Genomic DNA, 113,961 nt, shown 5'->3' on the forward strand with positions numbered 1-113,961 from the left:
GGTGCTGTACCCGCCGGGGACGGCCCACAGGACCGCGAACGCGAGGAGCGGCCCGGTGGCGGCACCGATGGTGTCGAGCGTGCGGTGCACGCCGAACGACCGGCCGAGCGAGCGGGGGTCGGAGCTCGCGGCGATCATCGCGTCGCGGGGTGCGGTGCGGATGCCCTTGCCGACCCGGTCGACCGCGACCAGCGCGGTGACCGTGGCGAAGCCGCCCGCGACCAGCAGCCCGGCGCGGGTCACCGCGGAGAGCCCGTAGCCCGTGAACGCCACCCACTTGGGGTGACCGCCGCGGTCGGCGGCCCATCCGCCCGCGATGCGCACGAGCGCGGTGGCACCCTGCATGAGGCCGTCGATGAACCCGTAGGCGATGGTCGACAGCCCCAGCGCCGCGGTCACGTAGAGCGGCAGGATCGCGGCCACCGACTCCGAGGAGATGTCGGTCAGGAGGCTGACCACGCCGAGCGAGACGACCACCGACGACACCCGCGCTCGCGGGCGCCGACCGCGGGGCGAGCGACCGGCGCGGGCGCCGCGCGGCGCTGGGGCCGTGCCCGCGGGGCGGTCGCGGAGCGAGAGGTACACGTCAGCCCTCGGGCGGTGGGGTGCGGTCCGGGCTCATCACGCGGGCGCGGTCACGGCGGGCTGGCCGCGCAGGCTGCGTCGGGTGATCGCCCGCGGGGTGCTGCGCTCGAGGGCGAAGCGGCGCAGCTCGTCCTCGTCGTCGAGGTCCACGAACCGCCGTCCGGTCGGCGGCTCGGGGTCGGGGCGCGGGGCGGGTGTGCGAGTCGGGGCGGTGGTCCCGTCGAGCGAGTCGAACACCCCCACGTACGCGCTCGACTGCGGCTGCCAGTCGAGCGTCTCGGCGACCCGGCGCCTCGCGCGCAGCGCCATGTCGAGGCGCAGCTCGTCGTCGTCGAGCAGCCGCTCGACCGCGTCCGTGAACGCCAGGACGTCCCCCGAGGGCACGTACAGCACGGTGTCGCCCCCGGACAGGCGCGTCTCGACCAGGTCGAACGCGACCGACGGCACCGCGTAGGCCATGTACTCCATGGTCTTGTTCATGGTCGACACGTCGTTGAGCGGCGTCTGGAGATCGGGCCCCAGCCCCACGTCGGCAGCGCTCAGGTGGTCGGCGATCATGGCCTTGTCCGCCCGGCCGGTGAACTCGACGTAGCCGTCGAGGTCGCGCGCTGTGCACTCCCGGCGCAGGTCGTCGAGGCAGTCGCCGAAGCCCAGCAGCACGGCACGCGTGCCCGTGCGCCCGCGACGGTGCACGAGCTCGTCCATGACCGCGAGGATCTGGTCGACGCCGTCCTGGGGGCCCATGATGCCCAGGTACACCAGCAGGTGGTCGGCCCCCGCCCGCACCGAGGGCGGCGGGTAGACCGGGCGCATCACGCTGGTGTCGGGCCCGCTGCGGACCACCGTGACGTGCTCCGGGGGGAGCCCGCCGCGCGTGATCGCGACCTGCCGGTAGGACTCGTTCGTCGAGATGACGCGGTGCGCGCTGCGGAACGTCATGCGTTCGAGCCATCGCAGGCCCGCGTACTGCGCGCGGGCACCGGGGGTGGTCGGGTGGCCGAACCGGGAGAGGAACAGCTCGGGGTTGAGGTCGTGGTGATCGAAGACGAACCGGACCCGCCGCAGCCGCCAGAGCAGCGCGAGGAGCCAGTAGGTGTCCGGCGGGTTGCACGCCTGGATGACGTCGAACCCGCGCTCCCTGCGCACCACCGTCGAGAGCCACGCTGTGCGCAGCCACGAGTAGACGAACTCCACGACGAAGCCCAGGAGCCCTCGCGCCTCGGGCGCCGGTGCGTACTTGTAGATCGCGACGCCGTCGATCTCCTGTCGCGCTTCGTCGCCCGGGCCCTTCGGGCAGATCACGCTGACCTGGTACCCGGCCGCGGTGAGGGCCTGGCACTCGAGCCAGACCCGCCGGTCGAGCGGCACCGGGAGGTTCTGCACGATGATCAGCACCCGCCTGGCCGGTGAGCGGCTCATCGGTCGGCGCTCGGTGCTGCGGGCGACGTGTGCCCCGACGCGGGGGCGCTGGCTGCGGTGCGGGCGAGGGTCGGGAGCACGTCAGGTCACCTTGCTGTCGCAGGCCCCTTGCGCACGGCGGCGCAAAGCGGGACAAAAGGGCAAGAAGCGGGACGCATCACGGTAGCGGGTCGGGGGCGCCCCGGACAGGCCCTTGTCCGCATCGTGGTGGTTTTCACCCTGATGGTCGCCGGGCCCCGAACGGCGGCCTGTCAGCCGTCGCCCGTAGAATGCCGACGCACCCCGGGTCCCGCTGGACTCGGGGCACTCGTGCTGCCGTGTCGCTGCGGGCCGCGACGCCGACGCGTCGCGCCCGCGTCAGGCCCGAAGGGAACCATGGACCTCACCGGAATCCTGCCCGCCTTCCTCGCCGACCCGGGTGCCGCGCGTGCGCTCGAGCTCGTGCGCGGACGCGGCGAGGTCGACGTCGTCGGTCCCGCCGGCATCCGCCCCCCGCTGCTCGCCGCGCTCGCGGGCGCCCACCCCGCGGGCACCGCGCCCGGCACGGACCGTCCCCGCCCGCTCGTGGTCGTCACCGCGACCGGCCGGGACGCCGACGAGCTCGCCGCCGCGCTGCGCTGCTACCTCCCCGACGACGACGTCGCGGTGCTGCCCGCCTGGGAGACGCTGCCGCACGAGCGGCTCTCGCCCCGCAGCGACACGGTCGCCCGCCGGCTCGCTGTCTTCCGTCGTCTCGCGCACCCCAGCACCGAGCTGGGGCTCGCGGGGCCGATCCGCGTGCTCGTGGTCCCGGTGCGGGCGCTCCTGCAGCCCGTCGTCGCGGGCCTCGGCGAGCTCGAGCCCGTCTCGCTGGCCGTCGGCGACCGCGCCGACCTGGCCGACGTCGCGGACCGCCTCGGCGCCGCGGCCTACCAGCGCGTCGACATGGTCGAGAAGCGCGGCGAGTTCGCTGTGCGCGGCGGCATCCTCGACGTGTTCCCGCCCACCGAGGACCACCCGTTGCGCCTCGAGTTCTGGGGCGAGGACGTCGAGGAGATCCGCTGGTTCTCGGTCGCCGACCAGCGCAGCCTCGAGGTCGCCTCGCACGGGCTGTGGGCCCCGCCGTGCCGGGAGATCCTGCTGACCGACGCGGTGCGCGAGCGGGCCGCCTCGCTCGTGGAGCAGTTCCCCGCGGCCGCCGAGATGCTCGACAAGCTCGCCGGGGGAGTCGCGGTCGAGGGCATGGAGTCGCTCGCCCCGGTGCTGGTCGACGAGATGGTGCCCGTGCTCGACCTGGTGCCCGACGACTCGCTGCTCGTGCTCGCCGACCCCGAGCGTGTACGCCGCCGCGCGCACGACCTCGCGGCCACGACCGAGGAGTTCCTCGCGGCCGCGTGGACGTCGGCCGCGGCGGGCGCGCAGACCCCGCTCGACCTCTCGGCGGCCTCGTTCGCGACGTTCGCCGAGATCCGTGCGCTCGCCGCGGTGCGCGGGCTCGGCTGGTGGACGCTCAGCCCGTTCACGCTCGACGCTGACGCGGCGGCGGGTGTCGAGGGTGCGGCGCCCGGCCCCGCGCTCGTGGACCCCGACGCGGCCGAGACGATCGTGGTCCCGGCCCGCGAGGTCGAGCGCTACCGGGGCGACGTGGCGCGCGCCATCGCGCACCTGCGCGAGCACCAGCGCGCCGGGTGGCGGCTCGTGCTCGCCACCGAGGGGCACGGCCCCGCCCAGCGGATGACCGAACAGCTCCGGGCGGCCGACGTGCCGGCGCGGCTCGTCGCCTCGATCACCGCCGAGCCCGAGCCGGGCGTCGTGCTCGTGGTGCCCGCCCCCGCCGGACCCGGCTTCGTGTGCGAGGAACTCGGCCTCGCTGTGCTCTCCGAGTCCGACCTGACGGGCCGGGCGGGTTCCTCGACCCGGGACATGCGGCGGATGCCGAGCCGGCGGCGCAACACCGTCGACCCGCTCCAGCTGCGCCCGGGCGACTTCGTGGTGCACGAGCAGCACGGCGTGGGCCGGTTCGTCGAGCTCGTGCAGCGCACGCTCGGCACGGGGGCCAACGCGGCGACCCGCGAGTACCTGGTCATCGAGTACGCCGCGAGCAAGCGCGGCCAGCCGGGCGACCGGCTCTACGTGCCCACGGACCAGCTCGACCAGGTGACCAGGTACGTGGGCGGCGAGGCCCCGAGCCTGAACAAGATGGGCGGCGGGGACTGGGCCAAGACCAAGAGCCGGGCGCGCAAGGCGGTCAAGGAGATCGCCGCCGAGCTGATCCGGCTGTACTCGGCGCGCATGGCGACCTCGGGGCACGCGTTCGGGCCCGACACACCCTGGCAGCGCGAGCTCGAGGACTCGTTCGCGTACGTCGAGACGCCCGACCAGCTCGTGACGATCGACGAGGTCAAGGCCGACATGGAGAAGCCGGTGCCGATGGACCGCCTGGTCTGCGGCGACGTCGGCTACGGCAAGACCGAGATCGCCGTGCGCGCGGCGTTCAAGGCCGTGCAGGACGGCAAGCAGGTCGCTGTGCTGGTCCCGACCACGCTGCTCGTGCAGCAGCACCTCGACACGTTCGCCGAGCGGTACGCGCCCTACCCCGTGACCGTCAAGGCGCTCTCGCGCTTCCAGACGGCGGCCGAGAGCAAGGAGGTCGTCGACGGCCTCGCGGACGGCACCGTCGACGTGGTGATCGGCACGCACCGGCTCATCACGGGCGACGTGCGGTTCAAGGACCTGGGTCTGGTCATCATCGACGAGGAGCAGCGCTTCGGGGTCGAGCACAAGGAGACCCTCAAGGCGCTGCGGACCGACGTGGACGTGCTCGCGATGAGCGCGACCCCGATCCCGCGCACGCTCGAGATGGCCGTGACCGGCATCCGGGAGATGTCGACCCTCGCGACCCCGCCCGAGGAGCGCCACCCGGTGCTCACGTTCGTGGGTCCGTACGAGGAGAAGCAGATCACCGCGGCGATCCGGCGCGAGCTGCTGCGCGAGGGCCAGGTCTTCTACGTGCACAACAAGGTCGACTCGATCGAGCGCACCGCCTCGCGGCTCGCCGAGCTCGTGCCCGAGGCCCGCATCGCTGTCGCCCACGGCAAGATGAACGAGCACCAGCTCGAGCAGGTGATCGTCGACTTCTGGGACAAGCGGTTCGACGTGCTGGTCTGCACCACGATCGTCGAGACGGGTCTCGACATCTCGAACGCCAACACGCTGATCCTCGAGCGCGCGGACCTGCTGGGCCTCTCGCAGCTGCACCAGCTGCGCGGCCGGGTCGGCCGTGGGCGCGAACGGGCGTACGCGTACTTCCTGTACCCGCCCGAGCGCCCGCTCACCGAGACCGCGCACGACCGGCTGCAGACGATCGCCGCGAACACCGACCTCGGTGCGGGCATGGCGGTGGCCATGAAGGACCTCGAGATCCGCGGTGCGGGCAACCTGCTGGGTGGCGAGCAGTCCGGGCACATCGAGGGGGTCGGCTTCGACCTGTACATCCGCATGGTCGGCGAGGCCGTGGCGAACTTCCGCGGCGAGGTCGCGGAGGAGGCGCCCGACGTCACGATCGAGCTCCCGGTCGACGCGCACCTGCCGCACGACTACATCGCGCACGAGCGGCTGCGGCTCGAGGCATACCGCAAGATCGCGACCGCCGCCGACTCGGCGGGCCTGTCCGAGGTGCGCGCCGAGCTCGTGGACCGCTACGGCCCGCTGCCCGAGGCGGTCGCGAACCTGTTCGAGGTCGCGGACTTCCGCACGCACGCCCGCGCGGCCGGGCTCGCGGACGTCACTGCGCAGGGCAAGTTCGTGCGGTTCGCGCCGGTCGAGCTGCCCGAGTCGGCGCAGCTGCGGCTCAAGCGTCTGTACCCGGGCACCGTGCTCAAGCCGACCGTGCGCACGATCCTGGTGCCGTTCCCCACGACCGCGCGTATCGGCGGGCGTCCCCTGCACGGGGCCGAGGTGCTCGCGTGGGCGCGTCAGCTCATCGACGCGGTGGTGCTCGGTGACGTGTCGGCCGCGTCGGCGGTGGGCACGGGTGGGGGATCGGGCCGGGGATCGGGCAGGTAGCACGGCGACCCGCCACGGGCCGGTGCCGTGCAGGTGTCCAGGTCCCGGGTGCGGAGCGCCTACGATGAGCGCGTTCGGAGTGCGACGACGCAGGAGGTCTCTGGTGACGGTGAAGGTTCCCCGATCGGTCGGGCCGCGTCGAGCGGTGGCAGGTGCGGGCGTCCTGGCTGTCGCGGCGCTGCTGGGCGCGTGCACCGGGCAGCCCGGTGCCGCGGCGGTGGTCGACGGCACCGCGATCTCGACCGCCGAGGTGCAGACCGCCTCGACCGAGCTCGGTCCGTACTTCGACGGCGCCACGCCGACCAACGTCCTCGCGGTGCTGCTCCAGGCCCCGGTCGTGGAGAAGCTCGCGGCGGAGAACGGCGTCGGGGTCTCGAAAGACGAGGCGCAGGCCGCGCTCGACACGCAGGCGCAGGCGATCGGCCGTGACGTCGAGACGTTCTCCGACACGGCGCTCTCCGTGGTGCGCTACTCGCTCGCCGTGACCGACCTGCAGGCCCTGCCCGACGCCGCGGACATCGTGACCGAGCTGACCGAGCAGGTCGCGGCCCAGGACATCCAGGTCAACCCCCGGTACGGAGATCTCGGCGCGGACAACATGCTCGGCGCGCCGAGCTTCCCGTGGATCGTCACGACCCCGGCGGGATGAGCGCCGCGGCGCAGCGGCCCGGCGAGGGTGTGCGCGCCCTCGTCGAGGTCATGGACCGGCTGAGGTCCCCGGGCGGCTGCCCGTGGGACGCCGCCCAGACCCACGCCTCGCTCGTGCCGTACGCGATCGAGGAGGCGTACGAGGTCGCCGAGGCGGTCGAGACGGACGACCGGGCGGGTCTGCGCGAGGAGCTGGGCGACCTGCTGCTGCAGGTCGTCTTCCACGCGCGGGTCGCGCAGGAGGACGCCGACGACCCGTTCGACCTGGACGACGTGGCCGCGGAGGTCACCGCCAAGCTCGTGCGCCGGCACCCGCACGTGTTCGCGGACGACGCGGAGCACACGGGCGACCTCGAGGACCTGCACGTGCAGTGGGACCGCATCAAGGCCCACGAGAAGCAGCGTGCGTCGGTGCTCGACGGCATCCCGCTCGCGCTCGGGGCGCTCGGCCGGGCCCAGAAGGTCGTCTCACGCGCGCAGCGCGCCGGACGTGGCGACCTGGTGCCGCGCCGCGGCGACGGGTCGCTCGGCGAGCGGCTGCTGGCCCTGGTGGTCGAGGCGCACGAGACCGGGGTCGACACCGAGCAGGAGCTGCGTGCCGCGACCCGCGAGCTCGAGGCCAGGGTGCGAGACGCGGAGACGCGACCACCCGAGGAGTGAGCAGGATCGTCTCACCAGACGAGCGGGGAGGTCCCGGACTCGGGTCCAAGGTCCGGGGTCGTGGCGGCCCGCTCTGGTGAGGATGGACGCCGGTGCCGCCGGCTCCGTCCCGCACGGCCGCGCACGGCGCGGCACACGCACCGCACCAGAAGGCAACAGGAGGGGTCAGTCATGAGGATCGGCGTCCCACGGGAGTCGCGCCCGGGCGAGAGGCTCGTCGCCGCGACACCGAAGACCGTGGCCCAGCTGAGCAAGCTCGGCTACGAGGTCCTCGTCGAGCAGGGCGCAGGCGCCGCGGCGAACTTCGCCGACACGGCGTACGCGGAGGCCGGTGCGAGCATCGCCGACGCGGCCGAGGTCTGGGCGTGCGACGTCGTCACGTCGGTCGACGCCCCGACCTCCGAGCAGATCGCGGCGCTGCAGACCGGCACCACCGTCGTGTCGATGATGTCGCCCGCGTCGCGGCCCGAGCTGGTCGAGGCGCTCGCCGCCCGCGGCGTCAACGCGCTCGCGCTCGACGCGGTGCCGCGCATCTCCCGTGCGCAGTCGCTCGACGTGCTCTCGACCATGTCGAACGTCGCCGGGTACCGCGCGGTCATCGAGGCTGCCGAGGAGTACGGCGGCATGTTCACCGGGCAGGTCACGGCCGCCGGCAAGACCGCGCCCGCGAACGTCTTCGTGATCGGCGCCGGCGTCGCGGGGCTCGCGGCGATCGGTGCCGCGGGCAGCCTCGGCGCGCAGGTGCGCGCGTTCGACGTGCGGCCCGAGGTCGGCGAGCAGATCGAGTCGATGGGCGCGCAGTTCGTCCAGGCGCAGACCGCCCAGCAGGAGGTCAGCACCGACGGCTACGCGAGCGCCCTCACGGCCGAGCAGGAGGAGCTCACGGCGCGCATGTACGCCGAGGAGACCCGCAAGGCCGACATCGTCATCACCACGGCGCTGGTGCGGGGCAAGGCCCCCACGACCATCACCGCGGCCATGGTCGCGGCCATGAAGCCCGGCTCGGTCGTCGTCGACCTCGCCGCGTCGGGCGGCGGCAACTGCGAGCTCACCGTCCCCGGCGAGCGTGTCGTGACCGAGAACGGCGTCGTGGTCCTCGGGTACACCGACCTCACGAGCCGCATGGCGCAGCACACCTCGCAGCTGTTCGGCACGAACATCGTGCACCTCATGGCGCTGCTGACCCCCGAGAAGGACGGCCGGCTCGTCCTCGACCTCGAGGACGTCGTCCAGCGCGGGATGACGGTCGCGAGCGGCGGTGAGGTCCTGTGGCCGCCGCCGCCCGTCCAGGTCTCGGCCGCACCGGCCGCGAGCGCCGCCCCGGTCGAGGCGCCGACCCCGGTCGACCCGGCCGAGGTCGCGCGCGCCGCGCAGGCCCGCTCGCAGCGTCGCCTGCTGCTCGGCGGGCTCGGCGCGGTGCTCCTCGCTTTCGGGCTGAGCTTCTCGCCCGCGGCGTTCCTCGGGCACTTCACCGTGTTCGCCCTCGCCGTGGTCATCGGCTACTACGTCATCTCGAACGTGAGCCACTCGCTGCACACGCCGCTCATGGCCCAGACGAACGCGATCTCCGGGATCATCCTCGTCGGCGCGCTGCTGCAGATCGGTTCCGACAGCTGGGTCGTCTCGGCGCTGGCGTTCGTCGCCGCGGCCGTGGCCAGCATCAACATCTTCGGTGGGTTCCTGGTCGCGTACCGCATGATCGGGATGTTCAGGAAGGACGCCTGACATGCTGACATCGCTCGCACAGGCCGTGTACCTCGTCGCGGCCGTCCTGTTCATCCTCTCGCTCGCGGGGCTGTCCAAGCCCGAGAGCGCCCGGCGCGGCAGCACGCTCGGCATGGTCGGCATGGGCCTGGCCCTGCTGGCCACGGTGCTGCTCGCGGCCGACGCGTCCGAGCGGAACGTGCTCGTCACGCTGCTGCTCATCGCGCTCGTCTTCCTCATCGGCGCGTCCGTCGGCACGTGGCAGGCGCGCAAGGTCGAGATGACGCAGATGCCCGAGATGATCGCGATGCTGCACAGCTTCGTGGGTCTCGCGGCCGTGCTGGTGGGCTTCAACTCCTACCTGACCGAGGCCCCCGACACCGTCCACCTGGTCGAGGTGTTCCTCGGCGTCTTCATCGGCGCCATCACGTTCACCGGGTCGATCGTCGCCTACCTCAAGCTGTCGGCGAAGATCTCCTCGTCCCCGCTCATGCTGCCCGCGCGCAACCTGCTCAACCTCGTCGCGGTGGTCGCGTCGGTGGGTCTCATGGTCTGGTTCGTCGCGGGCGCCGGTCTCGTGCCGCTCGTCGCGATGACTGTGATCGCGCTGCTCGTGGGCTGGCACCTCGTCGCCTCGATCGGCGGCGGGGACATGCCCGTGGTCGTCTCGATGCTCAACTCGTACTCGGGCTGGGCCGCCGCGGCGGCGGGCTTCATGCTGAGCAACGACCTGCTCATCGTCACGGGTGCGCTCGTCGGGTCGTCCGGTGCGATCCTCAGCTGGATCATGTGCAAGGCCATGAACCGCTCGTTCGTCTCGGTGATCCTGGGCGGCTTCGGTGCCGAGGGTGGCACCGTCGTCGCGTCGGACAAGGACTACGGCGAGCACCGCGAGGTCACCGCGGCCGAGGTCGCGGAGATGCTGAAGTCCGCCCGTTCGGTCATCGTGACCCCCGGCTACGGCATGGCCGTGGCGAAGGCGCAGTACCCGGTCGCCGACCTGGTCCAGCGCCTGCGGGCCCAGGGGACGACCGTGCGGTTCGGCGTGCATCCCGTCGCCGGGCGTCTGCCCGGGCACATGAACGTGCTGCTCGCCGAGGCCAAGGTGCCCTACGACGTGGTCCTCGAGATGGACGAGATCAACGACGACTTCGCGGACACCGACGTGGTGCTCGTGATCGGCGCCAACGACACGGTCAACCCCGCCGCGCTCGACGACCCGAGCTCGCCGATCGCGGGCATGCCGGTGCTCGAGGTGTGGGGATCGCGCCAGGTCGTCGTGTTCAAGCGGTCGATGGCCACGGGCTACGCCGGCGTGCAGAACCCGCTGTTCTTCCGGGACAACACCGCGATGCTCTTCGGCGACGCCAAGGCGCAGGTCGAGAACATCATCCAGGCGCTCTGAACCGCACGCACGCGACAGGCCCCGGGGATCCGTCCCCGGGGCCTGTCGCGTGCGTGCCGTCGTCCAGCGGCCGAAGGTCCTGCCGCACCGAGTGGCGCGCGCCACTAGGCTGGGTTCGCAACCCCACCTTTCGTCGAAGGAGCCACCATGGCCAGCATTGAGGCCGTCGGAGCCAGGGAGATCCTGGACTCGCGCGGAAACCCCACCGTGGAGGTCGAGGTCGCTCTCGACGACGGCACCATCGCCCGCGCGGGCGTGCCCTCGGGCGCGTCCACCGGAGCGTTCGAGGCCGTCGAGCGTCGTGACGGCGACACGGGCCGTTACCTGGGCAAGGGCGTCGAGAACGCCGTCAACGCGGTGATCGACGAGATCGCCCCCGAGCTCATCGGCTTCGAGGCCTCCGAGCAGCGCCTGGTCGACCAGGCCCTGATCGACCTCGACGGCACGCCCAACAAGGGCAAGCTCGGCGCGAACGCGATCCTGGGCGTCTCGCTCGCGGTCGCCAAGGCCGCGGCCGACTCGGCCGACCTGCCGCTGTTCCGCTACGTCGGCGGCCCGAACGCGCACGTCCTGCCCGTGCCGATGATGAACATCCTCAACGGTGGGTCGCACGCCGACTCCAACGTCGACATCCAGGAGTTCATGGTCGCGCCGATCGGTGCCACGACGTTCCGTGAGGCCCTGCGCACCGGCGCCGAGGTCTACCACTCCCTCAAGTCCGTGCTGAAGAGCAAGGGCCTGAGCACGGGTCTGGGCGACGAGGGCGGCTTCGCCCCCAATCTGCCGAGCAACCGTGACGCGCTCGACCTGATCCTCGTCGCGATCGAGAAGGCCGGCTTCGTGCCCGGCAAGGACGTGGGCCTCGCGCTCGACGTCGCCGCGACCGAGTTCTTCAAGGACGGTGCCTACCAGTTCGAGGGTCGGGCGTTCACGTCCGCCGAGATGATCGAGTACTACGAGGGTCTCGTCCGCGACTACCCCCTGGTCTCGATCGAGGACCCGCTGTCCGAGGACGAGTGGGACGGCTGGGCCGGCCTCATGAGCGTCGTGGGCGACCGCGTCCAGATCGTCGGCGACGACCTGTTCGTCACCAACCCGGTGCGTCTGGCCAAGGGCATCGAGCTCAAGGCCGCGAACTCGCTGCTGGTCAAGCTCAACCAGATCGGCACGCTCACCGAGACGCTCGACGCGGTCGAGCTGGCGCAGCGCAACGGCTTCACGACGATGACCTCGCACCGTTCGGGTGAGACCGAGGACACGACGATCGCCGACCTGTCCGTCGCGACCAACGCCGGTCAGATCAAGACGGGCGCCCCGGCCCGTGGCGAGCGCATCAACAAGTACAACCAGCTGCTCCGCATCGAGGAGGAGCTGGACGACGCCGGCCGTTACGCCGGCGCCGGCGCGTTCCCGCGCTGGAAGCAGGTCTGAGCACGTCCCTCTCCTGAGGGGTCTGGAGGCCGGTGACCGTCATGGTCGCCGGCCTCCGGCGCGTCCGGGCGCCGAGACCCACGGGGGGCTCCTGCGCGCCATCGGGGCTCGCGCGGGGCACAATCGTCGCGTGCCGTCCTCCCGCCGCCCCGCCGCCCCGCGCCCTGGCGCCGGTGGCCCGCGCACCGGGGGCACGCCGCGGGTGAGCAGCCCGCGGACGGGGGGCACGCCCCGGGTGGGTGCGGCGCCCCGGGCGACAGCGCGCGCGACGGGTGCGGGTGCACCGCGCACATCGGCCTCGCGCCCGGCGTCGGCCCGGCCGGCGAGTCGCACGGGTGGCACACCGGCGCGCGGGGTCCCGCGTGCCGAGCAGGTGCAGGTGCGCGTCCCGCGCCTGTTCACCGCACGCGTCATGGTCCTGGGCGTCGTCCTCATGATCGCCTTCGTGCTCGTGTTCCCGACGCTGCGCAGCTACCTCACGCAGCGCGTCGAGCTCGAGCAGCTCAACGCGCAGGTCGAGGACGCCCGGGCCCGCAACGAGGAGCTGACAGCGGCCGTGGCCCGCTGGTCGGACGACGCGTACGTGATCGCGCAGGCCCGCGAACGGCTCGCGTTCGTGCTGCCCGGGGAGACGGCCTACCGGGTCGAGGACCCCGAGAACGCGCCGTCGACCACTGCAGCGCCGGACACCGACGTGCCGGACACCGACGTGCCGGGCGCGACCGACGGGGCCGGGTCGGCCACAGGCACACCCTGGTACGCCGCGGTCTGGGACTCGGTGCGCATCGCGGACGGGGCCGATGCCGAGGCCGAGCCCGATGCCGGGTCGCCGGAGACCGCCCCCGCGGACGTCCCCGCCCCCTGAGCTCGCGGCGGCCCGTCGCACAGCCGAGCTGCGGGAGAATGGCTCCGTCCGGATCAGCTCCGGACCCCCGTGACACCGATCCGCGGACCCCCGCGGCCAGACCCCGAACGGACGTGCTGTGAGCGAGATCCCCGTGGCGAGGACCGACGACCCGGTCGTGAGCGAGCACGACCTCGAGGTGCTCGCCGAGCAGCTCGGTCGTCCGCCGCGTGGTGTCGTGGGGGTCGCCGCGCGCTGCGTGTGCGGGCGTCCGCTCGTGGTGCGCACCGCGCCCCGGCTCGACGACGGCACGCCGTTCCCCACGACCTTCTACCTCACGTGCCCGCCCGCCGTGGGCGCCGTGAGCACGCTCGAGGCGAGCGGCCTGATGAAGGAGCTCACGGCCCGTCTGCAGGAGGACGAGGAGCTCGCGGCCGCGTACCGGCGGGCCCATGAGGTGTATCTCACGCAGCGCGAGGCGCTGGGCCACGTCGAGGAGATCGCGGGGATCAGCGCCGGTGGCATGCCGACCCGGGTCAAGTGCCTCCACGTGCTGGTGGGGCACGCCCTCGCCGCGGGTCCGGGCGTCAACCCGATCGGTGACGAGGCCCTCGTGCTGCTGCGCGACGCGTGGCGTCCGGACCGCTGCAGCTGCTGAGCCGCGGACCGTGCCTCGGCGCGGGGATGGAAGGATGACCGGCATGACGCGTGTGGCTGCCATCGACTGCGGGACCAACTCGATCCGACTGCTCGTCGCGGACGTGGACCCGGCCGAGGGCACGCTGGTCGACCTCGACCGGCGGATGGAGGTCGTGCGGCTCGGTCAGGGTGTGGACCGCACCGGGCGCATCGCCCCCGAGGCCCTCGAGCGCACGCTCGACGCGGCCCGCCGGTACGCGGCCGTGTGCGTCGACCTGGGCGTGGAGCGCATCCGGTTCGTGGCGACGAGCGCATCGCGCGACGCCGAGAACCGCGCCGACTTCGTCGAGGGGGTGCGTGCGGCGCTCGGGGTCGACCCCGAGGTGATCGGTGGCGAGGAGGAGGCCGCGCTGTCGTTCCGGGGGGCGACGGGCGTGCTCGCGGCCCGGCACCCCGGGCCGTTCGTGGTGGTCGACCTGGGTGGTGGCTCGACCGAGGTCGTGCTGGGCGCACAGACGCCCGAGGCGGCGTTCTCGATGGACGTGGGGTGCGTGCGGCTGACCGAACGGCACCTGCGTTCCGACCCGCCGACCGCCGACGAGGTCGCGGCGGCGCGGGCCGACGTCGCGGCTGCTCTCGACGAGGCGGCAGAGGTGGTGCCGCTGGGCAAGGCCGTCACGCTCGTGGGGCTCGCGGGCTCGGTCACGACGGTCACGGCGCACGCGCTGGGCCTCGCGGCGTACGACCCGTCGCGCATCGACGGTGCGGTGCTGCCCGTCGAGCAGGTGCTCGCGGCGTGCGACGACCTGGTCGCGCGGGACCGCGAGCAGCGGGCGTCGCTCGGCTTCATGCACATGGGGCGGGTCGACGTGATCGCCGCGGGGGCGCTCGTGTGGCACGACGTGGTCGAGCGTGTGCGCGACGCGGTGCGGGCCGAGGGACGCGAGCTGGCCGAGGTCGTCACCTCGGAGCACGACATCCTCGACGGGATCGCCTGGAGCATCGCCTGACGGGACGGGCAGCCCGTCCGTCCGCCGTCGTCCCTCGATCACCGCACGTCCCTCGCGCTGCCGTACGCCCGAACGGGTGAAACTGCGGTGCGGGGTATCTCACTCTGCCCGGTACTGCGCGGTCCGTACTACCGTGCGTGTCGCGGGAGCCCGCGGAGGGGCGGGCTCCTGCGACACCGAACGCCAGGAGGGCACCGATGGACACCACCCAGCTGCTGAAGGGGGTCCTCGACGTCGCGGTCCTCGCCGTGGTCGCCGAAGAGGACGGCTACGGCTACGACGTGCTGCGCCGGCTGCGGGCCGGGGGGCTCGAGGAGGTCGGTGACGCCTCGGTGTACGGCACGCTGCGCAGGCTCTACTCGTCCGGCGCCCTCACGTCCTACGTCGTGCCGAGCGACGAGGGGCCGCACCGCAAGTACTACGGCATCAACGCGCAGGGCCGGGCCATGCTCGACGCCCAGCGCAAGGACTGGTTCGAGTTCGCGGGCACCATGTCGCGCCTGCTCAAGACGGAGGACGCCCGATGAGCTCCACGAGCACAGGCCCCGGCGTGATCGCCGACGTCCACGCCTACGCCACCGCGGTGCGCCGCCACCTCGTGGGGCTCACGCCCGAGCAGGTCGAGGACCTGACCGACGGCCTCGAGGCCGACCTCGGCGAAGCCCTCGCCGATGCCCCCGGGACGGATGACCTGGTCGGCAGGTTCGGCGAGCCGCGCGCGTACGCCTCCGAGCTGCGCGCTGCGGCGGGGCTGCCCGACGGTGGAGCCGCGCCGGCGCGCCGTAGGTCGTTCTGGCGGTGGCTCACGCTCCCCATCCGATCGGCGTACGAGGCGTGCGTCGAGGGCCTCGACGTGCTCCGTGCGCAGCCGTGGTGGCCGCCGGTGGGCGAGCTGCTCACGGTGTTGCTGCCAGTCGCATGGGTCCTGCGGGGGTGGATGGCGTACCAGCTCGCCTACTGGATCACCGCGGGCCTGGCCCCCTCGAACCGCATGCCGTGGGTGCCGTTCGGCAACCCGCTCCTGCTGCTGATCATGCTCGCCATGATGGTGGTGAGCGTGCAGTGGGGGCGCGGGCTGTGGCTCCCGCGGGGCCGACTGCGTCGGCTGCCGACCATCGCTACGATCGGTGCCCTGCTCATCGCGCTCCCGGTGATGGGGACGCTCGCCGCGCGCAACGACCGGGTCGAGCACCACTACGACACGGTCACGGAGTACGTCCCGGCTCCCGAGGCGGACGGCGTCGTCGTGGGCGGCATGGCGGTGAGCAACCTGTACGTGTACGACGCGGAGGGCAACCCGCTCGACGACGTGCAGATCTACGACGACCGCGGGCGGCCCGTGGAGACCATCGGCCAGAACAAGTTCGGCTTCTGGAACCTGTACGACATCGACGACCCCTGGCAGTTCACCTCGGTCCAGGACGAGGACGGGCGCACGCGGTGGAACGTGTACCCGCTGCGCGGCGCACCCGTGAGCGACTACTCCGACGGGCGGACCGAGGACGGTCGGCCGACGCCGAACGCCGGGGTGAGCGTCCGGACGCCTCCCCGCCCGTTCGCCAAGGCGCCAGCGATCAGCACCGCGGAGGGCCAGGACTCCACGCCTGATCCCACGCCCGATCCCACGGACGGCGCGACCGACGCATCGTCCGCTGAACCCACCGCCACCGCCACCCCAGGCGCCGTCACCCCGACGCCCTGACCGGCGGGCGACAGCGCCCCGACCTGGGACTTTGGGGTCGTTGTCGCACGTCGGGCCCGCGAGGACGATGGGTGCCGGTGCGCGCCGGCGTGCCGTCCGGCCCCGGCCACCACGGCCGGCCCACGCTCGACGAGGAGCCCGCCCATGGTCCAGCGCGCATCCCGCCCCGACGTCGCCCCCGCGGCGACGCCCGACGGGCCGTCAGGCGTCGGGCGGCGCACAGTCCTCCGGCTCGGTGGGGCGACCGGGGTCCTGGCCCTCCTCGCGGGCTGCGGGGCCGACGGTCCCGTGGTGACCCTCACCCCGTCTCCGTCGGGTTCGACGTGGACGCCGCCGGGCGGCCCCCTGGCGTTTCCCGACGGCTTCCGCTGGGGAGCCGCGACCTCGGCGTTCCAGGTCGAGGGGTCGACCACCGTCGACGGCCGGGGCGTGTCGATCTGGGACACGTTCGCGGCCCGGCGTGGCACCGTGCGCGGCGGCGCCACGGGGGACCCGGCAGCCGACCACTACCGGCTCTGGGAACAGGACCTCGACCTCATGGTCGAGCTCGGGCTGGGTGCCTACCGCTTCTCGGTCGCGTGGCCGCGCATCCAGCCCACGGGCTCGGGGCCCGTCGAGCAGCGGGGTGTCGACTTCTACGCCCGGCTCGTCGACGGGCTGCTCGAGCGCGGCATCCACCCCGCCGCGACGCTGTACCACTGGGACCTGCCGCAGCCCCTGCAGGACGCGGGCGGCTGGGAGGTGCGCGACACCGCGGCGCGGTTCGCCGAGTACGCCGCGATCATGGTCGACGCGCTGGGCGACCGCGAGATCGACTGGCTCACGATCAACGAGCCCAAGACCACCGCGTACGTCGGGCACCGCTACGGGGCGCACGCCCCCGGTCTGCACGACGTCGACGCCGCGGTCCGGGCCGTGCACCACCAGCTGCTCGGGCACGGGCTGGCGGTGCAGGCGTTCCGGGCGTCGGGGGCCGTGGGTGGGATCGGCGCGGCGCTCAACCTGCAGCCCGTGTACGCGGCCGTGAGCGACCCGGACGCCGAGCCCGACGCCGCGACGCTGGCCGCGGTGCGGTGCACGGACGCCGTGGAGAACCGGCTCTTCCTCGACCCGGTGCTGCTCGGCACGTACCCCGACGACGCGATCGGCTCCGAGCCCGGCCAGCTGCCGACCGGACCCGAGACGCTCGCCGAGGTGGTCCGCGACGGTGACCTGGCGATCATCTCCACGCCCGCCGACCACCTCGCGGTGCAGTACTACGGCGTGACTGCCGTCGACTCCACGGGGGCGACCGCTGTGCAGTACCCCACCACCGACGCGTCCTGGCAGCAGGTGCACGCCGAAGGCCTCCACGAGACGCTGACCAGGCTGCGCGACGAGTACCCCGCGATCCCGCTGCTCATCACCGAGAACGGGATCCCCGACCGCGGTGCGGAGGGGACCCTGCAGGACGTCGAGCGCGAGTCGTACCTGCGCGACCACCTGGTCCAGGCCGCACGCGCGGTGCAGGACGGCGTCGACCTGCGTGGCTACTACGCGTGGTCGCTGCTCGACAACTTCGAGTGGGGCGAGGGGTACGAGCAGCGCTGGGGTCTGGTGCACGTCGACTTCGAGACCCAGGTGCGGACCCCCAAGGACAGCACGCGCTGGTTCCGGACCGTGATCGCGGCGAACGCCGTGGAGGCGTGACAGCCGCTGTGCGCGGGATCACGCCTCATCAGGTTTTCCACGGCGTCCCCGGGAGTTAACCTCGAGATATGTCTGAGAACGTCACGGCCGTTCGTGCTGCCCGGGTACCGGTCGGCGCGGGCCGCCCCCGCAAGGTGCCGCGCATCGTGATCCTGGGCGGTGGGTCTGTCGGGCTGTACGCGGCTCGGCGGCTGCACAAGCGGCTCGCCCGGCGCGAGGCCGCGATCGTGGTCGTCGACCCCCGCCCGTACATGACGTACGCGCCCTTCCTGCCCGAGGCAGCGGCCGGTTCGATCGACCCGCGGCACGTCGTGGCCCCGCACCGTCGTGCGCTCAAGGGCGTGGACGTGCTCCAGGGCAAGGTCACCGAGATCCGCCACGCGGACCGCACCGTCGAGATCACCCCCGAAGAGGGCGAGCCGTACTGGATCACCTACGACCACCTGATCGTGGGCCTCGGCTCGGTCGCCCGCACGCTGCCCATCCCGGGCCTGGCCGAGCAGGGCATCGGCTTCAAGAACGTCGAAGAGGCCATCGCGGTCCGTAACCACGTGCTCGACCGCATCGACGTCGCGGCGTCCACGTGGGACCCCGAGCTGCGTCGCCGGATGCTCACGTTCACGTTCGTGGGCGGCGGGTTCGCAGGCGTCGAGGCGCTCGCCGAGGTCGAGGACATGGCCCGCGCCACGGTGCGCTACCACAAGCAGATCGAGCAGTCAGAGCTGCGCTTCGTGCTCGTCGAGGGCTCGCCGCGCATCCTGCCCGAGGTGAGCGACGAGCTGGGTGGGTACACGCTCGAGCAGCTGCGCAAGCGCGGCATCGAGGTCCACCTCTCGACGTTCCTCAGCTCGTGCGTCGACGGCCACGTGGTGCTCTCCAACAAGGTCGAGTTCGACAGCGAGACCATCGTGTGGACCGCCGGCGTCAAGGCCAACCCGGTGCTGCAGAACTCCGACCTCCCGCTCGACAAGATGGGCCGCGTGACCTGCTCCGCGACGCTCCAGGTCGTCGACGCCGAGGGCAAGGTCGTCCCCGACGCCTACGCCGCGGGCGACTGCGCGGCGGTGCCCGACCTGTACAACCCCGGCAAGTTCTGCCCGCCCAACGCCCAGCACGCGATCCGCGAGGCGAAGCACCTGGGCGACAACCTGGCACTGGTGCTGCGCAGCGCCGAGCCGACGCCCTACAAGCACAAGAACGTCGGCGCGGTCGCGTCGCTCGGCATGTACAAGGGCGTCGCGCAGATGTTCGGGCGCGTGAAGGTGCGCGGCTTCCCCGCGTGGGTGCTGCACCGTACGTACCACGTGCTCGCGATGCCGACCTGGAACCGCAAGATCCGCATCATGGCGGGTTGGACCGGTTCGCTGCTGCTGCGTCGCGAGGTCGTCTCGCTCGGCTCGCTGCACGACCCGCGTGCGGAGTTCCGTGCCGCCTCGGTGCCGCCCAGGCCCCGCGAGGTCGAGGTGCCGACGGCCGACCCGGCCCTCGCGACGGCGAAGGGCGCGGAGACGAAGCCGGCAGGCACGTCCACGGACGGCCCGAAGGCCTGATCTCGGGTCCGCAGACCCACCAGCGAGCCCCCGCGGTCCGACCGGACCGCGGGGGCTCGGTGCGTTCACCGCTCGGGGGCCGCGTGCCTGGCAGGATGGTCGCGCGCCCCCGTAGCCCAACGGCAGAGGCAGCCGGCTTAAACCCGGCACAGTGCGGGTTCGACTCCCGCCGGGGGCACCGATGTCGGTGACCGCCGCACGCGCCGGCTGGAGAAGCGGGTAGGCGGAGTCCGCCAGGTCAGGCGTCGCGCGCGGGCTTCTCGGCGCCGGGCTCGGCCCCGGGGTCCGCGAGACGGGCCTCGCGCTCGCGCAGCTGCGACTCCCAGTCCCGGAGCATCTGCTCGTGCTGGGACTCCGAGCGGCGCAGCCCCGCGAGGAACTCGGGGTCGTCGTCCGGGGCGAGCGGGCGCGGGCGCTCGTACTCGGGGAAGCCGGCCGTCGACGTCGAGGGCCAGGGTGGGCGTCGGGCGCCCTGCCTGGACTGCTCGGGCCGTCCCGCGACGAGCCACGCGACGCCGCCAGCGATCGGCAGGATCACGATGAGGACGATCCACCCGGTCTTGGACAGGTTGCGCACGCGGTCCGGGTCGGCCTGGATGCAGTCGATCAGGCAGTACACGAGCACGGCCAGGTCCACCATGAACGGCAGGTACCGCAGCATCGGGGTCTCTCCTCGCGCCGGCGCCGGGTGCGGGGAGACCCGGCCTGCACGGCACCCTAGGGGAGCGCGTGCGCGGCCGTCGCGGGTTCGGCCCGTGGTCGCCCGGCTGTCACCCGGTCGTCGCACGCGCGGCTCAGTCGAGCCCGACCGCCTGCTCGTCGGCCTCGATCGTGCGGGCCCACTCGCGCTTGCTCGCGCGCCACGCCTCGTCGTCGGCCCCCAGCCGCCAGTACCCGGAGATCGACAGCTGCCCGCGCGAGAGCCCGCGCCCGACGCGCAGGTGGTGGCGCAGCTCCTTGACGGTGCCGGCCTCGCCGTGGACGAACGCGTGGACGGTGCCCTCGGGCCACGGGAGGGCGTCGACCGCCTCGACCAGGGCGAGGCCCGTGACGCCGCGTCCGCGGTCGACCCAGTGCACCTCGACGCCTGCGGGTGCCACGAGCGGGATCACGTCGTGCGCGTGGTGCACCTCGATGAACGCGTGACCGCACGCGGCCGGGTCGAGCCGCTCGAGGGCCACCGCGATCGCGGGCAGCGCGCTCGTGTCCCCGACCAGCAGGTGCCAGTCGGCCGTCGGGTCGGGGGAGTACGAGCCGCCGGGGCCCACCAGCAGCAGCTCGTCACCCGGGACGGCGGACGCCGCCCACGGGCCCGCGACGCCCGCGTCGCCGTGGACCACCACGTCGAGCGTGAGCTCGAGCGCGTCGGGGTCGAACGCCCGCACCGTGTAGCTGCGCAGGCGCGGCTGCGCGTCCGCGGGCAGCTCCGCACGCAGTTGGTCGAGGTCGACGCGGCCCTGGTCGGTGAGGGGCAGGTCGTCCGGGGCGGAGGCGGGCAGGAAGACGAGCTTGACGTACGAGTCGGCGTGCTCGGACGGCACGAACGTGGCCAGGCCCGGGCCGCCTACGACGAGGCGCACCATCGTGGGCGTCAGGCGGGACGTGCGCAGCACCGTGGTGCGCATCGCGGTCGGTCGGGGGCGGGAGGGGACGCTCGACATGTCTCACTCGTCTCGGTGTCGGTGCGCGAGCGTCGGTGACGGCGCCCGCGCTGGCGGCGGGTACGGGTGCCCGCGGCGCGTGGGTGCTGCCCGGCCGTCGCTGATCCTGGCCGTGGAGCGCGGTGCCCCGGTCCAGAGCCTAAACCGGCTCGTGCCCCGGCGTGCTCGGCGTCCGACGAGCTCAGCGCCCGACGAGCTCAGCGCCCGACGAGCCCGGTCTCGTACGCGAGCACCACGGCCTGCACCCGGTCGCGCACGTGGAGCTTGGCGAGGATCCGCCCGACGTGCGTCTTGACCGTCGCCTCGGACAGGAACAGGCGCTCGGCGATCTCGGCGTTCGACATGCCCTCGGCGACGGTGCGGAGCACCTCGAGCTCGCGTGAGGTGAGCCGGGCGATGCGCGGATCGGCCACCCCGTCCACGGTCGGGTCGCCGGGCTCGGGGAGCCGGTCGGAGAACATCTCGAGCATGCGGCGGGTCACGCGCGGCGAGACGACGGCGTCGCCCGTGGCGACCGCACGGATCGCACCCACGAGCTCGGCGGGGCGAGCGTCCTTGAGCATGAAGCCGCTCGCTCCGGCGCGCAGCGCGGCGAACGCGTAGTCGTCGAGGTCGAAGGTCGTGAGGATCAGCACGCGGGCGCCGGTGGCGGCGACGACCTGCGCGGTGGCCTCGATGCCGTTGACCCCGGGCATCCGCACGTCCATGAGCACGACGTCGGGGCGCAGCAGCTCGGCCTCGCGCACGGCGCCCGCGCCGTCGCCCGCCTCGCCGACCACCTCGAGGTCGTCCTCGGCCTCGAGGACGAGCCGGAAGCCCATCCGCATGAGGGGCTGGTCGTCGACGAGCAGCACCCGGATCCGTGGTGCCGCGCCCCCCTGCGTGGTGGTGCTGGTCATGCCGAGCTCCCTTCGTCCCGGGTGGAGGTCTCCCACGGGATCACCGCGCGCACCCGCCATCCTGCACCGTGCGGGCCGGCGTCGACCGTGCCCGCGAAGATCGTCGCGCGTTCGCGCATGCCCACGACGCCGCGCCCGCTGCCGGGTGCGGTCGGTGCCGCGGACGAGGACCCCACCCCGCCGTCGTCGACGACCTCGACCACCACGGTCGTGCGCGTGCGGGCGATCGTCAGGCTCGCGTTCGCGCCCTGCGCGTGGCGCAGCACGTTCGTGAGCGACTCCTGGACGATCCGGTACACCACGAGCTGGAGCCCGGTGTCGGGGGGCAGCGGCTCGCCCGTGAGCGTGACCTGCACCCCGAGACCGGCCAGCCGGTAGCGGTCGACGAGCTCGTCGAGGTCGTGCTCGCCCGGCGTCGGCCCGAGCGCTGCGTCGTCCTCCCGGAGCACCCCGAGCACCCGGCGCATGTCGGCCAGCGCCGCGCGGCCCGTCTCGGAGAGCTCGTCGATCGCTGTGCGGGCCCGGGCGGGGGACCGGTCGAGCGACGCGCTCGCGCCGTCGGCCAGTGCGATCATGACCGAGAGGCTGTGGGCCACGACGTCGTGCATCTCGCGGGCGATGCGGGCCCGCTCGGTCACCGTCGCGAGCTGGGCGCTCTGCTCGGTCTCGCGGGCCAGGGCGTTGCCGCGCCGCACGAGCTCGGCGACGTGCTGGCGCCGGTTGCGCACCGAGGTGCCGATCGAGACGCCGATCAGGGCGAGCATCGCGTACGAGAGGACCTCGGCCGACCGGGTCTGGGTCGGGGCGAGGAGTGCGACGCCGAGCGTGATGAGGGCCAGCGAGATCCCCATCGCCGTCCAGGTCACACGGGCCGGACGGGCTGCGGCGACCGCGTACAGCGCCAGCGCGATCGCGATCTCGTAGCCGGCCAGGCTCGTGGTCACCCCGAGGGTCAGCACGCCCAGCGCCACCACGGCACCCAGCACGATGACCGGCCGGCGCCGCCGGAAGAGCAGCGTGAGCGCCCCGGAGTACATGAGGAACGCCGTCAGCAGGGGCGAGGTGCCTTCGACGATGGCGGCGTTGAGGGTGTGCGTGCCCATCAGCGCGAACGAGAGCGCGACGAGCCAGTCGGAGGCGACGGGGTGCCGCCAGAACCACCGTCGCAACGGTCCCCGGTGCCGGGCGTCCTGCTCACTGAACGGTGCGGGAGCCGGGCCGGCGCCGCGGCGGGAGGTGGTCGGGCCAGCAGGGCCGGCGGGCCCCGCCGGGGTGCGCGAGGGCGCCGGGCCGGGCAGTGCCCGACCCGGCGCCAGGGGCGCGACGTCGCTCAGGCGTCCCTCCGACGCAGGAGCACGGCCGCGACCGTCAGGAGCACGACGACGTAGCCGCCGAGCAGTCCGATGCCGGCCCAGGGGCCCAGCGAGTACTCGCTGACAGTGTTCGAGCCCGCGATCCCGGCGAACGACATGATCTGCTCGCCCGCCGTCGTCGGCAGGTACGCCGCAACGCGGGGGGCCCAGTCGAAGAAGAGCGACATGATGTTGAACACCATGGGCAGCACGAGCATGATCCCGAGCGTGGTCGTGATCGCGCCGGCCGAGTGCCGCAGGATCGACCCGATCGCGAAGGCCAGGAGCGTGATCGCGGTGAGGTAGAGCGGCACCCCCAGGATGGCCCGCACGGTCTCGCCGTCCCCGAGATCGAGCGCCACGCCCGTGCCCGAGAGCACCGGCAGCGTCACGAGGTACGACAGCACGAGACCGACCACCGAGACCACCACCGTGACGACCGTGAGCACCAGCAGCTTGGCCCACAGCGCGGGCAGGCGCTTCGGGGCGGCTGCGAGCGTCGAGCGGATCATCCCGGTCGAGTACTCGCCCGTGATCGTCAGCGCACCCAGCACGGCCAGCGCGAGCTGGGCCGCGGCGTAGCCGAAGACGATCACGAGGACGCCGAGCGTGCTGTCCTCGTCGGACCCGGAGCCGACGGTCGCGCGGACCCCGATCGCGAAGATGAGGCTGATCCCGACCATGCCCGCGACGGCCAGGGCCAGGGTCCACCACGTCGAGCGCAGCGTGCGGAACTTGATCCACTCGGCGACGACCAGGTGGCCGAACGTCACCCCGTTCGTCCCGGCGCGGCCGGGGGTGGCGGTGGGGGTGGTGCCCGCCGCCGGGAGGGTCGTGGTGCTCATCGGGTCTCCTCGAGGGATGCGCTGGCGCCGGCGGGCGCGGCCACCGGGGGGTCGGTCAGGCCGGTCGAGGTCGAGTGGTACTCGACCGAGTCGGCGGTCAGGGACATGTAGGCGTCCTCGAGGGACGCGGCGACGGGCGTCAGCTCGTGGAGCACGAGCTGGGCGGCTGCCGCGGTCTCGCCGATGATCGCGGCGGTCGAGCCGGTGATCTCGAGGACCCCGACCTCGCTCGTGCTCACGGTCACGTCGGGCCCTCGCAGCAGCTCGACGAGCTGGGCGGCCTGGGGCGAACGCACCCGCACCGTGGTGCCCGTGGCGCGGGCGACGATGTCCCGGACGGGGGCGTCGGCGATGATGCGACCGCGCCCGATCACGATGATGTGGTCGGCCGTGAGCGCCATCTCGCTCATGAGGTGCGAGGAGAGGAAGACGGTGCGGCCCTCGGACGCGAGGAAGCGCACCAGGTTGCGGACCCACAGCACGCCCTCGGGGTCGAGTCCGTTGACGGGCTCGTCGAGGATCAGCGTGCGCGGGTCGCCGAGCAGCGCCGACGCGATGCCGAGCCGCTGGCCCATGCCGAGCGAGAACCCGCCGACGCGCTTGCCGGCGACGGTCGCGAGGCCGGTCATCTCGATGACCTCACGCACCCGGGTCTTGCCGATGCCGTGGGTCGCGGCCATCGCGGCGAGGTGGTTCGCCGCGCTGCGCCCGGTGTGGACGGCCTTCGCGTCGAGCAGGGCACCGACCTCGTGCAGCGGGGCTGTGTGCTCGGCGTAGGGGCGGCCGTTGACCGTCACTGCGCCGGCGGTGGGGCGGTCGAGCCCGACGATCATCCGCATCGTCGTGGACTTGCCGGCGCCGTTCGGGCCCAGGAAGCCGGTGACCTTGCCGGGCTGGACGGTGAAGCTGATGCCGTCGACGGCGGTCTTGGACCCGTACCTCTTGGTCAGTCCGCTTGCCTCGATCATGTGACGTCCTCGGGAGCTGGGGTGGGAGCGAGCACCTCGAACCTACGGGAGCGGTCCCACCCGAGGAACGGCCGTGGGACGGATCTGTGCGGCGCCTGGCCTACGCCGCAAGGCGGAGGTGACCCTGAGAGGAGGGCGCTCGGGAACGAACCACCGGTTCCCCTCGTTTGCGTACTGTAGACAGAGGCCAGCGGCCGCGCCCCGGTGCGGACCGGTCGTCGACCCGACTGCGCCGGGGGATCCCGAGGCGCCGCGACCAGGAGGAAGACATGAGCAACCCCGTCTTCGGCAACAGCGACATCTTCGGAGACCCGAAGGACCGGGCCCGTGCCCGTCAGCGTGCGGGGGGCACCACGGTGCAGCCCGCCCCGTACGGCGTCGTCGACCCCGCCGCCGAGGCCGCAGCCCTCAACCAGATGTACCAGGCGCCGGCCGCCACCACGGCGCAGACCGGCCGCCTCACGTATGACGACGTGATCGTCAAGACCGGTGGGCTGCTCGCGCTGCTCGTCGTGGTCGCGGCGGCCACCTGGACCCTCGCCCCGGGCCTGTTCTGGATCGGTGCGATCGTCGGCCTGGTGCTCGGCCTGGTCAACGCGTTCCGCCGCGAGCCCAGCCCCGCGCTGATCATCGCGTACACCGTCGCGCAGGGCGTGTTCCTCGGCGGCATCAGCTACCTGTTCCAGAACGTCGCGTTCGACGGCGGCACGGTCCCGGCCCAGCCGATCGTGATGCAGGCCGTGCTCGCGACGCTCGCCACGTTCGGCGCAGCGCTGTTCCTGTTCCGCTCGGGCAAGGTCCGGGTGACCCCGAAGTTCACCAAGTGGCTGCTCATCTCGATGGTCGGCTACCTGGCCTTCTCGGTCGTCAACGTGGTGCTCTCGTTCTTCTTCACGAGCGACGCCTTCGGACCGCTGCGCCAGGGCGGCTGGGGCATCATCGCCGGCATCGTCGGCGTGGGCCTGGCGGCCGCGTCGCTCATCATGGACTTCGACTCGATCAAGCGCGGTGTCGAGCAGGGCGTGCCCGCCAAGTTCGCGTGGTCGGCCGCGTTCGGCCTGATCGTCACGCTCGTGTGGCTGTACCTCGAGTTCCTGCGCCTGTTCGCGATCCTGCAGGGTCGCGACTAACACCGGCCTGCAGGGCCTGACGCCACGACCGCCCGGGTGCGATGATCGCACCCGGGCGGTCGCATGTCCGCAGGCCGTCGCCCGCCGCCCGCCGCCGTCCCCCACCCCGGAGCACCTCACCGTGAAGTACGCGCACCACATCTCCGAGCTCGTCGGGAACACCCCCCTCGTCCAGCTCACGGCCGTGACCGAGGGCCTGACCGCGACCATCCTCGCGAAGGTCGAGTACATGAACCCGGGCGGCTCCGCGAAGGACCGCATCGCGCTCAAGATGATCGAGGCGGCCGAGGCGAGCGGCGAGCTGCTGCCGGGCGGCACGATCGTGGAGCCGACCAGCGGCAACACGGGCGTCGGCCTGGCGCTCGTCGCGCAGCGCAAGGGCTACCGCTGCGTCTTCGTGTGCCCCGACAAGGTGTCGCAGGACAAGCGCGACGTGCTGCGGGCCTACGGCGCGGAGGTCGTGGTGACACCCACCGCGGTTGCCCCTGACCACCCCGACTCCTACTACTCGGTCTCGGACCGGCTCGTGACCGAGATCGAGGGGGCGTGGAAGCCCAACCAGTACGCGAACGTCAACGGGCCTGCGAGCCACTACGAGTCGACGGGCCCAGAGATCTGGGCCGACACCGACGCGCGCGTCACGCACTTCGTCGCGGGGGTGGGCACGGGCGGCACGATCACGGGCACCGGACGGTTCCTCCAGGAGGCGTCGGCGGGGCGTGCGGACGCGGACGGGGGCCGGGTGCGGATCGTCGGGGCCGACCCGCAGGGCTCGGTGTACTCGGGCGGCGACGGGCGCCCGTACCTGGTCGAGGGCGTGGGCGAGGACTTCTGGCCCGCGGCGTACGACCCGTCGGTGCCCGACGAGATCATCGCGGTCTCGGACGCCGACTCGTTCGCGATGACCCGCCGGCTCGCACGCGAGGAGGGGCTGCTGGTCGGGGGGTCGTGCGGCATGGCCGTGGTCGCTGCGCTGCGCCTGGCCCGCCGCCTGCAGGACGAGGACCCGGCCGCCGCGGCGCGGGCCGTGGTCGTGGTGCTGCTGCCCGACAGCGGGCGCGGCTACATGTCGAAGATCTTCAACGACTCGTGGATGCGCTCGTACGGCTTCCTCGCCGCCGAGGAAGGCGCGACTGTTGCTGACGTGCTGCGTGGCAAGAGCGGGGAGATCCCGGCGCTCGTGCACACGCACCCGAACGAGACCGTGCGCGACGCGATCGAGATCCTGCACGAGTACGGCGTCTCGCAGATGCCCGTGGTCGGCGCCGAGCCGCCCGTCATGATCGGCGAGGTCGCGGGGTCCGTGAGCGAGCGTGCGCTGCTCGACGCCGTGTTCTCGGGCGCGGCCGGGTTGTCCGACCGGGTCGACAAGCACATGTCGCAGCGGCTGCCGCTGATCGGGGCGGGCGAGACCGTCGAGTCCGCGCGCACCGCGTTGCAGGGCGCAGACGCGCTCATGGTGGTCGACGACGGCAACCCCGTGGGCGTGCTCACCCGCCACGACCTGCTCGGGTTCCTCACCCACTGAACCCGTCTCACCGACCAGGACCTGCTCCACCGTCCCACTGCTCTGCCCGCACGAAGGAGTGCTCATGCCCCTGTTCGACCTCCCGCTCGCCGAGCTCGAGACCTACCGTCCCGAGCTCGACGAGCCCGCCGACCTCGACGCCTTCTGGGAGCGCACGCTCACCGAGGCGCGCGCGCACGACCTGGCGCTGAGGCTCGAGCCCGTCGACACGGGGCTCGTGCTCATCGAGACCTTCGACGTGACCTTCGCGGGCTACGGCGGGCATCCCGTCAAGGGTTGGCTCACCCGGCCGGTCGGTGCGAGCGGCCCGCTGCCCGCGGTCGTCGAGTACATCGGCTACGGCGGCGGACGCGGGTTCGCGCACGAGCACCTGGGCGTGGCGGCGGCGGGCTACGTGCACCTGCTGATGGACACGCGGGGCCAGGGGAGCCGATGGGGGACCGGCGGGCACACGCCCGACCCGGTCGGCGGAGGTCCGGCTGCTCCGGGCTTCCTGACGCGCGGGATCCTGGACCCGGCCGAGCACTACTACCGGCGTCTGATGACCGACGCGGTGCGGGCGGTCGACGCGGTGCGTGCCGTGCCGGGCGTGGACCCGACGCGCGTGGCGGTGCTGGGCGCGAGCCAGGGCGGCGGGCTCGCGCTCGCCGTCGCGGGGCTCGCCGACGGCCTCGTGGGGGTCATGGCCGACGTGCCGTTCCTGTGCCACTTCCGTCGCGCTGTCGAGATCACCTGCTCCGACCCGTACAACGAGATCACGACGTACCTCTCGGTGCACCGGGGCGTCGAGGACCAGGTCTTCCGCACGCTGTCCTACCTGGACGGCGTGCACCTCGCGCGCCGGGCCACGGCCCCGACGCTGTTCTCGGTCGCGCTGATGGACCCGGTCTGCCCGCCGTCCACGGTGTACGCGGCGTACAACCGCTACGGCGAGCTCGCGGGCGGGGTCGAGGACAAGGACATCGTCGTCTACCCCTTCAACCAGCACGAGGGCGGTCAGGGCTTCCAGTTCGCGCGTCAGCTGGCGTGGCTCGCACCCCGGATGGTCGTGCGTGATCCGGCGGGGTCGGCGGTCGCGGCGAGCGCGGTGACGAGCCCGTCCACGAGGTAGTCGAAGCTCGCGTCGACGTCGTCGGGCATGCCGAAGCCGCCGTCGAGCTCGAGCATCGTGAAGCCGTGCACCGCGGACCGGAACGCACGGACCGCGTCGATCAGACGGTCGTCCGGCACCCCGAGCCGGGCGAGCACCTCGGCGATGACGGCGACGGTCCGCGCACCGGCCTGGTGCAGCGTGGTCGCGTCGGCGTCCTGCGCCCACGTCCCGCCCTGGAGCGCGGTGTAGCGGCCCGGGTGGGCGCGGGCGTGGCCCCGGGCGGTGTGCGCCATCGCGCGCAGAGCCGCGGCCGGGTCGGAGGTGCCCGACGCGGCCTCGGCGAGCAGGTGCGTGAACTCGTCGACCGACGCGCGGGTGACGTCGCGGCGCAGCGCGGGCAGCCCGGCCACGTGCTTGTAGAGGCTGGGGACGGCCACGCCCGCGCGGGCGGCGACGGCGGCGAGCGTCAGGTCGGCGAAGCCGCGCGGGCCGCCCTCGTCGACCAGGTCGAGGGCGAGCGCCACGACCGCGTCGTGGCTCAGCCCGGCCCTAGGCACGGGCGCCCGCCGCGGTCCATGCGTCGGCGCTGCGTGGCAGGGTGGCGAGGTGGTCGAGGACGGCCGGGACGACGACGTCGGGCCGCTGGCCCTGCGGGTAGTGGCCGCTGTCCGGGACGAGCGAGCCCGTCGCGTGCGGCAGGTGCGTCACGAGCCAGTCGAGCTCGGCGGCCGGGTCGGTGAACTCCGGGTCGTGCTCGCCGTACAGCACGAGCGTGGGGGCTGCGATGTCGGTGGCGGGGACCTCGACCCGGTCGGAGAGCAGGTGGCGCGCGAGCGAGCCGAACGCCTCCATGTACCCGGGGCGGCGCAGCGAGGCGCTCAGCGCGGCGCTGTGCTTCTCGAGCCAGGGGGCGTGCCGGCCGCTGTTGAGCGAGCGGTAGTACCAGGCCCAGGCCGCGGGGCCCCACGGGCGACGCAGGAGCAGCGCGACCTGCAGGCGGGCGAGGAGGCCGGGTGCGCCGTGGTCCTGCAGGTGGGCCGCGATCAGGACGAGCCCGGCGACCAGGTCGGGGCGGGCGTCCGCGACCCAGGCGGCCGCCCCGGCGCCCACCGAGCTGCCGACGATCACAGCGGGCTCGCCGAGGTGCTCGACGAGGGCGAGCACGTCCTGGCCGGTCGGGACGAGGCCGTGCGCGGCGAACGTGGCGTCGGAGTCGCCGTGCCCGCGCAGGTCGAGAGCGACGACACGGTGCCCGGCGGTGAGGAGCGGGTCGGTGAGGTCACGCCACGTCGAGCGCAGGTCTCCCATGCCGGGCACCAGGACGACGACGGGCCCGGACCCCTGGTCGGTGTAGGCGAGCCGTCCGTCGCCGCGGTCGAGGTGGTGCAGCAAGGTGTCCATCCGTCAAAGCTAATGGCATTAGCCAAGCGCTGTCAACGGCTCCTGCGCCCCGGTCGCCGCGACCACGTCCGCCGTGGCGACCACCCGCCCGAAGCCGTTCGCCAGGGTGCTCCGCGTGACCTGCGAGAGCAGCGCGGCGGGCACCAGCTCGCCCGTGACCGGATCGGTCTGGTCGAACGTGTGCGTCGCGTCGTGCGCGAAGACCACGTCGTAGCCGAGATCGCCCGCGACCCGGCTCGTGGTCTCGCAGCACAGGTTCGTCTGGATCCCGCACACCACGACCTGCCGCACACCCCGCCCGGTCAGCCAGGCGTGCAGGTCCACGTCGCCGCCGAACGCCGAGTGGACCTCCTTGAGCACGTCGAGCGCAGGCTCCAGGGCCGCGACGAACGGCTCGAACGCGTAGCCCGGGTGCGTCGGGTGCAACGTGCTGCCGGCGGTGCGGGACGAGTGCCGCACCCGCACCACGGGGCGCCCGGTGCGCACCCAGGCGTCCGTGAGCACCGCGATGTGCGCGAGCGCGTCGGGGTTGTCGCGCGGCGGCCGTGACGGGTCGCGGAAGCCCTGCTGCACGTCGATGACCACGAGGGTCGCGTCAGGGTCCAGGGCTGTGAGGTTCGAGGTCATGGCCCGAGCGTGGCCGTCGGGCGGGCGCGGAGGAAGTGGCCGCCCGGCCATCGTGCGTCGAGATCCTGCCGTCGGCCCGGGGCGCCGTGCGCGCACCGGCGGCGCGGACGGGGGAGGATGGAGCCACCTGACGTCCATCCGAGGAGATCAACCCCATGACCGCACAGCTTCCCGAGGCGACCGGCTCGTTCGGCGAGAAGCCCACGCTGACCTTCCCCGACGCGGCCGCACCGGCCGAGCTCGAGGTCGCCGTGCTCAGCCGCGGCGACGGTCCGCTCGTCGAGGCCGGTGACGACCTCGTGGTGAACTACCTGGGTCAGCTCTGGAACGGGCCGATCTTCGACAACTCGTACGACCGCGGCGCGTCGATCAACTTCCCGATCGGTGTCGGCGCGGTCATCGGCGGCTGGGACCAGGCGCTCGTCGGGCAGCCCATCGGCTCGCGCGTGCTGATCTCGATCCCGCCGCACCTGGGCTACGGCGACCGTGGGGTCCCGCAGGCCGGCATCAAGGGTGACAGCACGCTCGTGTTCGTCGTCGACATCGTCGGGGTCAACTGACCAGCGACCGCACACCGTCACGCCCGGTCGCCGCACACCCGTGCGGCGGCCGGGCGTCCGTGCGTCAGGCCGGCGACAGGGCGCGGGTCACAGCAGGGCGCGCAGCCGCTGCTTGCGGCGGTTCTCCCGGTCGACCCACCGCACGTCGGGGTCGCTCGACCCCTCGAGCGCCAGGAACCGGGGCAGGCCCCGCTCGGGGTCCGCCGCGACCGCGACGCTCCAGCAGTAGCCCAGCGCGAGCCGCAGGGTCCGCACGCTCGGGTTGCGCCGCGCCGTCGGCGGGACGCGCCGCAGGAACGCCGTCGCGCTCTCGCAGGCCTCCAGGGCCAGCGCGGCCGTCTCCGGGTCGCGCAGCAGGCGCGGCTCGCACACCGCGGCCAGCGCAGCACGCTGCACCAGCGGGTCGCCGTCCGACGCCCACGCGCGGACCACGTCCCGCAGCCGCTCGGGGGAGGAGTCGCCCAGCCGCTGCAGCGCGATCGCCACCGCCTCACGCACCCGCCAGCGCTCGTCGGTGGCCTCCTGGCGCAGACGGTCCACGACCGCGCCCAGCTCGGGCCCCTCGGCGTCGGCCGCCAGCCGACCCAGCGCGGCGACACCGCACAGCCGCAGGTACTCGTCGTCCGACCCGGCCAGCCGCAGCACGGTCGCGTCGTCCACCACGTCCGCCACCGCGGCCGCGAGCTCCAGGTTGCCGCGCGGCCCGGGCAGGCCCGAGCGCGCGGTCAGGAACTCGTCGAGCTCGGGGCCCGTCAGATCCGCGACCGCGGCGCGGTACTCCTCGCGTCGGCCCACGGACCGAGGCTAGCCCGGCGGGCGGGTGCGCGCCGGGCTAGCCGTCACCGATCACGGCACCGGGCAGGCCACCCCGGTCGAGTGCACCGGGCAGTAGCCGTTCGGCACCTTGTGCAGGTACTGCTGGTGGTGCTCCTCGGCGTAGTAGAACGGCCCCGCCTCGTCCGCGCTGCGGATCTCGGTGGTGATCTCGCCGTAGCCGTTGCGCGCGAGCTCGGGGGCGTACAGGTCGCGCGTCGTCCGCGCGGCCTCGGCCTGCTCGGGCGTGGTCGTGAAGATCGCCGAGCGGTACTGCGTGCCCACGTCGTTGCCCTGCCGGAACCCCTGCGTGGGGTCGTGCAACGTCCAGAACGTGCGCAGCAGCTCGGTGGTGGGCAGCACCTCGGGGTCGTACGCGACCATCACGGTCTCGGCGTGCCCCGTCATCGCGGTGCACGTCTCCTCGTACGTCGGGTTCGGCGTGTAGCCGCCCTGGTAGCCCGCGGCCGTCGTCACGACGCCCGGCAGCTGCCACATCTCCTTCTCGGCCCCCCAGAAGCAGCCCAGCGCGAGGTAGATCACCTGCGTGCCCTCGGGCCACGGCCCCTGCAGCGGGGTGCCGAGCACCGCGTGCGTCTCCGGCACCGGGTACGCCGGGGCGTCCCGTCCGGCGAGCGCCCGCTCGGGCGTCACCATCGTCGACTTCGTCGCGGATCCGAACAACCAGCCCATCTCGTCACTCTCCTCAGCTCGACCGGTGCAACAGTCGCGGGACGTCGCCGTGTTCCCGACGCACCCTGCCAGGCGTACCGCCTAGCCTGTGTCCGTGACCACGGACCCCCACACCCTCGACCAGCACGCCGGCCACGACTGGGAGTCGGCGGGGTTCTCGACCCGCGCGATCCATGCCGGCCAGGACCCGGACGCGACGACCGGCGCTGTCGTCACGCCCATCTACCAGGTCTCCACCTACAAGCAGGACGGCGTCGGCGGCCTGCGTGGTGGCTACGAGTACTCGCGCTCGGGCAACCCGACGCGCGCCGCGCTCGAGGAGGCGCTGCGGGCTGCCGAGGGCGGTGGCGCGGCGTACGCGTTCGCCTCGGGCCTCGCTGCGGAGGACACCCTGCTGCGGGCCGTGCTGCGGCCCGGCGACCACGTGATCGTGCCCAACGACGCGTACGGCGGCACCTACCGCCTCGTCGCCCGCGTGTTCGGCCCGTGGGGCATCGAGCACACCCCCGTCGACCTGTCCGACCCGACCGCCGTCGTCGACGCGATCCAGCCGGGACGCACCAAGCTCATCTGGGCCGAGACGCCGACCAACCCGCTGCTCGGCATCGCCGACATCGCGGCGCTCGCGGCCCACGCCCGTTCCGCCGGTGCGGTGCTCGTGGTCGACAACACGTTCGCCACGCCCTACCTGCAGCAGCCCCTCGCACTGGGCGCCGACGTCGTGGTGCACTCGACCACCAAGTACATCGGTGGCCACAGCGACGTCGTGGGCGGCGCGCTCGTCGTCGCGGACGGCGCGCAGCTGCCCGTGGACCTCGTCGGCCCGACCGGCAGCACGGCGCTCGCCGACGCGATCGGCTTCCACCAGAACTCGTCGGGCGCGGTGGCCGGCCCGTTCGACGCGTGGCTCACGCTGCGCGGGCTCAAGACGCTCGCGGTCCGCATGGACCGGCACCAGGCCAACGCCGCCGCGGTCGCCGCGTTCCTCGAGGCCCACCCGCGGGTGACCCAGGTCATCTACCCGGGCCTGCCCTCGCACCCCGGCCACGAGGTCGCCGCCCGGCAGATGAGCGGGTTCGGCGGCATGGTGTCGTTCCGCACCGGCAGCGTCGAGACGGCTCTCGCGGTCTGCGCGAAGACCCGGGTCTTCACGCTCGCCGAGTCGCTCGGCGGCGTGGAGTCGCTCATCGAGCACCCCGCGAAGATGACGCACGGCTCGGTGGTCGGCACCGCGCTCGAGGTGCCCGACGACCTCGTGCGCCTCTCGGTGGGCATCGAGGACGTCGCGGACCTGCTGGCCGACCTCGAGCGCGCGCTGGCATGACGGACAGCGACACCTCGACACGGGGGGCACGACCCGCGCCACCGGCGCCCACCGTCGGACGACCCACGGGCACCGAGCCGGGCACCCCGGGCCGCGGCCACGTCGCCGACGCCGTCCCGTACCCGGTCCGGGTCTCGGCGGCCTGGTCCTGGCGACTGCTGCTCATCGCGGCCGCCACCGGTGTGGGCATCTGGCTGCTCGGGGTCCTCAAGACGATCGTCGTCCCCGTGGCCGTGGCGCTGCTGCTCGCGGTCCTGCTCGCCCCGGTCGTCCGGGCGCTGCAGCGCTGGCTGGGGCTCCCGCGCGCCGTTGCCTCGGCGACCGCCCTGCTCGGGATGCTCGCCGTCGTCGTCGGCCTGCTCACGCTCGCGGGCAGCTCGGTGGCCAGGGGCTTCGCCGAGCTCGGCGACCAGGCGGCCCTCGGCATCGAGAGGGTCACCGAGTGGCTCGCCGTCGGCCCCCTGCAGGTGTCGGCCGACCAGCTCGCGGACTACCTCGACCAGATCCAGTCGTCGATCAGCAGCAACAGCGGCGGGCTGGTCTCGGGTGCGCTGTCGGTGACCACCACGCTCGGGCACGTCGCCGCCGGCGCCGTGATCGCGCTGTTCTGCACGTTCTTCTTCCTCATGGACCCGCACGCGATCTGGAGCTGGGTCGTCGGCCTGCTCCCCGTGCGGGCGCGCGAGCGGGCGCACCAGGCGGCGCGTCGCGGTGTCGTGACCCTCGGCGCCTACACGCGCACGCAGATCCTCGTGGCGTCCGTCGACGCGGTGGGGATCGGGGTCGGCGCCGCGATCCTCGGCATCCCGCTCGCGCTGCCGCTCGCGGTGCTGGTGTTCCTCGGGTCGTTCGTGCCCATCCTCGGGGCGCTGCTCACCGGGTCCATCGCTGTGCTCGTCGCGCTCGTCGCCCAGGGACCGGGCGCCGCGCTGATCATGCTCGCGATCGTGCTCGCCGTGCAGCAGATCGAGGGGCACGTGCTGCAGCCGTTCCTCATGGGGCACGCGGTGTCGCTGCACCCCGTGGCCGTGCTGCTCGCGGTCGCGACCGGGACGCTCGTGGCCGGGATCGTCGGGGCGCTCTTCGCGGTCCCCCTCGTCGCCGTGGTCAACACCGTGGTCCTGTACCTGCACGGCCACGACAAGTTCCCCCAGCTCGGCACCGACGACACCTACGCCCGGCGCGAACCGTCGCCGGCCGGTACCGATCTCGACCCGCAGGACCAGGAGGTGCGCCCGTGAGCTGGCTCGAGGAGGTGCGCGCGGCCGCGACGCTGCTCGACGGCGTGGCGACCCGCACACCCGTCGACACGAGTCGCGCGTTGTCGCAGATCGCCGGCGTCGACGTGTGGCTCAAGTGCGAGAACCTGCAGCGGGCGGGCTCGTTCAAGATCCGCGGCGCGTATGTGCGCATGGCACGGCTCAGCGCGGAGCAGCGTGCGGCCGGCGTCGTGGCGGCGAGCGCGGGGAACCACGCGCAGGGGGTGGCCCTCGCGGCCCAGATCCTGGGGATCGACGCGGTGGTGTACATGCCGGTCGACGCCGCGCTGCCCAAGATCGCTGCCACCCGGGACTACGGCGCCGAGGTGCGCCTCGTGGGCTCGAGCGTCGACGAGGCGCTCGTGGTCGCCCGCGCCGAGTCGGAGCGCACGGGCGCCGTGCTCATCCACCCGTTCGACCACGTCGACGTCGTCGCCGGCCAGGGCACGCTCGGGCTCGAGCTGCTCGAGCAGGTCCCCGACGTCGCGACGGTCGTGGTGCCCGTGGGCGGTGGCGGCCTCGCTGCCGGGATCGCAGCGACGCTCGCGGAGCTCAAGCCCGACGTGCGGGTGGTCGGCGTGCAGGCCGCGCGCGCCGCGGCCTACCCCGCGTCGATCCAGGCGGGGTACCCGGTGCCCGCCTCGGGGCTCCGGACCATGGCCGACGGCATCGCGGTCGGGACCCCCGGTGTCGTGCCGTTCGAGGTGCTGCACTCGCTCGGCTGCGAGATCCGCACCGTGAGCGAGGAGGACCTCTCGCGGGCCCTGCTGCTCGTCGCCGAGCGGGCCAAGCTGCTCGTCGAGCCGTCGGGGGCGGCAGCGGTGGCGGCGCTCATGGCCGCGCCGGGCGAGTTCGAGGGGCCCGTCGTCGCTGTGCTCTCGGGCGGCAACATCGACCCGCTCGTGCTGCTGCGGGTCGTGCGGCACGGCCTCGCGTCGGCCGGGCGCTACCTGCAGCTGCGCGTCAACATCGACGACTCGCCCGGGGCGCTCGCCGCGCTCCTCGCCGAGCTCGCCTCGACCGGCGGCAACGTCATGCACGTCTCGCACGTGCGCACGGGCACGGGCACGGCGATCGACGAGGTGGAGATCGAGGTCCAGGTCGAGACCAAGGGTCCCGAGCACTGCGCGCAGGTCATCGCGCACCTGCGGCGGTCCGGGTTCCGGCTCGCCGACCGGTGAGGTGGGCGGCCCGGCCGCCCCGAGCACGGCGAAGGCCCTGCACCGTGCGGTGCAGGGCCTTCGTGCCGTCCCCGATCAGCGTGCGCTGGGCAAGGCGGCCGGCTCAACCCTGGAAGGGCTTGGCCGCCGTGATCTCGACGGGGATCTCGTTGCCGTTGGGTGCGACGTAGCTCACCGTGTCCCCGACCGAGTGGCCGCTGATCGCAGCACCGAGGGGCGACGTCGGCGAGAACACGTCGATGTCGGCCGTGCCGGCGATCTCGCGCGATCCGAGCAGGAAGACCATCTCGTCGCCTGCGACGAGCGCCGTGACGACCATGCCCGGCTCGATCACGCCGTCGTCGGGCGGCGTGCCGATCTGCACGTTGCGCAGCTTCTGCTTGAGCTCGCGGATGCGGGCCTCCTGCTTGGCCTGCTCCTCACGAGCCGCGTGGTAGCCGCCGTTCTCCTTGAGGTCGCCCTCGTCGCGCGCGGCGGCGATGCGCTCGGTGATCTCGCTGCGGCCCTCTGCCTCGAGGTGCGCGAGCTCGGCCTTGAGCCGGTCGAAGGCCTCCTGGGTCAACCAGGTGGCCTGAGTCGTCTCGGTCACGATTGCTCCTTCCTTGCAACATCGGGGGTGCACACGTCCGGACACGGTGATCAGTGAACGAGCGCCGTGCTGTGTCTGTTCGCTCTCGGTCGCGTCGACCTGCGGCCACGCTCGACCAGGGCTGCGTGTGAATCGACAAGCGTAGCAAGCGGTTGCCTCGTCGAGCGGCCCCCGGCGCGCTTCTTCGCGTGTGGCGCAGCGCTGTCAGTCCTCGACGGTGGTGCCCTCGGTCACCTGTTCGCAGCCGAGAACCTCGGCCGTGGTCGCCTCCTCGGCCGTCGGGATGCTCTCCGTGACCCGCTGCGTGCGCTCGTCGGAGGGGGGCACCACGACGGTACGGACCCCGACCTCGGCGTAGGACGTGCTGAGCGCGTGGACCTGGCACTGCACGGTCTGGCCGACGTCACGCGTCACCTGGAACGTGAGGTCCACGTTGTCGACCCCCGTGACGGAGAACCCGACGGTCGACCACTGCACCGGGTCACGCAGCACCCCGACCCCGATCCACACCCCGACGGGTATCGCCACCACCCCGACGACAGCCGCGGGCAGCACCCAGGCAGGGCGTCGCCGCTGGCGTGCTACGGGGCCGTACCGCCCGGCGGGGGGTCCGACCGGCATCGACTCGCTCACAGCGTGCCTCCTCGCGGGGCTCGGGGGCGCCGGACGTCCCCGGCGTGCGGGATCATTGTCTCTCGCCCGTCGCGTGTCGAGCGCCGGGAGGGCCCACAGGAGGATGCGGTGACCGGAGAACGGCTGCGCCTGATGGCGGTGCACGCCCACCCCGACGACGAGTCCAGCAAGGGGGCCGCGTCGATGGCGCGCTACGCCGCCGAGGGCGTCGACGTGCTCGTGGCGACCTGCACCGGTGGTGAGCGGGGCGACGTGCTCAACCCGCACTACCCCCCGGTCACGGGCGGCGCGGAGGAGATGCACCAGATCCGCCGCGACGAGATGGCCGCCGCGGCGCGCGCGCTCGGTGTCCGGCAGCACTGGGTCGGGTTCGTCGACTCGGGCCTGCCCGAGGGTGACCCGCTGCCGCCGCTGCCCGACGGCTGCTTCGCGCTGGTCCCCCTCGAGGAGGCCGCCGAGCCCCTCGTGCGGCTCGTGCGCGAGTTCCGCCCGCACGTCATCACGACGTACGACCCCACGGGCGGCTACCCGCACCCCGACCACATCATGACCCACCGGGTCTCGTACGAGGCGTTCCAGGCGGCCGGGGACCCCGAGCGCTACCCCGACGCGGGGGAGCCCTGGACCCCGCTCAAGCTGTACTACAACCACGGGTTCTCGATGGCCCGCATCCGGGCCGCGCACGAGGCGCTGCTCGCGCAGGGCGACGAGTCGCCGTTCGGGGAGTGGGTCGAGTCGCGCGCGGCGCGCGAGATCCCCGAGCGCGAGGTCACCACGCGCATCCAGTGCGCGGACTACTTCGACGCGCGCGACGACGCCCTGCGGGCGCACGCGACCCAGATCGACCCGACCGGCTTCTTCTTCGCGTTCCCGCGCGCGCTCGAACGCGAGGTCTGGCCGTACGAGGAGTACGAGCTCGCGGAGTCCCGCGTGCCCACGACGCTGCCGGAGGACGACCTGTTCGCCGGGATCCGAGAGGTGGCCGAGTGAACGTCCCCGCAGTCCTGCTGCTCGCAGCGACGCCGTCGCCGTCACCGACGACCTCGATCGGCACGCCCTCGGCGTCGCCCGGGATCGCGGGCTTCCTCGTGACGTTTCTCGTCGCGCTCGCCGCGATCGGGCTGTTCCTGGGGCTCACGCGCCAGCTCCGGCGCATGGAGCGCCGGGCCGACCAGCTCGGCATCGAGCGGCCCGAGCGGATGACGTCCTCGTCGTGGCCGGGTGAGGCCGGTGCGGCCGGACCTGCCGAGCCCGGCGCCGACGAGCCCCGCACCGACGAGCCCCGCACCGGTGAACCCGGCGCCGAGGGTCCGGACGACCCGCAGGACCCGACCGGCCCGCGCGCATGAGCGGCACGCCGGCGCCGGTACGCCCCGCTGTGCGCGTGACGATCGGGCAGCTCGCGGTCAGCACCGACCACGCGGCGAACCGGCTCGCGGCGCTCGACGCGCTGCACGTCGCCTCGCTCGCGCACGCGGACCTGCTGGTCCTGCCCGAGTACGCCGCGGGCTTCGACCCCCAGGGTGTGGGCCCCGAGCACGCCGAGCCGCTCGACGGGCCGTTCGTCAGCGCGCTGCGCGAGCGGGCCGCGCGGACGGGCGTCGCGGTCGTGGCCGGCACGGTGCTGCCGGGCAGCACCCCGGCGCGCGGGGTCAACGCGGTCGTCGCGATCGACGGTGCGGGCGAGCTCGTCGGGGTCTACCGCAAGGTCCACCTGTACGACGCGTTCGGGCACCGGGAGTCCGACCGTCTCGAGGCGGGGGAGCCGGACGCCCCGCCGCTCGTGCTCGACGTCGGTGGTCTGCGCTTCGGTGTCCTCACCTGCTACGACCTGCGGTTCCCCGAGTCCGCACGGCGGCTCGTGGACGCCGGAGCGCAGGTGCTCGTCGTGCCCGCGGCGTGGGCCGCGGGCGAGCTCAAGGCCCTGCACTGGCGCACGCTCGCCGTGGCCAGGGCCATCGAGAACACGGCGGCCGTGGTCGCGGTGGGGCAGGCGGGTCGCGGCGTCGTCGGACGCTCGCTGCTCGTGGGGCCCGACGGCGAGGTCGGGCTCGAGCTCGACGACCAGCCGGGCATCCGCACCGCCGACATCGACGGGGCTGCGCTCGCTGCGGTCCGGGAGCGCAACCCGTCGCTCGGGCTGCGCCGCTACACGGTGGTCCCGCGGGGCTGACGCCGGGTCAGGCGCTCGCGTGCGCCGCGATCGCCACGGCCACGTACGTGCACGAGAACCCGATGATCGTCAGGGCGTGGAACACCTCGTGGAACCCGAACCACTGAGGGCTCGGGTTGGGACGCTTGAGCGCGTAGACCACGGCACCGCTGATGTACGCGACGCCGCACCCGAGGAGCAGCCCGACGACGGCCGGTCCGCCGGGGGCCGCGGCGAACTGCGGCAGGAAGCCGAGCGAGACGCACCCGAGCGCCACGTAGATCGGGGTGTAGACCCAGCGGGGCGCCCCGAGCCAGAGCACCCGCGCGAGCAGTCCCAGCACGGCGCCGACCCAGACCGTGAGCAGCAGGACGTTGCGGGTGCGCTCGGGCAGCATGATCGCCGCGAGCGGGGTGTAGGTGCCCGCGATGATGAGGAAGATGTTGGAGTGGTCGAGCCTGCGCAGCACACCCGTGACGCGCGGCGACCACGTGCCGCGGTGGTAGACGGCGCTCGTGCCGAACAGCAGCATCGACGTGATGCCGAAGACGGTGGACGACCAGCGCGCGGTGGGTGTGGGTGCCGTCGCGACCAGCACGATCGAGGCGACCACGACGATGGGGAACATCCCCGCGTGCAGCCACCCCCGCAGGCGTGGCTTGACCGCTGTCGCGACGTTCTCAGCGAGGTTCTCCGCGGCGTTGGGGATGTCCAAGGTACGTCCGTCCTGTGAAGCCGATCTGGTGGTGCAGATGACGAGGCAGGTGCCGTCGAGGAGCATAACTTACGACACCGTAGGTTAAGCGTGTGAAGGTCTGGTGCGATCCGGGCGGAACGGTCAGGTCGGGGTGCCCGGGGCGAGTAGCGTGTGCCCCGAAGAGCCACCAGCACCTCGAAGGAGCGTCCCGCGCGTGCGTCTGCCACATCCGCTGTACGGGCTCTACGAGCGACGGATCGCCGCTTCACTGGACCGTGAGCAGGTACCGCGGCACGTCGGGGTCATCCTCGACGGCAACCGCCGGTGGGCCCGTACCGTCGGCGCGTCGGCCGCGACCGGCCACCAGGCCGGGGCCGACAAGATCTCCGACGTCCTCAGCTGGAGCGAGGAGGTCGGCGTCGAGGTCGTGACGCTGTGGATGCTCTCGACCGACAACCTCGCGCGCGCGGCCGACGAGCTCGACGCGCTGCTGCTCATCATCGAGGACTCGGTCCGCAGCCTCGCGAGCACCGGGCGCTGGCGGGTCCAGGCGGTCGGCTCGCTCGACCTGCTGCCCGCCGCGACCGTCCAGGCCCTCAAGGAGGCCGAGGCCGCCACGGCCGGCGTCCAGGGTCTGCACGTCAACGTCGCCGTCGGCTACGGCGGCCGACGCGAGATCGCGGACGCTGTCCGCTCGATCCTGCGTCAGCACGCTCAGGCCGGCACGAGCCTCGAGGACCTCGCCGACTCGTTCGACGTCGACCTGATCGCCGAGCATCTGTACACCAAGGGCCAGCCCGACCCCGACCTCGTCATCCGCACGTCCGGCGAGCAGCGGCTCGGCGGGTTCCTGCTGTGGCAGAGCGCGCACTCGGAGTTCTACTTCTGCGAGGCGTACTGGCCCGACTTCCGTCGCGTGGACTTCCTGCGCGCCGTCCGGGCCTACGCGGCACGCGAGCGGCGCCTCGGGCGCTGACGCCCGGCACGAACCCCGGACAGCCGTCCCGTGACGGTCGTGTGAACTCTGCCCGACACGCGCGCGTGTCGGGCACAGACCGTCGCAGAGCGGGCGTAGCGTCCGACGGGACGGATGGCATCCGCCGTCCCCGGGAGGCCTGCCCATGGAGCACCAGCTCCAGGAGGAGGGCCGGACCCGGCCCGACGTGGCCGGCCGCCCTCGTCCCGTCACCGCGTGCCGCGCCACCCGCCGCCTGCACCCGAGGTGGAACGGCACGAGGGGCCCGATGCGGCGCTGAGGCGCCGGAGGGAGCCTGCCGTGGTCAGCAAGGAGCTGCGAGTCCCCGCACCGACCCCGTCGGAGGGGGAGCCCCCCGTCGACGAAGGTCGGCGCACGCACGTGCTGGACACCTCCGTCCTGCTCTCCGACCCCCAGGCGATCTACCGCTTCGCCGAGCACGACGTGGTGCTCCCCGTCGTCGTGGTCACCGAGCTCGAGGGCAAGCGCCACCACGCCGAGCTCGGGTACTTCGCGCGGACCGCGCTGCGGATGCTCGACGACCTGCGCGTCACCCACGGTCGGCTCGACCAGCCGATCCCGCTCGGTCCGCAGGGCGGCACCCTGCGCATCGAGCTCAACCACACCGACCCCACGGCGCTGCCCGCGGGGTTCCGGCTGGGCGACAACGACTCGCGCATCCTCGCGGTCGCCGCGAACCTGGCCGCCGAGGGGCACGACGTGACGGTCGTGTCGAAGGACCTGCCGATGCGGGTCAAGGCGTCGGCCGTGGGGCTGCGGGCCGAGGAGTACCGCGCCGAGCTCGCCGTCGACTCGGGCTGGACCGGCATGGACACGCTCGACGTGACCGAGGCCGACATGGCGCAGCTCTGGGACGACGAGACCCTCGTGCTGGCCGACGTCGGCGGTGACGACGGGGTCGGCGCGGTGGCCGACCGCGAGCTGCCCTGCCACACCGGGCTCGTGCTGCACTCGCCGCGCGGGTCGGCGCTCGGTCGGGTCACCGCCGACAAGCAGGTGCGGCTCGTGCGGGGCGACCGCGACGTGTTCGGGGTGCACGGCCGCAGCGCCGAGCAGCGCATCGCGATCGACCTGCTGCTCGACGAGCAGATCGGGATCGTCTCGCTCGGTGGGCGGGCCGGCACGGGCAAGTCGGCGCTCGCACTGTGCGCGGGGCTCGAGACCGTGCTCGAACGGCGCCAGCACCGCAAGGTCATGGTGTTCCGGCCGCTGTACGCGGTGGGCGGCCAGGACCTGGGCTACCTGCCGGGCAACGAGGCCGAGAAGATGGGCCCGTGGGCGCAGGCCGTGTTCGACACGCTCGGGGCGCTCGTGAGCCCCGAGGTCGTCGAGGAGGTGATGGCCCGCGACCTGCTCGAGGTGCTGCCGCTCACGCACATCCGCGGGCGGTCGCTGCACGACGCGTTCGTGATCGTCGACGAGGCGCAGTCCCTCGAGCGCAACGTGCTGCTGACAGTGCTCTCACGCATCGGGCAGGGCTCGCGGGTGGTGCTCACGCACGACGTGGCCCAGCGTGACAACCTGCGCGTCGGCAGGCACGACGGCGTCGCCGCGGTGATCGAGGCCCTCAAGGGCCACCCCTTGTTCGCCCACGTCACCCTGACCCGCTCCGAACGCTCCCCGGTAGCAGCCCTCGTCACCGAACTCCTCCCCCCTCTCGACACCTGACCCCCTCGGCGGGTCTATCGCGGCGGGTCTGGCTGGGTGAGGTGGCCGTCGGTGAGGCGGATGACTCGGTCGGCGACGTCGATCATCAGCGGGTCGTGGGTCGAGACGATGGCTGTCATGCCTTCCGCCTGGACGACGGCTCGGAGCAGCGCCATGACGGCCAGCCCGGTCTCGGTGTCGAGCTGGCCCGTCGGCTCGTCGGCGATGAGCAGCCGCGGGGAGTTGGCGAGCGCCCGGGCGATCGCGACGCGCTGCTGCTGACCGCCCGACAGCTCACCGGGACGCTGGCGGCTGTGCGCGCGCAGCCCCACGAGGTCGAGCAGCAGCTCGACACGGGCCTCTCGCACGGCCGTCGGGAGCTTGCGCAGGCGGAGCGGGACGCCCACGTTCTCCGCGGCCGAGAGCACGGGCACCAGCCCGAACGTCTGGAACACGAACGAGACGACGTCGCGCCGCAGCTCGACCAGGCCGCGCTCGCCGAGCGACGAGACCTCGCGGCCGTCGACCACGACGCGGCCCGCGTCGGGACGGTCCAGGCCACCGATGAGGTTGAGCAGCGTCGTCTTGCCCGAACCCGACTTGCCGACGAGCGCCACGAGCTCGCCGGGCTGGATCGTGAACGAGACGTCCGCCAGCGCGTGCACCGCGGCCGAGCCGTGGCCGAACGTGCGGCGCACGCCCTCGACCGCGACCATCGGGCGCGCGGTGACCGGCATGGGTGCCGGCGTCGTGGTCGTCGCGGTGGTCACGGTGCCTCCTCGGTGGCGGGAGCGGCGGACGGCGCCGGCGCGGCAGCGTGGCGCGGCGCGCGTCCGGGTGGAGGCGCCGCCGGCCGCGGTCGGTCGGGCCACACCGCGACGTGGTTCTGCTCGAGCGCGAGCCGCACCCGACCGGTGAGCTCGAGCACCTCGCGATACTCGCGGGGGAGCTGGACGCGACCCGCACGGTCGAGCACCGCGTACTCCTCGGCGATGACCGACTCGGCGCCGTGCTCGTCGGTGTGCGTGCGGCGCAGCACCTCCGAGCTCGTGCGCCCGTCACGGATCGCGACGGTGCGTTGCACGTGCTCGCTGACCGACGCGTCGTGCGTGACGACCACCACTGTCACGCCGAGCTCGCGGTTCACGCTGCGCAGCGACTCGAGCACCTCGACCGAGGTGACGGTGTCGAGCTGGCCCGTGGGCTCGTCGGCGAACAGGATCTGGGGGGAGTTGGCGAGCGCGACGCCGATCGCGACCCGCTGCTGCTCGCCGCCCGACATCTGCTCCGGGCGGCGCCCCGCGCAGTAGCCGACCCCGAGCATGTCGAGCAGCTCGGTGGCGCGTCGGCGCCGCTGCTTCGCCCCGACCCCGGCCAGCGCCTGCGGGAAGGCCACGTTCTCGAGCGACGTGAGGTAGGGCACGAGGTTGCGCGCGGTCTGCTGCCACACGAAGCCGACCATGGTCCGCCGGTACGTGACGCGCTGCCGGGCCGTCATGGCCGTGAGGTCCCAGGGGCCGACGCGCACCCGTCCGGCGGTGGGCACGTCCAGTCCGGAGAGCACCGAGAGCAGCGTCGACTTGCCCGAGCCCGACGCCCCGACGATCGCGACCTCCTCGCCGGCCTCGACGAGCAGGTCGAGGCCCTGGAGCGCCTGCACCTCGATGCCCTCGGACTGGTAGATGCGTACGAGGTTGTCGCACGCGATGAGCGCGTGCTGCCCGAACTCGTCGGGTCGGCGCTGCGCGCTCTCCTCGAGCGAGTCGAGCGCCTGGCGATCGGCGGTCTGGGTGGTGCTCACCGGAGTGCTCCCGTCTGGTCGGCGTCGTGCTCGTCGTGCCCGTGCCCGTGCTCAGCTGATGGTGCCGGTCGTGGTCCCGCCGGTGCGGGCTGCCGGCTCATCGCTCGCCCACCCGCAGCACGTCGCCCAGCCGGTCCCGGCGCCGGACGACTGCCTCGACCCCGACGCTCACCACGAGGGCGAGCAGCATCGCGCCGGTGGCGAGGGCCAGCGACGTGGCCGAGAAGGTTGCGGGGGCTGCCCGCAGCTCGCCCGTGAGCGAGCCCAGGCCGAGGGCGTCACCGAGCACGCGCGGCAGCCCGATGCCGATCGCGCCGCCCGCGACGAGGGCCGCGAGCGAGAGCGGCAGGAGCTCGCCGATCGTGATGCGTCGTGCGAGCCGCCCGTCGAGGCCGAGCGTCCGCAGCGCCGACAGCGTGCGGCCCCGCTCGGGGGCGGTCGCCACGACGGTGAGGGCCAGCGCCACCGAGGCGAGGAGCGCGAGGACCACGGCAGCGACGCGCAGCAGGTCGAGCATCCCCGTGGTCAACGGCGACGCATGGATGTCCGCGAGCCACTGCTCGCGGTCCGAGACCGTCAGACCGGCCTCGTCGTCGAGCTGGGCGGCGTCGACCGCGTCGACCGCGCCGGGGCCGTCGACCCACAGCATGTCGGGCACGGTGAGGTCCGTGCCGGCGGCCGCGAAGACGTCCAGGTCGACGATCACGAGCTGCTCACCGGCCGCGGCGAGGTCGGTCGTGCCGACCACGTCGAGGTCGATGAAGCCGTTGCCGCCGAACACCGACGCGCCGATGCTGTGCACCGCGTCGAGCAGCCCAGGGCTCACGAGTGCGCGGGGCGCGGCACCGGGGTCCTGGGGGGCGAGCTGCTGCAGCTCGCCCGCGTACCGCTCGTCGTGACGGGCGAGGATCGGGTCGAGCTCCGCGGCCTCGACCGCGAGGAGGGTGACCTTCTGCCCGCTGTTCAGGTTGAACGTGCGCCCGGGCGTCCGCAGACCCGCCGCGGCTGCGTCGACCCCGGGGGCGGCGCGCAGCTGTGCCGCGAGCCCGTCAGGGAGCGTGCCGTCGATCCGCACGTCGGCCCCGACGCGCTGGTCTGCGGCCCGTACCTGACCCTCGGCGACCGAGGCCGCGACGCTGCCGGAGAAGACGACGAGCGCGAGCGAGATCGCGAGCGAGAGCAGCGGCAGCCCGGTGCCGTGGCTGCGGGCTGCCCGGGCGGCCGCGACGACGGGCACGATCCCACGGCTGCGGGTCGTGAGGCCCCCGACCAGACGCATCACCGGAGGGAGAGCGCGCACGACGACGACCGTCCCGGCGGCAGCGAGCAGCGCGGGCGTCGCGACGAGCAGCAGGTCCACCTGCTGGGTCTGCGACTGGAGGAGACCTCGCCCGCGCACCGCGGCTGCGGCCCCGAGCGCCAGCACCACGACCCCGGCCTCGGCGACGAGTCGGCGCCCCCGCTCCCGGTTCGCGAGCCGTTCGCGGTCCCGCTTGTTCGCGGGGAGCTGGCGTCCGGTCCATGCCCTCGCGACGAGCAGGGCGCCGCCCACGGGCACCGCCAGCGACGCCGCGACGGCGACGGCCACCCCGGGGCCCCAGACCCATGCGGTGCCGGGTGCGACGGCGCTCGCGGCGAGCGCGCCGAGGCCCAGGCCCAGGGCCGCGAGCGGCACCGACTCGCCCGCGAGCGTCAGCGCGACCCACGCGACGGACGCGCCGCGGGCACGTTCGGCGGCGAGCACCTGGCGCCGCCGTTCGACCACCAGGCGGCCGGCGAGCAGCAACGACAGGGCGCCGACCGCGACGACCCCGGTGAGCACGAGGTAGGCCTGGGCGTAGACCCCGCGCAGGCGCTCGCCGTACTCGGCGAGGACCGTGGTCAGCTCGGTGCGGATCCCGGGGACCCCGTAGGAGGTCAGCAGGGGGCTCGGGTCGGCCGCGACGCGGCTCAGCGCGTTGGCCAGGGCAGGCGCCTCCGCACCGGCGAAACCGTCGGCGACGACGGGGAACCGGACCCAGGCGCGCTGGGTCTCCGAGGCGGTCGCCGCGATGGCGTCGGGCAGCGAGGTATCGCTCAGCACGAGGCCGACGCGGGGGATGACCTGCGTGCCGGCGGTCGTGCCCGCCCGCAGCAGACCCGTCGTGACGTCCCACACCGGGTCGGTCGTGTCGGAGGGCTCGAAGATGCCGACCACGACGGCCTCGACGGTCTGTGACGAGCCGCGGAGCATCGGCAGGTGGTCGCCGACGTGCAGCTCGAGGGATTCGGCGTTGTCCCGTGAGATCGCGACCTCGACCAGCTGCGTCGGCATCTCCTCACCGGGGCCGAGGTCCGACCGGTCAGGGAGCACGGGCGACGGGCCCGGACCCGCGCCCTCGACCCAGGTCATGCCCGTGTCGGCCAGGGTCGACCACCACGCGAGCCCGGCCGCGACAGCCGACCCCGGGTGGGTGAGCAGCCGGGCGTCGGCGACGAACCCGGTGACCGGTGCACCGGCGACAGGGGCGATCTCGTGCGGCAGGGCGTCGGACATGTCGTGACCTGCGGCACGCAGGAGGCTCGCGGCGTCGGCCTGGTAGCGGATGCCGGCGGTGGTCACGGTCGAGGGCAGCTCGGCGACGAGGTCCGCACCGGTGCCTGCGCGCTCGACCGCGTCGCGCGCCCCTGCGTCGACCGCCGACGCGAGCAGTCGCGGCCCGCTGAGCGCCAGGAAGCAGGTGACGACCACGAGCAGCAACGAGCCGAGGACCAGGCCACGATCAGCTCGGGCTCGTCGACGCACCACGAGCAGGGCGCCCGCGGTGGTGGTCGCGAAGGGGTTCGGGCGGGTGGTCATCGGTCGTCCCCCAGCCGCAGCAGCTCGGCCGACGCGCGGCGCAGCAGGACCGTCGTGGTGAGGGTCACGGCCAGCGCCAGCAGCACGCCGAGGGTGACCAGGAGCGCTGTCTGGTTCGGCCAGGCCCAGACGAGCTGGACGTCGGGCACGGGAGGTGAGCCGTCGGGCGCGACGGTGACGCGGGGCGAGATGAGCCGCGTGAGGAACGTGCCGAGCAAGCTACCCGAGACGAACCCCAGCACGGCGAGCAGCGCGTGCTCGGCGACGACCGAGCGGACCAGCCCCGACCGCCGTGCGCCCAGAGCCTGCAGACGCGCGAACTCGAGCCGCCGCAGCCGCACCGACACCGTGGCGCTCATGGTGAAGCCGGCGACGGCGAGGGCGAGCGCCGCGAGGACCGTGACCCACAGCGCGGACTGGATGCCGATCCGCAGCGGCCCGTCGATCATCTCGGTCTCCAGCGCGGCCAGGTCCGTGGTGGTGCCCCCGAGCCGTTCGCGGACGTCCTGGGCGATCTCCGCGGCCCGTGCGTCGGGGACCGCGAGCCACCAGGAGTCGAGCACGGGGTCGGTGTGGCCCGCGAGGAGCAGGACGCGTCCGAGCGCGTCGCGGTCGGCCACGAACGCCTTGCCGTGCGGCACGGACGGCAGGTAGGGCACGCGCCCCACGACCTCCATCTTCACGGCCAGGTTGTCGACCATCGCGTAGAAGCGGTCGCCGGTCGTGGCGTCGATCGCGCTGGCGAGCTCGTCGGAGACGACGATCGGCACGGGCGGAGCGCTCGGCACCGTGCTCAGCACGAAGCCGGGGGTGACGGTGCCGGCGCGCCCTCCGTCGTCGATCACGGTGAGCGTGCGCCGGTCGGACGACGTGCGGCTCGTGAGCGCCCCGACCTCGCCGAAGTAGCTGGGCAACGAGCGCCCGTCCCACTCGGCGCGGCCGAGGTCGAGGGGCGTCCGGGCATCCTCGGCCCCGACGGCCGTCAGCGCCTGGGTCTGGACCACGTAGGAGAACTCGTCGGTGAGCGTGGGCGCGTCGTCTCCGAGCACCCGACCGATCAGGCCGAGCACCGCGACGGGCTCGACGAGCGGGTCCGCGTCCTCGATGCCGCGGGGCGCGAGCGTGACCTCCACGGTGCGCGGTGCACCGTCGAACGAGACCAGCGCGTCGGCTTCGAGCGCGGCCCGCACACCGTGCGCGTCCTGCACCAGGACCTCGACGAGGAGCTGGAGGTCGGCGTCCGCCTCGGTCGATGCCGTGACGTCGAGCGTCAGCGCCCGGGTCGTGGTCGGCAGCTCGATGCCCGTGACGGGTGTCGTGGGCGCGAGGGCGCCGAGGACGTCGCCCCACGAGCGGCCGTCGGGCAGCGTCCCCGGCAGCAGCGCGCCCGCCTGGGTGGTGTCGACCGCGAGCAGCTCCGCGGGCGTCGACGTGGTCAGGCCGTTCAGCTCGACCTTCTGGCCGAGCTGGACCGTGCGCGACGTGACCGCCGAGACGGCCTCGACCCCCGAGAACGCCCCGATGGCGGACGACTGCACGAGCGGTTCCGTACCCAGCCGTTGGACCTGCAGGTCGGTGCCCACGAGGACGGTCGCCTGGTCCGTCTGCGAGCGGTGCCACGTGGCGAGGAACGACTGGGCGAAGACCCCGACGGCGACGGCGAGCGTGAGCAGCAGCACGGCTCCCGACGCGCGACGCGGCCTGCGGCTCACCTCCCACGCGGCGAGCGGCATGGCGAGCGACCGGCTTCGACGAGCCCGACGCTCGGCGAGCGCGGTGACGAGGGGCACGACGCGCAGCGCGACGGCGGCCCCTGCGAGCAGGAACAGCGCAGGTCCCGCGACGAGGACGGGGTCGAGGCCGCCGCTGCGCAGCACCGGCGAGCGGTACTGGCGCAGCTGCAGGTAGGCGACCAGCGCGAGCCCGACGAGCAGGACGTCGAGCCCCGACCGGGTCATCGCGCCGCGACGGTCCTGGCGGACGCGCTGCTGCTCGGTGTCGACCACGCTGCCGCCGCGTGTCAGCAGCGGGCTCACGAGCACGACCGCGAAGACGAGCGCAGCGACGCCGCACGTGACCCACAGCGCTGCCGGCCGGCCGGGGTCGGCGTCGAGCCCGGCCAGGACGAACTCCTCGCGTGCGGAGATCAGGTGGTGCACACCCCAGCCGAGCCAGGGAGCGGCGAGAGTCGTGACGGCCGCGACCGCCAGGGCCTCGAGGACGCCGAGGCGCAGCAGCTGGCGCCCGGAGGCGCCGCGGGACGTGAGGAGCGTCTGCTCGGCGGTGCGCCGCTCGGTGAGGAGGCGAGCCGCGAGCTGCAGGACGGTCACGGCGAGCACGGCGAGCATGAGGCCGAGCACCACGAGGACGACCTGGGTGACCGCGAGCTGCGAGGCCGCCCCGTCGATGGTCGACGGGAGCCGGGTGAGGAGCACGGCGCTCAGCACGTTGCCGCTCGTCGCGCTGAGCAGCGTCGTGGGGCCCGAGTCGAGCCGTTCGCGCATCGCCCCGAGCTCGCCGGCGGCGGTCGTGGTCATGTCCGGGCTGAGCACGATGCGGGCGTCGGAGGTCTCGACGGCGGAGCCGAGCATCGTCGCGCTCGTCGTGATCAGCGGGCCGTACGCGTCGGTGAGCTTTGCGCCGAACGTCCCGGGCACCACGAAGCGGTCGTCATGACCGGCGCCCTGGAGCGTGTCGCGCTCCCAGTACGTGCGCTCGGCCGACGCCTCGTACACGCCGACCACCACGGCCGTGAGCGTCACGTTCCGCGAGGTGCTGGCGAGGGCGACCTCGGCGCCGACCTCCCAGCCGAAGCGGTCGACCGCCGCCTGCGGCACCACGACCTCGACGCGGTCGGCAGAAGCGTCGGTCGTGGTCCAGGTGCCGGCGACGAGTTCCGCGTGGGCGGCCACCTCCGGGTACGCGCCGAGCAGGGCGAGCGGGACCCGGGGGTTCTCGGGGGTGACCGGCAGCGTGTAGGGCACCGAGGAGAGCCAGTCGGCGCGGGTCGAGGCGACCGGCCCGAGGATCTCGTCCAGCGCCGCCGCCGCGGCGTCGACCGCGACGACGGGATCGCGGAGCCCGATGCTCAGATCGGCCTCGACCTCGGTCGCGCTCGCGGGCTGGCGGCTGAGCCACGAGTCGAGCGCTCGGTTCTGGCTGCTGCCGAGCAGCAGCGCGAACGTGCCGAGCAGCCCCGAGCCCGTGATCGCGACCGCGAGCACAGTCACGAGGATCATCCGCTGGGTCGCTGCGCGGCGCCGCAGCACCAGGGTGGCCCACCCCACGAAGAGCCTCCCGACGTCGTCGTCCGTGGCCTCCGGGCAGAGGCATGACCGCGACGGTAGCTGGTGCGCCACGGGTGTGGGAGCGTTTCCGCACGATGTCTCGCCGGGGCGCCGACATCGTTACGCCGCCGTGACCTAGCCCGGGGTCACGGCGACGTCGCAGGTCAGCGCTGCGGCGGGCGGGTCATCGCGAGCACGTCGAGTGCCTGGTCGAGCTGGTCCTCGGTGAGCTCGCCGCGCGCGACGTAGCCGAGGTCGATCACGGCCTCGCGGACGGTGAGACCCTGCTTGACGGAGTGCTTGGCGATCTTCGCGGCCGCCTCGTAGCCGATCACCCGGTTGAGCGGGGTCACGATCGACGGCGAAGACTCCGCGAGCGCCCGCGCCCGCTCCACGTTCGCCTCGATGCCCGCGACGGTCTTGTCCGCGAGCGCTGTCGTCGCGTTGGCGAGCAGCCGGATCGACTCGAGCACACCGAGCGCGATCACGGGGATCTGCACGTTGAGCTCGAACGAGCCGCTGGCCCCGGCCCACGCGACCGTCGCGTCGTTGCCGATCACGCGCGCCGCGACCATCAGCACGGCCTCGGGGATCACCGGGTTGACCTTGCCGGGCATGATCGAGGAGCCGGGCTGCAGGTCGGGGATGGCGATCTCGCCGAGCCCCGTGTTGGGGCCCGACCCCATCCAGCGCAGGTCGTTGCAGATCTTCGTCAGGCTCACGGCGATGGTGCGCAGCGCCCCCGAGAGCTCCACCAGGCCGTCGCGGGCTCCCTGCGCCTCGAAGTGGTCGCGCGCCTCGGTGAGCGGAAGCCCGGTGTCCTCGCGCAGCAGCTCGATCACGCGCTGCGGGAAGCCGGCCGGGGTGTTGATCCCGGTGCCCACCGCCGTCCCGCCCAGGGGCACCTCGGCGACGCGGGGGAGCGCGGCCTGCAGTCGCTCGACGCCGTAGCGGACCGCGGCGGCGTACCCGCCGAACTCCTGCCCGAGCGTCACGGGCGTCGCGTCCATGAGGTGCGTGCGACCCGACTTCACGACTCCCGCGAACTGCGCCGCCTTGGCCTCGAGCGCGCCGGCCAGGTGCTCGAGCGCGGGCACGAGGTCGCGCACCACACCGGCGGTGGCGGCCACGTGCACGGAGGTGGGGAACACGTCGTTGGACGACTGCGAGGCGTTGACGTGGTCGTTCGGGTGGACGGGGCGGCCCAGCCCTGCCGAGGCCAGGGTCGCGAGGACCTCGTTGGTGTTCATGTTCGAAGACGTGCCGGACCCGGTCTGGAACACGTCGATCGGGAAGTGCGCGTCGTACGCACCCGAGGCGACGTCGTCGGCCGCGGTCGCGATGGCGGCCGCGACGTCGGCGTCGAGCACCCCCAGCTCGGCGTTCGCGCGCGCGGCGGCCTTCTTGATGCGGGCCAGGGCTTCGATGTGGCTGCGCTCGAGGGGCGTGCCGGAGATCGGGAAGTTCTCGACCGCGCGCTGCGTCTGCGCCCGGTACAGCGCATCGGCGGGCACCAGCACCTCACCCATGGTGTCGTGCTCGGTGCGGAAGCCTGCGGGGGTCGTGGTCGTGGGGGCAACGGCGTCATCGGCGTGCGGACTCATACCTCGCATCCTGCCACCGAGGCAGGCGCTGTCACGGTGCGACGGGCGGCTCTTCCACCACGTCGCCGATCGACTCGGTGAGCCGCACCCGGCCGTCCGTCAGGGTGTACTCGAGGCCCACGATCGCGCAGCGCCCGGCCTCGACCGCGTCGGCCAGCGATCGCGAGTAGGACTGCAGCATGTGCACCGTGTGCCGCACGTGCTCGTGACCCAGCGTGGCCGCGTCGACGGACGCCAGACCGGGACCGCCCGCGCTGCCCGTGAGCGACACGATGCTCGGGATGACACGGTCGACGATCGCCCGCACGAAGCCGCTCGGCACCTCGCCCGTGGTCAGGGCCGTCGTGGCCGCCGCCACCGCGCCGCACGAGTCGTGGCCCAGCACGACGACGAGCGACGCACCGAGGACGTCCACGCCGTACTCGATCGACCCGATCACCGTCGTGTCGAGCACGTGCCCCGCGGTCCGCACCACGAACACGTCGCCGAGGCCCTGGTCGAAGATGATCTCGGCCGCGACGCGGCTGTCCGAGCAGCCGAAGATGACAGCGAACGGCGCCTGCGCCGAGCTCAGCTCAGCGCGCCGCTCGATGCCCTGCGAGGGGTGTGCCATCTCGCCGCGGACAAAACGGTCGTTGCCTTCGCGCAGTGCGGACCAGGCCTGGGCGGGCGATGCAGGTCGGGACATGGACGTCATCGTCGCAGGCGTCGCGCCCGCTGCCTACGACCCGACCGCGATGTGGGAGGGGGCCGTCCGAGTGGCAGGGCGATTCGCCCGGGTGTAGTCCTGGTCACCACGGCAGCGCAGCAGGTGGGGGGCAGCGTGCGACGACGAACGAGGCTGGTCGGCATGGTGGCCGCGTGTGCGGTCGCCGGGACGCTCGCCGCGTGCGGGAGCTCGGGCAGCGGAGCCCCGCTGCTCACGTGGTACATCAACCCGGACAACGGCGGCCAGGCGACGATCGCGGCCGAGTGCACCGAGTCCGCGGACGGCGCGTACCGGATCCAGACGTCGGTGCTGCCGCGCGACGCGAGCTCGCAGCGCGAACAGCTCGCCCGGCGGCTCGCCGCGAAGGACTCCTCGATCGACCTGATGAGCCTTGACCCGCCGTTCATCCCCGAGCTGGCCGAGCCGGGCTTCCTCGCACCGCTGCCCGACGACGTCCAGACGCGGGTCAGCAAGGACGTGGTCGCGGGTGCTCTCGCCGGGGCCACCTGGAAGGACGAGCTCGTGACCGTCCCGTTCTGGGCGAACACGCAGCTGCTCTGGTACCGGAAGTCGGTCGCCGCGGCCGCAGGGCTCGACATGACCCAGCCCGTCACGTGGGACCAGCTCATCGACGCTGTGCGCACCCAGGACGTGTACCTCGGGGTGCAGGGGACCAAGGCCGAGTCGCTCACGGTGTGGATCAACGCGCTCGTCGCCTCGGCGGGCGGGAAGATCGTCGAGAACCCCACCGCGCCCGCCGAGGACGTCCAGCTGGGTCTCGAGACCGACGCGGGCCGCGAGGCCGCCCGCATCATCGGCACGATCGGCAAGGAAGGGCTCGGGGGACCGGGCCTGCCCACCGAGGACGAGAACGCGAGCCTGAGCGTCTTCCAGGGGGACAAGGGCTCGTTCATGGTCAACTGGCCGTTCGTCTGGTCGGCGACCACGGCCGCCGTCGCGGACGGCACGCTCCCGCAGTCGCTCGTGGACGACATCGGGTGGGCCATCTACCCGCAGGTCACGGCGGGCACGCCGGCGGGCACGCCCTACGGCGGGATCAACCTCGGTGTCGGGGCCTTCAGCAAGTACACCGACCTGGCCTTCCAGGCGGCCGAGTGCATCGCGACCCCCGAGCACCAGGCCTTCTACTTCGCGACCAACGGCAACCCGGCGTCCAACACCGCCGCCTACGCCGACCCCGCGGTCCTCGAGGCCTACCCGATGGCCGACGTCATCCGGCAGTCGCTCGAGCAGGCCGTCCCGCGTCCGCAGACGCCGTACTACAACGACGTGTCGATCGGCCTGCAGCAGACGTGGCACCCGCCGAGCTCGGTCGATCCCGACACGACGCCGACGACGTCCACCGACTTCATCACGGCCGTCCTGCGAGGGGAGCGTCTGCTGTGAGCACCGACGTCACACCGGAGCACGGGCGCCGCCGCGCGGAGCCCACGACCGACGAGCACGCGGCCAAGGCCGCGCACAGCGAGCGCACGCGGGCCGAGGCGCGGCTCGGCTGGTACCTGGCGGGCCCCGCATTCGTCGTCATGCTGGCCGTCACCCTGTACCCGATCCTGCAGGCGTTCTACGACTCGTTGTTCCGGTACCGCCTGACCACGCCGGACGAGAAGGCCTTCATCGGGCTCGAGAACTACTGGGTCGTGCTGCGGGACTCGCTGTTCTGGCAGTCGGTGGCTGTGACGCTGCTCATCACTGTCATCACGGTGGTCGTGGAGCTCATCCTGGGGTTCGCGCTCGCCCTGGTCATGCACCGGGCCATCACGCGGCTGCGCGGGCTGCTCCGCACGGCGATCCTCGTCCCGTACGGGATCATCACGGTCGTCTCGGCGTTCGCGTGGTTCTACGCGTTCGACATCAACTCGGGGTACATCAACCACTGGTTCGGCTGGGTGCCCGGCATCTCGACCAACCTCAACTGGTTCGCCGAGACCGGCACGAGCCTGTTCGTCATCATCGCCTCGGAGATCTGGAAGACGACGCCGTTCATCTCGCTCCTCCTCCTCGCGGGGCTCTCGCAGGTGCCGATCGACCTCGAGGAGGCCGCCGAGGTCGACGGAGCGACGTCCTGGCAGCGGTTCTTGCGCGTGATCATCCCGAACATGAAGGCCGCGATCATGGTCGCCGTCCTGTTCCGGGCCCTGGACGCGTTCCGGATCTTCGACAACGTCTTCATCATGACGAACGGCGCGAACGGCACCACCGTGCTGTCGCTGCTCGCCTACAAGACCTCGATCGGGCGCCTGGAGATCGGGCTCGGCTCGGCCATCTCGGTGCTGCTGTTCCTGTGCGTGATCCTCATCTGCTGGATCGCGATCAAGCTGTTCAGGGTCGACCTCGCCAGCGCGAGAGGGGAGTAGCGATGAGCGGCGCGCTGACGGGCCGGCAACGGTTCTGGTGGGCGGTCATCACCGTCCTGGTCATGCTGTGGGCACTGTTCCCGGTGGTCTCGATCTTCGCGACCTCGTTCAAGCTGCCGAGCCAGCTCAACCTCGGGCTGTTCTGGCCCAAGACGTGGACGACGACGAACTACCAGCAGATCCTCGCGTCGGACGGCATCGCGCAGGACCTCTTCCTGTCCTCGCTTCGGAACTCGATCGGCATCTCGCTCATCGCGACGGTCATCGCGGTGGTGCTCGCGACGCTCGCCGCGTACGCGATCGGTCGTCTCCAGTTCCCCGGCAAGCGGCTCATCCTCACGACAGCGCTCGGCGTGTCGATCTTCCCGGCCATCTCGATCGTCACGCCGCTGTTCAACCTGTGGCGCAACATCGGGCTGTACGACACGTGGGCGGGCCTGATCATCCCGTACCTGTCGCTCACGCTGCCGATCTCGATCTGGACGCTCGCGGCGTTCTTCCGGCAGATCCCCTGGGAGCTCGAGCAGGCCGCGCAGGTCGACGGCGCGACGAGCTGGCAGGCGTTCCGCAAGGCGATCGTGCCGCTCGCGGCGCCCGGCGTGTTCACCACCGCGCTCATCGCGTTCTTCATCGCGTGGAACGACTTCGTGTACGGGATCTCGCTCACGTCGACCGACCGGGCGCGACCCGTGCCGGCGGCCCTCGCGTTCTTCACGGGCGCCTCGCAGTTCGAGGAGCCGACCGGTGCGATCTCCGCCGCCGCGGTCGTCGTCACCATCCCCGTGGTCATCCTCGTCCTGCTGTTCCAGCGACAGATCGTCGCGGGCCTCACCCAGGGCGCCGTCAAGGGCTAGGCCCACCCCCTGCCGACCATCCGAGGAGTAGCGCAATGGCCTCCATCAACCTCAAGGACATCGTCAAGGTGTACGGGGACGGGTACCGCGCGGTGAAGGGCGTGAGCCTGGACATCGCCGAGGGCGAGTTCGTCATCCTCGTCGGGCCGTCCGGCTGCGGGAAGTCCACGTTGCTCCGCATGATCGTCGGGCTCGAGGACATCTCGTCGGGCGACCTGTACATCGACGGCGAGCGCGTCAACGAGGACGCCCCCCGCAAGCGCCACCTCGCGATGGTGTTCCAGAACTACGCGCTGTACCCGCACCTGACGGTGTTCGAGAACATCGCGTTCCCGCTGCGGCTCGAACGGGGACAGTTCACCGAGGAGCAGGTCCGCGAGAAGGTCATGTTCGCGGCGGAGACCCTCGAGCTGGTCGAGCACCTGGACCGCAAGCCGGCGAACCTGTCGGGCGGGCAGCGGCAGCGCGTGGCGATGGGGCGGGCGATCGTGCGCGACGCGCGGGCGTTCCTGTTCGACGAGCCGCTGTCGAACCTCGACGCGAAGCTGCGCGGGCAGATGCGTACCGAGATCTCCCGCCTGCAGCGCCGGCTCGGCACCACCATGGTCTACGTCACCCACGACCAGACCGAGGCCATGACGCTGGGCGACCGGGTCGCCGTGCTCCGCAAGGGCGAGCTCCAGCAGGTGGCAAGCCCACGCGGCCTCTACGAGCAGCCGCGCAACCTGTTCGTCGCGGGGTTCATCGGCTCCCCGCCCATGAACTTCCTGCCCGGGCAGGTCGACGGGGACGTGCTGCGCCTGCCGGTGGTGGACGTGCCGCTCACCGACGCGCTGCGCGAACGCCTCGGGGACCGTGACCTCGTGATCGTCGGGATCCGCCCCGACCACTTCGCCGACGTCGCCGCGCTCGACGACGACAAGCTGGCGACGGGCGTGACGTTCGACGCCGTCGTCGACGTGGCCGAGTGGCTCGGGTCCGAGCAGTACGCCTACATCCCGTTCGAGACGCACCCCGACGTGGCCGCCAAGCTCGACGAGCTCGACCGCGACCTCGACGGCGAGAGCATGCGCACCCAGCTGGTCGCGGCGCTCAGCTCGGAGAACCGGGTGCGGGACGGCGACACCCGGACCCTGTGGTTCGACCCGGCGCGCATGCTCATCTTCGACCACAACACCTGGGAGAACCTCACGTTCGACGCCGACGCCGCACGGGCGATCGACGACCAGAACGAGGAGGACCGCAAGCAGGCCCTGGCCCGGGCGGCGAAGCCTGCGGCGGCGCCTGCCGCCTGACGCGCGTCGGACGGGCACCCGGCGGCTGGCGCACGTCGTCGGACACGGGGCCGCCCGGGCGGCACCGGTCGGTAGCATGCGTGCATGCTCGAGCGACGGCGCACCTCGGTGCCGTCGCTGCGCCTGCGGGGGGTGGTGCCCCGGTCCCGCGTCGGCGCCGGACGTCGGACGCTGGCCGGTCCCACCGTCGCCGCAGGGGTGATCGCGCTCGCCATGGTCGCGCTGAGCACCTCGGGCCCCGCGGCGAAGCCCGTCGCGTACGCCGAGCGGGCGCTGCGCTCGCAGACCGCCGTGCTCACTCCCGGCGGCACCGTGTCGGTCGGGCCCGCCACGGCCCTCGAGCGCTTCGTCGGCACCAACGTGCTGCTGACCGAGGAGGGCGCCGCGACCCACCAGGCCTCGGTGCTGCTCGCGTCCGCGCAGCGGGGATGGGTCGCCGAGGGGACGGTGCCCGGCCCCGCCCGGTACGAGGACATGGCCCGGCAGGCGCTGCTCGACCTCGACACCCTGCTGCTCGACGGCGGTGCCCTGCTCGCCGCGCCGATCGGTGCGTGGCGCTACACCTGGCCCCGCGACGCGAGCTTCGCGGCCGTGGCCCTGTCCCGCACCGGTCACCCGGTCCAGGCCGCGGACGTGCTGATGTTCTTGGCCCAGGTCCAGGAGCCCGACGGCACCTTCCAGGCGCGCTACCTCCCTGACGGCAGCGGCGACGTGCCCGACGACCGCGGCACGCAGCTCGACGGCGACGGGTGGTTCCTGTGGGCCGCGGCCGAGTGGTACGCCCAGGCGCCCGCCGGTCGGGCACGGGAGGCGACCCTCGCCGAGCTGCTCCCGGCACTGACCGGGGCGCTCGACGCGATCGACGCCGTCACCGACCCGGTCACCGGGTTGCCCGACCCGAGCCCCGACTACTGGGAGGTCCGTGAGGACTCCGTGACGCTCGGGTCGATCAGCGCCCTGCTGCTCGGGGTGCGATCGGCGCAGGAGCTTGCCGCGGACGTCGCCACCTCCGCCCCGTCCTCCGGCACCGGCGCCTCGTCGTGGTCGCGGGACATGACCCGACGCGGCGCGCGGCTCGAACGGCTGATCGACGGCGCGGTGCAGACGGCGTTCGCCCCGGACGGGTACCCGCGGCGGGCCGAGGGGGAGGAACGCGACGCGGCCGTCGCGTTCCTCCTGCCGCCGTTCGCCGACGGCTCGGCCGAGGTGGCCGCTGCGTGGGAGGGCGCCGCCGTCGGGATGCTGCGGCCGGCGGGGGGCCTGGCCCCGGGCGAGGGGTGGAAGCAGGACGGCATCTCCTGGACCCCGCAGACGGCGCTGTTCGCGCTCACCGCTGCGGCCTCGGGTGACGCCGTGCGCGCCGAGGAGTGGCTCGACTGGCTCGACGCGCACCGCACCGCCGCCGGTTCGCTGCCCGAGAAGGTGCTGTGGGACGGGCGCCCCGCGGCCGTCGCGCCGCTCGCCTGGACCGCCGCACTCGTGCTGCTCGCGCTCGCGGAGCTCGACGACGCCGCGGCCCAAGCAGCGGCGACCTCACCGTTCGTGGTGCCGGCCCTGAACGGTGTCCGGGTGGCCGGTGCCGGTGCAGGGGTCGTTCGGGTCGCAGGCTGACGGGCCACGACCTCGCCAGAGACCGCTTCGACCCGCCGCCTCGACCTGCCGCTTCGACCCGCCGCCTCGACCTGCCGCCTCGACCCGCCGCCTCAGAGCGAGGCGAGCTCGGCGCTGGTGGGCGGGTTGGCGCCGGGCCGCGAGACGGTGATGGCCGCGATCTGCGCGCAGCGCTCGAGCACGGCCTCGACGGTCGGTGCGTCGATCTCGTGCAGCTCGGGTCGACGTGCCACGCCCAGCAGCCCTGCGGTCCACAGCCCGTCGATCAGCCCGGCCATGAACGAGTCGCCGGCGCCCACGGTGTCGGCGACCTGCACCGGCGGCGCGGGCACTGTGACCCGGGCACCCGAGGCCGTGCTCGCGAACGCCCCGTCGCCGCCGTGCGTGACGACCACGAGCGCGGGACCCCGACGCGTCCAGTCCTCGGCGATCTCGGCCGGTGCGACGCCGGGCAGCAGCCAGGCGAGGTCCTCGTCGCTGACCTTGACGACGTCGGAGAGCAGCACGAGCGTCTCGACCAGCGGGAGCGTCTGCTCGGGCGTGCCCATGAGCGCCGGGCGAAGGTTCGGGTCGTACGTGATGGTCGAGGTCGCCCGGCGTGAGGCCAGGAGGCTCGCGACCTCCTGCGCGCCCGGGGCCACGACCGCGCCGATCGAGCCGGTGTGCACCACGAGCGGGGGGTCAACGGGCTCGTCCCAGGAGGCGGGCAGGTCCCACGTGAGATCGAAGTCGTAGGTCGCGGCGCCGTGCTCGTCGAGGTGCGCCGTGGCGACCGGGGTCGAGATCGCGCTGGTGGTCCCACGCAGCACGTTGACGCCCGACGCGCTGAGGTGGCGCTGCACGAGGTCGCCGTAGGCGTCGATCCCCAGCCAGGTCAGCAGGTCGGCGTGACGGCCGAGCCGGGCGAGGCCGAGCGCGACGTTGGCGGGGCTGCCGCCCGCGTGCTCGGTCACGGTGCCGTCGGGACGCCGGACCACGTCGACCAGCGCCTCGCCGACGACGAGCGCGCGGCCGGGCGTCGGGGCAGTGGTCATCGGTCGGTGTCCGCGTCCTCGGGCGAACCCGCGGGGCGGTCCTGCGACTGGGCGGCCGAGAGCCGCTCGCGGGCGCCGTCGAGCCACTGCTGGCAGCGGGCGGCGAGAGCCTCGCCCCGCTCCCACAGCGTGAGCGACTCCTCGAGGCTCGCGCCGCCGGCCTCGAGCCGGGCGACGACTGCGACGAGCTCGTCCCGCGCCTCCTCATAGCTCAGGGCGGCGAGCTCGTCGGCACCCTGCCCGTCGGTGGACGCCACGGCAGGTTCTGGTTCGGTCGACTTGGGCACCACCACAGTCAACCAGCCCCCACCCACGCCGGGCGAGCCGCAGCCCGCTCATCTGCGTCGATGCTTCAGCGACGGCGGCACCGCTCACCCCGGTCAGGCGTGCGCCGCCGCGATCTCCGCCAGGCGGGCCTCGACGAGCGCCGCGAGGATCTCGCGCGGGAGCGGCGCGTCCGGGGGCACCCGCACGGCGCCCTTCGACGTGACATATCCGGTCAGCTGGTCGGCCAGCGCGCTGGTCACCGCGCCGCTCATGGGCAGGTACTGGCAGTGCCCCGCGGTGAAGCCGATCCCCGCGACGCCCTTGCCATCGACCTTGAAGGTCGGCACGCCGTAGGCGATCGTCTCGACCGCCTCGGGGAGCAGCTCCCCGAGCATGGCGCGCATGGTCAGCAGCGTGGTCCGGTGCGGCTCGGGTGCGGAGGCGAAGTACGCCTCGACGTCGTCGGTCATCGCGGCGCTCCGGCGGGGGCGGTGGACTTGGAAGCAGTGGGCTTCGTCACGGAGCCAGTCAACCAGCCGCCGCCGACGTCCGGCGAGCCGTCGTCGGGGCCACCGTCGCGTGCAGCTCGCCCAGAGCTACACGCACCCGCAACGGATCTCCGTCGCGCACCTCCGCCGGATCACGCACCACTGCGCCGTCGCCGCGCTGCACCACCGCGTACCCCCGTTCGAGGGTCGCCGCGGGGGACAGTGCGCGCACCTGCGCCGCGAGCCGTTCCGTCTGCCCGGCCGCGCGGCTGAGCAGCAGGTCCAGGGCCCGTCGCGCGGTGTCCCGCGCCCGGTGCACGTCGTGCTCGCGCACGTCCACCAGCGTCTCGGGACGCGCGAGCACCGGGCGAGAGCGCAGCGCCTCCAGCCCGGCCTGCTCCCGCACCACGCGGTGCGTCAGGGCCGCGCGCATGCGGCTCCGCGCCTGGGTCAGCCGCGCGCGCTCCTCGCCGACATCCGGCACGATCCGCTTCGCCGCGTCGGTGGGCGTGGACGCGCGGTAGTCGGCGACCAGGTCCAGCAACGGTGTGTCGGTCTCATGCCCGATGGCGCTCACCAACGGGGTGCGACAGGCCGCGGCGCCCCGCACCAGCGTCTCGTTGCTGAACGGGAGCAGGTCCTCGACCGCGCCACCGCCGCGGGCGACCACGATCACCTCGACGTCCGGGCGAGCGTCGAGCTCGGCGATCGCTGCGCTGACCTGCGCGACCGCGCCCACGCCCTGCACCGCCACCTCGCGGATCACGAACTCGACCTGCGGCCAGCGGGCCTGCGCGTTGACGACCACGTCGTGCTCGGCCTTGGACTCGCGCCCGCACACCAGGCCGACCACCCGCGGCAGGAACGGCAGCGCCACCTTGCGGTCCGCGTCGAACAGCCCCTCGGCGGCGAGCACGCGCTTGAGGTGCTCGATGCGGGCGAGCAGCTCACCCACCCCGATCGCGCGCACCGCGTCCGCGTTGAGCTGGAGCGTGCCGCGCTTGGTCCAGAACACCGGTTTGGCGTGCACCACGACGTGCGCGCCCTCCTGCACGGACGTCGTGGCCGCGGCGAGCACGCCCGCGGGCATCGACACCGGCAGCGACATGTCCGCGTCGGTGTCCCGCAGCGTGAGGAACGCGATGCCCGATCCGGGCCGCCGGTTGAGCTGGACGACCTGGCCTTCGACCCACACGGGTGCCATCCGGGCCACGTACTCGGCGATCTTGGAGGACAGCAGCCGCACGGGCCACGGTCGCTCGGCCGTCGTGTCCAGCGCGCGGGCCGGGAGGTCCCCCGCGGGGCGGGCGTCGTCCGTCGTCACGCGTCGAGCCCCTGTCCTGCGTCGTTCGTCTGCACGCGCCCAGCCTGTCATGCGGGTGGGACACGCCCGTCGTGGGGGTTGCCTAGACTGGCACGCGTGACCACCTCGATGCCCTCGCCCGCCCGCAAGCGTGTGCTGCTCGCAGCTCCCCGCGGCTACTGCGCCGGCGTCGACCGGGCCGTCGTCGCGGTCGAGAAGGCGCTGGACCACTACGGCGCCCCGGTGTACGTGCGCAAGGAGATCGTGCACAACAAGTACGTCGTGGAGACGCTGGCCGCCCGCGGTGCGATCTTCGTCGACGAGACCGACCAGGTGCCCGAGGGTGCCCGCGTCGTGTTCTCGGCCCACGGCGTCTCGCCCGCAGTGCACGCCTCCGCGGCCGCCCGCTCGCTGCAGACGATCGACGCGACGTGCCCGCTCGTGACGAAGGTGCACAAGGAAGCCGTGCGTTTCGCGTCCGACGACTACGACATCCTGCTCATCGGCCACGACGGCCACGAGGAGGTCGAGGGCACCCAGGGGGAGGCCCCCGAGCACATCCAGGTCGTCAACTCGCCGGACGACGTCGACGCCGTGGTGGTGCGCGACCCGGACAAGGTCGTGTGGATCTCGCAGACCACGCTCTCGGTCGACGAGACGATGGAGACCGTGCGCCGGCTGCGCGAGCGGTTCCCGACCCTGCAGGACCCGCCGAGCGACGACATCTGCTACGCCACCCAGAACCGTCAGGTCGCCGTCAAGAAGCTCGCCCCGGAGTGCGACGTGGTCATCACCGTCGGCTCGGCGAACTCGTCGAACTCGGTGCGCCTGGTCGAGGTCGCGCTCGACGCCGGGGCCCGGTCGTCGTACCGCGTGGACCGTGCCGCAGAGATCGACACCGCCTGGTTCGACGGCGCGACCACGGTCGGCGTGACGTCTGGTGCCTCGGTGCCCGAGATCCTCGTGCGCGACGTGCTCGACCTGCTCGCGGGCCTGGGCTTCGCGGACGTCGAGGAGGTCCGCACGGCGACCGAGGACCTGATGTTCTCCCTGCCCCGCGAGCTGCGTTCCGACCTGAAGAAGTCGGGCGTCGACGTCAGGGCCCCCCGCCGCGGCGCGCGACGCGACCTGGACATCCAGCCCGTCTGACCCCGCGCGCCGTCGACGGGCGGTCAGGCGCTGCTGGTCCCGTTCGCCGTTGCCGCCCCCGCGCCGTACTCGTCGAACGCGACCACCTGGTCGGTCGCCGAGGCGAGGAGCTCGGGCGCGCTCACGGCCGAGAGCTGCGGGTTGGCGGGCTGCGGGGTCGTGAGGTCGCCGTCGACGACCTGCAGGTCCGCGAAGCGTCGAGCGCTCACGAGCACCCGGGTCTCGAGCGAGGACACCGTCTGGTTGTAGGCGCCCGCCGCGGAGTCGATGGCCCGGCCCAGCTTGGCCAGGTGCGAGCCCATGGTCGCGAGCCGTCCGTGCAGCTCCTTGCCGAGGCTCAGCACGGCCTGGGCGTTCGACGCGAGCGCGTCCTGACGCCACGCGTAGGCGATCGTGCGCAGCATCGCGAGCAGGGTCATGGGGGTCGCGATGACGACGTTGCGCTCGAACGCGTACTCGACGAGCGTCGGGTCCTCCTCGACCGCGGCGTGCAGGAACGCCTCGGCCGGCACGAACATCACGACGAACTCGGGAGCCGGGGCGAACTGGTCCCAGTACCGCTTGCCCGCGAGGTCGTCCACGTGCGCGCGCACGTGCCGCGCGTGGGCCTTGAGCCGTGCGGCACGCACTCCCTCGTCGGTGGCCTGGCTCGCCTCGAGGAAGCCCAGGAACGCGACCTTCGCGTCGACCACCACGTTCTTGCCGCCGGCCAGGCGCACCACCATGTCGGGCCGCAGCAGGCCGTCGTCGGTGCGGACCTGGTCCTGCTCGACGAAGTCGACGTTGGCGAGCATGCCCGCCGACTCGACGACCCGCTTCAGCTGCAGCTCGCCCCAGCGTCCGCGCACCTGCGACGAGCGCAGCGCGGTCACCAGCTGGGACGTCTCGGAGCGCAGCTGCTCGGAGGACTCGCGCATCGCCCGCACCTGCTCGCCGAGCGCGGCCTGCCCCTCGAGGCGCGCCTTCTCTGCTGTCGTCAGCTCGGTGCGCACCGCGTCGAGGGTGCGGCTCAGCGGCTCGACGAGCGCCCGCACGGCCTGCTCGCGCTGCGCGAGCTCGCCGACCTGCGACTGCTGGCTGGCCGCGAGCCGCTGGTGCGCGAGCGCCAGGAACTGCTCGTTGTTCTGCGCCAGGGCATCGGCCGCGAGCGTGCGGAAGTGCTCGGACTGGCGCAGGTGGTCCTCGCGCACCTCCCGCAGCCGTTCGGCGTTCACCGCACGCTCGGCGGCGAGCTGCCCCGTCGCCCGGGCGGCCTCGATCCGGGCCGCGGCCACCTGCGCACCGCCGCGTCGGGCGGCGACGAGCCACCCGACCAGGGTTCCGACGACGAGGGCGACGAGCAGGTACACGATCTCCATGCCGCACACCGTGCCACGAGCCGCAGACACCGGCCGACGAGAAGCCCTACCGGACGCGCACAGCCCGGCTAGCCTAGCGGCGTGACCCAGAGCAGCGTCTCCCCGCCCGAGCCCCCGGTCGACGCGACCCCGCCCGCGCTCGCCGTGCGCGGCCTGTGGAAGAAGTTCGGCACGAAGATCGCCGTCGCGGGCATCGACCTGACCGTCCCCGCCGGGTCGTTCTACGGGCTCGTGGGACCCAACGGCGCGGGCAAGACGACCACCCTGTCGATGGCCACCGGGCTGCTTCGGCCCGACTTCGGCCAGGTGCTCGTGCAGGGCGAGGACCTGTGGGCCGACCCGGTCCGCGGCAAGTCGCTCCTGGGGGTGCTGCCCGACGGCGTGAAGCTCTTCGACCGGCTGACCGGCGAGCAGCTCGTGACCTACGCGGGGCTGCTGCGCGGGATGGACCGGGAGACCGTCGCCGCGCGCACGGCCGACCTGCTCGCGGCCCTCGACCTGGTGGCCGACGCGCGCACGCTCGTCGTCGAGTACTCGGCCGGCATGACCAAGAAGATCGCGCTCGCGTGCGCGATCGTGCACGCGCCCCGGTTGCTCGTGCTCGACGAGCCGTTCGAGGCCGTCGACCCCGTCTCGGCCGCGAACATCCGCGAGATCCTCGCGTCCTACGTCGCCTCGGGCGGCACCGTCATCGTGTCCTCGCACGTCATGGACCTGGTGCAGCGCATGTGCGACCACGTCGCCGTCATCGCGGCGGGCCAGGTGCTCGCGGCGGGCACGGTCGACGAGGTGCGCGGCGGTGCGAGCCTCGAGGACCGGTTCGTCGAGCTCGTGGGCGGACGCAGCACGGGGGAGGGGCTCGCGTGGTTGCACACCTCGTCCAGCTGAAGCTCGCGCTGCTGCGCAACGGGCTGCGGCGCAGCGCGTGGCAGATCGTGGGCCTCGTGGTCGGCGCGCTGTACGGCCTGGGGATCGTGCTGCTCGCGATCGGCGGTCTCGTCGCGCTCGCGGTCGCCGACGACGCCGAGCTGAGCCGCACGGTCGTGGTGCTGTTCGGGGCCCTGCTCGTGCTCGGCTGGTGCGTGATCCCGCTGTTTGCGTTCGGCGTGGACGGCACCCTCGACCCGGAGCGCTTCTCGACGTTCGCGATCCCGCGTCGCCCGCTGATCGTGGGGCTCGCGCTGGCCGGGCTCGTGGGCATCCCTGGGGTCGCGACGGCGCTCGTCGCGCTGGTCTCGGTCGGCACGTGGTGGCGCAGCCCGGCCGCTGTCGTCGCGGGGCTCGTCGGTGCTGTGCTCGCGACCGCGACGTGCGTGATCGGCTCGCGTGCGACGACCACAGCGATGGCCCCGCTCGTCACCGGGCGCCGCGTCAAGGAGGTCGCCGCGGCGGTCGTGCTGGTGCCGTTGTTCCTGCTCGGGCCGATCATGGGCGCGATCGGCAGCGGGATCGAGGCGTGGGGCGACGCGCTGCCCGGGCTCGCACGCGGTGTCGGCTGGACGCCGTTCGGTGCCGCGTGGGCGTTCCCGGCGGACGTCGCCGAGGGCGCGTGGGGCGCTGCCGTCGTCAAGCTCGTGATCGCCGTCGCGACGCTCGCGGCGCTCGTGCTGCTGTGGGACCGCTCGTTGCAGCAGGCGCTCACGCGCGGCGGCCGCGGGGTCGACGCGCCGCGCGCCACGGCCCAGGGGCTGGGCTTCTTCGGTCGCCTCCCCGCGACGCCCACGGGTGCGGTCGCGGCGCGCTGCCTCACCTACTGGCGACGCGACCCCCGCTACGCGGCGTCGATGCTGCTCGTGCTGATGCTGCCCGTGCTGCTGGGCTTCGTCGGCGGCCGGGGCACCGCGATGCTGCTGCTCGGCCCGATCGCGGCCTACTTCTTCGGCTGGGGCATCTCGGCCGACGTCGCCTACGACGGGTCGGCCTTCTGGACGCACGTCGCCGCGCCGGTGCGCGGTCGGGTCGACCGCTGGGGGCGGGTCGCGGGCACGGCCGTCATCGGGGTCCCCGCGACGCTGCTCTTCACGCTCGCCTCGCTCGTCGTCACGGGCCGCTGGGAAGCGCTGCTGCCGGTCCTCGGTCTGGCGGCCGGGGTGCTGATGACGGCGTTCGGGGTCGCGAGCGTCGTCTCCGCGCGGGTCGTCTACCCCGTGCCGAAGCCCGGCGACAGCCCGTTCAAGACCCAGCAGGGCAGCCAGCTCGCCCAGTTCACCTCGCAGACCCTCGGTGGCCTCACCCTGCTCGTCCTCGTGGCGCCGACCGCGGCGCTCGCGGTGTCGGCGGTGCTGCTCGGGTCGATGCTGCTCGGGGTGCTCGCGTTCGTCGTGGGCGTGGGGCTCGGCGCGGTGCTGCTCGTGGTCGGGGTGCGTCACGGCGGCGAGGTGTACGACCGCCGCGCGCCCGAGCTGCTCGCGACGCTGCGCTCGTTCGCCTGACGGCACCCGGTTCCGGCCGAGCCACGTAGCATTGCCCGACGTGGCACTCACCATCGGCATCGTCGGCCTGCCCAACGTCGGCAAGTCCACCCTCTTCAACGCCCTGACCCGCGCGCAGGTGCTCGCGGCGAACTACCCGTTCGCCACGATCGAGCCCAACGTCGGCGTGGTCCCGCTGCCCGACTCCCGGCTGGACACCCTGGCGGAGATCTTCGGCAGCGAGCGCATCCTGCCCGCGACGGTGTCGTTCGTCGACATCGCGGGCATCGTCAAGGGCGCCAGCGAGGGCGAGGGGCTCGGCAACAAGTTCCTCGCCAACATCCGGGAGGCCGAGGCGATCTGCCAGGTCACGCGCGCGTTCGCCGACCCGGACGTGGTGCACGTCGACGGGCGCGTCTCGCCCAAGGACGACATCGAGACGATCAACACCGAGCTGATCCTCGCGGACCTGCAGACCCTCGAGAAGGCCGTGCCCCGCCTCGAGAAGGAGGTGCGGGGCAAGAAGGCCGAGCAGGCGCTGCTGACGGCCGCCCAGCAGGCGCAGGCAGTCCTCGAGCAGGGCCAGACCCTGTTCCAGGGCGCCAAGGCGGCGGGCATCGACCCCGACCAGCTCGCCCAGCTCCAGCTCATGACGGCCAAGCCGTTCATCTACGTCTTCAACACCGACGACGCGGGCCTCGCGGACACCGCGATGCAGGACGACCTGCGCGCGTTCGTGGCCCCGGCCGACGCGATCTTCCTCGACGCGAAGTTCGAGTCGGAGCTGGTCGAGCTCGAGCCGGACGAGGCGAAGGAGATGCTCGCCGAGAACGGCCAGGAGGTGCCGGGCCTCGAGCAGCTCGCCAAGGTCGGCTTCCACACCCTGGGCCTGCAGACCTACCTCACGGCGGGCCCCAAGGAGTCGCGCGCCTGGACCATCCACCAGGGCTGGACGGCCCCGCAGGCCGCCGGCGTGATCCACACGGACTTCCAGAAGGGCTTCATCAAGGCCGAGGTCATCGGCTTCGACGACCTCGTCGCCGCCGGATCCGTGGCTGCCGCTCGTGCCGCCGGCAAGGCGCGCATCGAGGGCAAGGACTACGTCATGCACGACGGCGACGTCGTGGAGTTCCGCTTCAACGTCTGAGGTGCCGATCCTCGCGGCCGCGGTGCGCGGCTGAACGAAGGCGGGGCCGGAACGTCGGGCGGGTGCGCGCGGGGGGCTGCTCAGCCCGCGGCCTTCCGCACGTGCTCGGCGATCGTCTTCTCGGTCTCCGGCGTCAACGCGAGCAGCGCGAACGAGGTCACCCACATGTCACCGTCATCGAGCTGCGCCGACTCCTCGAAACCGAGGGTCGCGTAGCGGCTGGTGAACTTCGAGGCCGGCTTGAAGAACACCACGATCTTCCCGTCCTCGTCGGCATACGACGGGAAGCCGTACCAGGTCTTCGGGACGAGGTGCGGCGCGACCTCGGTGACGATGCGGTCGATGCCTTCGGCGAGCTCGCGGTCAGGGTCCGGCAGCGCGGCGATCGCCTCGCGGACAGCCTTCTCGCCGGCGGCACGGGTCTTCCCGGCCTTCTCCTCTGCGCGCAGCTCCGCGGCGCGCTGCTTGACGGCATCCCGTTCGTCCTTCGACAGACCTGCTGTCTTCTCAGCCATGTCATCGTCCTTCGTCGTTGGCGGTGGTGGTTGCACTGGCGACCAAGCTATGACTCCCGTCGCCGCCCTGCTTCTCGATTCCTGATCGATCGGTGACGCAGCGCTGTGTCGCCCTGGGCGCCCTCAGAACGAGAAGCGGCCCTCGGCGTCGAAGCCGGCGGTACGGACGTCGGTGACGAACGCCGGGTCGATCGGCCCGTAGACGTGCGGGTACGCGGTGCCTCCGCCGCCGTCCTCGTCGCGCACCGGCGTGCCGGCGGCAAGGAGCGCTTCGCGGTCCAGCACGAGGACGCACAGCTCTGCGGTGTCGTCGGCGTAGACGAGCTCCGCGACCGCGGCCAGCTGGTGCGGGTAGGACGCGTGGATGAAGCCGACCTGGTCCAGCGTCGCTCCGCGGGTCGACACCCGGTAGGAACCGCTGGCCAGGGCTGCGTCCCAGTCGGCGCGGCGCGCCAGGTGAAGGATCGTCGTCATGGCGGCGAGCCAACCAGAACCCGGTGGGTGAGGCCAGAAGCGTCCCCCGCGCGCGCCTCGCGGGGTCGTCCCGGACGAGTGTCCAGACCACCCAGCGCGGACGCATACCATAGGCGGCGCGCCGTCGCCTCCTGACCAGGGAACGAAACGGACACGGGCCACCCGAACCCGTGTTACAGGCGTGTTTCCGCTGTGTTGCGTCTCGAATGCTGGGATCTACTAGCCAGTATCAATAAGGTAACGATCCACGGTGGAGGTTGGGCGTGTCCCGATTGTCTGGATCCGCTTGGCTAGCGTGACCACATCCCCATGGCGGAACTGTCTGCTCGCAGGAGGGCCGGCCGAATCGCCGGACCCGCACGACCGACGAGTTCGACGTGCGCCACCTTTTCAGGAGGAACATTGAAGATCAGGCGAATTGGCGCGGTGGCAGCAGTCGCCGCCGTCGGCGCACTGGTGCTCGGAGCGTGCTCAAGCACGCCGAAGGAGAGCACCATCGACGAGGCCACCTCGATCAACGTCGGCTGGAACCAGGCGTTCTACTCTCAGAACAACCTGACGTCTTCCGGCAACGCGACGGCCAACGCGAACATCATCTACCTCACGACGTCGACGTTCTACTACTACGACGGCGACCTGAACCTCAAGCAGAACGAGGGCGTCGGTTCGTACGAGGTCGTCTCCGAGGACCCGTTCACCGTCAAGTACACGGTCAACGAGGGTGTCACCTGGTCTGACGGCACGGCCGTCGACGCCGCCGACCTCATGCTCTGGTGGGGCGCGCAGAACGGTGCGTACAACAACGTCGAGCCCGAGTACGACGACGAGGGCAACGTCACCAACCAGGACGTGGTCGACGCCGGCGTGTACTTCAACGGCGAGTCCGAGGCCATGAAGCTCGTCACCGAGACCCCGGTCATCGGCGACGACGGCCGCTCGCTCACCCTCAAGTACGACGAGCCCCGCTCCGACTGGGAGGTCTCGTTCAACCTGCCCCCCGTCGCGGCGCACGCCGTCGCCAGCCTGGGCCTCGGCATCGACGACCCGGCCAAGGGCAAGCAGGCGATCATCGACGCGTTCACGAACGCCGACGCCACCGCGCTGAGCGGCATCGCCAAGGCATGGAACACCGGCTTCGACTTCACGTCGCTGCCCGACAACAAGCTCCAGTACCTCTCGTCCGGCCCGTACGTCATGACGGACTTCGTCGAGAACGAGTACCTCACGCTCGAGCTGCGCGACGACTACGACTGGGGCCCCATCCCCAAGGTCGACAGCATCACCATCCGCTACAACGAGGACCCGCTCGCGCAGGTCACCGCACTGCAGAACGGTGAGCTCGACATCATCGCCCCGCAGTCGTCCGTCGACGTCCTCGCGACGCTGAACGGCATCGAGGGTGTCAAGGTCGAGGGCGCTCCCGAGGGCTCCTACGAGCACGTGGACCTGCAGTTCACCAACGGTGGTCCGTTCGACCCCGCGACGTACGGCGGCGACGCCGAGAAGGCCCGCAAGGTCCGTGAGGCGTTCCTCAAGACGATCCCGCGCCAGGAGATCCTCGAGAAGCTCATCGTCCCGCTCCAGGCGGACGCCAAGCTGCGTGACTCGTTCATCTACGTCCCCGGCTCTGCCGCGTACGACGAGGTCGTCGCGGGCAACGGCTCGGAGAAGTGGGCCGACGTCGACATCGAGGGTGCCAAGGCTCTCCTCGCCGAGGTCGGCGTGCCGTCGGTCGACGTCCGTCTCCTCTTCGGCCAGGGCAACGTGCGCCGTGAGAACCAGTACCAGCTGATCGCGGCCTCGGCTGCGCAGGCCGGCTTCAACGTCATCAACGCGTCGGCCACCGACTGGGGCAACCGCCTCGACGGTGACACGACCGGTTACGACGCGGCGCTCTTCGCCTGGCAGTCGACCAACACGTTCGCCCTCAACTCGGAGGCGAACTACATCACCGGCGGCAACAACAACTTCTACGGCTACTCCAACGCCGACGTCGACGCCTGGTTCACGGAGCTGGGTGCCAACACGGACCCGAAGGCCGAGACCGCGCTGGTGACGAAGATCGAGAAGCAGCTGAACGACGACGCGTTCGGCGTGTCGATCTTCCAGTTCCCGGGTGTCGTCGCCTCGCGCGACGTCGTGAAGAACGTCTCGACGATCTCCCTGTCGCCGACGATCTTCTGGAACTTCTGGGAGTGGGAGCTCAGCGCCTGAGCTGAGTCTTCCGACCCGCGCGACGGGGGTACTGCGGCACCTGCCGCAGTACCCCCGTCGTACGCTCCCGGAACGTCTGGGAGAAGTCCCGGAGAACCCTGGGAGCGGTGCCCCCGCACCGACCTCAAGGCGTGACGTCATCCCTCCCCAGGGGCACGCGTAGAATCACGCCGTTCACAGACCACCTTCAGCGAGGTCCCCCCACTCATGGCCACCACAGTGACGAGCCGTGCCGACACGAAGGCGGAGCCCGCTCCGCCTACCGCGTCCGGCCTCGCCGCGCGGTTCCGCACCGCAGCGCCGATGCTCACCTTCATCGGACGGCGTGTGCTGTCCTCGGTCGTCGTCCTCCTGGGCGCGACGTTCATCGTCTACATGCTGCTCTCGTACTCGATCGACCCCCTCGAGGACCTGCGCACCAGCACGGCGGCGAACAAGGAAGCGCAGATCGAGGCGCGTATCCGCATGCTCAACCTCGACACCCCGCCCGCCCTGCGGTATCTGCTCTGGCTCAGGGGAGCCGCCGGCTGCGCAGTCGGCGTGTGCGACCTGGGAACCAGCTGGATCACCAACCAGCCGGTGACGGCGATGCTCGGCACGGCCCTGCCGTCCACGATGCAGCTCGTCGCCGCCTCCACCTTCATCGCGATCGGTCTCGGCGTCGTCGTCGGCATCGCGAGCGCGCTGCGCCAGTACTCGGGCTTCGACTACGGGGTCACGTTCCTGTCGTTCGTGCTGTACTCGCTGCCCTCGTTCTGGGTCGCCGTGCTGCTCAAGACCTGGGGCGCGATCGGCTTCAACGACTTCCTGCGTGATCCGACGTTCACCGTCCCGACGGTGCTGGTCGTGGCCGTCGTCACGGGCCTGATCTGGATGGCGCTCATCGGCGGCCAGGCGCGACGTCGACTGACGACGTTCGTCGTCGCGGCCCTCGCGAGCGCCGCGGCGCTGATCTTCGTCTCGGCCAGCGGGTGGTTGCTCGACCCGTCGCTCGGCCCGGTCGTGATCGCCGTGCTCGGCGTCGCGATCGCGTACGGCGTCACGGTGCTCACCGCCGGCCTGCGCAACCGCCGCGCGCTCTACGCCGCGCTGACGACCGTCGCGATCGGTGTGGTGCTGTACTTCCCGCTGCAGTTCCTGTTCGCGTCGTCGGCCAGCACCTGGCTGATGCTCGGGCTCGCGATCGTGGCGATCGGCGTCGGTCTGCTCGTCGGCTACCTCTTCGGCGGCCCCGACCGGATGCTCTCGATGCGTGCGGCCGCGATCACCGCGGTGGGCATGAGCGTGTTCATCTTCATCGACCGCGTCATGCGCGTGTGGTACGTGTACTCGAACTCGAGCCGGATCAACGGGCGCCCGATCGCGACGATCGGCTCCGAGACCCCGGGTCTCAAGGGCGACTACTGGGTGTCCACCCTCGACACGTTCACGCACCTGCTGCTGCCGACGGTCGCCCTGATCCTCATCTCGTTCGCGTCGTACACGCGGTACTCGCGCTCGAGCCTCCTCGAGGTCATGAACCAGGACTACATCCGCACCGCGCGGGCCAAGGGCCTGCCCGAGCGGGTCGTCGTGGTGCGCCACGCGTTCCGTAACGCGCTGATCCCGCTCGCGACGGTCGTCCCGCTCGACATCGCGGCGCTGTTCGGTGGCGCGATCATCACCGAGCGCATCTTCGGCTGGAGCGGCATGGGCTCGATGTTCCTCAACGCGCTCAGGCACGCCGACGCCAACCCCGTGATGGGGTACTTCCTCGTCGCCGGCACGTTGCTCGTCATCGCGAACATCGTCGTCGACTTCGTGTACGCAGCTCTCGACCCCAGGATCCGGGTGAACGCATGACCACGCCGACCACCCCGGCGCCCGTCGCGCCGGAGCACACCGAGAACGTTGAGAACGCCATCGAGCTCAAGGAGGTCGAGGGGCTCTCGCAGAGCCGCATCGTCCGCCGCCGCTTCATGCGTCACCGCGGCGCGATGGTCTCGGCCACCGTGCTCGTCTTCATCATCCTGCTGGCCACCACGTCGATCGGCTGGGGGCCTCTCCCCGGCTGGTGGAAGTGGACGCCGCAGGACATGCCGCCGGTCGTCAACGGCGGTGAGCCGACCATGAGCTTCACGGGCGGTTTCCACATCGGGGCGCACCCGTTCGGCCAGGACAACATCGGCCGTGACGGCTTCGCCCGCGTCATGCGCGGGACGCAGCAGTCGCTGCTCGTGATGTTCGTCATCGGTCTGCTGAGCACGACGATCGGCATCACCGTGGGGGCGCTCTCGGGCTACTTCCGTGGCCGCTGGGACAACCTGCTCATGCGCTTCACCGACATGATCATCACGATCCCGGTGATCATGATCGGCGCGATCCTCGGCCGACTGGTCGGTGGCGCCTCGGCGATGGTCCTGGCCCTCGCCCTCTCGCTCGTGACCTGGACGTCGATGGCCCGGCTCGTGCGCGGTGAGTTCCTGGCGCTGCGTGAGCGCGAGTTCGTCGACGCGGCCCGGGTGGCCGGTGCGAGCGACTTCCGCATCATGTTCAAGCACATCCTGCCGAACGCGGTCGGCGTCATCATCGTCAACGCGACGCTGCTGATGGCCTCGGCGATCCTGCTCGAGACGGCTCTGAGCTACCTGGGCTTCGGCATCAACCCGCCCGACGTCTCGCTCGGCAACCTGATCTCCGAGTACCAGAGCGCGTTCGCCACGCGTCCGTGGCTGTTCTGGTGGCCCGGTCTGTTCATCGTCTCGATCGCGCTGTGCATCAACTTCATCGGCGACGGCCTGCGGGACGCGTTCGACCCGCGTCAGCGGCGCATCCCGAGCAAGCGCAAGATGGCGAAGGCCTGACGTGCGCTCACGCGCGCAGGGCGAGAGCGCTGAGCGCCGCGAGCACCACGAGGGTGGCCAGCGTCGCGGTGTGCCAGCGCACGCGCGGACGCGGGCGTTCGAGCTGCGGGGTGTCGAGATGACCGGCGTCCCGCAGCTCCTCCCAACGGCTGCGCACCAGCGCCGCCGCCTCGCCCGAGGGGGTGCCGGCCAGGTCTCCGGGTCGCACCCCGCCGGCCCCGCCGCCGGCGGCATAGCGGTGCGCGGCGTCGCCGGGGGCAGCGCTCTGCGCCTGCGAACGGCTCGGTGCGGGCGCCGCCCAGGCGGCGTACACGCCGTAGGCGGTGTGCAGCGTCAGGGCGTACTTGGTGTCGATCAGCTCGATCGAGGGCCACGGCAGCTCGACCGTACGCAGCACGTTGCGCAGCTCGACGCCCGATGGCGACACGACCACAGCGGGGCGGCCGAACAGGGCCCACACCGTGACGGTCACCAGGGCCAGCAGCGGCGCGAGCCGCACACCGGACCACACGTCGCCCCACGCCGTGACCACCAGGGTCGCGGCGCACAGCACCCCGACGGCTACCGTCAGGCCTCGGCCGAACGTCGGTCGGAACTCCACATCCTCGGTCGCACTCATGCGGCCATGCTCGCAGACAGCTCACGGAAGGGTTCGGTTCGCCCGTGACCACTCAGACACCCACCACCGCAGCCGAGAAGGCTCCGATCCTCGAGGTCAAGGGCCTCGGCGTCGAGTTCTTCGTCGAGGGCGAGTGGTTCCCGGCCGCGATCGACGTGAGCTACCAGGTCCGTTCGGGCGAGGTCCTCGCGATCGTCGGCGAGTCGGGTTCCGGCAAGACGCAGTCGTCGATGTCGCTCATCGGGCTGCTGCCGCCCAACGGCCGTGCGACGGGCAGCGCGCGCCTCGGCGACCGCGAGCTCATCGGCCTGTCGCACTCGCAGCTCAGCCACGTGCGCGGCAACGAGGTCGCGGTGATCTTCCAGGAGCCGATGACGGCCCTGAACCCGGTCTACACGGTCGGCTTCCAGATCATCGAGACCCTGCGCGTGCACCACGACATGGGTCCCAAGGCGGCGCGCGAGCGGGCCATCGAGCTGCTGCACATGGTCGACCTGCCCAACCCGGAGCAGTCGGTCGACAAGTACCCGCACCAGCTCTCGGGTGGTCAGCGCCAGCGCGCGATGATCGCCCAGGCGCTGGCCTGCGACCCGAAGCTGCTCATCGCCGACGAGCCGACCACGGCCCTCGACGTCACGGTGCAGGCCGAGATCCTCAAGCTCATGCGGGACCTGCGCTCGCGCATCGACTCGGGCATCATCCTCATCACGCACGACATGGGCGTGGTCGCCGACCTCGCGGACCGCGTCGTCGTGATGAAGGACGGCCGCATCGTCGAGTCGGGCCCGGTCGAGGAGATCTTCTACCGCCCGCAGCACCCGTACACGAAGCAGCTGCTCGACGCCGTGCCGCACCTGGGTTCGGACAAGCTCACGGTCGAGGGCACGTCCTCGACCACCGCGGAGCCCCGGCCCGTCGCCGAGGCACCCTCCGAGGTGGACGCGGCGTTCGTCGCGAAGGACCTCGTGATCGAGTACCCCGCGCGCGGTCGGGTGCCGGCGTTCCGGGCCATCGACGGCGTCGACCTGACGATCGGGCGCGGCGAGGTCGTGGGCCTGGTGGGGGAGTCCGGCTCGGGCAAGACCACCGTCGGACGCGCCGCCGTGGGCCTGCTGCCCGTCGCGGGCGGCTCGCTCCAGGTCAACGGGGTCGAGCTGGCCGGGGTCAGCCCCAAAGCGCTGCGCGCCGTGCGCCAGGACGTCTCGATCGTGTTCCAGGACCCGGGCTCCTCGCTCAACCCGCGACTGCCCATCGGTGAGTCGATCGGCGAGCCGCTCAAGCTGCACAAGGTCCTCGCCGGTGCGGAGCTGAGCCACAAGGTCGAGGAGCTGCTCGACCAGGTCCACCTGCCGCGCGCCATGCGCAACCGCTACCCGCACGAGCTCTCGGGCGGTCAGCGGCAGCGCGTGGGCATCGCCCGGGCGCTCGCGCTGAGCCCGCGCCTGCTGATCGCCGACGAGCCGACCTCGGCCCTCGACGTCTCGGTCCAGGCCCGTGTGCTCGAGCTCTTCCAGGAGCTGCAGCGCGAGTACGGCTTCGCGTGCCTGTTCATCAGCCACGACCTGGCGGTCGTGGAGATCCTCTCGAGCCGCATCGCCGTCATGCACAAGGGCCGCCTGGTCGAGGTCGGTTCGCGCGACCAGATCCTGCGCGACCCGCGTGACGACTACACCAAGCGCCTGCTCGCCGCGGTGCCCGTGCCGGACCCGGCCGAGCAGAAGCTGCGCCGTGAGACCCGCGACCGGCTCCTCGAGGAGGCGGCCGCAGATCTCGCCGCCCGCGACGGCCAGCTCGGGGCCCACGACGCGGAGCTTGCTCACGCCGCGGCCGAGGCCGTCGGAGAGGACGTCGTCGAGACGCGAGGCGTCTGACGTCTGCTGCACGTACCACCCACGGGCGGGCGCGGGTTCTTCGGGACCGGCGCCCGCCCGTGGTGCGTGTCCGTCCCGGGACGCGGTCCGTCCACGGATCGTGCGGTGCGGACGTGCACCTGGCAGGAACCGGTAGAATCGATCGGCGCCCCATGACGCGGCGCGCTCCCCACACCTTGAGATGAGTCTTCCTATGTCTGTGCCCGCCGGCAAGAGCGTGCGCTCCGACCTGCGCAACGTCGCGATCGTCGCCCACGTCGACCACGGCAAGACGACCCTCGTCGACGCCATGCTGTGGCAGGCCGGGTCGTTCGGCGACCACGCCCACGTGGACGAACGCGCGATGGACTCGGGCGACCTGGAGCGCGAGAAGGGCATCACCATCCTCGCGAAGAACACGGCGATCCGGTACACGGGTCCCGCGGCCGCGGCGGCGGGTGAGCCTGACGGCATCACCATCAACGTGATCGACACCCCGGGCCACGCCGACTTCGGTGGCGAGGTCGAGCGCGGCCTGTCCATGGTCGACGGCGTCGTGCTGCTGGTCGACGCGAGCGAGGGCCCGCTCCCGCAGACGCGCTTCGTGCTGCGCAAGGCCCTCGAGGCCAAGCTGCCCGTGATCCTCGTGGTCAACAAGGTCGACCGCCCCGACTCGCGCATCTCGGAGGTCGTGGTCGAGGCCACCGACCTGCTGCTCGGCCTCGCGAGCGACCTGCACGAGGAGGTCCCGGACCTCGACCTCGACGCGATCCTCGACGTGCCCGTCGTGTACGCGGCGGCCAAGGCCGGGCGCGCGTCGACCGTGCAGCCCGCCGACGGCACGCTGCCCACCGACAGCGAGAACCTCGAGCCGCTGTTCGCGACGATCCTCGAGAAGATCCCCGCCCCGACGTACGACGAGGGCGCACCGCTGCAGGCGCACGTCACGAACCTCGACGCGTCGCCGTTCCTCGGCCGCCTCGCGCTGCTCCGCATCTTCAACGGCACGATCCGCAAGGGTCAGACCGTCGCGTGGGCCCGTGCCGACGGCACGCTGCAGAACGTCAAGGTCACCGAGCTGCTCGAGACCAAGGCGCTCGACCGGGTGCCCACCGACTCGGCGGGCCCCGGCGACATCGTGGCCGTCGCCGGCATCGAGAACATCACCATCGGCGAGACGCTGACCGACCCGGACGACCCGCGGCCGCTGCCGCTCATCACGGTCGACGACCCCGCGATCTCGATGACCATCGGCATCAACACGTCCCCGCTGGCCGGCAAGGGCGGCAAGGGGCACAAGGTCACGGCCCGTCAGGTCAAGGACCGCCTCGACAAGGAGCTCATCGGCAACGTGTCGCTGCGCGTCCTGCCGACCGAGCGCCCCGACGCGTGGGAGGTCCAGGGCCGCGGTGAGCTCGCGCTGGCCATCCTCGTCGAGCAGATGCGTCGCGAGGGCTTCGAGCTGACCGTCGGCAAGCCGCAGGTCGTCACGCGGATGATCGACGGCAAGCGCCACGAGCCCATGGAGCGCATGACCATCGACGTGCCCGAGGAGTACCTCGGTGCCGTCACGCAGCTGCTCGCGCAGCGCAAGGGTCGCATGGAGACCATGTCGAACCACGGCACCGGCTGGGTCCGCATGGAGTTCATGGTTCCCGCTCGCGGCCTGATCGGTTTCCGCACGCGCTTCCTCACGGACACGCGCGGCACCGGCATCGCGTCCTCGATCGCCGAGGGCTACGAGCCCTGGGTCGGTCCGATCGAGACCCGTGTCAACGGCTCGCTCGTCGCGGACCGCTCGGGCGTCGTCACGCCGTTCGCCATGATCAACCTGCAGGAGCGCGGCTCGTTCTTCGTCGACCCCACGCAGGAGGTCTACGAGGGCATGATCGTCGGCGAGAACTCGCGCAACGAGGACATGGACGTCAACATCACCAAGGAGAAGAAGCTCACGAACATGCGTGCCGCGTCGAGCGACACGTTCGAGAACCTCACTCCGCCGCGCCACCTCACCCTCGAGGAGAGCCTCGAGTTCGCCCGTGAGGACGAGTGCGTCGAGGTGACGCCCGAGGTCGTGCGCATCCGCAAGGTGATCCTCGACCAGACCGAGCGCGCCCGCGCGTTCGCCCGCACCAAGCGCGCCTGACGCCGGGGTCTGCGGTGGCGTCCCCGGAGGTGGGCGGTCTCGTCGCGGTGCACGCGCACCCGGACGACGAGACGCTCGCCACGGGGACGCTGCTCGCGACCTGGGCGACCTCCGGGGCGCCCGTCACCGTGGTGACGTGCACCCGGGGTGAGCTCGGCGAGGTGATCGGCCCCGAGCTCGCGCACCTCGAGGGCGACGGGCCGGCCCTCGCCGCCCACCGCGAGGTCGAGCTCGCGGCCGCCCTCGGTGCGCTGGGTGTGGGGGAGCACCTCTTCCTCGACCGGGTCGAGCCCGTCGGGGCACGAGAGCCCCGGCCCGCGCCGGTGCGGTTCTCGGACTCGGGCATGGCCTGGGCCGGGACCGGGCGCGCCGGACGGCTCGACGACCTGCCCCCGGGGGCGTTCGTCGCGGTCGCCCTGGACGACGCGGCGGGGCGGCTCGCCCGCGTCCTGCGCACCCGACGCCCCCAGGTCGTCGCGACGTACGAACCCGGCGGCGGCTACGGCCACCCCGACCACGTCCGGGCCCACGAGGTCACGGCCCGCGCCGTCGAGCTCGCGGCCGACCCGGCCTGGCACCCCGACGCCGGACCGGCCCACCGCGTCGCCGCGGTGCTCTGGGCCGCGCAGGGTGAGAACGCGCTGCGGGCGGCCTACGCGGCCCTCGCCCCCCACCAGGACGCGGCGCTGACTGCCCCCGACCCCGCCGGGCTGCTGCCCTCGGTCGCGGTGCCCGATGCCACGGTCGACCTGGTCGTGGACGTTCTGCCCGTGCTCGACAAGGTGCTGGGCGCGCTGCGTGCCCACGCGACCCAGGTCCAGGCGGTGACCGCAGAGCCCGCCCTGCTCCCTGAGCCGGGGGCAGCGGACGGGCCGACTGACCTGCACCGGGTCGTCGCCCGGTACGCCCTGAGCAACGACGTGCTGGCCCCGGTGCTCGCCGCCGAGGGCTACCGCCTCGCGCCCGGCTCGAGCACCGCGGGGCTGTCGCTGCCCGCCGGTGTACGACGGGTAGCCTGACCTGGTGCAGCATCTGACCGGATCCGCGCTCGTGCGCGGCCTCGTGGCCCTCGTCCTGGGTGCGTTCGTCGCCGTCGTCGGCACTGTCATGCACCGCGCTGTCGTCCCCTGGGGACTCGTCCTCGGGCTCGCGCTCGTGCTGTGCGCCGCGGTCGCGACCCGTGCGTGGGACGGGTGGGTCACCTTCGTCGGCTACGCCGCCGGCGTGCTCCTCGTGGTTCCGGTGCTCGCCCAGTCGGGCCCGGGCGGGGACGTGCTCGTCCCGGCGGGCGACTCGCTGGGGCTGTGGTGGATCATCGGGTCCGCGGTCGCGATCGGCGTCGCAGCCTTCGCCCCCCGCAGCCTCTTCGACGACGAGCCGCGGGCACCGCGCCGCCGCCGAGGCAGGGCCGAGCCCTCCGCATCGACGCCGGACGAGCAGTGATCCCTGTCGACCCGGACGTCTTCCGTGCCGCGATCGGACGGCTGGCCGCGGGGGTCGGGGTCGTCTCGCTGCGCTGGCGCGGCACCGACCACGCGACGACAGTGAGCTCGCTCGCGTCGGTCTCGCTCGAGCCGCCCCTGCTGCTGTTCTGCGTGCACTCCGACTCGCGACTGCGCGAGGCCCTCGACGACGTCGACGAGTGGGCCGTGAGCGTGCTCTCCGACACCTCCGGGCCTGTGGCGGACTGGCTCGCCTCGCCCGGGCGACCCGTCGTGGGGCAGCTCGGGCGGGTGCCGCACACGGCCGCTCCCTTGACGGGAGCGGCGTGGCTCGACGGGGCCGCCGCGTGGTTCGAGTGCCGCACCGCCGCGATCCATCCCGCGGGTGACCACGACATCGTGGTGGGGTCGGTGCTCGACGCCCGCCAGGGTGCGGCCGACGCCGGGGGGCTCGTGCATCTGCGTGGCCGCACGCACGGCGTGCGCTGACCCGCTCACAGGGCACCGGACCTGGTGCTGGACGCGTGGATCGTCCGAACCTGGCCGCTTCATCCAGGGGTCACCCGTAGAATCTGGCGCGGATCACCCGTTCAGCCTGACCGCAGGGGGAGTCATCGATGGCCAGCAGCACGCAGCGCGACGAGGACGCGACCGAGGTCGCCCACGGTCCCGTGGACGACAACACTAACCTCGACGCCGCGACCCCGCCTGCTGACGCGACCCCCGTCGACGCTTCTAGTGGCTCCGCCGTCGAGGACGGCGACGCGCCCGCGGTGGACGAGACCGAGGTGGCTGAGACCGACCCTTCTGAGACTGAGCCTTCTGAGGCCGAGCCTTCTGAGGCCGAGCCTTCTGACGAGGACGGCGCCATAGCCTCCGGCTCGGCGGTGCGTGGCACCGCCGCGGCCCCGGGCGCCTCGCCCGACGACGAGCCCGTCGACGACGAACCCGTCCACGACGAACCCGTCCACGACGATCCTGCGCCGGTGACCACGGACGACGCATCGGCCGCCGAGCCTGGGGTCGACGAGGAGCCTGAGGTCGACGAGGAGCCTGAGGTCGACGAGCAGCCCGAGCCGCAGGTCGTCGGGTCGGCTGCAGTGACCGAGCCGCAGCGTCCGGCGGCCGAGCCGGTCGCTCCTGCTGCCGCTGCCGCTCCGGCGGTCTTCCGCCCGTTCCGCCCGGCCGAGGTGATCGCCCCGGCCGAGGCGATCGCTCCGACCGAGGTGATCGCCCCGACCGAGGTGATCGCCCCGCCGGCGGCCGCGGCCGCCCCTGCGGGCGTGCCCCGTGGCTCCGCGCCGATCACGCCTGGGCCGGTCACGCCTGCGCCGACCACGCCTGCGCCGACCACGCCTGCGCCGACCACGCCTGCGCCGACCACGCCCGCTCCGCCTGCCCCCACCGCGTGGAGCACGGTGCAGGGATCGGCCACGTCGAGCCCCGTTCCCGAGGCGACGGACAGCTCGTCGGGCGGTGCCGGGCAGAAGCCGGGCTCACCGCTCGACGACTTCGCCGAGGGTGACGCGCGGCGCCGGTGGCCCCGCGTGCTGCTTACGATCGGTCTGGTCCTGGTCGTGCTGGCCGGCGTCTACGTCGGCGCGAGCTACGCGCTGGGGAACAGGGTTCCGCGGGGCGCGACGGTCGCGGGTGTCGAGGTCGGCGGCCTGGACCGGGACGCCGCCGAGGCCGCGCTCGAGGACGGCCTGGCCGCGGCGTCGACCGAGGTTTTCACTGTGACCACCGGCGAGGACTCGACGACGCTCGACCCGGCGGCCGCGGGCCTGACCCTCGACGTGCCCGGCACCGTCGACTCGCTCACGGGCGTCGACCTGAGCCCCGCGCGGCTCTGGCAGCACCTGTTCGGCGTCGGGGAGCAGCCGCCCGTCACGGAGGTCGACGAGGCGGCGCTGGACACCGCGGTCGAGGGTCTGGCGGACGCGCTCCTGGTCGAGCCGGTCGACGGCGCGATCGTGTACGTGGACGGTCAGCCGGCCGCGACGGCGGCCGAGGACGGGGCCGCGCTCGATGTGCCGGCAGCGACCGACCTGCTCGTCGACGAGTGGCTCACCGCCGAGCGTCCGCTCGAGCTGCCGACCACGGCGGTCGAGCCGGCCATCACCCAGGAGGCGACCGACGCGGCCATGGTGACCGCGCGTCGCGTCGTGGCGTCGTCGGTGTCGCTGCAGGTGGAGGACCAGCTCGTGGAGCTTCCGGCGGCGACGCTCGCGTCGGTGTCGAGCTTCACGGCGAACGGATCCGAGCTCGAGCTGCAGATGGACGGCGTGGCGCTCGTCGGGGAGGTGCTGGCCCGCACCACGGACCTGCTGACGGAGTCGGCGGACGCGCACTTCGAGTTCCAGAACGACGCGCCCGTGGTGGTCCCGGGGGAGCCGGGCACGACGCTGGACCCGACGACCCTCGCGCAGGCGGTGTCGGCGGCCGCCGTGGCCGACGTGCGGACCGCGTCGGTCGAGCTCGTCGAGAGCGACCCGGAGCAGTCGACGGCCGAGCTCGAGGCGCTCGGCGTCAAGGAGGTCGTGGTCGAGTTCTCGACGCCCCTCACGAGCGAGCCGCGCCGTACCCGGAACATCACGCTCGGCGCCTCGCGCGTCAACGGGACGGTCGTGAAGCCGGGGGAGACGTTCAGCCTCGCCGACACGGTCGGCCCGGTCACGGCCGCGGGCGGGTACATCGACGCCGGCGTGATCAAGAACGGCGAGCACACCGACGGGATGGGTGGCGGGCTGTCGCAGATGGCGACGACGCTCTACAACGCGGGCTTCCTCGCGGGGTACGTGGACGTCGAGCACCACCCGCACTCGGAGTGGATCTCGCGCTACCCGGCGGGTCGTGAGGCGACGCTGTTCACGCCGACGTTCGACATGCGGTGGGAGAACAACACGCCGTACGCGGCCCTGCTGCAGTCGTGGGTCGCGGGCGGTCGGGTGTACGTCCGGGTGTGGAGCACGCCGTACTGGACGGTCGAGGTGTCCGAGGGCGCCCACACGAACGTCAAGCCGACGTCGACGACCTACTCGCAGTCGCCCACGTGCGAGGCGCAGTCCGCGGGCAACCCCGGGTTCACGATCGCTGTGACCCGCAAGGTCTTCCTGGACGGCGCGCTCAAGGACTCGCAGACGCAGTCGACCACCTACCGCGCGCAGAACAAGGTCGTGTGCGGCGCCGCCCCCGCGGTGACCGAGGGCGGCTGACAGGCCCGGACGGTCAGCGCGGGCGTCTCGGCGGCGCGGGCGGGACGACCTTCGTCAGCGTGATCTCGTCTGCCGGGACGTGGACCGTGCCGTGCCGCGTGCTCACGTCGACGCCGGTGTCGTCGACGGCCACGAGGTCGCCCAGCACGTCGGTGTAGAGGTGACCGGCGCCCTCGGGCAGCCGGCGCCGCACCACGACACGCACGCCGGGCGTCCACGCCCGCCACGCAGGCGGGGTGTCGGACGTGCGGTGGGGGCTCATGCGCCGCCCTCACGTGGCGGACGTCGCTTCGTGTGGATGCTCACCTGGGGGATACTAGGTCGGACGACGCGCAGGGCGTCGTCCGACCGCGTGACAAGCCCCGCCCCGTCGACCCTGCCCCGTCCGTGGAGGACAGCCGTGACGTATGTGATCGCCCAGCCTTGCGTCGATGTCAAGGACAAGGCGTGCATCGAAGAGTGTCCCGTGGACTGCATCTACGAGGGCAAGCGGTCGCTGTACATCCACCCCGACGAGTGCGTGGACTGCGGCGCCTGCGAGCCGGTGTGCCCGGTCGAGGCCATCTACTACGAGGACGACGTCCCCGAGCAGTGGTCCGAGTACTACAAGGCGAACGTCGAGTTCTTCGACGACCTGGGTTCGCCCGGCGGTGCCGCGAAGATGGGTGAGATCGACAAGGACCACCCGATCATCGCGACGCTGCCCCTCCAGGTGCACACCGACTGACCCGGCGGATGGGTCTGCTCTCCGGCGCGCTGCCGGACTTCCCGTGGGACACCCTCGCCCCGTTCGCCGACTCCGCGCGCGCGCACCCCGGTGGCATCGTCGACCTCTCGGTCGGCACGCCCGTGGACCCGACGCCGCAGGTGGTGCGTGACGCGATCGCCGCGGCGTCCGACGCGCCGGGCTACCCCACGACGCACGGGACGCTCGCGCTCCGGTCCGCCGTCGTCGACTGGTTCGCGCGGCGCCGCGGCGTACCGGGGCTCGACCCCGCCGCGGTGCTGCCGACGCTGGGCTCGAAGGAGCTCGTCGCGTGGCTCCCGTCGCTGCTGGGTCTCGGTGCGGGCGACGTGGTGCTGCACCCGGCGACCGCCTACCCCACGTACGACGTCGGGGCGCGCCTCGCGGGCGCGACGCCGGTCGCAGCCGACGACGTGGTCGCGCGGCTCGCGCCCGGGACCCCGGGCGCGGACGACGTCCGCCTCGTGTGGCTGAACTCTCCCGGCAACCCCGACGGGCGCGTGCTGGGCGTCGAGCAGCTGCGGGCGGTGGTCGTCGCGGCCCGCGCTGCGCAGGCCCGGACGGGTCGCCCGGTCGTGGTCGCCTCGGACGAGTGCTACGCCGAGCTGGCGTGGGACGAGCCGTGGGCCTCGCAGGGAGTGCCGAGCGTGCTCGACCCGCGTGTCACGGGCGGTGACCTCGCGGGGCTGCTCGCGGTGTACTCGCTGTCGAAGCAGTCCAACCTCGCGGGCTACCGGGCGGCGTTCGTCGCGGGGGACGGCCCGCTCGTGGGCCGTCTGCTCGAGATCCGCAAGCACGCCGGGATGATCGTGCCGGCCCCGGTGCAGGCCGCGACGACCGCCGCGCTGCGGGACGACGCGCACGTGTCCGAGCAGCGTGAGCGTTACCGGGCCCGCCGTGCCGTGCTGCGCGACGCCCTCGAGGGAGCCGGGTACGTCGTGGACGGTTCGCACGCCGGCCTGTACCTGTGGACGCGCCCGGCGGGTCCGCCGCAGGACTCGTGGGCCACGGTCGCGGCGTTCGCGGCGCGTGGCATCCTGGTGGCTCCGGGTGCGTTCTACGGCCCGGCTGCCGCCGGTCACGTGCGCGTCGCGCTCACGGCGTCCGACGCGCAGGTCGCGGAGGCCGCCCGGCGCCTGCTGGGCCGCTGACGGCTTCCTCCCGGTCCGTCCCGCTCCGTCCGGGGGCGGGTGGACCGTTCAGGGCTCCGACCGGGCCCGGTTGTGACGGTGGTCACACCTGGGACCAAATACCCGCTGAGATTGGTCATCCTGCGGGAGGCAAAGGTACCGTCATGGCTGGCCAATGACGGTCGAACAGTCGGCGTAGCCGGCCGCGAGCACCGACGACCCGTGGTGCGCCCTCCAGGCACCACCCGTCGTCGAAGGAAGGAACACCATGCCCGATGCCGGTACCGCTCCTGTCCAGCTCACCGTGGACGGCGAGACGCACACGCTCCCCCTTGTCCCAGCGACCGACGGCAACGACGGCATCGTGGTCTCGTCGCTGCTGCGCGACACCGGGCTCGTGACCCTCGACCCGGGCTTCATGAACACGGCGTCGTGCGAGTCGCAGGTCACCTACATCGACGGCGACGCGGGGATCCTGCGCTACCGCGGCTACCCGATCGAGCAGCTCGCGGAGAAGTCCTCGTTCCTCGAGGTCGCGTACCTGCTGGTGCACGGCGAGCTGCCGACGCCTACCGAGCTCGATGCGTTCGTCGAGCGGGTCAACCGCCACACGCTCGTCCACGAGGACTTCCGCACGTTCATGGGGACGTTCCCGCGCAACGCGCACCCGATGGCGGTCATGGCATCGGCGGTCAACGCGCTCGCGACGTTCTACCCCGAGAGCCTCGACCCGTTCGACCCCGAGACGGTCGAGCTCGCGACGGTGCTGATCCTCGCGAAGTCGCGCACCATCACGTCATACCTGCACCGGACCTCGCACGGAGAGCCGCTGCTGTACCCCGACTACTCGCGCGGCTACGTCGAGGACTTCCTGCGCATGACCTTCGCTGTGCCGTACCAGCAGTACGAGCCCGACCCGGCGGTCGTCAGCGCGCTCGACACGCTGCTCATCCTGCACGCCGACCACGAGCAGAACTGCTCGACGTCGACCGTGCGCATCGTGGGGTCGAGCCACGCGAACCTGTACGCCTCGATCGCCGCGGGCATCAACGCGCTGTCCGGTCCGCTGCACGGCGGCGCGAACGAGGCCGTGCTCAAGATGCTGGGCGAGATCCGGGACAACGGCGGCGACGCGACCGACTTCATGACCCGGGTGAAGAACAAGGAGGACGGCGTCCGCCTCATGGGCTTCGGCCACCGGGTCTACAAGAACTACGACCCGCGCGCGGCGATCGTCAAGCAGAGCGCCGACGCTGTGCTCGCCGCCCTCGGCAAGAACGACGAGCTGCTCGACATCGCCCGGCGGCTCGAGGAGATCGCGCTGAGCGACGACTACTTCATCTCGCGCAAGCTCTACCCGAACGTCGACTTCTACACGGGTCTCATCTACAAGGCGATGGGCTTCTCGGAGTCGATGTTCACGCCGCTGTTCGCGCTCGGGCGCATGCCGGGCTGGATCGCGCAGTGGCGCGAGATGATGAACGACCCGCAGACCAAGATCGGCCGTCCGCGGCAGATCTACACCGGTTCCGTGGCCCGCGACTACGTCCCGGCCGAGGCGCGCTGACCGCTGCGGGTCTCAGCCGCCGGCGAGCGTCACCCTGACCTCGCCGGCGGGCAGCTCGCGGCTCGAGGGGACCCACGTGCCGGCCGAGCGGGTCCACGTCTCGGCGTCCGTCGCGACCTGCGTGACCTGCTGCTCGGCGGCCACGGCCACCGACCACTGGGCGAAGGCCCACGCGCACCGCGACACCTGGTCGGCGTCGCCGTGGGCGAGCGAGCCTGCGTCGACCACCAGCGTCGTCGAGCCGTCGTCGCCCGCCGAGACCGTGACGGGCAGCGTGCCGTAGTCGCGCTCGACACGGGCCGTGAACGCGTCGGCCGTGCCGGCTGCGGTGGGCTCGTGCAGCGCGCACGTGAGCGTCCCGGGCGAGAAGCCGGTCAGCGCCGAGGCCCACGCGCGGGCCCGACCCTCGTGCTGGGCGTACGCGTCGGGGAAGCCCGAACGCTGCACGGCCTGGGCGGCCTCGGTGATCGGCAGCTGCTCGTAGCCCGCGACCTCGACGAGCTCGTCGTAGAACGCGTTGGTTGCGTAGACGGGGTCCAGGATCTGCTCGACGGTGCCCCAGTCCTGCGACGGGCGCTGCTGGAAGAGCCCCACCGAGTCGCGGTCGCCGTAGTCGATGTTGACGAGCTTGGACTCCTGCAGGGCCGTCGCGATCGCGATCGTCACGGCCCGGGCCGGCAGCCCCCGACGGACGGCCGTGGCCGAGAGCAGCGCGGCGTTCTGCGCCTGGTCAGGGCTCATGACCCAGGTGGAGCCGTCGACCGTCACCGCGCATCTCTCGGCGGCGGGCGGTGACGGTGCGGTGCGGGTCAGGACGGCCACCACGACGGCGACGGCCGCCACGAGCAGCGCGACGACCAGCAGCGTGCCGATGCCGCCCCGGACGAGGCGCTGCCACACGCTGCGACGCCGTCGTCGACCCATGCGTCAGTTGGCGTGCAGCGCGGTGTTGAGCTTGACGCCTGCACCGGAGCGGGCGACGGCCTCGACGGCTCCGGTGAGCGAGTTGCGACGGAACAGGACGTTGTCGGCCCCCGCGAGCTCGCGGGCCTTGACCACCTGGGAGTCGTCGTCCGCTCCGCGCACCAGCACGACCTTGGTGCCCGCCGTGAGGTACAGCCCGGCCTCGACCACGCAGTCGTCGCCGAGCGGGATGCCGAGACCGGCGTTGGCACCGAGCAGCGTGCGCCGCCCGATCGAGACGACCTCGCGACCGCCGCCCGAGAGCGTGCCCATGATCGAGGCGCCGCCGCCGATGTCGCTGCCGTCGCCGACCGTCACGCCCGAGGAGATGCGGCCCTCGACCATCGAGGTGCCGAGCGTGCCGGCGTTGAAGTTCACGAAGCCCTCGTGCATGACTGTCGTCCCGGGGGCCAGGTAGGCGCCGAGCCGGACGCGGTCGGCGTCGGCGATGCGGACGCCCGAGGGGAGCACGTAGTCGACCATGCGGGGGAACTTGTCGACGCCGATGACGGACACGGGGCCGCCGTGCGCGAGCCGCAGGCGGATGCGGGTGGCCTCGAAGCCCTCGGGCGAGCACGGTCCGCGGTCGGTCCACACGACGTTCGGGAGCACAGCGAAGATGCCGTCGAGGTTCTGCCCGTGCGGGTGCACCAGGCGGTGCGAGAGCAGGTGCAGACGCAGGTAGGCGTCCGCGGTATCGGCGGGCGGCACGTCCAGGTCGACGACCGTGCGCACCACCTCGGTCCGCACCCCGCGCGCGGGGTCGACCCGCTGGGCGGCGACCAGGTCGGCGGACGCCACCGCGTCCTCGTCGACCGGCCCGAGGGCAGGTGCCGGGTACCAGACGTCGAGCGTCGTCCCGTCGTCGGTCACTGTGGCGAGGCCGAACCCCCAGGCGGTACGCGTGCTCATCTCTCCAGCCTAGACGGAGCGTCGGTAGGGTCGTGGTGTGACCGAGCCCGCGAACCCCGCCACCCCGCCCCCGTCCGTTCAGGTCGCGGCGCCCCTGCCGGGCGTCGTGCTGCCGCTCGACCTGGGCGCCGACCTCGTGACGCTGACGCGTGCGCTGTGCGACGCGGCCTCGCCGAGCGGCCAGGAGGGCCCGCTGGCTGACGCGATCGAGCGCGCGTTGGCCGACGTGCCGCACCTCGAGGTGCTGCGCGACGGCGACACCGTGGTCGCACGCACCCGGCTCGGGCGTGCCGTGCGCGTGGTCGTGGCCGGCCACATCGACACCGTGCCCGTCGCGGCCAACCTGCCCACCCGGCTGGTGGGCGAGGGGGCCCAGGCCGACCTGTGGGGGCGGGGGACCGTCGACATGAAGGGCGGCGTCGCGGTGCAGCTCGCCCTCGCCGCACGCCTGGCCGATCCCTCGCGCGACATCACATGGGTCTTCTACGACCACGAGGAGGTCGACGCGTCGCTCAACGGGCTGGGCCGGGTGGTGCGCCACCACCCGGAGTGGCTCGAGGCCGACTTCGCCGTGCTGTGCGAGCCCACGTCGGCGGGGATCGAGGGGGGCTGCAACGGGACGCTGCGGGTCGAGGTGCGGGTCCCCGGCGTCGCGGCGCACTCGGCCCGGTCCTGGACGGGCCGCAACGCGATCCACGCGACGGGTGAGGTGCTGCGACGGCTCGAGGCGTACCAGCCGGCGACCGTCGAGGTCGACGGGCTCGAGTACCGCGAAGGGCTCAACGCCGTGGGGATCCGCGGCGGCATCGCGACCAACGTGGTGCCCGACGAGTGCGTGGTCACCGTCAACTACCGCTTCGCACCGTCGCGTTCGCTCGCGGACGCCGAGGCTCACGTCCGCGAGCTGTTCGCCGGCTACGACGTGCGGGTCACGGACGGCGCCGAGGGAGCGCGGCCCGGCCTGAACGACCCGACGGCGGCAGACTTCGTGGCCGCTGTGCTCGCCGAGACCGGTGGTCAGCCGGCGCCCAAGCTGGGGTGGACCGACGTGGCGCGGTTCTCGGCGCTGGGCGTGCCCGCGGTGAACTTCGGCCCCGGTGACCCGGTGCTCGCGCACAAGGACGACGAGCGGTGCCCCGTGTGGCAGCTCCAGGTGTGCCACGACGCGCTGGGTGCCTGGCTCGGCTGACGCGGCGGACCCCGTCAGGGGGTGCCCGTGCGGCGGGTGCACCTCCTAGAGTCGGACGCATGAAGAGCCACGACCGAGGCCGCTCGAACGGTGACGGCTACCGCAAGGGCCCCGTCCTCCTGCGCCGCGACCAGATCCCCTCGACCACGTCCGACCAGCGTCTGCTCTCCGGGGCCGACGGTGCGGGCTGGCTGCACGGCGACCCGTGGCGGGTGATGCGCATCCAGAGCGAGTTCGTCGAGGGGTTCGGTGCGCTCGCGGAGGTCGGGCCCGCCGTGAGCGTGTTCGGCTCGGCCCGGATCCCGCCGGGCTCTCCCGACTACGTGCTCGGCGAGGCCGTCGGCCGGGGGCTCGCCGAGGCCGGGTACGCGGTCATCACGGGCGGCGGCCCGGGCGTCATGGAGGCCGCGAACAAGGGGGCGAGCGAGGCCGGCGGGCTGTCGGTGGGGCTCGGGATCGAGCTGCCGTTCGAGCAGGGCATGAACCAGTGGGTCGACCTCGGGGTCAACTTCCGGTACTTCTTCGCCCGCAAGACGATGTTCGTCAAGTACGCCGAGGGCTTCGTGGTCCTGCCGGGCGGCTTCGGCACGTTCGACGAGCTGTTCGAGGCGTTGACGCTGGTCCAGACCCACAAGGTCACCGAGTTCCCGATCGTGCTGGTCGGACGCTCCTACTGGTCGGGGCTGCTCGACTGGCTGCGCGGCCCGGTGCTCGAGCGGGGCACCATCTCGGCGGTCGACCTGGACCTGCTGAACGTGGTCGACGACGCCGAGGAGGCCGTGCGCATCGTGTGCGAGCGCGGGGCCGAGCTGCGGGCGGCCGAGCTGGCCGCGGTCGAGCAGGCGACCTGGGCGGAGCAGCAGGCGGCCGAGAGCTCGGTCCCGTGACGACGTCCACGGCGTCGCCGTGGGCTCCCGCGCCCGCGGCCGACCTGCGCCTGCGCGGGCGCACGTTCGGCCCCGACCGGCCGCTCGTGATGGCCGTGGTCAACCGCACGCCCGACTCGTTCTACCCCGCGGCACGCCACGACGCGGCCGGTGCCGACGCGGCGGTCGCGCGTGCCGTCGAGGAGGGCGCCGAGATCGTCGACCTCGGCGGCGTGCGCGCGGGGCGCGGCCCGAGGGTCGAGGTGGCCGAGGAGATCGAACGGGTCGTGCCGCTCGTGGAGCGGGTGCGTTCACGCCACCCCGACCTGCTCGTGAGCGTCGACACGTGGCGGGCCGAGGTCGGCCGGGCCGCGGCGAGGGCCGGGGCGGACCTGCTCAACGACACGTGGGCGGGTCACGACCCGGGGCTCATGGAGGTCGCGGCCGAGCACGGTCTGGGTGTCGTGTGCTCGCACACGGGTGGCTCGCGGCCCCGCACCGACCCGTTGCGGGTGGCCTACCCGGCGCGTCCCGGGCTCGACCCGCTCGACGGCGTGGTCGACGACGTGGTGAGCACGCTGCGCCGGGCGGCCGAGCGCGCCGTGACCCTGGGCATCGACCCGGCGTCGGTGCTCGTCGACCCCACCCACGACTTCGGCAAGAACACGTGGCACTCGCTGCACCTGGTGCGGCGCACCGAGGCGGTCGTGGCGCTCGGGTTCCCGACGCTCATGGCGTTCTCCCGCAAGGACTTCGTGGGCGAGACGCTCGGCCTGCCCGTCGAGGACCGCCTCGAGGGCACGCTCGCCGCCACGTCGGTCGCGGCGTGGCTCGGCGCCCGGGTGTTCCGCGCGCACGACGTGCTGGCCACCCGTCGCACGCTCGACATGGTCGCGGCGATCCGCGGCGACCTGGCCCCGGCCCGCGCCGTCCGGGGTCTGGCATGAGCGCGCGCACGACCGCGACCGACGACGTCGACCACCCCGAGCCCGCGGCGGCCGCCGGGCCCGGACGCGTAGCGCAGCGCCCGCTGCCCGCCGACCCGCGGCGGTGGCCCGGCTGGGCCCAGGCCCTGGGCATCTACCTGCTGGCCCGCGCCTTCAGCGCCGTCGTGCTCGTGCTCGTGGCCCAGCGGCAGGTCGAGAACTACTGGACCGGCGCCCGGCCGTCGTACCTGCAGTTCACGGGGCTCATGTGGGACGCGGGCTGGTACCGCCAGATCGCCGAGCAGGGGTACCCCGCCGTGCTGCCGCGCGGCGCGGACGGGCTGGTCCAGCAGAACCCGTGGGCCTTCTTCCCGCTCTTCCCGACGATGGTGCGCGGGGTGATGGTCGTCACACGCGGCGAGTGGTACGTCGTGGCGCCGCTCGTGGCCCTCGCGCTCGGCGCCGCGGCGGCCGTGGTGGTGCGTCGGCTGGTCGAGCACGGCGCACCGCGTGCGGTCGCGGCCCGCCCGGGTCTGCCGCTCGCGACGGTGACGCTCCTGGCCGTGTTCCCCACGGCGGTGGTGCTGCAGGTGGCCTACACCGAGTCCCTCGCGCTGCTGCTCGTCGCGGTGGCGCTGCTGCTCGTGGTCGAGCGCCGCTACCTGCTCGCCGCGGTCGCGGTCCTGGCTCTCGGCTTCACCCGGGCGGTCGCGCTGCCGATGGCCGTGGTCGTCGTGGTGCACGCGATCGTGCGGTGGCGATCGAGCCGTCGCGGCGGCGATCCGCTCGGTGCGCGGGACCTGGCGGGGCTCGGGGTGCTGGGTGCCACCGCGGCCGTCTCGGGGGTCGCATGGCCCCTGATCTGCGGCTGGGTCACCGGCGAGCGCGACGGCTACCTGCAGACGCAGGGTGCGTGGCGCGGCGTGCGGGAGATCGTGCCGTTCGAGCCGTGGGGCTACGTGTCGCAGTTCTGGTTCGGCGACCGGGCGCCGTGGGTGCTGGCGGCGGGCTTCGGGCTCGTGCTGGCGAGCCTGCTGGTCCCCGCCGCGTGGCGGCTGGGCAACGAGCTGCACGTGTGGTCCGCCGCGTACCTGCTGTACCTCACGGCCGCCGTCGAGCCGGGCTCGAGCCTGGCGCGGTTCCTCATCCTCGCGTTCCCGCTGGGTGCGGTCACGGCGGGGCTCGTGCGCCGCCCGACGGTCGCCAGGCGCGCCTGGACGGCCGCCGTGGTGGTGCTCATGCTCGGGCTGCAGGTGGTCTGGGTGTACGCCATGTGGCGGCTGACACCCCCCACCGGATGGCCGCCGTGACGCCTCCGCGAAGAGCCGGCGCGCTGACCAGCCCGTGCGCGTCGCCGCGTGACCTAGAATGGTCGAGGACATCCGGCCCCGCAGCTCGGCAGCGGCGCGTGCCACGGCACACGCACGACGACGTGCGGTCGGTCAGGTACGACGCGAAGGAGAGCCCCGCATGGCCGCGATGAAGCCGAGGACTGGTGACGGCCCGCTCGAGGTGACCAAGGAGGGTCGTGGCATCGTGATGCGCGTACCGCTCGAAGGTGGTGGACGGCTGGTGGTCGAGCTCAACGCGACCGAGGCCCAGGAGCTGGGTGAAGCCCTGACCTCCGTCGTCAGCTGACGTTGACCCGACGAGGAGCCACCCGCGGCGACGAGCGCGGGAACCGGACACCACCCACCGTGGTGCTCGCGACCGGGTCGGTCGCGAGCACCGAGCTGCTGGCCGACCCCCGGGTCGAGGCGCTGGCGGTCCCGGTCGCACCGGCAGCGCCGGACGAGAGCGATCCCCAGCCCCGGGTCGGCACCGCCGACGCCGCGGCGCGCTACGGGATCGACCTCGGCGAGCTCGCCGGACGTGCGGGTCTCACGGGCGCGCCCGGCGAGGTGTGGACGCTCCAGCTGCCCCGCCCCTCGGGGCGCGGCGACGCCGACGCGTTCGCCTGGTCGGCGCTGCCCGTGCGGCTCGTGCTCGTCGGTGTCGGGGCGGGCACCCCGGCGGACCTGCGTCGCGCCGGTGCCGCGCTCGCGCGGGCCACCCGTGGTCTCGACCGTGTCGTCACGTCGGTCGGGTCCGAGGGCGGCCCGGGCGCGCCCGCCGCGGTGCGGGCCCTCGTCGAGGGCTACCTCCTCGCCTCCTACACGACCCCGACCAGCGCCGCCGCACCCCGCGACGAGGCGACCGCGCGGCGTGACCGTCCGGCGCGCGAGCTCGTGCTGCTCGGACGCCACGGCGCCCGGATCACCGCCGCGCTCGCCGAGGCCGAGCGCGAGGCCGCCGCGACCTGGCTCGTGCGCGACCTCGCGAACACCCCGTCGAGCACCAAGAACCCTGAGTGGCTCGCTGCCCAGGCCCGGCGCCTGGGTGAGCAGGCGGGTCTCACGGTGACGGTCCGCGGACCACGTGAGCTCGCGGCCGAGGGCTTCGGCGGCATCCTCGCGGTCGGCGCAGGATCGGCGTCCGCGCCGCGCCTCGTCACGCTCGAGTACGTGCCAGAGGGCGACGAGCCCGCCCACGGCCGGCGCCACGTCGTCGTCGTGGGCAAGGGCATCACCTACGACACGGGTGGCCTGTCGATCAAGCCGCGCGAGGCCATGGTCCCCATGAAGACCGACATGGCCGGCGCTGCCGTCGCGCTCGCCACCGTGCTCGGCGCCGCTGCGGCCGGCAGTCCGCACCGGGTGACCGCCGTGCTGCCTCTCGCGGAGAACCACGTCGGCGCCGCGTCGTACCGGCCCGGCGACGTGCTGCGGCTCTACGGGGGCCGCACGGTCGAGATCGCGAACACCGACGCCGAGGGGCGGATCGTGCTCGCGGACGCTCTCGCCTGGGCCGACGCCACGCTCGACCCCGACGTCCTCGTCGACGTCGCGACGCTGACCGGGGCCGCGAGCCTCGGCCTGGGACGTCAGCACGCCGCCCTGTACTCGGCCGACCCCCGCCTGGTGAGCGCGTTCGAGGCCGCCGCCCAGGAGTCGGGCGAGCCCGTGTGGCACATGCCGCTCGTCGAGGAGTACGTCGGCGCGGTCCGCTCGCACGTCGCCGACCTGCGGCACGTGCCGCTCGACGGCAAGGAGTTCGGCGGCGGCTCCATCACCGCAGCCCTGTTCCTGCGCGAGTTCGTGGGCGACCGGGCGTGGGTGCACCTCGACATCGCGGGCCCGGCCCGTGCCGCAGCCGACCGGCACGAGGTCACCGAGGGTGCCACGGGGTACGGCGCGCGGCTCCTGCTGCGCTACCTGGCCGCGCTGCGCTGACCGTTCAGGGTCACGCGGACCACCGCTTGACGGCGGTGAGCAGCCCGTCTCCCGTGGGGATCATCGCGGGCAGCAGGCGGGCGTCCTCGCGCACCGAGCGGCCGACCTCACGGATGATCGTCGTGACCTCGTCGCGGCGCGCCGGGTCGGCCACGCGGTCGTGCCAGAGGGCGTTGTCGATCGCGAGCACCCCGCCGGGACGAAGCAGCCGCAGGGCCTGCTCGACGTACGCGGGGTAGCTCTCCTTGTCGGCGTCGACGAACACCAGGTCGTACCCGCCGTCGGTCAGGCGGGGGAGCACGTCGAGCGCGCGTCCCGAGATGGTGCGGGTGCGCGTGGTGCGCAGCCCCTCCTCGGCGAAGGCGTCCTTCGCGGCGCGCTGGTGCTCGACCTCGACGTCGATCGTGGTCAGCACGCCGTCCTCGGGCATGCCGCGCAGCAGGTAGAGCGAGCTCACGCCCGCGCCGGTGCCGATCTCGACGACCGCGCGCGCCTGGGCCGCTGCGGCCAGCACGCCGAGCACGGCGCCCGAACCCGGCAGCACGGGCGTGCAGCCGAGCTGTCCGGCGCGCTCACGCGCCCGCAGCAGGGTCTCGTCCTCTGCCAGGTAGGCCTCGGAGTACACCCAGCTCTGGGCCTTGTCGCTCGAGATGGTGGCCTCCTGGGCTGATACGTGACGCGTGACGGACGGTCGCCAGCGTAGTCCCGCGCCGCGGGGACGGGTGGGACGCACCCGGGGACGCGCGGTGCCGATGAGCCCGCCGCCCGGTGTCGTGGACGAGGCGCGACCGCCCGATCCGTTCGCCCTCTGCGAAGTGTGTTGCGACGGACCCGTTCCCGGTTCGATGATTTCGCCTCCTGCCTGGGAGACTGGGAGGGTGACCGTCCGACAGGGACGAGCGAGAGGACGCGGATGACCAGCCCGACGACCGAGCAGCCGTGGCAGGCGCCGTCGTGGGAGCAGATCGTCCGCGAGCACTCGACCCGCGTGTACCGGCTCGCGTACCGCCTGACGGGCAACCAGCACGACGCCGAGGACCTCACCCAGGAGGTGTTCGTCCGCGTCTTCCGCTCGCTGTCGACCTACACCCCGGGCACGTTCGAGGGGTGGCTGCACCGCATCACGACCAACCTGTTCCTCGACCAGGTGCGACGCAAGCAGCGCATCCGGATGGACGCGATGGGCGAGGACGCGGACCGGTACCCCGACGAGGTGCAGCACTCGCCCGAGCGGGCGTTCGAGCACGGCAACCTCGACCACGACGTGCAGCACGCGCTCGACGACCTGCCGCCCGACTACCGGGCCGCGGTCGTGCTGTGCGACATCGAGGGCCTCTCGTACGAGGAGATCGCCGTCACGCTCGGCATCAAGCTCGGCACCGTGCGGTCGCGCATCCACCGGGCGCGGGCTCGGTTGCGCGTGGCCCTCGAGCACCGCGCGCCCGTGCGGCACGGCGCCCCGGACCCCGACGCACCCGACGTGGAGGGCCCCGGCCTCGACGTCCCGGTGCTCGACGCCTCGGTGCTGGACTCCTCGGTTCCCGGCGAGCAGGTCGGTGCCCGATGACGCACCTGGGCACGCGCATCAGCGCACTGGTCGACGGACAGCTCCCGCCGGGGGCCACCGAGCGTGCGCTGGCCCACGTGGCCGTGTGCCCCGGGTGCGCGGCCGAGCTGGCCGCGGCACGCCAGGCCCACCGCGCCCTGAGCTGTGCGCAGGACGTCGCGCCGACCGCCGACCTCACGGCCCGGCTGCTGTCGCTCGCGAGCGAGGCGCCGGCCGAGCCGCGGCCGTCGCACCGCGACCCGTTCGTGTCCCCGAGCGGTGCCCCCGCAGCCCGTGCCCGCGCAGCGGCGTACGCGGCCCCGGGTGCCCTCACGGGTGACGTCGACCGGCGCGCGCACCCCGTGCGGGTCGTGGGAGCCGTGGTCGCGGGGCTCGGCGTCGCGGCCTGCGGGCTCTTCGTGCTGGGGGAGCGGCCCGCCGTGCTGCCCTCGAGCCACCCCGCGCAGGCCCTCGTCCTCCTGGGCCACACCGATCCCGTGGCCACCGCGCCGGCGCGCGTGACCAGCACCGTGGACCTCGTCGCCGCACTCCCGGACGCCTCGCAGGCCGATGCCGGAGCCGGCTCCGCCGGCGAGATGACCGCGGGGACCGTCGAGGACGTCCTCGACCGCCTGCGCGCCGCGGGGTGGCACTGCCCCGAGGGTCTGCCCGACGGGTGGGTCGTGACCGGCGTGCGCACCAGCGAGCACGGCTCGCGCATCGAGGTCGACCTCGCGGGGCCCGGAGCCAGCGCGGTCGTGACCGAGCAGCCCGGTCGGCTCGACACCGCGGCCCTGGCCGGGGTCGCGCAGGTCGTGTCGGGCGACCGGAGGACGTACGTGCTCTCCGAGCAGCCGTGGCACGTGGCGTGGCAGTCGGGCGACCTCGTCGTCGAGGTCGTCGCCGCGTCCGACTCGCTGGCTGTGCAGGCCGTCGTCACCGAGTTCCCGGGCGGCAGCTTCGACGACGGCCTCAGTGCCCGCATGACCCGAGGATGGGACACCGTGACGCAAGCGCTCCGACAGTCATGACGATGCCCGAGCCGCAGGTCGGCCCCGAGCAGCGAGCTCCCGAGCCGCCCGTCAACCCGTTCGCCGCGCCCTCGGCCGGGGGGTCGCGCGTCGCCGCCCCGACGGCGTCGGAGCTTCCTGCTCCCGCGTACCCGGCTCGCGCGCCGTACCCGGAACCGGCGTCCGGCTACGGGTCCTTCGGCGACGCGGCCCCGGGCTACGCGCCTCCCGGCTACCCCTCCTCGGGTCACACGTCCTCCGGCTACGCGTCCCTGGGCCAGACGGCCCCGGGGTACGCGCCGGCCGGTGCCGCGACGGGCTGGTCGCAGGGCCCCCCGCCACCGCCTCCGCTCACCGACCCGGGAACCCCGCCGACCGAGGCGCCGCGCCGCGGCCACGGTCTCGGGCTCGGCTGGGTCGTCTCGCTCGTCGTCGTGGCCCTCGTCGCGGGTGCGGCGGGCGGCGTGATCGGCGGACGGGTGTTCCGTGACGACCACCTGGTCGACGCGGGGCTGCCCGCGGCGGTCGGGTCGGGTGCGGGGGACCGTGCCCCTGACAGCGTCGCCGGGATCGCCGCGAGCGTGCTGCCGAGCGTGGTCTCGATCCAGGTCGCGGGCCCGAGCGGGACGGCGACCGGGTCGGGCCTGGTGCTGCGCCAGGACGGCTACGTCCTCACCAACCACCACGTCGTGGCCGACGCCGGGGCGGCCGGGACGTCCGTCGTCGTGCTGTTCTCGGACGGCACCGAGGAGAGCGCGACGATCGTCGGCCAGACGTCGGACTACGACCTGGCGGTGCTCAAGGTCGACCGCACCGGGCTCGTCCCGCTCGTGCTGGGCGACTCCGACCTGGTGGTCGTGGGTGACCCGGTCATCGCGATCGGTGCCCCTCTGGGACTCGAGGGCACCGTGACGTCGGGCATCGTGAGCGCGCTCAACCGCCCGGTGTCGGCGGGGGCCGACGCGGACACCGCGTTCATCAACGCGATCCAGACCGACGCCGCGATCAACCCGGGCAACTCGGGGGGACCGCTCGTCAACGCGGCGGGGGAGGTCGTGGGGGTGAACTCCGCGATCGCGCAGCCGCCGGGCGGGCTCTCGTCCACCGGCGGCAGCATCGGGCTCGGGTTCGCGATCCCGTCCAACCAGGCGCGACGCACCGCCGAGCAGCTCATCGAGACGGGCCACGCGACGTACCCGATCATCGGGGTGCTGCTCGACCAGACGTACTCGGGCGAGGGCGTGCAGGTCGCGAAGGACACCCAGAACGGGTCGAGCCCCGTGACCCCGCGCGGACCGGCCGACCGGGCCGGGATCCGCAAGGGCGACGTCATCCTGGCGATCGACGGACGGCCCGTGACCGACCCCGACGAGCTCATCGTGGCGATCCGGGCGAAGACCCCGGGGGACACCGTGGTGCTGCGGGTCCGCAGCGGGACCGACGAGCGCGACGTCCGTGTCGTGCTCGACGAGTCCTCCGGGTCCTGAGACGACGGGTAGCCTGGCCCGGTGCTAGACATCAACGGCGGCGAGCTGGTCCTGCTGCTGCTCGTCGCGGTCCTGGTGATCGGACCCGAGCGGTTGCCGAAGTACGCCGAGCAGCTGGGCCAGTGGGCCCGGCGCGCCCGCAGCTTCGTGCAGGAGACCAAGACCCGGGTCGACGACGAGCTGGGCGACGACCTCAAGGACGTCGACTGGGCCGCGCTCGACCCGCGCCGTTACGACCCGCGCCGCATCGTGCGCGAGGCGCTGCTCGACGACCTGCCGACGGGCAGCGGTGCGTCCGCGAAGTCCCGCGCCTCGGCGGCACCGCTCGCCGCCGCCGGCACCTCCTGGCGGGCGTCGACCCCCGCCCCAGAACCTGCCCCCGGTGCGCCCGCTCCCTTCGATGACGAGGCCACCTGACAGGACCGCCCCCGGGCCGTCCTGCTCCCCCTGAACAGCTGACACGAAAGACTGGTCGAATGGCTCCCTCGGCGCACCGCGCACGCATCTTCTCGGGCATGCAGCCCACGTCGGACTCGCTCCACCTCGGCAACTACCTCGGCGCGCTCACGCAGTGGGTCGCTCTCCAGGACACGCACGACGCGCTGTACTGCGTGGTCGACCTGCACGCTCTGACCGTGAACCCCGACCCTGCCGTGCTCCGCGAGCGGACGCGCCGCACGGCCGCGCAGTACCTCGCCGCGGGCGTCGACCCGGCCCGCTCGATCCTGTTCGTGCAGTCGCACGTGCCCGAGCACGCCGAGCTCGCGTGGATCCTCTCCTGCCAGACCGGCTTCGGCGAGGCCGGCCGCATGACGCAGTTCAAGGACAAGTCGACCAGGTACGGCGCCGAGGGGACGAGCGTCGGGCTGTTCACCTACCCGGTCCTCATGGCCGCGGACATCCTGCTGTACGACACCGACCTCGTGCCGGTGGGCGAGGACCAGCGCCAGCACCTCGAGCTCACGCGCGACCTGGCGCAGCGGCTCAACTCCCGGTTCGGTGCGGGCACGGCGGTGGTGCCCGAGGGGCACATCGTCAAGGCCACGGCCAAGATCTACGACCTGCAGGAACCGACCGCGAAGATGAGCAAGTCCGCGGCGAGCCCCAACGGCATCATCGAGCTGCTCGACGACCCGAAGGTCGTGGCCAAGCGCATCCGGTCGGCGGTGACCGACGCCGAGCGGGAGATCCGGTTCGACCCCGAGGCCAAGCCCGGCATCGCGAACCTGCTGACGATCTACTCGGCGCTCACGGGACGCGACGTGCTGGCCATCGAGGCGGACTACGCGGGCAAGGGCTACGGCGACCTGAAGAAGGACCTCGCCGAGGTCGTCGTGGACTTCCTGACGCCGTTCCAAGAACGCGTGCACGCCTACCTCGAGGACCCGGCCGCGCTCGACGCCGTGCTCGCCGACGGCGCCCACCGTGCCCGTGACCTGGCGCGGGGCCCGATGGACCGCATCTACGACCGTCTGGGGCTGCTGCCGCGAGGCAGGGCATGAGGCTCCCTGACTGCGACGCCGGCCAGAACCGGATCGGCGTCGCGGTCACGATCCCCGAGCCGTACGGCTCGCTCCTCCAGGAGGCGCGCGCCCGGTTCGGGGACCCGGCGGCCCCCTTCATACCGCCGCACATCACGCTGCTCGGGCCCACGGCGGTCGGACCCGAGGACCAGGCCGTGATCGACGAGCACCTGCTGGGCATCGCCGCCCGGCACCGCCCGTTCGTGGTGCACCTGCGTGGGACGGGGACGTTCCGCCCGGTGTCGCCGGTCGTGTTCGTGCAGGTCGTGGACGGGATCGCGAGCTGCGAGGCGCTCGAGCGGGAGATCCGGACGGGTCCGCTCGAGCAGGAGCTGCGGTTCTACTACCACCCGCACGTGACCGTCGCGCACGAGGTCGACGAGGCAGCGCTGGACCGGGCGTTCGACGGGCTCGTCGACTTCGAGGCGTCGTTCGTGGTGAGCGCGATCCACTCGTACGCCTACGGCGACGACGAGGTGTGGCGTCCGGTGCGGGACTTCCCGCTGACGGGCTCGGGCGACGATGCCTCGGGCCGTCCCGCCCCTGCTCAGGATGCTCTGCGCGAACCCGCCTCCTAGGGTCGAGCCATGAGCTCCCCCCACGAGCCCGGACCTCCGATCGGCGCAGGTCAGGCGCACGCGAAGGCGTCGGCCGCCGACCCCGGAACCCCCACCGGCGGTGGACTCGTGGCGGGTCTGCGGCGGCGTGTCGAGCCCGTGGTCCGGCTGGTCACCACCCTGGTCGACCGGTGGGAGGGCACCCGTGCCGCCCGCGCCAACGCACGGTTCGGCACCGCCGGTGGCGGGCTGCTCACGGGCGGGATCGCCTACTCGACGCTGTTCTCGGTCTTCGCGGCCCTGACGATCGGCTACAGCGCCTTCCTGTCGGTGCTCGGTCGCGACAGCGCGCTGCGCCAGAACGTGCTGGACGCGCTGGCGTCGAACCTCCCGGGCCTCATCGACACGGGCGACGGCAAGGGCCTGCTCCGACCGGACGACCTGCGCTTCAGCCCCGCGCTCAGCGTGACGGGGATCGTCGCGGGCGTCGTGCTGCTGGTGAGCGCCACGTCGGCGCTGTCCTCGCTGCGCGCCGCGGTCCGGGCCATGTTCGACGCGCAGAAGCTGCCGCAGAACGCGCTGCTGGGCAAGCTGCGTGACCTGGCAGGTTTCGTCGGCATGGCCCTCGCCGTGCTCGTGGCGGCGGCCCTGACCCTCGCTGTCACCTCGGCCGCGGACCGGCTGCTGGCCCTGACGGGCATCTCGCAGGACGCGGGGACGGTGGTGCGCGTGCTGGGCCTCGGCGTCGCGTTCGTGGTCGACGCGGCCACGTTCATGCTGATCGTGTGGGTCCTGGCCGCCCAACGACCCCGCTGGAAAGACCTGCTCGGAGGGTCGCTCATCGCGGCCACAGGGCTGGGCCTGCTCCGCGTGGCCGGGACCGCCGTCGTCGCCCGCGGGGCCGACCGCAACGCGCTGCTCGCCTCGTTCACGGTCGTGGTGACCCTGCTCGTGTGGGTCAACGTGATGGCCCGCGTGGTGCTGCTCGCGGCCGCGTGGACGGCCGACCCGCCACGGCCGGCCCCGGTGGTCCCCGGGGACGGCACGAGCGCCGCCCCGGGCGGGACGGCGCTCGTGGCCGGAACCGCCGCGGAGGGCCGGCCGGCCCGGACTGCGAAGGCGGGGACGCTCAGAAGGCGCGCGTGATCATCGCGCGCTTGACCTCCTGGATCGCCTTGGTGACCTCGATGCCGCGGGGGCACGCCTCGGTGCAGTTGAAGGTCGTGCGGCAGCGCCACACGCCCTCCTTGTCGTTGAGGATCTCCAGCCGCTGCGCACCGCCCTCGTCGCGGCTGTCGAAGATGAACCGGTGCGCGTTGACGATCGCCGCGGGGCCGAAGTACTGCCCGTCGGTCCAGAACACCGGGCACGACGACGTGCACGCCGCGCACAGGATGCACTTGGTGGTGTCGTCGAAGCGCTCGCGCTGTGCCGCCGACTGCAGGCGCTCCTTGGTGGGGGCGTTCCCTTCGGTGATGAGGAACGGCATGATCTCGCGGTAGGACGCGAAGAACGGCTCCATGTCGACCACGAGGTCCTTGATCACGGGCAGGCCCTTGATCGGCTCGACGATGATCGGCTTGTCGGGGTTGAGGTCCTTGAGCAGGACCTTGCACGCCAGCCGGTTGCGGCCGTTGATCCGCATCGCGTCCGAGCCGCACACGCCGTGCGCGCACGAGCGTCGGAACGTGAGCGAGCCGTCGTGGTCCCACTTGATCTTGTGCAGCGCGTCGAGGAGCCGGTCGGTGCCGTGGGCCGTGACCGTGAACTCCTCCCAGTACGCCTCGTCGCCGTGCGACTCGGGGAGGTAGCGCCGGATCTTGAGCGTGACGTCGAAGCTGGGCACCGCACCGATCTCGGCGGTCTGCGCGGCGGTGGTGGCGTCGAGGGTGGCGGTCATCAGTACTTACGCTCCATCGGCTGGTAGCGGGTCATGACCACGGGCTTGTACCCGAGGCTGACGTCGAACGTGCCGGGGGCTGCCGCGCCCGGTCCGCTCAGGGTGTCGACGAGGACACCTTCCTGGTCGGCGGCCACGACTGTGCTCCGCCCCGCCGCGCCCACGGGAGCGGTCGGCGCGAGGACGCCCGGTCGGCGGCGGTAGGCCATGGTGTGGTGCATGTAGCCGGCGTCGTCGCGCTTCGGGAAGTCCTCGCGGAAGTGGCCGCCGCGGGACTCCTCGCGGTTGAGGGCGCCGACCACGACGACCTCGGCGATGTCGAGCAGGAAGCCGAGCTCGAGCGCCTCGAGCAGGTCGGTGTTGAACGTGCTGCTCTTGTCCTGCACCGAGACGTTCCGGTACCGCTCCTGGAGCGCGCGCACGTCGGCCAGGGCCTCGAGCAGCGACTCCTCGGTGCGGAAGACCTGGGCGTTGGTGTCCATGGTCTGCTGCAGGTCGCGCCGCACGTCGGCCACGCGTTCGCCCGTCGGGCGCTCGCGCATCTCGAGCAGCTCGGCCACGACGCCGGCCTCGGGGTCGACCGGGACCTCGACCCAGTCGGCGGTCGCGGCGTACTCGGCCGCGGCGATGCCGGCCCGCTTGCCGAACACGTTGATGTCGAGCAGCGAGTTGGTGCCCAGCCGGTTCGAGCCGTGCACCGAGACGCACGCGACCTCACCGGCCGCGTACAGGCCCTTGACCACGTCGATGTTGTTGCGCAGCACCTCGGCGGTGATGTTGGTGGGCACGCCACCCATCGCGTAGTGCGCGGTGGGGTAGACGGGGATGGGCTCGGTGTACGGCTCGATGCCCAGGTAGGTGCGAGCGAACTCGGTGATGTCCGGCAGCTTCGCGTCGATGTGCGCGGGCTCGAGGTGCGTCAGGTCGAGCAGCACGTAGTCCTTGTTCGGGCCGGCGCCGCGTCCCTCGCGCACCTCGAGGGCCATCGAGCGGGCGACGATGTCACGCGGCGCGAGGTCCTTGATCGTGGGCGCGTAGCGCTCCATGAAGCGCTCGCCGTCGGCGTTGCGCAGGATGCCGCCCTCGCCGCGGGCCGCCTCGGAGAGCAGGATGCCCAGGCCCGCGAGGCCGGTCGGGTGGAACTGGAAGAACTCCATGTCCTCGAGCGGCAGGCCGCGGCGGTACGCGAGCGCCATGCCGTCACCCGTGAGGGTGTGCGCGTTCGAGGTGGTCTTGTAGATCTTCCCGGCGCCGCCGGTCGCCAGGATCACGGACTTCGCGCGGAACAGGTGGATCTCGCCCGTGGCGAGCTCGTAGGCCACGACCCCGCTCACGGCGACGTCCTCGCCCTCGGGCACGTCGCCGTCGACCAGGTCGTGCGAGAGCAGCAGGTCGAGCACGTAGAACTCGTTGAAGAACTCGACGTCCTGCTTGACGCACTGCTGGTACAGCGTCTGGAGGATCATGTGGCCGGTGCGGTCGGCCGCGTAGCACGAGCGGCGCACCGCGCTCTCGCCGTGGTTGCGCGTGTGCCCGCCGAAACGACGCTGGTCGATCTTGCCCTCGGGCGTGCGGTTGAACGGCAGGCCCATCTTCTCGAGGTCGAGCACCGCGTCGATGGCCTCCTTGGCCATGACCTCGGCAGCGTCCTGGTCGACGAGGTAGTCGCCGCCCTTGACGGTGTCGAACGTGTGCCACTCCCAGTTGTCCTCCTCGACGTTCGCGAGGGCGGCGCACATGCCACCCTGCGCGGCGCCCGTGTGGGAACGCGTCGGGTACAGCTTGGAGATGACGGCCGTGCGCGTGCGGCCCGAGGACTCGAGGGCGGCGCGCATACCTGCGCCACCGGCGCCGACGATGACGACGTCGTACTGATGGGTCTGCATCGTGGCGATGCCTCCTGTGGCGGGTCGGTGCCGGGCGCACCGGTGGTCAGGCGCTGCAGAACGAGGGGAGAAGGTCCGCCGGGCTGTCGACGGGGCACGGGTCGAACGTGAAGATGACCAGGGTGCCCAGCACCACGACGACGACGAAGGCGACCATGAGCGCGGCCTTGAGCACGAGGCGCACCCCGTCGCGCTCGGCGTAGTCGTTGATGATCGTCCGGACACCGTTCGTGCCGTGGATCATCGCGAGCCACAGCATCAGCAGGTCCCAGACCTGCCAGAACGGGGAGGCCCACTTGCCGGCGACGAAGCCGAAGTCGACGGCCTTGATGCCTTCCCCGGCCACGAGGTTCACGAAGAGGTGGCCGAAGATGAGGATGACCAGGACGACACCCGACGCGCGCATGAACACCCAGCCGTAGAGCTCGAAGTTCGTGCGGGTCGACAGGCGACCGCTGCGCGGTGCGCGCGGCGACCGGGGTTCGGCGATCGTGCTCATCAGGCACCCCCGAAGACGTGGCTCAGGTGCCGCGGCAGGAAGCCCGCCATCGTCACGACGAACAGGCCGATGACGACCCAGAGCATGACGCGCTGGTACCGCGGGCCCTTGGCCCAGAAGTCGACCAGCATGATCCGGACGCCGTTGAACGCGTGGAACGTGATCGCGGCGACCAGCCCGGCCTCGCCGAGGCCCATGATCGGGTTCTTGTACGTGCCGATGACGGCGTTGTACGCCTCGGGGGAGACCCGGACGAGGGCCGTGTCGAGCACGTGCACGAGCAGGAAGAAGAAGATGAGGACGCCGGTCACGCGATGCGCGACCCACGACCACATGCCTTCACGCCCTCGGTAGAGCGTGCCGGCCGGTGCGCTGGGCACGAGGGGAGCCTCCTGGCTGGTCGGGTGAGGGACGTCACTGTCCTTTTCGATGTCCACTGTAGTGATCGGGCCTGGTCGCGGGGGTCGTGGGCCGCGCACGTCACCCGGGAGTCGGGGGAATGTGAGCAAGGCCACACGCTGGTCCCGGATGAAGGTCCCGACGCCGTCGTGGCTACCCTGGCCACCATGACCGACTCGATCCCCGGCTTCTTCGCCGTCGTCCCGGCGGGCGGCGCGGGCACCCGCCTGTGGCCGCTCTCGCGCGCGGGCGCACCCAAGTTCCTGCTCGACATGACGGGCGCCGGGCGCACCCTCCTGCAGGGCACGGTGGACCGTCTGCTCCCGCTCACCGGACCCGGCGGGGTGCTCGTGGTCACGGGTGCCCGGCACGCGCCCGCGGTCGTGGCGCAGCTGCCCGAGGTCCCCGCGCAGGACGTGCTCGCCGAGCCGTCGCCGCGCGACTCGATGGCGGCGATCGGGCTCGCCGCGGCTGTGCTCGAGCAGCGGCACGGCGACGTGGTGCTGGGGTCGTTCGCCGCCGACCACCTCATCGAGGGCGCCGAGGAGTTCGCGCGCACGGTCCGGGAGGGCGTCGAGGCCGCACGTGCGGGTTACGTCGTGACCGTCGGGATCGCGGCGACGGGTCCCTCGACCGCGTTCGGGTACGTCCGCTCGGCCGCCGCGCTCGGCGTCGAGGGCGCGCCGAGCGTGCGGCACGTCGCAGGCTTCACCGAGAAGCCCGACGAGGAGACTGCGGCGGCCTACCTCGCGACGGGCGAGTACCGGTGGAACGCCGGGATGTTCATCGTGCGGGCGCGCACGCTGCTCGACCACCTCGCGGCCCAGCTGCCCGCGCTCCACGACGGCCTGCGCGAGATCGCGGCGGCGTGGGACACGGACGCCCGCGACGAGGTCCTCGCCCGGGTCTGGCCCACGCTGACCCGCATCGCGATCGACCACGCGATCGCCGAGCCGGTCGCCGCCGCCGGTGGGGTGGCCGTGGTCCCGGGCGACTTCCGGTGGGACGACGTGGGCGACTTCGCGTCGCTCGCCCCGATGCTCCCGCCGCTCGCGGGCGCCGACGGGGCGTCGCGCACGCTCGGCGACGACGACCTCGTGGTGCGGGTGGGCGCGGACGGTGCGTTCGTGGTGCCGACGGGCGGTCGCACCGTGACGGTCGTGGGGATCACGGACGCGGTCGTCGTGGACACCCCCGACGCGCTGCTCGTCACGACGCGCGAGCACGCCCAGGACGTCAAGGCGGGCGTCGACGCCTGGCGGGCGCGGGGTCGCGACGACCTGCTCTGAGCTCGGCCCCGCCCGTGGCGAACGGTCCCGGGACGCGCGCGTCCAGGCAGGCGGACTACCCTCGCCGGGTGCCCGATGACGTCTTCCGCCTCGCCGACCGCCTCGCACCGCTGCGTCCCGAGCTCGTCGAGATCCGCCGCGACCTGCACGCGCACCCCGAGCTCGCGCGCACCGAGCAGCGGACCACGCGGATCGTCGCCGATCGGTTGCGGGCCGCCGGCCTGACGCCGGTGCTGCTGCCCGGCACGGGTCTGGTCTGCGACATCGGTCCCGGGGTGGCGCAGGCCGAGCGGCACCGCGTGGTGCTCCGCGCCGACATGGACGCGCTGCCGCTGCCAGACACGTCGGGCGTGCCGTGGGCCTCGACCGTGCCGCACGTGGTGCACGCGTGCGGCCACGACGTGCACACCACCGTGGTGCTCGGCGCCGGGCTCGTGCTCGCCGAGCTCGCGGCCGAGGGCGCACTGCCGGGCGGGGTGCGGCTGCTGTTCCAGGCCGCCGAGGAGGTCCAGCCGGGAGGCGCGCTCGACGCGATCGCCGCAGGTGCCCTCGACGGGGTGCGGCAGGTCTTCGCCGTGCACTGCGACCCCAAGGTCGACGTCGGTCACGTGGGCACCCGGATCGGGCCCATCACCTCGGCCTCGGACGAGGTCACGGTCACGCTGCGGGGCCCGGGCGGCCACACCTCACGACCGCACCGGACGGCCGACGTCGTCTTCGCCCTCGGCCAGGTCATCACCCAGGTGCCCGCGGTGCTCGGTCGCCGGCTCGACCCGCGCTCGGGCGTCAACCTCACGTGGGGCGCGGTCCAGGCCGGGTCCGCCCCGAACGCGATCCCCGCGAGCGGCATCCTGCGCGGAACGCTGCGCTGTCTCGACGTGCGGGCGTGGGAGCGGGCCTCGGCCGTGTTCCACGAGGCGGTCGAGCAGGTCGTCGCGCCGTACGGCGTCGAGGCCGAGGTGCGCCACCAGCGCGGCGTGCCGCCCGTGGAGAACGACGAGCACAGCGTGGCGGTGCTCGAGGCCGCGGCGCGCGACGTGCTGGGCCCGGCGTCGGTGCAGCTGACCGAGCAGTCGCTCGGCGGCGAGGACTTCGCGTGGTACCTCAACAAGGTGCCGGGGGCGATGGCACGGCTCGGCACCCGGACCCCGGGCGGGCGGTCGTACGACCTCCACCAGGGCGATCTGCAGGTCGACGAGCGCGCCATCGACGCCGGGGTCCTGCTGCTGGCCCGCACCGCGATCGCCGCCTCGGCCGGATGATCCGACCACCCTGTGGGACGTGTGGTCCCAGGGCGTGGCGGAAGGTTCCAACTCCGTAACGGAAACATGCCGCCTACCAGACGGTAACGAGAGCGTAGGGAACGCCCACTATCCTCCCGACCATGGGACGCCGGACGGTCCCGTCCCGCGCGGGGCCGACCAGGCGCCACGCCGGTCCGGCGAACGACGATCAAACCAGGAGTGTCGCGTGAAGAAGATCATCCGTGTGGCCGCCCTCGGCGGGGCGGTCGCCCTCGCGCTCGCTGCATGTGGGAGCGCGCCGGAGGACGACGCCACGGCGAGCGCCGGCGCCGGCGAGGACGCCTACAAGGCGTGCATGGTGTCGGACGCCGGTGGGTTCGACGACAAGTCGTTCAACCAGTCCGGCGCCGAGGGCCTCGACCGCGCCGCGTCCGACCTCGGCATCACCGAGTCCAAGGTCGAGTCGCAGGCCGAGACGGACTTCGGGCCCAACGTGACCAACCTGGTCGCGCAGGACTGCAACCTCATCATCGGCGTCGGCTTCCTGCTCGAGGACCCGATCGAGGAGGCGGCGGTCGCGAACCCCGACACCGACTTCGCCCTGGTCGACTCGAGCTTCAGCGACGCCGACTTCAACCCGATGACGTACGAGAACGCCAAGCCGCTGCTCTTCGACACCCAGGAGGCTGCCTTCCTCGCGGGCTACGTCGCCGCGGGCGTGTCGAAGACCGGGACGGTCGCGACGTTCGGTGGCATCCAGCTGCCGTCGGTCTCGATCTTCATGGACGGCTTCGCCGACGGCGTCGCCAAGTACAACGAGGACAACGGCGCGTCCGTCAAGGTCCTCGGCTGGGACAAGGCGTCGCAGACCGGCTCGTTCACGGGTGACTTCGACAACCAGGCCAACGGCCAGAACCTCGCCAAGGGCTTCATCGACCAGGGTGCGGACATCATCATGCCCGTCGCCGGCCCGGTCGGTCTGGGTGCAGCCGCGGCCGCCAAGGAGGCCGGTGACGTCATGATCATCGGCGTCGACGCCGACTGGTTCGAGACGGCCCCCGACTACAGCTCGATCGTGCTGACCTCCGTCCTGAAGGAGATCGGCCAGTCGGTCTTCGACACCGTCGACCAGGCGTCGACCGGCAAGTTCTCGTCCGAGCCGTACGTCGGCACGCTGGCCAACGGCGGCGTCGACATCGCGCCGTTCCACGACTTCGACTCGGCCGTCCCGGCCGAGCTCAAGGCCAAGGTCGAGGAGCTCAAGGCGTCGATCATCTCGGGTGACCTGAAGATCGAGTCCGTCTCGGCCAACAGCTGACCCTGCACGAACCCCCACCGATGGCCCGGGCATCCCTGCCCGGGCCATCGGTCTGAAGTCCCGGCCCCCGTCCGCACCGGTGGTTAGGGTGCATCAACCACGACCACGCAAAGGAGCCGGGGCACGTGAAGCTGGAACTGCGAGGGATCACCAAGCGCTTCGGGAGCCTGGTGGCCAACGACCACATCGACCTGGTCGTCGAGCCGGGCGAGATCCACGCCCTGCTCGGGGAGAACGGGGCGGGCAAGAGCACGCTCATGAACGTCCTGTACGGGTTCTACGACCCGGACGAGGGCGACATCGTCGTCGACGACCAGCCGGTGACCTTCGCGGGCCCCGGCGACGCGATGGCCGCGGGCATCGGCATGGTGCACCAGCACTTCATGCTGGTCCCCGTCTTCACCGTCGCGGAGAACGTCGTCCTGGGCCAGGAGCCGGTCACCGGCGGACGCCTGATCGACCTGGCCGAGGCACGTCGCCGCGTGCGTGAGATCTCGGACCGGTTCGGCTTCGACCTCGACCCCGACGCGCTCGTCGAGGACCTGCCCGTCGGCGCCCAGCAGCGGGTCGAGATCATCAAGGCGCTCTCGCGCGACGCCCGCGTCCTCATCCTCGACGAGCCCACCGCCGTGCTCACGCCGCAGGAGACCGACGAGCTCATCGAGATCATGCGCCAGCTCCGCGACGCGGGCACCTCGATCGTGTTCATCACCCACAAGCTGCGCGAGGTGCGGGCCGTCTCCGACCGCATCACCGTGATCCGGCGCGGCAAGGTCGTCGGCAGCGCCGACCCCACGGCCCCCGAGACCGAGCTCGCCTCGCTCATGGTCGGCCGCTCGGTCGAGCTGGGGGTCGAGAAGACCCCCGCCGTGCCGGGTGACGTCGCGCTGCGCGTCCAGGACGTCACGGTGATCGACGCCGCCGGCGTGCGCCAGGTCGACGACGTGTCCTTCGAGGTGCAGCGCGGGGAGATCCTCGCGGTGGCCGGGGTCCAGGGCAACGGCCAGACCGAGCTCACCGAGGTGCTCATGGGCCTGCTCGGCCCGGTGGCCGGCTCGGTCGTGCTCGACGGCAACGAGCTCGTGGGCCGCTCGGTGCGCGAGGTGCTGCGCGCCGGGGTCGGCTACGTGCCCGAGGACCGCACGACCGACGGGGTCATCGCCGACTTCTCGGTCGCCGAGAACCTCGTCCTCGACCTGTACGACCAGGCGCCGTACGCGCGGGGCATCGCGTTCGACCCGACCGCTGTCACGGCGAGCGCACGCGAGCGTGTCGTCGAGTTCGACGTGCGCACGCCGTCGGTCGATGCTCTGGCAGGCACGCTCTCGGGCGGCAACCAGCAGAAGGTCGTCCTCGCCCGCGAGATGTCCCGTGCGTTGCGGCTGCTCATCGCGTCGCAGCCCACACGCGGCCTGGACGTCGGGTCGATCGAGTTCGTCCACTCGCGGATCGTCGCCGAGCGCGACCTCGGCACCCCCGTGATCATCGTCTCGACCGAGCTCGACGAGGTCCTGGCCCTCGCGGACCGCATCCTCGTGATGTACCGCGGACGCACCATCGGCATCGTGCCCGCCGGCACCGACCGTGACGTGCTCGGCCTCATGATGGCCGGCGTCCCGCTCGACGAGGCCCAGGCCCACGCCGCGGCCCACCACACGACGCTCGGCCAGGCCGACGCCCGTACCGACACCGACTCCTCCGAGGAGGACAGCAAGTGAGCGAGCCCGCACCGCTCCGGGGCGCCGGCGTGCCGGTCCCCGGCGACACCGGGGTCGAACGACCCCCCTCGCGCGGCCAGACCGCGCTGCGCGAGATGCTCGAGAGCAGCTGGCTCGTCACGACGCTCGCGCTCGTGCTCGCCCTCGTCATCAGCGGGGTGCTCATCGCTGCTGCCGACCCGGACGTCCAGGCCGCCGCGGGGTACTTCTTCGCGCGGCCGCTCGACCTGCTCGGGTCGGCATGGGACGCCGTGGCGCAGGCCTACTCCGCGCTGTTCCGGGGTGCGATCATCGACCCCGGCGCCTCGACCTTCGCCAAGGCGATCCGCCCCCTGACCGAGACCATGACCGTCTCCGTGCCCCTCATCCTCGCCGGGCTCGGGCTCGGCGTCGGCTTCCGCGCGGGCCTGTTCAACATCGGCGCGCAGGGCCAGATCATCCTCGGTGCGATCTTCGGCGGGTACATCGGATTCGCGTTCGACCTGCCCGTGGGCCTGCACCTGCTGCTCGCGGTGCTCGGCTCCGCCATCGGCGGCGGGATCTGGGCCGGGATCGCGGGTGTGCTCAAGGCCCGGACCGGCGCCAACGAGGTCATCGTCACGATCATGCTCAACAACGTCGCGATCTACCTGGTGGGCTACCTGCTCACCACGTCGCCGTTCCAGCGGGGGAGCAGCAACAACCCCGTCTCACCGCCCGTCGCGTCCAGCGCCCAGTACCCGCTGCTGCTCGGTGAGGACTTCCGGCTGCACGCGGGCTTCATCGTGGCGATCCTCGCCGCCGTGTTCGTGTGGTGGCTCATGAACCGTTCGACCATCGGGTTCCAGTTCCGGGCGGTGGGCTCCAACCCGCACGCCGCACGCACGGCCGGCATCTCGGTCAACGCGAGCTACGTGTGGGTCATGGTCATCGCGGGCGCCCTGGCCGGGCTCGCCGGATCGGCCCAGGTGCTCGGCACCGAGAGGCAGCTGACCGCGGGCATCGCCGCGAGCTTCGGCTTCGACGCGATCACCGTCGCGCTGCTGGGCCGGTCCAAGCCGCTCGGCACGTTCTTCGCGGGGCTGCTGTTCGGCGCGCTGCGCGCCGGCGGGTACTCGATGCAGGCCCGCACGGGCACTCCCATCGACATCGTGCTCGTGGTCCAGTCGCTCATCGTGCTGTTCATCGCGGCACCGCCGCTCGTCCGAGCCGTGTTCCGGCTACCCGCACCGGGGCTCGTCCAGCCCGGCACCCTCGCCGTCAAGGAGGCCTCCGCGTGAGCGCCGTGACCGCCTCGCTCCCCCCTGCGGACCTCGCGCCCGCCCCGGGCAAGCCACTCGCCCCGATCAGCTGGAAGGCGCCCATCGGCTACGCCGTGACCGCGCTCGCGTCGCTGATCCTCTTCGGGCTGCTGCCGGCCGGGGGACGCACCACGTCCTTCAAGTTCGCGACCTCGAAGGACTTCTTCCAGATCGACCTGGTGACGATCCCGTCGAAGTCGGGGGCGATCGTGCTCTCGCTCGTCGCCCTCGTGCTCGCCGGCGTCTCGTTCTGGTTCACCCGTGAGCGGCGCAAGGCGGGGGTGTGGCTCCCGGCGCTGTTCGGCGTCGCCGTCGTCCTCGCGTTCCTCACCTGGGCCGTCGCGGGCAAGGACCAGCCGCTCCCGGTGACCGGCCTGCTGCAGGGCTCGCTGTTCCTGGCGATCCCGCTCGTCTTCGGCTCGCTCGCGGGTGTCCTGTGCGAGCGGTCGGGCATCATCAACGTCGCGATCGAGGGTCAGCTGCTCGCGGGCGCGTTCGCCGCG

103 protein-coding genes and 1 tRNA gene (2 of these 104 running past the window's edge) are annotated in these 113,961 nt (G+C 72.8%); 66 read left to right on the forward strand and 38 right to left on the reverse strand.

Features of this window, described 5'->3' with window-relative positions:
- On the reverse strand, window positions 1-477 hold the start of the coding sequence (locus tag ACGIF2_RS08155; RefSeq protein ID WP_396045362.1) for an MFS transporter. 810 nt of this gene lie to the left of the window's left edge; the window shows 477 of its 1,287 coding nt (coding positions 1-477); it begins with the start codon at window positions 475-477; the stop codon falls past the left edge of the window.
- Between the two features lie 144 nt (window positions 478-621).
- Complete coding sequence (locus ACGIF2_RS08160) at window positions 622-2,004, reverse strand: glycosyltransferase family 4 protein (protein WP_396045364.1); 1,383 nt, start codon at window positions 2,002-2,004, stop codon at window positions 622-624.
- A 375-nt stretch (window positions 2,005-2,379) separates the two neighbouring features.
- Between ACGIF2_RS08160 and mfd the strand changes: the two genes are divergently transcribed.
- The 14 genes from mfd (at window position 2,380) to ACGIF2_RS08230 (ending at window position 19,508) form a co-directional block, all read left to right on the forward strand.
- Window positions 2,380-6,048: a transcription-repair coupling factor gene (gene mfd / locus ACGIF2_RS08165; RefSeq protein ID WP_396045366.1), complete on the forward strand. Its 3,669-nt coding sequence runs from the start codon at window positions 2,380-2,382 to the stop codon at window positions 6,046-6,048.
- A 103-nt stretch (window positions 6,049-6,151) separates the two neighbouring features.
- Window positions 6,152-6,697 (forward strand): hypothetical protein, encoded by a 546-nt coding sequence (locus ACGIF2_RS08170; RefSeq protein WP_396045368.1) that lies wholly within the window; start codon window positions 6,152-6,154, stop codon window positions 6,695-6,697.
- A complete protein-coding gene (locus tag ACGIF2_RS08175) occupies window positions 6,694-7,356 on the forward strand; it encodes a MazG family protein (protein WP_396045370.1) in 663 nt (220 codons plus the stop codon). Before ACGIF2_RS08170 ends, ACGIF2_RS08175 begins: the two co-directional genes overlap by 4 nt.
- Before the next feature lie 171 nt (window positions 7,357-7,527).
- The gene (locus ACGIF2_RS08180) at window positions 7,528-9,081 is read left to right on the forward strand and encodes a Re/Si-specific NAD(P)(+) transhydrogenase subunit alpha (protein WP_396045372.1); all 1,554 of its coding nucleotides are present in this window, start codon (window positions 7,528-7,530) and stop codon (window positions 9,079-9,081) included.
- Between the two features lies 1 nt (window position 9,082).
- Window positions 9,083-10,465 (forward strand): Re/Si-specific NAD(P)(+) transhydrogenase subunit beta, encoded by a 1,383-nt coding sequence (gene pntB / locus ACGIF2_RS08185; protein WP_396045374.1) that lies wholly within the window; start codon window positions 9,083-9,085, stop codon window positions 10,463-10,465.
- A 147-nt stretch (window positions 10,466-10,612) separates the two neighbouring features.
- The gene (gene eno / locus ACGIF2_RS08190) at window positions 10,613-11,896 is read left to right on the forward strand and encodes a phosphopyruvate hydratase (RefSeq protein WP_396045376.1); all 1,284 of its coding nucleotides are present in this window, start codon (window positions 10,613-10,615) and stop codon (window positions 11,894-11,896) included.
- 379 nt (window positions 11,897-12,275) lie between these two features.
- Complete coding sequence (locus ACGIF2_RS08195; protein ID WP_396045378.1) at window positions 12,276-12,761, forward strand: septum formation initiator family protein; 486 nt, start codon at window positions 12,276-12,278, stop codon at window positions 12,759-12,761.
- A 118-nt stretch (window positions 12,762-12,879) separates the two neighbouring features.
- Complete coding sequence (locus ACGIF2_RS08200; protein WP_396045380.1) at window positions 12,880-13,398, forward strand: DUF501 domain-containing protein; 519 nt, start codon at window positions 12,880-12,882, stop codon at window positions 13,396-13,398.
- Between the two features lie 43 nt (window positions 13,399-13,441).
- Complete coding sequence (locus ACGIF2_RS08205) at window positions 13,442-14,389, forward strand: exopolyphosphatase (RefSeq protein WP_396045382.1); 948 nt, start codon at window positions 13,442-13,444, stop codon at window positions 14,387-14,389.
- A gap of 197 nt (window positions 14,390-14,586) precedes the next feature.
- Complete coding sequence (locus ACGIF2_RS08210) at window positions 14,587-14,916, forward strand: PadR family transcriptional regulator (protein ID WP_396045384.1); 330 nt, start codon at window positions 14,587-14,589, stop codon at window positions 14,914-14,916.
- Entirely contained in the window at window positions 14,913-16,091 is a 1,179-nt protein-coding gene (locus tag ACGIF2_RS08215) for an HAAS signaling domain-containing protein (protein WP_396045386.1), read from the forward strand. The genes ACGIF2_RS08210 and ACGIF2_RS08215 overlap by 4 nt, the downstream gene beginning before the upstream one ends.
- A 144-nt stretch (window positions 16,092-16,235) precedes the next feature.
- A complete protein-coding gene (locus ACGIF2_RS08220; protein ID WP_396045388.1) occupies window positions 16,236-17,780 on the forward strand; it encodes a GH1 family beta-glucosidase in 1,545 nt (514 codons plus the stop codon).
- Between the two features lie 68 nt (window positions 17,781-17,848).
- Complete coding sequence (locus ACGIF2_RS08225; protein WP_396045390.1) at window positions 17,849-19,330, forward strand: NAD(P)/FAD-dependent oxidoreductase; 1,482 nt, start codon at window positions 17,849-17,851, stop codon at window positions 19,328-19,330.
- Between the two features lie 105 nt (window positions 19,331-19,435).
- Window positions 19,436-19,508: transfer RNA gene (locus ACGIF2_RS08230), tRNA-Leu, on the forward strand.
- A gap of 60 nt (window positions 19,509-19,568) precedes the next feature.
- On the opposite strand, the gene ACGIF2_RS08235 is transcribed toward ACGIF2_RS08230, so the two are convergent.
- The 6 genes from ACGIF2_RS08235 to ACGIF2_RS08260 all read right to left on the reverse strand — a co-directional run bounded on the left by ACGIF2_RS08235 (window position 19,569) and on the right by ACGIF2_RS08260 (window position 25,055).
- Entirely contained in the window at window positions 19,569-19,991 is a 423-nt protein-coding gene (locus ACGIF2_RS08235) for a PLD nuclease N-terminal domain-containing protein (RefSeq protein WP_396045392.1), read from the reverse strand.
- Between the two features lie 133 nt (window positions 19,992-20,124).
- Complete coding sequence (locus ACGIF2_RS08240) at window positions 20,125-20,991, reverse strand: siderophore-interacting protein (protein WP_396045394.1); 867 nt, start codon at window positions 20,989-20,991, stop codon at window positions 20,125-20,127.
- Window positions 20,992-21,188: 197 nt separating this feature from the next.
- Window positions 21,189-21,890, reverse strand: a complete 702-nt coding sequence (locus ACGIF2_RS08245; protein ID WP_396045396.1) for a response regulator — start codon at window positions 21,888-21,890, stop codon at window positions 21,189-21,191.
- Window positions 21,887-23,059: a sensor histidine kinase gene (locus tag ACGIF2_RS08250; RefSeq protein ID WP_396045398.1), complete on the reverse strand. Its 1,173-nt coding sequence runs from the start codon at window positions 23,057-23,059 to the stop codon at window positions 21,887-21,889. The genes ACGIF2_RS08245 and ACGIF2_RS08250 overlap by 4 nt, the downstream gene beginning before the upstream one ends.
- A gap of 161 nt (window positions 23,060-23,220) precedes the next feature.
- Window positions 23,221-24,087 carry an ABC transporter permease subunit gene (locus ACGIF2_RS08255; RefSeq protein ID WP_396045400.1) on the reverse strand — a complete coding sequence of 289 codons (867 nt, stop codon included), beginning with the start codon at window positions 24,085-24,087 and terminating at the stop codon, window positions 23,221-23,223.
- On the reverse strand, window positions 24,084-25,055 hold the full coding sequence (locus ACGIF2_RS08260) for an ATP-binding cassette domain-containing protein (protein WP_396045402.1): 972 nt from the start codon (window positions 25,053-25,055) through the stop codon (window positions 24,084-24,086). The genes ACGIF2_RS08255 and ACGIF2_RS08260 overlap by 4 nt, the downstream gene beginning before the upstream one ends.
- A gap of 269 nt (window positions 25,056-25,324) precedes the next feature.
- Between ACGIF2_RS08260 and ACGIF2_RS08265 the strand changes: the two genes are divergently transcribed.
- The 3 genes from ACGIF2_RS08265 (at window position 25,325) to ACGIF2_RS08275 (ending at window position 28,824) form a co-directional block, all read left to right on the forward strand.
- Window positions 25,325-26,185: a Bax inhibitor-1/YccA family protein gene (locus ACGIF2_RS08265; protein ID WP_396045404.1), complete on the forward strand. Its 861-nt coding sequence runs from the start codon at window positions 25,325-25,327 to the stop codon at window positions 26,183-26,185.
- A 121-nt stretch (window positions 26,186-26,306) separates the two neighbouring features.
- Complete coding sequence (locus tag ACGIF2_RS08270; RefSeq protein WP_396045406.1) at window positions 26,307-27,713, forward strand: cystathionine beta-synthase; 1,407 nt, start codon at window positions 26,307-26,309, stop codon at window positions 27,711-27,713.
- 64 nt (window positions 27,714-27,777) lie between these two features.
- Window positions 27,778-28,824: an acetylxylan esterase gene (locus tag ACGIF2_RS08275; protein ID WP_396045408.1), complete on the forward strand. Its 1,047-nt coding sequence runs from the start codon at window positions 27,778-27,780 to the stop codon at window positions 28,822-28,824.
- Here the strand turns inward: ACGIF2_RS08275 and ACGIF2_RS08280 are convergent.
- Genes ACGIF2_RS08280 through ACGIF2_RS08290 form a run of 3 tightly spaced genes read right to left on the reverse strand, consistent with a single transcriptional unit; the run spans window position 28,731 to window position 30,834 of the window.
- Window positions 28,731-29,363, reverse strand: coding sequence for a TetR/AcrR family transcriptional regulator (locus ACGIF2_RS08280; protein WP_396045410.1), 633 nt, complete (start codon window positions 29,361-29,363; stop codon window positions 28,731-28,733). The genes ACGIF2_RS08275 and ACGIF2_RS08280 overlap by 94 nt on opposite strands.
- Complete coding sequence (locus tag ACGIF2_RS08285) at window positions 29,356-30,207, reverse strand: alpha/beta fold hydrolase (protein WP_396045412.1); 852 nt, start codon at window positions 30,205-30,207, stop codon at window positions 29,356-29,358. The genes ACGIF2_RS08280 and ACGIF2_RS08285 overlap by 8 nt, the downstream gene beginning before the upstream one ends.
- Window positions 30,208-30,225: 18 nt before the next feature.
- Entirely contained in the window at window positions 30,226-30,834 is a 609-nt protein-coding gene (locus ACGIF2_RS08290) for a cysteine hydrolase family protein (protein ID WP_396045414.1), read from the reverse strand.
- A 155-nt stretch (window positions 30,835-30,989) separates the two neighbouring features.
- Between ACGIF2_RS08290 and ACGIF2_RS08295 the strand changes: the two genes are divergently transcribed.
- Entirely contained in the window at window positions 30,990-31,394 is a 405-nt protein-coding gene (locus tag ACGIF2_RS08295; RefSeq protein WP_396045416.1) for an FKBP-type peptidyl-prolyl cis-trans isomerase, read from the forward strand.
- Between the two features lie 87 nt (window positions 31,395-31,481).
- On the opposite strand, the gene ACGIF2_RS08300 is transcribed toward ACGIF2_RS08295, so the two are convergent.
- Window positions 31,482-32,189, reverse strand: coding sequence for a HEAT repeat domain-containing protein (locus ACGIF2_RS08300; RefSeq protein WP_396045418.1), 708 nt, complete (start codon window positions 32,187-32,189; stop codon window positions 31,482-31,484).
- 51 nt (window positions 32,190-32,240) lie between these two features.
- Complete coding sequence (gene msrA / locus ACGIF2_RS08305) at window positions 32,241-32,900, reverse strand: peptide-methionine (S)-S-oxide reductase MsrA (protein WP_396045420.1); 660 nt, start codon at window positions 32,898-32,900, stop codon at window positions 32,241-32,243.
- A 94-nt stretch (window positions 32,901-32,994) separates the two neighbouring features.
- On the opposite strand from msrA, the gene ACGIF2_RS08310 reads away from it, so the two are divergent.
- The 3 genes from ACGIF2_RS08310 to ilvA are packed head-to-tail and all read left to right on the forward strand — an operon-like array spanning window position 32,995 to window position 36,664.
- Window positions 32,995-34,224, forward strand: a complete 1,230-nt coding sequence (locus ACGIF2_RS08310) for a cystathionine gamma-synthase (protein ID WP_396045422.1) — start codon at window positions 32,995-32,997, stop codon at window positions 34,222-34,224.
- Window positions 34,221-35,465, forward strand: coding sequence for an AI-2E family transporter (locus ACGIF2_RS08315; protein ID WP_396045424.1), 1,245 nt, complete (start codon window positions 34,221-34,223; stop codon window positions 35,463-35,465). Before ACGIF2_RS08310 ends, ACGIF2_RS08315 begins: the two co-directional genes overlap by 4 nt.
- Window positions 35,462-36,664 carry a threonine ammonia-lyase gene (gene ilvA / locus ACGIF2_RS08320; protein WP_396045426.1) on the forward strand — a complete coding sequence of 401 codons (1,203 nt, stop codon included), beginning with the start codon at window positions 35,462-35,464 and terminating at the stop codon, window positions 36,662-36,664. Before ACGIF2_RS08315 ends, ilvA begins: the two co-directional genes overlap by 4 nt.
- Before the next feature lie 103 nt (window positions 36,665-36,767).
- On the opposite strand, the gene greA is transcribed toward ilvA, so the two are convergent.
- Both greA and ACGIF2_RS08330 read right to left on the reverse strand, forming a co-directional pair.
- The gene (greA, locus tag ACGIF2_RS08325) at window positions 36,768-37,253 is read right to left on the reverse strand and encodes a transcription elongation factor GreA (RefSeq protein WP_396045428.1); all 486 of its coding nucleotides are present in this window, start codon (window positions 37,251-37,253) and stop codon (window positions 36,768-36,770) included.
- A 204-nt stretch (window positions 37,254-37,457) separates the two neighbouring features.
- Window positions 37,458-37,886 (reverse strand): DUF4307 domain-containing protein, encoded by a 429-nt coding sequence (locus tag ACGIF2_RS08330; protein WP_396045430.1) that lies wholly within the window; start codon window positions 37,884-37,886, stop codon window positions 37,458-37,460.
- Window positions 37,887-38,018: 132 nt separating this feature from the next.
- Between ACGIF2_RS08330 and mca the strand changes: the two genes are divergently transcribed.
- Genes mca through ACGIF2_RS08345 form a run of 3 tightly spaced genes read left to right on the forward strand, consistent with a single transcriptional unit; the run spans window position 38,019 to window position 40,059 of the window.
- Entirely contained in the window at window positions 38,019-38,876 is an 858-nt protein-coding gene (mca, locus tag ACGIF2_RS08335) for a mycothiol conjugate amidase Mca (protein ID WP_396045706.1), read from the forward strand.
- Window positions 38,873-39,235, forward strand: a complete 363-nt coding sequence (locus ACGIF2_RS08340) for a hypothetical protein (protein WP_396045432.1) — start codon at window positions 38,873-38,875, stop codon at window positions 39,233-39,235. The genes mca and ACGIF2_RS08340 overlap by 4 nt, the downstream gene beginning before the upstream one ends.
- On the forward strand, window positions 39,232-40,059 hold the full coding sequence (locus ACGIF2_RS08345) for a carbon-nitrogen hydrolase family protein (RefSeq protein WP_396045434.1): 828 nt from the start codon (window positions 39,232-39,234) through the stop codon (window positions 40,057-40,059). Before ACGIF2_RS08340 ends, ACGIF2_RS08345 begins: the two co-directional genes overlap by 4 nt.
- Window positions 40,060-40,066: 7 nt before the next feature.
- On the opposite strand, the gene ACGIF2_RS08350 is transcribed toward ACGIF2_RS08345, so the two are convergent.
- Complete coding sequence (locus ACGIF2_RS08350) at window positions 40,067-40,753, reverse strand: hemolysin III family protein (protein ID WP_396045436.1); 687 nt, start codon at window positions 40,751-40,753, stop codon at window positions 40,067-40,069.
- A gap of 196 nt (window positions 40,754-40,949) precedes the next feature.
- Between ACGIF2_RS08350 and ACGIF2_RS08355 the strand changes: the two genes are divergently transcribed.
- Together ACGIF2_RS08355 and ACGIF2_RS08360 are read left to right on the forward strand one after the other, a co-directional pair.
- Complete coding sequence (locus ACGIF2_RS08355; protein ID WP_396045437.1) at window positions 40,950-41,711, forward strand: isoprenyl transferase; 762 nt, start codon at window positions 40,950-40,952, stop codon at window positions 41,709-41,711.
- A 315-nt stretch (window positions 41,712-42,026) separates the two neighbouring features.
- The gene (locus tag ACGIF2_RS08360) at window positions 42,027-43,400 is read left to right on the forward strand and encodes a PhoH family protein (RefSeq protein WP_396045708.1); all 1,374 of its coding nucleotides are present in this window, start codon (window positions 42,027-42,029) and stop codon (window positions 43,398-43,400) included.
- A gap of 14 nt (window positions 43,401-43,414) precedes the next feature.
- On the opposite strand, the gene ACGIF2_RS08365 is transcribed toward ACGIF2_RS08360, so the two are convergent.
- The 6 genes from ACGIF2_RS08365 to ACGIF2_RS08390 all read right to left on the reverse strand — a co-directional run bounded on the left by ACGIF2_RS08365 (window position 43,415) and on the right by ACGIF2_RS08390 (window position 53,598).
- A complete protein-coding gene (locus tag ACGIF2_RS08365; RefSeq protein ID WP_396045710.1) occupies window positions 43,415-44,116 on the reverse strand; it encodes an ABC transporter ATP-binding protein in 702 nt (233 codons plus the stop codon).
- Window positions 44,117-44,145: 29 nt separating this feature from the next.
- Window positions 44,146-45,180: an ABC transporter ATP-binding protein gene (locus tag ACGIF2_RS08370; RefSeq protein ID WP_396045439.1), complete on the reverse strand. Its 1,035-nt coding sequence runs from the start codon at window positions 45,178-45,180 to the stop codon at window positions 44,146-44,148.
- Window positions 45,181-45,277: 97 nt separating this feature from the next.
- Window positions 45,278-48,019 carry an FtsX-like permease family protein gene (locus ACGIF2_RS08375; protein WP_396045441.1) on the reverse strand — a complete coding sequence of 914 codons (2,742 nt, stop codon included), beginning with the start codon at window positions 48,017-48,019 and terminating at the stop codon, window positions 45,278-45,280.
- On the reverse strand, window positions 48,016-51,306 hold the full coding sequence (locus ACGIF2_RS08380) for an FtsX-like permease family protein (protein ID WP_396045443.1): 3,291 nt from the start codon (window positions 51,304-51,306) through the stop codon (window positions 48,016-48,018). The genes ACGIF2_RS08375 and ACGIF2_RS08380 overlap by 4 nt, the downstream gene beginning before the upstream one ends.
- A gap of 164 nt (window positions 51,307-51,470) precedes the next feature.
- Window positions 51,471-52,910, reverse strand: a complete 1,440-nt coding sequence (locus tag ACGIF2_RS08385; protein WP_396045445.1) for a class II fumarate hydratase — start codon at window positions 52,908-52,910, stop codon at window positions 51,471-51,473.
- Window positions 52,911-52,941: 31 nt separating this feature from the next.
- A complete protein-coding gene (locus ACGIF2_RS08390; protein WP_396045447.1) occupies window positions 52,942-53,598 on the reverse strand; it encodes a carbonic anhydrase in 657 nt (218 codons plus the stop codon).
- A 162-nt stretch (window positions 53,599-53,760) separates the two neighbouring features.
- On the opposite strand from ACGIF2_RS08390, the gene ACGIF2_RS08395 reads away from it, so the two are divergent.
- From ACGIF2_RS08395 to ACGIF2_RS08415, 5 genes are all read left to right on the forward strand, one after another.
- Window positions 53,761-55,026: an extracellular solute-binding protein gene (locus ACGIF2_RS08395; RefSeq protein WP_396045449.1), complete on the forward strand. Its 1,266-nt coding sequence runs from the start codon at window positions 53,761-53,763 to the stop codon at window positions 55,024-55,026.
- On the forward strand, window positions 55,023-55,997 hold the full coding sequence (locus ACGIF2_RS08400; protein ID WP_396045451.1) for a carbohydrate ABC transporter permease: 975 nt from the start codon (window positions 55,023-55,025) through the stop codon (window positions 55,995-55,997). Before ACGIF2_RS08395 ends, ACGIF2_RS08400 begins: the two co-directional genes overlap by 4 nt.
- A gap of 2 nt (window positions 55,998-55,999) precedes the next feature.
- Window positions 56,000-56,851 carry a carbohydrate ABC transporter permease gene (locus tag ACGIF2_RS08405; protein ID WP_396045453.1) on the forward strand — a complete coding sequence of 284 codons (852 nt, stop codon included), beginning with the start codon at window positions 56,000-56,002 and terminating at the stop codon, window positions 56,849-56,851.
- Between the two features lie 35 nt (window positions 56,852-56,886).
- The gene (locus ACGIF2_RS08410; RefSeq protein WP_396045455.1) at window positions 56,887-58,146 is read left to right on the forward strand and encodes an ABC transporter ATP-binding protein; all 1,260 of its coding nucleotides are present in this window, start codon (window positions 56,887-56,889) and stop codon (window positions 58,144-58,146) included.
- An 84-nt stretch (window positions 58,147-58,230) separates the two neighbouring features.
- Window positions 58,231-59,757, forward strand: coding sequence for a glycoside hydrolase family 15 (locus ACGIF2_RS08415; RefSeq protein WP_396045457.1), 1,527 nt, complete (start codon window positions 58,231-58,233; stop codon window positions 59,755-59,757).
- Between the two features lie 92 nt (window positions 59,758-59,849).
- On the opposite strand, the gene ACGIF2_RS08420 is transcribed toward ACGIF2_RS08415, so the two are convergent.
- From ACGIF2_RS08420 to xseA, 4 genes are all read right to left on the reverse strand, one after another.
- The gene (locus tag ACGIF2_RS08420) at window positions 59,850-60,791 is read right to left on the reverse strand and encodes a carbohydrate kinase (protein ID WP_396045459.1); all 942 of its coding nucleotides are present in this window, start codon (window positions 60,789-60,791) and stop codon (window positions 59,850-59,852) included.
- On the reverse strand, window positions 60,788-61,048 hold the full coding sequence (locus ACGIF2_RS08425) for an exodeoxyribonuclease VII small subunit (RefSeq protein ID WP_396045461.1): 261 nt from the start codon (window positions 61,046-61,048) through the stop codon (window positions 60,788-60,790). The genes ACGIF2_RS08420 and ACGIF2_RS08425 overlap by 4 nt, the downstream gene beginning before the upstream one ends.
- A 123-nt stretch (window positions 61,049-61,171) precedes the next feature.
- Window positions 61,172-61,528 carry an iron chaperone gene (locus tag ACGIF2_RS08430; protein ID WP_396045463.1) on the reverse strand — a complete coding sequence of 119 codons (357 nt, stop codon included), beginning with the start codon at window positions 61,526-61,528 and terminating at the stop codon, window positions 61,172-61,174.
- Between the two features lie 58 nt (window positions 61,529-61,586).
- On the reverse strand, window positions 61,587-62,870 hold the full coding sequence (gene xseA, locus ACGIF2_RS08435) for an exodeoxyribonuclease VII large subunit (RefSeq protein WP_396045465.1): 1,284 nt from the start codon (window positions 62,868-62,870) through the stop codon (window positions 61,587-61,589).
- A 108-nt stretch (window positions 62,871-62,978) separates the two neighbouring features.
- Here xseA and ACGIF2_RS08440 point away from each other — a divergent pair, with 108 nt between their 5' ends.
- Complete coding sequence (locus ACGIF2_RS08440; protein WP_396045712.1) at window positions 62,979-63,998, forward strand: 4-hydroxy-3-methylbut-2-enyl diphosphate reductase; 1,020 nt, start codon at window positions 62,979-62,981, stop codon at window positions 63,996-63,998.
- A 23-nt stretch (window positions 63,999-64,021) separates the two neighbouring features.
- On the opposite strand, the gene ACGIF2_RS08445 is transcribed toward ACGIF2_RS08440, so the two are convergent.
- Window positions 64,022-65,356, reverse strand: a complete 1,335-nt coding sequence (locus tag ACGIF2_RS08445; protein ID WP_396045467.1) for a DNA recombination protein RmuC — start codon at window positions 65,354-65,356, stop codon at window positions 64,022-64,024.
- Window positions 65,357-65,437: 81 nt separating this feature from the next.
- Here ACGIF2_RS08445 and ACGIF2_RS08450 point away from each other — a divergent pair, with 81 nt between their 5' ends.
- From ACGIF2_RS08450 to ychF, 3 genes are read left to right on the forward strand one after another with little or no spacing between them, the layout of a single operon-like run.
- On the forward strand, window positions 65,438-66,244 hold the full coding sequence (locus ACGIF2_RS08450; protein WP_396045469.1) for an ABC transporter ATP-binding protein: 807 nt from the start codon (window positions 65,438-65,440) through the stop codon (window positions 66,242-66,244).
- Window positions 66,220-67,788: a hypothetical protein gene (locus ACGIF2_RS08455; protein WP_396045471.1), complete on the forward strand. Its 1,569-nt coding sequence runs from the start codon at window positions 66,220-66,222 to the stop codon at window positions 67,786-67,788. The genes ACGIF2_RS08450 and ACGIF2_RS08455 overlap by 25 nt, the downstream gene beginning before the upstream one ends.
- Before the next feature lie 40 nt (window positions 67,789-67,828).
- Window positions 67,829-68,914 (forward strand): redox-regulated ATPase YchF, encoded by a 1,086-nt coding sequence (gene ychF / locus ACGIF2_RS08460; RefSeq protein WP_396045473.1) that lies wholly within the window; start codon window positions 67,829-67,831, stop codon window positions 68,912-68,914.
- 80 nt (window positions 68,915-68,994) lie between these two features.
- Here ychF and ACGIF2_RS08465 read toward each other — a convergent pair whose 3' ends face one another.
- The gene (locus ACGIF2_RS08465; protein WP_396045475.1) at window positions 68,995-69,429 is read right to left on the reverse strand and encodes a hypothetical protein; all 435 of its coding nucleotides are present in this window, start codon (window positions 69,427-69,429) and stop codon (window positions 68,995-68,997) included.
- Between the two features lie 123 nt (window positions 69,430-69,552).
- On the reverse strand, window positions 69,553-69,903 hold the full coding sequence (locus tag ACGIF2_RS08470; protein ID WP_396045477.1) for a DUF952 domain-containing protein: 351 nt from the start codon (window positions 69,901-69,903) through the stop codon (window positions 69,553-69,555).
- Between the two features lie 426 nt (window positions 69,904-70,329).
- On the opposite strand from ACGIF2_RS08470, the gene ACGIF2_RS08475 reads away from it, so the two are divergent.
- From ACGIF2_RS08475 to ACGIF2_RS08485, 3 genes are all read left to right on the forward strand, one after another.
- Window positions 70,330-72,117, forward strand: coding sequence for an ABC transporter family substrate-binding protein (locus ACGIF2_RS08475; protein ID WP_396045479.1), 1,788 nt, complete (start codon window positions 70,330-70,332; stop codon window positions 72,115-72,117).
- Between the two features lie 303 nt (window positions 72,118-72,420).
- The gene (locus ACGIF2_RS08480) at window positions 72,421-73,959 is read left to right on the forward strand and encodes an ABC transporter permease (protein ID WP_396045714.1); all 1,539 of its coding nucleotides are present in this window, start codon (window positions 72,421-72,423) and stop codon (window positions 73,957-73,959) included.
- On the forward strand, window positions 73,956-74,960 hold the full coding sequence (locus ACGIF2_RS08485; RefSeq protein WP_396045481.1) for an ABC transporter permease: 1,005 nt from the start codon (window positions 73,956-73,958) through the stop codon (window positions 74,958-74,960). Before ACGIF2_RS08480 ends, ACGIF2_RS08485 begins: the two co-directional genes overlap by 4 nt.
- 7 nt (window positions 74,961-74,967) lie before the next feature.
- Here the strand turns inward: ACGIF2_RS08485 and ACGIF2_RS08490 are convergent, their stop codons facing one another.
- Window positions 74,968-75,579, reverse strand: a complete 612-nt coding sequence (locus tag ACGIF2_RS08490; RefSeq protein WP_396045483.1) for a PH domain-containing protein — start codon at window positions 75,577-75,579, stop codon at window positions 74,968-74,970.
- Between the two features lie 44 nt (window positions 75,580-75,623).
- Between ACGIF2_RS08490 and ACGIF2_RS08495 the strand changes: the two genes are divergently transcribed.
- The 6 genes from ACGIF2_RS08495 to ACGIF2_RS08520 all read left to right on the forward strand — a co-directional run bounded on the left by ACGIF2_RS08495 (window position 75,624) and on the right by ACGIF2_RS08520 (window position 84,232).
- Entirely contained in the window at window positions 75,624-77,450 is a 1,827-nt protein-coding gene (locus ACGIF2_RS08495) for an ABC transporter ATP-binding protein (protein WP_396045485.1), read from the forward strand.
- 193 nt (window positions 77,451-77,643) lie between these two features.
- Window positions 77,644-79,575, forward strand: a complete 1,932-nt coding sequence (gene typA, locus ACGIF2_RS08500; RefSeq protein ID WP_396045487.1) for a translational GTPase TypA — start codon at window positions 77,644-77,646, stop codon at window positions 79,573-79,575.
- A gap of 14 nt (window positions 79,576-79,589) precedes the next feature.
- Entirely contained in the window at window positions 79,590-80,594 is a 1,005-nt protein-coding gene (locus ACGIF2_RS08505; RefSeq protein WP_396045489.1) for a PIG-L family deacetylase, read from the forward strand.
- 4 nt (window positions 80,595-80,598) lie between these two features.
- Window positions 80,599-81,018 carry a DUF6113 family protein gene (locus tag ACGIF2_RS08510; protein ID WP_396045491.1) on the forward strand — a complete coding sequence of 140 codons (420 nt, stop codon included), beginning with the start codon at window positions 80,599-80,601 and terminating at the stop codon, window positions 81,016-81,018.
- Entirely contained in the window at window positions 81,015-81,506 is a 492-nt protein-coding gene (locus tag ACGIF2_RS08515; RefSeq protein WP_396045493.1) for a flavin reductase family protein, read from the forward strand. Before ACGIF2_RS08510 ends, ACGIF2_RS08515 begins: the two co-directional genes overlap by 4 nt.
- 128 nt (window positions 81,507-81,634) lie before the next feature.
- Window positions 81,635-84,232, forward strand: a complete 2,598-nt coding sequence (locus tag ACGIF2_RS08520; RefSeq protein ID WP_396045495.1) for a VanW family protein — start codon at window positions 81,635-81,637, stop codon at window positions 84,230-84,232.
- Window positions 84,233-84,245: 13 nt separating this feature from the next.
- Here ACGIF2_RS08520 and ACGIF2_RS08525 read toward each other — a convergent pair whose 3' ends face one another.
- On the reverse strand, window positions 84,246-84,494 hold the full coding sequence (locus tag ACGIF2_RS08525; protein WP_396045497.1) for a hypothetical protein: 249 nt from the start codon (window positions 84,492-84,494) through the stop codon (window positions 84,246-84,248).
- Window positions 84,495-84,632: 138 nt separating this feature from the next.
- Here ACGIF2_RS08525 and fdxA point away from each other — a divergent pair, with 138 nt between their 5' ends.
- The 3 genes from fdxA (at window position 84,633) to ACGIF2_RS08540 (ending at window position 87,674) form a co-directional block, all read left to right on the forward strand.
- Window positions 84,633-84,959: a ferredoxin gene (fdxA, locus tag ACGIF2_RS08530; RefSeq protein ID WP_396045499.1), complete on the forward strand. Its 327-nt coding sequence runs from the start codon at window positions 84,633-84,635 to the stop codon at window positions 84,957-84,959.
- 8 nt (window positions 84,960-84,967) lie between these two features.
- Window positions 84,968-86,128, forward strand: coding sequence for a succinyldiaminopimelate transaminase (gene dapC, locus ACGIF2_RS08535; protein ID WP_396045501.1), 1,161 nt, complete (start codon window positions 84,968-84,970; stop codon window positions 86,126-86,128).
- Window positions 86,129-86,375: 247 nt separating this feature from the next.
- On the forward strand, window positions 86,376-87,674 hold the full coding sequence (locus tag ACGIF2_RS08540; protein ID WP_396045503.1) for a citrate synthase: 1,299 nt from the start codon (window positions 86,376-86,378) through the stop codon (window positions 87,672-87,674).
- 12 nt (window positions 87,675-87,686) lie between these two features.
- Here the strand turns inward: ACGIF2_RS08540 and ACGIF2_RS08545 are convergent, their stop codons facing one another.
- Both ACGIF2_RS08545 and dapD read right to left on the reverse strand, forming a co-directional pair.
- Window positions 87,687-88,574 carry a hypothetical protein gene (locus ACGIF2_RS08545; protein ID WP_396045505.1) on the reverse strand — a complete coding sequence of 296 codons (888 nt, stop codon included), beginning with the start codon at window positions 88,572-88,574 and terminating at the stop codon, window positions 87,687-87,689.
- 27 nt (window positions 88,575-88,601) lie between these two features.
- Window positions 88,602-89,549: a 2,3,4,5-tetrahydropyridine-2,6-dicarboxylate N-succinyltransferase gene (gene dapD, locus ACGIF2_RS08550; protein WP_396045507.1), complete on the reverse strand. Its 948-nt coding sequence runs from the start codon at window positions 89,547-89,549 to the stop codon at window positions 88,602-88,604.
- 94 nt (window positions 89,550-89,643) lie between these two features.
- Here dapD and dapE point away from each other — a divergent pair, with 94 nt between their 5' ends.
- The 6 genes from dapE to ACGIF2_RS08580 all read left to right on the forward strand — a co-directional run bounded on the left by dapE (window position 89,644) and on the right by ACGIF2_RS08580 (window position 95,802).
- Window positions 89,644-90,738, forward strand: a complete 1,095-nt coding sequence (dapE, locus tag ACGIF2_RS08555) for a succinyl-diaminopimelate desuccinylase (protein ID WP_396045716.1) — start codon at window positions 89,644-89,646, stop codon at window positions 90,736-90,738.
- 59 nt (window positions 90,739-90,797) lie between these two features.
- The gene (locus ACGIF2_RS08560; RefSeq protein ID WP_396045509.1) at window positions 90,798-91,625 is read left to right on the forward strand and encodes a TIGR00730 family Rossman fold protein; all 828 of its coding nucleotides are present in this window, start codon (window positions 90,798-90,800) and stop codon (window positions 91,623-91,625) included.
- Window positions 91,622-92,551: a dihydropteroate synthase gene (folP, locus tag ACGIF2_RS08565; RefSeq protein ID WP_396045511.1), complete on the forward strand. Its 930-nt coding sequence runs from the start codon at window positions 91,622-91,624 to the stop codon at window positions 92,549-92,551. The genes ACGIF2_RS08560 and folP overlap by 4 nt, the downstream gene beginning before the upstream one ends.
- Window positions 92,548-93,840, forward strand: a complete 1,293-nt coding sequence (locus tag ACGIF2_RS08570) for a hypothetical protein (protein WP_396045513.1) — start codon at window positions 92,548-92,550, stop codon at window positions 93,838-93,840. Before folP ends, ACGIF2_RS08570 begins: the two co-directional genes overlap by 4 nt.
- Before the next feature lie 160 nt (window positions 93,841-94,000).
- On the forward strand, window positions 94,001-94,168 hold the full coding sequence (locus tag ACGIF2_RS08575) for a DUF3117 domain-containing protein (RefSeq protein WP_082812748.1): 168 nt from the start codon (window positions 94,001-94,003) through the stop codon (window positions 94,166-94,168).
- A 59-nt stretch (window positions 94,169-94,227) separates the two neighbouring features.
- Entirely contained in the window at window positions 94,228-95,802 is a 1,575-nt protein-coding gene (locus ACGIF2_RS08580) for a leucyl aminopeptidase family protein (protein WP_396045515.1), read from the forward strand.
- A 10-nt stretch (window positions 95,803-95,812) separates the two neighbouring features.
- Here the strand turns inward: ACGIF2_RS08580 and ACGIF2_RS08585 are convergent, their stop codons facing one another.
- Window positions 95,813-96,454: an O-methyltransferase gene (locus ACGIF2_RS08585; RefSeq protein WP_396045718.1), complete on the reverse strand. Its 642-nt coding sequence runs from the start codon at window positions 96,452-96,454 to the stop codon at window positions 95,813-95,815.
- 261 nt (window positions 96,455-96,715) lie between these two features.
- Here ACGIF2_RS08585 and sigE point away from each other — a divergent pair, with 261 nt between their 5' ends.
- From sigE to ACGIF2_RS08620, 7 genes are read left to right on the forward strand one after another with little or no spacing between them, the layout of a single operon-like run.
- The gene (gene sigE / locus ACGIF2_RS08590) at window positions 96,716-97,369 is read left to right on the forward strand and encodes an RNA polymerase sigma factor SigE (RefSeq protein WP_396045517.1); all 654 of its coding nucleotides are present in this window, start codon (window positions 96,716-96,718) and stop codon (window positions 97,367-97,369) included.
- Window positions 97,366-98,379 carry a zf-HC2 domain-containing protein gene (locus ACGIF2_RS08595; protein ID WP_396045519.1) on the forward strand — a complete coding sequence of 338 codons (1,014 nt, stop codon included), beginning with the start codon at window positions 97,366-97,368 and terminating at the stop codon, window positions 98,377-98,379. The genes sigE and ACGIF2_RS08595 overlap by 4 nt, the downstream gene beginning before the upstream one ends.
- Before the next feature lie 2 nt (window positions 98,380-98,381).
- Window positions 98,382-99,845 (forward strand): S1C family serine protease, encoded by a 1,464-nt coding sequence (locus tag ACGIF2_RS08600; protein ID WP_396045521.1) that lies wholly within the window; start codon window positions 98,382-98,384, stop codon window positions 99,843-99,845.
- Between the two features lie 21 nt (window positions 99,846-99,866).
- On the forward strand, window positions 99,867-100,262 hold the full coding sequence (locus ACGIF2_RS08605) for a twin-arginine translocase TatA/TatE family subunit (RefSeq protein WP_396045523.1): 396 nt from the start codon (window positions 99,867-99,869) through the stop codon (window positions 100,260-100,262).
- A 59-nt stretch (window positions 100,263-100,321) separates the two neighbouring features.
- Entirely contained in the window at window positions 100,322-101,347 is a 1,026-nt protein-coding gene (gene trpS, locus ACGIF2_RS08610) for a tryptophan--tRNA ligase (protein ID WP_396045525.1), read from the forward strand.
- On the forward strand, window positions 101,344-101,946 hold the full coding sequence (locus tag ACGIF2_RS08615) for a 2'-5' RNA ligase family protein (RefSeq protein WP_396045527.1): 603 nt from the start codon (window positions 101,344-101,346) through the stop codon (window positions 101,944-101,946). The genes trpS and ACGIF2_RS08615 overlap by 4 nt, the downstream gene beginning before the upstream one ends.
- Before the next feature lie 9 nt (window positions 101,947-101,955).
- The gene (locus tag ACGIF2_RS08620; protein ID WP_396045529.1) at window positions 101,956-103,071 is read left to right on the forward strand and encodes a YihY/virulence factor BrkB family protein; all 1,116 of its coding nucleotides are present in this window, start codon (window positions 101,956-101,958) and stop codon (window positions 103,069-103,071) included.
- Here the strand turns inward: ACGIF2_RS08620 and ACGIF2_RS08625 are convergent.
- From ACGIF2_RS08625 to sdhC, 4 genes are read right to left on the reverse strand one after another with little or no spacing between them, the layout of a single operon-like run.
- On the reverse strand, window positions 103,055-103,825 hold the full coding sequence (locus ACGIF2_RS08625; RefSeq protein WP_396045531.1) for a succinate dehydrogenase iron-sulfur subunit: 771 nt from the start codon (window positions 103,823-103,825) through the stop codon (window positions 103,055-103,057). The two genes, ACGIF2_RS08620 and ACGIF2_RS08625, sit on opposite strands and share 17 nt — an antisense overlap.
- Entirely contained in the window at window positions 103,825-105,711 is a 1,887-nt protein-coding gene (sdhA, locus tag ACGIF2_RS08630; protein WP_396045533.1) for a succinate dehydrogenase flavoprotein subunit, read from the reverse strand. Before sdhA ends, ACGIF2_RS08625 begins: the two co-directional genes overlap by 1 nt.
- Window positions 105,712-105,757: 46 nt before the next feature.
- A complete protein-coding gene (gene sdhD / locus ACGIF2_RS08635) occupies window positions 105,758-106,210 on the reverse strand; it encodes a succinate dehydrogenase, hydrophobic membrane anchor protein (protein ID WP_396045535.1) in 453 nt (150 codons plus the stop codon).
- A complete protein-coding gene (gene sdhC, locus ACGIF2_RS08640) occupies window positions 106,210-106,590 on the reverse strand; it encodes a succinate dehydrogenase, cytochrome b556 subunit (protein ID WP_396045537.1) in 381 nt (126 codons plus the stop codon). Before sdhC ends, sdhD begins: the two co-directional genes overlap by 1 nt.
- 186 nt (window positions 106,591-106,776) lie before the next feature.
- Here sdhC and ACGIF2_RS08645 point away from each other — a divergent pair, with 186 nt between their 5' ends.
- From ACGIF2_RS08645 to ACGIF2_RS08670, 6 genes are all read left to right on the forward strand, one after another.
- The gene (locus tag ACGIF2_RS08645; RefSeq protein WP_396045539.1) at window positions 106,777-107,898 is read left to right on the forward strand and encodes a mannose-1-phosphate guanylyltransferase; all 1,122 of its coding nucleotides are present in this window, start codon (window positions 106,777-106,779) and stop codon (window positions 107,896-107,898) included.
- Window positions 107,899-107,966: 68 nt separating this feature from the next.
- Entirely contained in the window at window positions 107,967-109,160 is a 1,194-nt protein-coding gene (locus ACGIF2_RS08650) for an amidohydrolase (RefSeq protein WP_396045541.1), read from the forward strand.
- 208 nt (window positions 109,161-109,368) lie between these two features.
- Window positions 109,369-110,460: a BMP family protein gene (locus tag ACGIF2_RS08655; RefSeq protein ID WP_396045543.1), complete on the forward strand. Its 1,092-nt coding sequence runs from the start codon at window positions 109,369-109,371 to the stop codon at window positions 110,458-110,460.
- Between the two features lie 125 nt (window positions 110,461-110,585).
- Complete coding sequence (locus ACGIF2_RS08660; protein WP_396045545.1) at window positions 110,586-112,178, forward strand: ABC transporter ATP-binding protein; 1,593 nt, start codon at window positions 110,586-110,588, stop codon at window positions 112,176-112,178.
- Window positions 112,175-113,437 carry an ABC transporter permease gene (locus ACGIF2_RS08665; RefSeq protein WP_396045547.1) on the forward strand — a complete coding sequence of 421 codons (1,263 nt, stop codon included), beginning with the start codon at window positions 112,175-112,177 and terminating at the stop codon, window positions 113,435-113,437. The genes ACGIF2_RS08660 and ACGIF2_RS08665 overlap by 4 nt, the downstream gene beginning before the upstream one ends.
- Window positions 113,434-113,961, forward strand: the 5' portion of a protein-coding gene (locus ACGIF2_RS08670; RefSeq protein ID WP_396045549.1) for an ABC transporter permease. The gene runs 771 nt beyond the window's last position; only the first 528 of its 1,299 coding nucleotides appear in the window; the start codon lies at window positions 113,434-113,436; its stop codon lies beyond the right edge, outside the window. Before ACGIF2_RS08665 ends, ACGIF2_RS08670 begins: the two co-directional genes overlap by 4 nt.

It is taken from the genome of Cellulomonas sp. P22, from assembly GCF_044392165.1.

Coding starts and splice junctions, on each gene's coding strand:
- ACGIF2_RS08160 (WP_396045364.1), bottom strand. CDS start 2,004: ATGAGCCGCTCACCGGCCAGGCGGGTGCTGATCATCGTGCAGAACCTC.
- mfd (WP_396045366.1), top strand. CDS start 2,380: ATGGACCTCACCGGAATCCTGCCCGCCTTCCTCGCCGACCCGGGTGCC.
- ACGIF2_RS08175 (WP_396045370.1), top strand. CDS start 6,694: ATGAGCGCCGCGGCGCAGCGGCCCGGCGAGGGTGTGCGCGCCCTCGTC.
- ACGIF2_RS08180 (WP_396045372.1), top strand. CDS start 7,528: ATGAGGATCGGCGTCCCACGGGAGTCGCGCCCGGGCGAGAGGCTCGTC.
- pntB (WP_396045374.1), top strand. CDS start 9,083: ATGCTGACATCGCTCGCACAGGCCGTGTACCTCGTCGCGGCCGTCCTG.
- eno (WP_396045376.1), top strand. CDS start 10,613: ATGGCCAGCATTGAGGCCGTCGGAGCCAGGGAGATCCTGGACTCGCGC.
- ACGIF2_RS08205 (WP_396045382.1), top strand. CDS start 13,442: ATGACGCGTGTGGCTGCCATCGACTGCGGGACCAACTCGATCCGACTG.
- ACGIF2_RS08210 (WP_396045384.1), top strand. CDS start 14,587: ATGGACACCACCCAGCTGCTGAAGGGGGTCCTCGACGTCGCGGTCCTC.
- ACGIF2_RS08215 (WP_396045386.1), top strand. CDS start 14,913: ATGAGCTCCACGAGCACAGGCCCCGGCGTGATCGCCGACGTCCACGCC.
- ACGIF2_RS08220 (WP_396045388.1), top strand. CDS start 16,236: ATGGTCCAGCGCGCATCCCGCCCCGACGTCGCCCCCGCGGCGACGCCC.
- ACGIF2_RS08225 (WP_396045390.1), top strand. CDS start 17,849: ATGTCTGAGAACGTCACGGCCGTTCGTGCTGCCCGGGTACCGGTCGGC.
- ACGIF2_RS08235 (WP_396045392.1), bottom strand. CDS start 19,991: ATGCTGCGGTACCTGCCGTTCATGGTGGACCTGGCCGTGCTCGTGTAC.
- ACGIF2_RS08240 (WP_396045394.1), bottom strand. CDS start 20,991: ATGTCGAGCGTCCCCTCCCGCCCCCGACCGACCGCGATGCGCACCACG.
- ACGIF2_RS08245 (WP_396045396.1), bottom strand. CDS start 21,890: ATGACCAGCACCACCACGCAGGGGGGCGCGGCACCACGGATCCGGGTG.
- ACGIF2_RS08255 (WP_396045400.1), bottom strand. CDS start 24,087: ATGAGCACCACGACCCTCCCGGCGGCGGGCACCACCCCCACCGCCACC.
- ACGIF2_RS08260 (WP_396045402.1), bottom strand. CDS start 25,055: ATGATCGAGGCAAGCGGACTGACCAAGAGGTACGGGTCCAAGACCGCC.
- ACGIF2_RS08265 (WP_396045404.1), top strand. CDS start 25,325: ATGAGCAACCCCGTCTTCGGCAACAGCGACATCTTCGGAGACCCGAAG.
- ACGIF2_RS08275 (WP_396045408.1), top strand. CDS start 27,778: ATGCCCCTGTTCGACCTCCCGCTCGCCGAGCTCGAGACCTACCGTCCC.
- ACGIF2_RS08285 (WP_396045412.1), bottom strand. CDS start 30,207: ATGGACACCTTGCTGCACCACCTCGACCGCGGCGACGGACGGCTCGCC.
- ACGIF2_RS08290 (WP_396045414.1), bottom strand. CDS start 30,834: ATGACCTCGAACCTCACAGCCCTGGACCCTGACGCGACCCTCGTGGTC.
- ACGIF2_RS08295 (WP_396045416.1), top strand. CDS start 30,990: ATGACCGCACAGCTTCCCGAGGCGACCGGCTCGTTCGGCGAGAAGCCC.
- msrA (WP_396045420.1), bottom strand. CDS start 32,900: ATGGGCTGGTTGTTCGGATCCGCGACGAAGTCGACGATGGTGACGCCC.
- ACGIF2_RS08315 (WP_396045424.1), top strand. CDS start 34,221: ATGACGGACAGCGACACCTCGACACGGGGGGCACGACCCGCGCCACCG.
- mca (WP_396045706.1), top strand. CDS start 38,019: ATGGCGGTGCACGCCCACCCCGACGACGAGTCCAGCAAGGGGGCCGCG.
- ACGIF2_RS08345 (WP_396045434.1), top strand. CDS start 39,232: ATGAGCGGCACGCCGGCGCCGGTACGCCCCGCTGTGCGCGTGACGATC.
- ACGIF2_RS08365 (WP_396045710.1), bottom strand. CDS start 44,116: ATGCCGGTCACCGCGCGCCCGATGGTCGCGGTCGAGGGCGTGCGCCGC.
- ACGIF2_RS08375 (WP_396045441.1), bottom strand. CDS start 48,019: ATGACCACCCGCCCGAACCCCTTCGCGACCACCACCGCGGGCGCCCTG.
- ACGIF2_RS08385 (WP_396045445.1), bottom strand. CDS start 52,910: ATGAGTCCGCACGCCGATGACGCCGTTGCCCCCACGACCACGACCCCC.
- ACGIF2_RS08390 (WP_396045447.1), bottom strand. CDS start 53,598: ATGTCCCGACCTGCATCGCCCGCCCAGGCCTGGTCCGCACTGCGCGAA.
- ACGIF2_RS08395 (WP_396045449.1), top strand. CDS start 53,761: ATGGTGGCCGCGTGTGCGGTCGCCGGGACGCTCGCCGCGTGCGGGAGC.
- ACGIF2_RS08405 (WP_396045453.1), top strand. CDS start 56,000: ATGAGCGGCGCGCTGACGGGCCGGCAACGGTTCTGGTGGGCGGTCATC.
- ACGIF2_RS08410 (WP_396045455.1), top strand. CDS start 56,887: ATGGCCTCCATCAACCTCAAGGACATCGTCAAGGTGTACGGGGACGGG.
- ACGIF2_RS08415 (WP_396045457.1), top strand. CDS start 58,231: ATGCTCGAGCGACGGCGCACCTCGGTGCCGTCGCTGCGCCTGCGGGGG.
- ACGIF2_RS08420 (WP_396045459.1), bottom strand. CDS start 60,791: ATGACCACTGCCCCGACGCCCGGCCGCGCGCTCGTCGTCGGCGAGGCG.
- ACGIF2_RS08430 (WP_396045463.1), bottom strand. CDS start 61,528: ATGACCGACGACGTCGAGGCGTACTTCGCCTCCGCACCCGAGCCGCAC.
- ACGIF2_RS08440 (WP_396045712.1), top strand. CDS start 62,979: ATGCCCTCGCCCGCCCGCAAGCGTGTGCTGCTCGCAGCTCCCCGCGGC.
- ACGIF2_RS08445 (WP_396045467.1), bottom strand. CDS start 65,356: ATGGAGATCGTGTACCTGCTCGTCGCCCTCGTCGTCGGAACCCTGGTC.
- ACGIF2_RS08465 (WP_396045475.1), bottom strand. CDS start 69,429: ATGGCTGAGAAGACAGCAGGTCTGTCGAAGGACGAACGGGATGCCGTC.
- ACGIF2_RS08470 (WP_396045477.1), bottom strand. CDS start 69,903: ATGACGACGATCCTTCACCTGGCGCGCCGCGCCGACTGGGACGCAGCC.
- ACGIF2_RS08480 (WP_396045714.1), top strand. CDS start 72,421: ATGCTCACCTTCATCGGACGGCGTGTGCTGTCCTCGGTCGTCGTCCTC.
- ACGIF2_RS08485 (WP_396045481.1), top strand. CDS start 73,956: ATGACCACGCCGACCACCCCGGCGCCCGTCGCGCCGGAGCACACCGAG.
- ACGIF2_RS08490 (WP_396045483.1), bottom strand. CDS start 75,579: ATGAGTGCGACCGAGGATGTGGAGTTCCGACCGACGTTCGGCCGAGGC.
- typA (WP_396045487.1), top strand. CDS start 77,644: ATGTCTGTGCCCGCCGGCAAGAGCGTGCGCTCCGACCTGCGCAACGTC.
- ACGIF2_RS08520 (WP_396045495.1), top strand. CDS start 81,635: ATGGCCAGCAGCACGCAGCGCGACGAGGACGCGACCGAGGTCGCCCAC.
- ACGIF2_RS08525 (WP_396045497.1), bottom strand. CDS start 84,494: ATGAGCCCCCACCGCACGTCCGACACCCCGCCTGCGTGGCGGGCGTGG.
- dapC (WP_396045501.1), top strand. CDS start 84,968: ATGGGTCTGCTCTCCGGCGCGCTGCCGGACTTCCCGTGGGACACCCTC.
- ACGIF2_RS08540 (WP_396045503.1), top strand. CDS start 86,376: ATGCCCGATGCCGGTACCGCTCCTGTCCAGCTCACCGTGGACGGCGAG.
- dapD (WP_396045507.1), bottom strand. CDS start 89,549: ATGAGCACGCGTACCGCCTGGGGGTTCGGCCTCGCCACAGTGACCGAC.
- ACGIF2_RS08560 (WP_396045509.1), top strand. CDS start 90,798: ATGAAGAGCCACGACCGAGGCCGCTCGAACGGTGACGGCTACCGCAAG.
- ACGIF2_RS08570 (WP_396045513.1), top strand. CDS start 92,548: ATGAGCGCGCGCACGACCGCGACCGACGACGTCGACCACCCCGAGCCC.
- ACGIF2_RS08575 (WP_082812748.1), top strand. CDS start 94,001: ATGGCCGCGATGAAGCCGAGGACTGGTGACGGCCCGCTCGAGGTGACC.
- sigE (WP_396045517.1), top strand. CDS start 96,716: ATGACCAGCCCGACGACCGAGCAGCCGTGGCAGGCGCCGTCGTGGGAG.
- ACGIF2_RS08595 (WP_396045519.1), top strand. CDS start 97,366: ATGACGCACCTGGGCACGCGCATCAGCGCACTGGTCGACGGACAGCTC.
- ACGIF2_RS08600 (WP_396045521.1), top strand. CDS start 98,382: ATGCCCGAGCCGCAGGTCGGCCCCGAGCAGCGAGCTCCCGAGCCGCCC.
- trpS (WP_396045525.1), top strand. CDS start 100,322: ATGGCTCCCTCGGCGCACCGCGCACGCATCTTCTCGGGCATGCAGCCC.
- ACGIF2_RS08615 (WP_396045527.1), top strand. CDS start 101,344: ATGAGGCTCCCTGACTGCGACGCCGGCCAGAACCGGATCGGCGTCGCG.
- ACGIF2_RS08620 (WP_396045529.1), top strand. CDS start 101,956: ATGAGCTCCCCCCACGAGCCCGGACCTCCGATCGGCGCAGGTCAGGCG.
- ACGIF2_RS08625 (WP_396045531.1), bottom strand. CDS start 103,825: ATGACCGCCACCCTCGACGCCACCACCGCCGCGCAGACCGCCGAGATC.
- sdhA (WP_396045533.1), bottom strand. CDS start 105,711: ATGCAGACCCATCAGTACGACGTCGTCATCGTCGGCGCCGGTGGCGCA.
- sdhD (WP_396045535.1), bottom strand. CDS start 106,210: ATGAGCACGATCGCCGAACCCCGGTCGCCGCGCGCACCGCGCAGCGGT.
- ACGIF2_RS08645 (WP_396045539.1), top strand. CDS start 106,777: ATGACCGACTCGATCCCCGGCTTCTTCGCCGTCGTCCCGGCGGGCGGC.